The organism is Candidatus Nitrospira neomarina (genome assembly GCF_032051675.1).
In the GTDB taxonomy this organism is placed as follows: Bacteria; Nitrospirota; Nitrospiria; order Nitrospirales; family UBA8639; genus Nitrospira_E; species Nitrospira_E neomarina.
The window spans coordinates 575,535-690,877 of sequence record NZ_CP116968.1; the positions used below are offsets into that span (position 1 = coordinate 575,535).

Here is a 115,343-nt window from a genome sequence, read left to right on the forward strand (position 1 = left end):
TGGTCATCCCCCAGGCCGCCACAAGAATCACCACGGCCGAGATGACATGAGGAAGATGCGCCAGAACTTGGCGTCCTAAATCACGGAGACTGTTCACGATGATGGTAAGAGGTTCCATAGAATATTATGACAGACAGTACATTGAGCCGGATGTATTAGGGCGTGTAAATTTCATGGGGCACTTCCGTGATATGGCCTCGCTGAATCCGGGGAATAATCAGCTCCTTGGCCATAATTTTCAGACAAGCCGCGAAAGGGATGGCAAGAATTAATCCCAACACGCCGCCAAGCGCCCCGCCGATCAGCACCACCAGCAGAATGGTCGCAGCGCTGAGGTCGGTCGACTGGCTTTGGATCCAAGGAGTTAACACCCACCCCTCAAGGAATTGAACGCCCAGATAGACGGCACTGGGCCAGACAAGGAGTTGCATCCAATAATTGTCGGTTGAGCCGGATCCCATGGACATATCTAAATATTTCAAAAGAAGGGCGACAGGCCACATCAAGGTGGCGGCATAAGGGACCAGACTCAATAATCCTGCGCCGAGTCCCAGGAGAATCCAATACGGCATTCCTACCCAAAACCATCCGATGGCAAACATCACACTCATCATTAACGCAATCAACAACCGGCCTCTGAAGAATTCTCCAATGGCCCGATCCATTTTTGACAGTAATTTCGCCCACCGGTCGTCCTCCTGAGATTCGACGACACTCCATACCGTATGTTGAATAGAAGGAAAACTCCAGGCAAAAAAGAAAAAATAAAGGATGATTAAAGAGAACGAGAATAAAAATGAACCCAATGTGCCGATAATAAGATTTGTGAAATAAAAAACCTGGCCCGTTCCGGATAAAAACGTCTTAAGTGTAGACAGCGGATTTTCCTGGATATTCCCTGAGATTTCCCTAAAATTTTGTGTTATCTCTTTCACATCTAGGCCGTGCCGGTCGGCCAGAAGAGAAAGATAGGTGGGAACCTTTTCAATAAAAAGGCTCAATTGTTCCACAAGGTTTGGACCCAACCAGAGGAAGAACCCACTCACCAATGCGCAGATGATCATCGCCATGAAGGTCACGGCGAGCCACCGAGGGAGTTTCCATCTCTGCTCAACATAATCCAAGGCAGGTTCAGTGAGATAGGCCAGTCCCAGGCCTATGAAAACCGGAACTAAAATGGCCTGCAATTGAAAGCACAACCAAACCAAAAAGATCCCTATCGCCAGGATACACAGTTCACGAACCGCAACAATTTCCCAGAGATGGACATGGCGGGCAGATTTCATCGTGGTGGGAGAGGGAGATGGTACTGGCATACAGGAGTTTCCATTATGGATGTTCTCATTATGATGTCCCATCATCATCTCTATCAAAGTTCAGGATGATGCTACATGGATAAAACCTCGTTGTGGCCTTCGTAACTTGTCTATTTGAATAAACAACTTATGGAGACAAGATGAATAATCGGAGAAAATGAATGAGCAAAATTTGATGGCATGCCCTCTTTGGCAGGAAGGAAAGGGGGCCAGGAAGCATTTGTTACTGTCAAAGTGTCAGGCGGAGGACAGGATGATCGGGACATGGGCCGTCAATCTTACTGAAGCAGCCAACCACTCATTTCAGGGGCCCCAAAAGAGCCCCCCCGTGAACCCCCCGCCCGAACCTGAAAGAAAATCTCCGCCCATTGGTCCTCCCAAGCGGGACCCAAAACCGGAACCGATTCATGATCCGCCTATGCCTCCATCGCCGGGAACTGATCCCGACGATGAGCCTCTCCCAATTGGTGACCCCCCGGATCCCTCTGATCACCCTATCCGTATGAGACTCACGGCCGGCGGCTTCCCTGTTGAATGGCCCATGAATGATTCCCGAATCAGAGGCGGTGTGGCTTCAATACACACATGTGATTCAACAATCTGTGATCCTCTTCAAATTTGTGAAAGGAGGTCTCTATGACGATATTAAAATGGGCCGCCATTTTCTTTGTCATTGCGCTCATCGCGGGCGGATTTGGTTTCTCCGGAATTGCGGAAGGAGCGGCCGGAATTGCCCAAGTATTATTTTATATTTTTCTCGTGCTGTGCGTGGTTATGGTTCTCATCGGAGTGTTTGTGGCCAAAAAAATTACGTGAGGTCACTGTCAATGATTAATGGTGAGCATGACCAATCAACAGCGTTGTTTCACATGCTGTCGCAAAGAAAGGCGCGAACATGAGAAATGATAATAGGAGAAAAAGGATGTTATGACAAATCAGGAAAAAGCCAAATTGATTGCGCCGTGGGTCAATCCTGCAGAACGGGTCACGGTGGACTTTAACGATGTGACGGGTTTAAACGCCGAAGTGTTCGGATGCACCGAAAACGTGGTCTATTTGTTTTTTCAAGAAACCTTCCCACATATGAAGGAACAAATTACCATTCCGTTAAAAGCGGTGCAGGTAGAAGAAGATGACGGCCACTATACCCGTGATCCCGATGCGCCTCTTCAGTGGCGATTGCGCCTGCGGGTGGATCAAAATCGTCCGGAAGGAATATGACATTGCTTAAGCTCACGCGGAGTTGCCGTAACGAGTGTTGATCCATTGGATAGGTCGTTTAAGTAGAGCCAATGATTCGGGAGGAAGAATTAGACGATGGCCGGACATTGACCCCCCAACTTGTCCATTCACAATTTGCCGGGTTTCCGGCTATCGTTGAAGTAGGATTTGCCCATAATTCAATTTGCCATTATTAGAAGAAAGGAGAGAACGATGAAATCAACAGCAGGAGAACGAATGAAGATGGGAGCTGCCGCCATGGCGTTGTGCTTGGGCATGCCTGTTATGGCTCAGGCAGGATCATCGTATGATTACCGAGACCGATCAGATGTGGATACACGCGGATGGTCGGATTACCGTGCGTATGATGGCGACCGCGATCGTCATGACAATCGGCAGTTTTATACCGATCAATATGGTGATCTGGATACGATGGAAGAACAGGACAAACACCACAGGTCTCGGCCTGAGGGGTATGTGACTCAGGACGGATACCGGTCCACCGCTTCCTCACGGAATACACGGAACCCGAATGACAGGCGTGCCGACCAAACCATTCGGCGAGACATCATGTCCGAGCTGGGCGAGGGCACCGAAAGGGTTCATGTCAGCGTAGAAAATGGCGTCGCGACGCTGTCGGGCATGGTTTTGAATCGGGAAGCCATGATGGAAGCGGAGGAGGCCGCTTATGATGGCGGCGCGCGAAAAGTGCGAAACGAAATGCAAGTATTTCGATATGATGAGCGACCGTGGGGAGAAATGAGTGATAGGAGTTTGGCCAGGGCTGTGAGAGAAGAATTGTCATGGAGTCCATTTGTGGATGAGGATCCGATTCGGGTGAATGCCCGGCGAGGAGTGGTAACGTTGCAAGGAACTGTTAAGGACAGGTCGCAAATGGCGGCTGCAGTCGAAAATGCCTATGAAGCCGGAGCCCGTCGTGTCAATAATCAACTAAGGATTGGCAACTAACTCAGTAACCCGGGTGCTACCATTGAGTTGGGAATGGGCAGATTGACATGTTCCTTCACAGGCATCCAAATGCTTAATGATGTAGGAATACCAGTGATCCAACCGACGGAGAAATTCATGGGGAATAGTTACACATCCGTCACGCTATAGCCCAACAGAAAGGAGGAAGTTATGCCGATTTTATTGTGGATTTTAGGAGTTCCGTTTAGTCTCGTGCTGATATTATGGTTGTTCGGAGTCATCGCTTTTTAATAATCCATTGTCCGGATTTAATTTCGGGATAGGTTGATGTGAATAACCAAGTATTCTGAGTACACCAATTTAATATATTGTCTGTACGATATGACGGGCCCGGGTATTTCAGTTTCAGGAATGTCCGGGCCCGTTTCTATTATGCCGCACCCTGGCTCCGCTTATTTTTCCATTGAACCTGAGTCGCGGGTCACCTCAGATATCATGGCGGACTTTTGCCTGACAAGCTTTATAAAAACTAAAGCCAAATGTCCATTTGTTCATGTGTCGTTATATGGTAAAGCTGAATCTGATCAAAAAGATTTCGGAGATTCTTCGGGACAATGAAAAATGTGGGGATAACGCCGATGTCAGGGATTATACAACAGGCTGAATATGGAGAAGGGCGTGGCACACTGGTTTGTATTAATGTGGCAATGGGGGTATTGGTGACAGCTCTTCTGTATGCTTCTCACATCACCCCTCCTGCCGTGGGCTTGCCGACATCTTCCATTCAAGATCATGGGCTGCAGATGAACCGTCAGGAGGAATCTATTTCCAGGGGTACTCCCGGGAGGCGCTTTATCTATTCATTGGAACCCTGGGGTGGGGTTCGGGGTGACGAGGCTGAAAGACCTCTCTTCGCCATGTGGGATGTCTCTATCCTGCCCTCGAGGTCGGGAGTCGATCTCCTGTCAACCAACGCACATATGAGACGGGGCGACATTCGTCGGTCCACTCAATTTCTCCGGTTACGAAATCTGAATTGGATCACGACATCATGAGGGATGACATCGTTTTCGTGTTCACCACATAAGATTTGACGTCAACCGAAGGGAAGACAAAAGAGGGGATCGGGTTCTAGCGATGCGGGTTTCTTATCCGGATAATTCGAAGGTCAAGGGTGCGCGGTTCAACATACTATGATGGGTATTCTTCTCGTTATTGACCCCGATCCTGATTCCCAAGAGTCCTGGGTGCGTCTCGGGGAATCGTGCGGAGTCGAGATAATGGTTGCAGGAAATCTTTCTGATGGAATCAGTCTCTCGACACAACAGTCTGTGGATCTCATCGTTGTCGACTTGTTTCTCCCTCAAAAAAGCGGGTTTTCGTTAATAGCGGAAATCACGTCGAAAGAACACCATCCTCCAATCATTGCGACTTTCTCAGCCGATCAAGCGCCAAAGTTTAATGTTAAACGGTTTGCTCATTTGCTGGGAGCGTCCTATACCTTCGAAAAACCTCTCAACCCCACATTATTTCTTCAAGCCTGTAGGGAGTTGGTAACGCATTTCCCACCTCACGCGGGGTAAGGATACACTGCCAGGCTAGGAGACGGTGACTCAACCTGTTTGGGGAGCACTGTTCTCTCATGATGAACAATCCCCACTGCGGTTTTGAGCCAAATCTTTTCCGTACTGTGAGAAGACACGTTAGGCCATCTGAAGGCTCCGATTGAAAGTATGGCGTTTTTTCTCTGTATGGAAATTTTTTTGTGCCGGCCAAAATACTTCTTCCTCCCTCAACGAATGAGGAGAAACATGAAAATTCAGCGTCACGTCGGGGTTGAGGAGGAATGAGTCGCCAACTTCCGTAATGACCTTCATACAGGACAGGCAAAGGGGTAAGTGCCACATCCGGTAATCAAATCCATATCCCTCCCTGAACATCTCCTGCCATTTCGTATCCTCAAGGCAGGGATAGTAGGGAGGATCGCTTTTTCGATAAAATGGCAATAAGGTTTCCAGATTTTCCCTCACCTGAAGATGAAATGATTCAGGGTTGGACGCTTGATTTTCAACCAACGATTGGACCTCTTGGGTGGTTAATCCAACTTCTTCTGCCGCCTGGAACCATCCCTTTTGCCGCCATCGTGCGAAGTTTTTATAGATGCGTTGGGTCTGCCCTTCTTCCAGACCAAGAAGGAATCCGACCTCGACCGGCTTCATGCCGTAAAAGTGATAGAACAGACAGATCAAGGCATCCCGGCTGAGAACGGCTCGATTGAGCAGGCCATCCAGAAACCGGTACAACACGGGATTGGAGGTTGACGAGGCTTTGGATTCCTGGGGCCTTCCAAAAAAATCTGATATGAACCCATCCAACAACAAGGAAGGCCGACAGGGGAGCTGGGAGGGACAGTATTCGATAAACCGTTCCACCAGATCAAACGACAGACGCAACAATAACTTTTCATGTGCCGAATTGTCGGCCCATTGCCCCATGTCTTGCAGAATACGTCGGATCAGGCCCGACGACCGTTCAAGAAAATAGGAAAAGTTTGCCGGAATGAACTGTTTGAATTCTTCAGAATTGTTAATGACACCGTTGGTTGATGGAGATAGCGTCTTCAAGGTCGTCCTCCTTGTTTGGGGGAATGAAAATGAATGAAAAAATAATGGAAAATCCTCATAGGGTCATCAGGCTGTATTGTTGTACAAATTTATCGAGATGCCCCCCATTTCTGTACTGTTAAAATCCCTTGATTCTGCCGCTACCGACCCTAGGGAAGTCATGGCTGGACGTGGAAGTTCCAAAGGAAAAATCGTAGGAAGCAGAGGACAGCCTTCTAAAAGAGAGGGAGAAAAACCCTGATTTGTCAACTGAATGGGCGGGATAGGTGTGATAGGGTTGAGGCTGAAAAACCAGAAAAATTAGGCATCCACCCGGTTTCTCCATTGGCAGCCTAGCGGGTTCATTGAGGCGAAAGGGCTTAGGTTATGTTGTCTTCCAACCAGATGGCAGAACATATTCGAAATAAAAATTGGCTGGAAACCCCGCTGGGGGACATGGCCGGATGGCCCGCTCAGCTCAAAACCTCCGTCCAAATTATCCTGGATTCGAGATATCCCATGTTTGTCTGGTGGGGGAGACATCTCATCAATATTTATAACGATGCCTATATTCCGATATTGGGGAACCGACATCCGCAGGCGTTGGGTGCTTGTGCATCGGAGATTTGGTCTGATGTCTGGGAGGTGGTTGGTCCCCAGGCCGACATTGTTTTTCAAGAAGGTCGTTCCACATGGAATGAGGATCTTCTCTTATTTATGCGTAGACATGGATTCTTAGAGGAAACCTTTTTTACATTTTCCTACAGCCCGATTAAGAATGAACAAGAAGATATCCTAGGACTCTTTTGTGCCTGTACCGAAGAAACCAGCCAGGTATTAAAAGGGCGAAGGCTTCATGCGCTCAGACGTTTGTCCGCAGTGACGGAAGAAGCCGATTCTGTGGGAGAGGTGTGTCGGCTTTCGGCGGAAATTCTCACAGACAATTCCTTTGATATTCCGTTCAGCCTCATATATTTGTGGGATAAGGACGTACGCTCTCTGTGTCTGGCCGCACAATCAGGTTTTCAGTCTGATTCACTCCTGACTCCACTTCGACTCGAGATGGATGGAGACATGTTTCATCCTCAGCCATGGTGGCCGCTGTCACTTTCCCACAGGCGGGATGAGACCGTCTTCACTATAAACAGGCAGCTGAATCTTCCCGGAGGGCCGTGGCCGGAGCCGCCCCATCAGGGGATAGTGCTGCCTGTGGAGTCCTGGGAGACACAAAAACAATCCGGCTATCTAATTGTGGGGATCAGTCCGAGGCTGGCCATTGATGACCAGTACCGTGAGTTTTTGAATCTGCTCGCGAAGGGGATCTCGGGAGCCATTAATCGTGCGCAGGTCCGGACCGAAGAGCGGAAACGGATTGAAGCCTTGGCCGAACTGAACCGGGCCAAAACCGATTTTTTCAGTAATGTGAGCCACGAGTTCCGCACACCTCTCACACTGATTCTCGGGTCTCTGGAAGAAGCGATGCAAACCACCACCTTCACCACGGCTCCTGGTGTGGAGGTGGCCCACCGAAATGCGGTGCGGATGCTGAAGCTGGTGAACACGCTATTGGACTTTTCCAGTCTGGAAGCAGGCCGCATGCAGGCCGTGTTTGAACCGGTGGATCTCTGTGAGTTGACCATTGACCTGGCATCGTCGTTTGAATCCGCCATGAAAAATGCCGGTCTGGAATTTGTCGTGTCCTGTTCCATGCTGTCTCAACCGGTCTACGTGGATCGGACCTGCTGGGAAAAGATCATGCTGAATCTGCTTTCCAATGCCTTAAAGTTCACGTTGCAAGGACGGGTGTCCATGGAAGTCAGTCCGCATGGGGAGAGCGTGGATGTCCGGATTGAGGATTCCGGAGTCGGCATGAGCCGGGAGACGCTTTCTCATGTGTTTGACCGGTTCTTTAGGGCCAAGGAAGCCCAGGGACGAACATTTGAAGGAACCGGAATCGGTCTGGCCTTAGTGAAAGAGTTGGTCGAAATGCATGGCGGGAGGATTCATGTAGAGAGTGAACCCGGAAGAGGAAGTGTGTTTACCGTGACGGTGCCGTTCGGATTTCATCACCTTCCGCCGGAGCAGGTGTGCCACACATCGACGCAACCAAAGGACGAACGTGTGGCCAAGTCGTTCATTTTGGAGACCCAGCAGTGGGCCGGAGCCACGGATCATGAACCGGCCGGTCAAAAAAATCTCCAGGATGAAGAAGCTTTACCCCAGGAAATGGATCACTCACGCCCCACCATTTTACTGGTTGAAGACAATCGGGATATGCGGAATTATTTGACGCGTTTACTGTGTGCCGACTATGAGGTGGTGTCTGTCTGTGACGGGCAGGAAGCCTTGGAGCGGATTCACACGGTCCGCCCTCACCTTATTCTGAGTGATATCATGATGCCCCGCATTGATGGACATGAATTGCTGACACGTCTTCGGTCCAATCAGGATTTTCAATCGACCCCGTTTATCTTCCTATCGGCCAGGGCCGGTCAGGAGGCCGAAATAGATGGACTTCTGACCGGTGCGGATGACTATCTCGTCAAGCCGTTTTCGGGGAGAGAGCTTCTGGCAAGGGTAAAAAAAATACTTCAATTGGCCGCGATGCGTCGTACCGCGATCGAATATCAATCACGTTTCCAGTATCTCGCCCACCACCCCGAGATCATGACCTGGATTACGGACGCAGACGGGAACTGTGTCTTCCTCAGTCAAACCTGGTATGACTTGACCGGGCAGACAGAGGCAACCGGGCTCGGTGAGGGTTGGTTGTCTGCCATTCATCCTCAGGATCGTCTATCTACCGAACAGGCGTTTTACGAAGCGAACAGAAAAAGACAGTCCGTTCGACTGGAATATCGCCTTCGGAGTGCGAAGGGTGAGTATCACTCTGTTCTGGATTCCGCCTCGCCCCGCTTTGAATCGGACGGCCGATATTTGGGGTATGTCGGTTTGGTGCTGGACCTTTCCTATCAGAAAGATATCGAGGAACAACACCTGGAAAGTGAAGAGCGATTTCGTACTCTTGCCAATACGATTTCCCAATTTGCCTGGATGGCTGATTCCACGGGATGGGGATATTGGTACAACGCACGCTGGTACGAGTATACCGGGACCACGTTCAAGGATATGGAAGGGTGGGGCTGGAGGAAAGTCCATCACCCCGATCATGTCGACCGGGTGGTTGAAAAAATCCGCCGCTGTTTTCAATCCGGGCACATATGGGAGGACACCTTTCCTCTCAAGGGCAAGGACGGTGAATACCGATGGTTTCTCTCAAGAGCCGTGCCCATTCGGAATCAGCATGGGGAGGTCGTGCGATGGATCGGCACCAATACGGACATTACCGAATTAAAAACTACACAGGAGCAACTCCAACACCTGACGATCAAATTAGAAAGCCAAATTGCCAAACGCACGGAAGAGCTGCGGCATAATCAATCCCGTTTGCAGGCACTCGTGGGTGAACTGATTCTGACGGAACAGCGCGAACGACGGAGGATTGCCGAGGAACTTCATGATTTTCTGGCGCAACTCCTCGTCGCCTGCCGGTTGCACGTCAACAGACTTGAGCAGATGAGTCACGAGGGTCACATGCTTCCGGTTCTTCAAGAAATTGATCGCATTCTCAACCAATCGGTGGCGTATACACGCTCGCTGGTGGCTCAATTGGTCCCGTCAGTGTTGTATCAATTCGGGTTACTCAAGGCTTTGCAGTGGTTGGCAGAGGATATGAAACAATATGGACTGACCGTGGAAGTCAAAATGGAGCGCGACCATCTGACGCTCACCGAGAATGAGGCGGTGCTTTTGTTTCAATCCATTCGTGAACTTATGATGAACGTGGTGAAACATGCCGGCGCGGACACCGTCTATCTGGCCGTCAGCCTTTCCTCACCGGATGAGGTCTGTATCGACATTTCGGATCGGGGCGTTGGCTTCGATCCCAACCTCATCGAAAAACATAGCCATACGGCCAATCAATTCGGATTGTTCAGTATTCGAGAACGCATGTCTTTATTAGGTGGACGGATGGTCATAGACTCGAGTCCCGGTTCCGGAACACGCATCCGCTTGTATGTGGCCCTCTCTGAGCATGACCAATCACATGTGACCGTACCTTTTTCAGATGGTGCACCTTCGATAGCCCAGGGAGCCGGTCAAGGCTCAAGTCCGGAAATGTCCTCGGGTTATCGAGTCCTTTTGGTCGATGACCATGCCGTGGTTCGACAGGGATTGCGAAGTTTGCTGGATGCCTGGCCCGACGTCGAGGTTGTCGGAGAAGCGGGGGATGGGATCGAAGCCATCCGTCTGACAGAATCTCTGCAACCGGATGTGGTGGTCATGGATATTAATATGCCACATATGAACGGTATTGACGCCACCAGGCAGATTCGTCAGAACAACCCCAATATTCAGGTGATCGGATTATCGGTTCGTCAGGATAAGGAAACGGAGCAAGCCATGCGTGAAGCCGGTGCGGCCGGCTATTTGTCCAAGGAAACTGCCGGACAAGACCTGTATCGCATGATTGCCCGTATAGCCCGGCTGCATCAAAACTTCAGTTAAACCTCTACGCAGATTCTGAATCCCGGATAATTTTTGTTTGTGCCCGCCAAATTTGTCAACTGACATTCCCGGGGTTTTTCCTCATGGTATCCAAGACCGTTCCTGCTCATCTTTCAGTCAATGGGATACGCCTTTGCTGGTTTACACTGTTATCATTGCTCTGATTTTTGGCCTTTCGGCCGGTCCTGGAATGGCCGCAGAGGACGTGGAAAATACTGCCGAGGTTACTGGAAAAGAGGTTCAAAAGGTACAGGATATCGAGATAGCCGTGGCCATTAAAAACCGGTTGTCCAGGGTCGATCGCCAATCGTTTTCCTCAATTGAAGTGTCAGTGAAGGATGGCATTGCCACCTTGACCGGGACAGCCGACAGTCTTTGGATTCAGCAGCGTGCCACGGAAATTTCTCAGGCTATTCGTGGCGTTGGAGGGGTCATCGATCGCATCTCAGTGGGACCGGTCGTGACAAACGACGATACCGGCCTACAGCGACAACTTGAATACCTCTTCCTCCAAGATCCGGTGGTGGAGCGCGACGACATTCATGTTGATGTGGTCGAAGGAGTCGTCACCTTGACGGGTCAGGTGCACTCCCGGCAAGAACAACACACTGCGCTCAATTTAGCCAAAATGGTCAAAGGCATTCGCGAGGTTCGGGACCTTTTGAAGGTGGAGAGCGTTCCAGATAGGCCGGATTCAATCCTGAAGGAGGAAATCACCCATCGTCTGGCATTTGATGTCTGGGTGGTCAACCCATCCCTCTTACATGTCCAGGTGGAAAAGGGTCGCGCGATTCTGACTGGACAGGTGGAAAGCGTATACGAAAAAAGTCGGATTGCCGAATTGGCATGGGTCGAAGGTGTGCAGGACGTGGATGTGAGCGGTATCACCATTAATTGGGTGTCGCCGGATCCGATGATGCGGACTCAGCGTCCCGCGTTTACGGACCGGGAAGTTGCCACTGCCATTCAAAAAGTGCTGGCGTATGACCGCCGAGTCGCGCCATTCGGGATCAGTGTGACGGTAAAAAATGGGACGGTGACCTTGAAAGGAAGTGTACCCTTTCTCTCCATTAGACGTGAGGCTGAGCACAACGCCAATAACACGGTCGGGGTCCAATCCGTCAACAATCTTATCATCGTCCAGTCCAAAGCGACTCCAAAGGATGCCGATATCCAGGCCCGGTTGTTCGCCGCGTTTTCACGAGATCCTGTCTTGAAGCCCTTCTCCCTCGGGGGATCGGTCAAAAAAGGAGCTGTCCTGCTAACGGGGACGGTCGATTCGATTTATGAACGAAACCATGCCGAAAACGTGGCATCCCGGATCCGAGGCGTGACAAGCCTGACCAATCACATCAGCTTTTCAAATTCCGAAATCGAAAAAACGGACTGGGAAATCCAACTGGATTTCGAAAACCAGGTGTGGTGGAGCCCCTTCTTATCGAGCCAGGATATTGTGGCGACGGTGGAAGATGGCAAGGCGACCTTGTCCGGATCAGTTCAGCATATGCACCACCGGCTCATGGCCGAACAGCAGGCGTTTGAGGCAGGAGCCTCGATCGTCATCAACCGCTTGCGAGTGGGAAAATCTCTCGCTTCTTCTGATTTGTTCAGTCAAGACATTCATTCCCGACGTTGAAAGTCGGGCTGGTCCAAATCGGAACAATCAAATCCATTTTCACTCTAATCCCCATCGTTTCAATTTTGTATGAAATCCTCTTTTGAGTGCCAGGGAAGGCATGAAATCCTCCCCATAGCCCGCTTAGGTATTTAACCTCAAGGGTAATAGAGAGTAGCGCGAATTACCGGGACGCGTAAAATCAAAAGACTTTTTTCATACTTTTTTTTAATTTTTTTTCGTTTTTATCACCTAACTAATCACCTAACCCATAGGGAGGACATGGTAATGAAATGCACTATTAGCACCCCTGGCCAACAAGTGGTCCTGACACTCACCGTGGATCTCAGTATTAATACCCCTAATTTGAGTCGAACCGACATGTTATTGGAGCGTGTGGTCTCGTCGCCGATTTCCTTACTCATTTTAGATTTACGGTCCTTGTCATGTGTGAATTCTATCGGGACCTGGACCATCTTCCAGATTGTGTTTAAAGCCAGGGAACAGGGGAAAGGTGTATTTTTGTATAACATGCAACCTTCCATTCAACCCTATTTGAAAGAGGCAGGAATATTGGAATTGTCCACCTCAATTGAATCCCAGGAGGAGCTCGGAAATGTGTTAGAAGGGAATTTCCGGCTTCCGAGGTTATGTGCAAATGGGGAAAAGTTGAAGACCCCATTAAACGAAAGGCAGGTATCATCTGCCGGAATAGCATCGGTGTAGAAAACGCGCCTGACTTGAGAAATGTATGTTTGAATGATCAGGTGATTGCAGGGTTCAGACGTGAAGGAGTGTTGCGAAATGGTCAGCTCATTCATCATCCTGACTTGTGGCGGGAGTTAGGTCGCAGAAGTGAAAACTGCCATATGAATAATTTTAATCCCCTTTCCACAAGTGGTTAGGTACACCGATGGAGAATGAAACCGAATAAATTTCGGCACATGCTCTTTCTTTGAAACCGTGAGGTAGAGTAATATTCACACGAACTTCGCGGAAAGCCAAGACTTTTAGTGACTAGAAAAAAAGATTCGTCCAAGGGTCGATCAGCATCCTCCCCTGCTCCCTCGCCGAAGCAATCCCCAACCGTCAAAAAAGCACGGAAGTCCTCCAATAGCCCAAAGGCTTCCTCTTCAGCACCAAGCCCTACACCAGATTCCCAGAGGGTGGCGGCTGATTCGCAGTCCAATGCCTTTCCCATTGCCGGGATCGGCGCTTCGGCTGGAGGGCTCGAGGCATTGGGCGGGTTCTTTTCCACGCTTCCTGAGGATAGCGGAATGGCTTTTGTGGTGATTCAGCACCTGGCTCCCGATCGCGAAAGCCTGATGCCGGAATTGCTGACGCGGAAGACCTCGCTGCCGATTCATGTCGCGGTAGATGAAACGTTAGTCGAACCCAATCATATTTATATTATGCCTCCGAACACGCAATTGAGCATTGAGGGTGGATTTTTGCGAGTGGACCGTCCTTCACAAGTGCATGGCCTTCGAACGCCCATCGATAAGTTTTTCCAATCCCTGGCCGAAGATCAGGGTCCATTTGCCATCGGAGTGATTCTGTCCGGCGCAGGGTCCGACGGAGCAGTCGGGCTTCGATCCGTGAAGGAGCATGGCGGGTTAACGATTGCCCAATCAGCCGAAACGGCCCAATTCTCCGGGATGCCGACGAGTGCCATTCTGACCGGATTGATCGATCATATCCTCCCGGTCGAAGCCATCGCGGAAGTGCTGATTCTCTATGCGAAGTATTTATACGAATTACGGGACGGGAAAGGACTGGACACCCTTCGTGCAGAAGCGCTGAACCACTTAGACGTGATCTGTTCGCATCTGCACCGTCGGACCGGACACGATTTCCGTGGCTACAAACGGAATACGATGGGTCGGCGGGTTCAGCGGCGCATGCAGATTCTGCACATTGCCTCTCCCGCGAGTTATGTCAAACGATTACAGGAGGACTCGGATGAAGTCGATGGGTTGTTTAAGGAGCTGTTAATCGGTGTGACGCAATTTTTTAGAGATCCGGAAGCGTTTGCATTTTTCTCCGGCACGATCGTCCCCAAGATCGTGCAATCCAAACAAAACGATGAAGCCATCCGGGTGTGGGTCCCGGGCTGTTCGACGGGAGAAGAAGCGTATTCGCTGGCGATTCTCTTTCATGAATACCTCCGTCGGGAACATCTTAGCATTCCTATTCAAATCTTCGGGACGGATATTGATGAACGGGCATTGGATTTTGCCCGCCGTGGACGATATCCGGAGAGCATTCGGGAGGATGTGCCGCCCGATCGACTGTTCCAGTTCTTTGAACAGGAGGGTTCCGTTTATCGGGTCGCCAAGGAAATACGCGAATTATGTATCTTTTCCTTTCATAATCTCGTCGGCAATCCCCCGTTTTCCCGCATGGATGTGATTTCCTGCCGGAACCTGTTGATCTACATGGAACCCGATCTTCAGAATCAGATGTTTGCCGTGTTTCATTATTCCCTCAACCCTGAGGGCTATCTGTTTCTCGGCGCGTCGGAACAGGCGGAAGACCAATCCCGATTCTTTCACTCCGTGAATAAACGCTTTCGGGTGTTTCAACCCAAAGAGATCATGCGCCGCACATTTCCCAACTTTCCGATACGGGGACCGCGTGGCCGCCTGCCTACTGCGAAACCGGCTCTGTTTCCCCAGATGCAGGACCCCTTCACGCACACCTTCGATCAACTGGTGAGAGAGGAGTACGGTCCTCCCGCGGTGTTGATCGATAAAGATTGCCATGTGCAATATGTCTCCGGCCGGACCGGGACCTACCTGCAGCTTCCCTCAGGTTCGCTCGACGTGAATTTGATCAATATGGTCACGCCGGATTTGCGTATGCCCTTGCGAACCGGAATATTCAAGGCCGTGAAAACCGGCAAGGAAGTGGTCAACCCCAATATTCAATTGGCTGTGAATGATGATCTGCAATCTGTGGATATCATTGTTCGTCCGCTGTTTCATGCCAAGCAATCATCCGATCTGCTGATGGTGGTCTTCCGTGAGAAAGGACTCACCCGGAAATCTTCCAAAGTCCCGAAGAAATACTCCAAAGGCGAGCACCGGACGATCACGGACTTGGAGCAGGAAATTCACGCCACCAAGGAGCATTTGCAAACGGCCCTGGAAGAACTGGAGACCTCCAACCAGGATTTGAAATTTTCCAATCAGGAATTGATGTCGGTCAATGAGGAGCTCCAATCCGCCAATGAAGAACTGCAAACATCCACGGAAGAATTGCAGTCGATCAATGAAGAATTGGAAACGGTCAATGCGCAACTCTCAGGAAAAGTGGAGGAACTGGATCACGCCAATAGCGATATGGAAAATCTTTTTCGGACGACGGACATTGCCACGTTATTTCTAAATGCCGATTTAGGTATTCAGAAATACACGCCTGCTGCCCAAAAGATGTTTCAGTTTTTGGATACCGATCTCGGCCGGCCCATCACTCAATTGTCCTCATTTTCTGAGGATAAAACGTTAATGGGGGATATTCGGGAGGTGCTGCGCACCTCACGGATTAAGGAGCGGACGCGCCGATTTTCTCATGACACCCGGACATTTTTCTCACGATTGACTCCCTACCAAAGCAGCAACAATGAGGTCGAGGGAGTCGTGCTGACCTTTGTGGACATCACGCAGCTTTCCAATGTGGAAGATCAAGTGCTTCGTTTCTCTCAACAACAGAAGGTGATGGCGGACTTCGCCCAGTTGGCGCTTCAGGAAAGAGATGTGCAGAGGGTCATGGACGCATGTGTGACACTCCTGAGTCAGACCTTACCGATCGAAATGGCCAAAGTGCTTGAATTATTGCCGGGAGGAGAGTCTCTCCTTCTTCGCGCCGGAATCGGATGGAAAGAAGGATTGGTCGGCCATGCGGTGGTGGGCACCGATCTCGATTCCCAGGCTGGGTATACGCTGATATGCGACAAGCCCGTGATCGTCAAAGATCTATCCCGGGAAAGCCGGTTTTCCGGTCCCTCCTTACTGATTGATCATCAGGTGACCAGTGGCATGAGTTGCATCATCCGGGATCAGGACGGCAATCCGCACGGAGTGCTCGGTGTGCATACGTCATCGAGTCGGGAGTTTGGGGAGAAGGAGGTAGAGTTCCTACAAGCCATGGCCAATATTCTGGCCTCGGCCATACACCGGAAAAATATCGAAAATAAACTGCAGTCCATGACCGAATCGCTGGAAGGCCGCGTCGCTGAACGGACACAGGAACTCCTTCAGCATCAACACCGACTGCGTCAACTGTCCTTAGACCTTATTCTCACCGAACAACGGGAACGGCGTCGCATTGCCACCGAATTACATGATTATTTGGGCCAGTTGCTGGTTGTGGGGAAGATCAAAGTCAGTCAGTTGCAACAAGCCGATCTTTCGAATCGGCAGGCACCTCTTGTGCGGGAAATGGAAGAATCTCTGGATGAGGCGTTGCAATACACGCGGGATCTCATTCCTCAAATCAGTCCGCCCATCTTGTATGAATTCGGGTTCATGGCAGCCATCCGATGGTTGGCCGAAAAAATGGGCCGGTATGATTTGCGCGTCACGGTGACCTCTCATGTTGATGATCATCTATTAAATCTTCCGGAATCCGACTCAATTATTCTGTATCAGGTCATCAGGGAATTATTGTTGAATGTGATGAAGCATGCCCAAACCCAGGAAGCCTCCATTGTCCTCAATTTAGTCTCACCGGAGTTTTTTGGAATAGAAGTGGCGGATCGCGGATGTGGTTTTGATCTGTCCTCGACCCGTGAAACTCATTCCCACTACGAAAAATTCGGCCTGTTAAATGTGCAAGAACGCGTGGAAAGTCTTGGAGGTGAATGTGAGGTTCTTTCGACTGTCGGTGCGGGCACCCGCGTGCTGATCAAGATGCCTTTTTCCTTTCAAGATGCTGAGTTGGAGGCCATTCAGCTCTCCTCTCCTGCCAAGGCTGTGGAGATTGCGAATCCCGGGAAAATGGAGGAAAGCATTCGGGTCGTGCTTGCGGATGACCATCCCATATTCCGTGAAGGATTGAGCACCATGTTAAATGCCTGCCCCGATATTCAGGTGGTCGGAGAAGCCCAAAACGGCGAACAGGCGGTTGAGCTTGTTCGGTCTCTCCATCCTGATGTGGTGGTGATGGATATCAATATGCCGGTGATGAACGGAATAGAAGCTACCCGCCTCATCAAAGCCAGCCACCCGTCAGTCTATGTTATCGGGTTGTCCATGCATGGGGATCAGATCGTGACCAAGAACTTTGCAGAGGCTGGAGGAGATGAATATGTTTCCAAAGGGGATTCATTCGGTTCCTTCGCCGAATTCATTCGATCCAGTCAAAAAAATCGATGATGTCTCTTGAGCCCCTCACATAAAAATTAAGTCCCAGGAGCGAAGAAGGGAAGCGAAAGAATCTCGCTATACCTATCGCACGCGTGACCATCATTTTCGACTTCCCGGTTCTACGGTTGTCATGCTGAGCTGCAGGCGAAGCATCTCCCCAGGCCAAGGCCCGGTTGGGCCGGGCTCAGATCCTTCGTCAGACTCCGGATGACAATGCCGAGGGGCTGGATAATGATCGCCCCACCATATCGGTGTCATGCTGAGCTGCAGGCGAAGCATCTGGCCAAGCCGTGACTCGGTTGAGCCAAGCCTAGATCCTTCGTCCGACTCAGGATGACCAAGCGGAGGGACGGGATAAGGTGATGCCTCCCGATCCCTTCGGTGTTTCAGCTCCACGGTTGTCATGCTGAGCGGCAGGCGAAGCATCTCCCCCAGCCGTGACCCGGTTGAGCCGGGCACCGATCCTTCGTCCGACTCAGGATGACCAAGCGGAGGGACGGGATAAGGTGATGCCTCCCGATTCCTTCGGTGTTTCAGCTCCACGGTTGTCATGCTGAGGTCCGCGAAGCATCTGGCCAAGCCGTGACCTGGTTGAGCCAGGCACCGATCCTTCGTCCGACTCAGGATGACAAAGCGGAGGGCTGGATTATGATCGCCCTACCATTGATGCCTCACGACCCCTTCGGCTTTTCAGTTCCCCGGTTGTCATGCTGAGCTGCAAGCGAAGCATCTCGCCAAGCCAAGATCCGCTCGAGCCTGGGAGAGACAGCTTTCTCGTCTCTCAGGATAAATTACTTCGTGGCAGGCTATGGAAGAGCCATCCATTCACTTGGACCAGGGAAGAAGAATTATATTTTTCATTTGAGTCTTCCCGCATTTTGTCCATGTCGTTTGACATTCGCGTTCTGGTTCACTGTGCGCAACCGGTATTCAATAGGGTAATAGCGAGGCGGCGAGTCTCTACGGAGATGGAGGCTTCCGCAATTGGCAACGTATCCCCATGATTCAGTCCTCACATCCCGACATTATTGTCATTGGAGCGTCAGCAGGAGGAATTACCGCGCTCAAAAAGCTGGTGTCCTATTTTCCCCAGGATTTGCAAGCTTCGATATTGGTGGTTCTCCATCTCGGCTCGTATTCGACTTCCACGCTGGATACCATTTTAGCGGAGGCCGGGCCTCTACCGGCCACATTTGCCAAAAATGGAGAATTCATTTCCTACGGGAGGATGTATGTGGCTCCTCCGGATTTTCATCTGCTGATTGATAAGGATGTGATGGTCCTTTCCAAGGGACCGCGTGAAAATCTTTGGCGGCCGTCTATTGACACGTTATTTCGTTCGGCGGCGGTGTCCTATGGCGTGCGGGTCGTGGGGATTATTTTATCAGGATATCTGGATGATGGCGTGGCCGGCCTTCTGGCCATCCAGCGGTGCGGGGGGATGATTATGGTTCAGGATCCCGCAGAGGCTCTGTTTCCCGATCTGCCGAATAATGTGCTGGCTCATATGCGCGTCGATGTATGTTTGCCGGTGGAAGATCTGGCCCGCCAACTGATTCAACAGGTCAAGACCACGGTAGGTCAGGAATTTCCTCCTCCTGAAGATCTGATTGAAGAAAACGTCACTGTCGATGATTATATGAGTCATCTTCCCCCTCGGCACGTCAAGGGGGAAGTGGCCGGGCTCAGTTGCCCCGAATGCGGAGGGACCCTTTGGGAACTGGCCCAGGGCTCCTTAACGCGGTATCAATGTCACGTCGGGCATGGATTTACCGAACAGTCTTTGTTGGCAGGAAAATCGAATAGCCTGGACCAGGCTTTGTGGACGGCCTTTCGTCTCATGGAGGAGCGTGTGGCCCTCCTGCAAAAATGTATTGCCAGAGCTGAATACACTGGTCGTCGGCACACCCTGAGCTTGTATCAAAAGCAGCTGGAACCTCTCCTGCCTCAATTGCAACAATTTCGAGATCTGTTAAGTCAGAAATCTTCCCTTCCGCTTGAACCTCCCACGCCAGCCAACACGTCTGAATGAATCATGCACCAATCCGACGGGTTTCTCCTGATTGTTGAGGAGGATGCCCCGGACCGGCTGTTCAACACCGCACCAAACTTTTCAAAGCGGTCTGAATCAAAAAAAATTACCATCTTCCATGACCGAAGCAGGATGTTCAAATAGGCTGTCCGGTTCCGTTTGGTGTTTTTTCAGCGTGAGTGCATCACGTTCCAACCACGTTCTGCGGATTGGTTTCATGCCGGTACGGGGGATCTTCGTTATTGTCGATGCCCTACAGGGAGTGTTGAATGATAATAATTTCCAGGGGCCTATTGACCCACTGGCACGTTGAATATTAGAGGCCTCGGGGCTGTTCAAAAAAGCATGCCCTGAGTCTTCCCGAAGGGTCCGTCCAGTCCTGTCCTGAGGCTTTTCGAAGAAAAGGCCGCAAATTTCCTGACGTGGCCCGAAGGGCACAACTTTTGTTTTGCGCGCAGAGCGTACTTCCAGTACGTGAGCACGGATAAAGGGCGAGAACGCCGCTGGCGGCTTTTTTCAACAGCCCCCAACACGATGCGCAGCCTGGTTCGGTCTTCCTCTTCATGGGCATGAAGTCATTCCCATTGGCTTGATTCCCTCTTTCGTCCATTCATAACCCTCATATTGCGTTCGACATGTTTCAAGGGATCTTCAGGTCTAGACCTAGGGTTTTGGGCAGTAGTCGCTTTCGGGGTGGGAAACTACAGTCAGACCATGAATATAAATTATTTCAATTCAAAAGAAGGAGGCGTTATGCAAACATTTACCCTGACCGCGATGAGAAACGAGCACCCCGAGGTGTTCCCTCAATTGATTCACCAAATGCAACAATCACATTGTTCACGGTGCGGAGGAACGATGGTCGAAGAGACGTATATGGATATTTTCTCCGATTATGAGGATTTTAAGTTTCAGGCCAAGCACTGTATTCAATGTGGTGACGTCATCGACCCGTTTATTTTGCTGAACCGTTTGCGAACACATGCAGGTGAGACTCCGTCCGTGAATACTTTGTCTCAGCCGCGTCATCGTGAAAATGGATTGGTGATGACAGGGTAAAAAAACATGGATATTCATTTTGGTGGATTCGACCACAAACGGGTCACAATAAAAGGGCAACTATCATGAACGGCAAAAAATGTAGCTTTTGGATATGTAGCATTCTCCTGAGTCTCATGATGGCGGGAAATGGCATCGCCGCGGACATTCCGAAGGAACCCGGTGAGGCCAATCTCATCAATGAAGATGTGAATATCGTTACGGGATTGTATATCCGGGAATACTCCTTACGGGGAGATGGAGTCGTCGATTATAAAACGGCCCGGCAAATTATTTTTTATGAAAATAATAAATTTTGGAATACGGTCGTTGAAACGGTTCAATGGCCTTTATTCTACTGGCTGGATGACGATCGGGATGGCGTCTTCGATCAATTTGTCGATCAGCGGGTCGAAGGAGATGAAGATTATATCATCCCGTATTTGCCGGTTTCGGAGAAATAGTCTATGCATCATTTGAGAAGAGCAATGATCATCGGCAGCATTCTGGCATGGGCCATCCCTGGCGGATGGGCCTTTTCCTTCGCAAAACCGCCTGTGGCCGAACAGATGTATTGGCAGAAGCAATCCGTGACCTTTCTGGGAACCTCTCTCGACCTGGATGGTGAACCGATCGGAATTGTGTCTGAACTGGACATTTCATTTCGGAAACAGGAAGGTCAGGAAGCGTTGAACGTGACCTTTTCGAGCGGACCGGGAAAATTTTCACCGTTAACTCAAGTGGCCATTCATTCCGGGATCGTCTCGGCGGCTCGCATGGCAGGGCTTGATCCAAAAACCTGGAATGTTTTTTTGAAATTTCCAAATCCCGGTGTGACGATTTACGGGGATAGTTTGACCGCGATGGTAAGTGTAGTGGCCCTGGCGATGGCTAACAATAATGACATTATCCTGAACCACGTGATGACCGGGAAAGTGACCCATGACGGTCATATCGGGGCGGTGGGGGGAATCCCACTGAAAATCCAGGCCGCCTTTGAGGAACATATTCCAAGAGTCATTATTCCTGAAGATCAGTTTCCTGAAGACGATGATTGGCAGACGCCTTTTCTGATGCAGGTTTCTCCCGTCAATACGGTGTTGCAGGCCTATCAGATGTTAACCGGAGCGACACTGTCGGGCACCGGAAACACATCCGAGTTGATGGCGCAGCATTCCAACGAGAAATAGGGAAGAGGGCTAGGCAGGTTTTTGTTGACGCCGATATTTCCTGACGATGGTGACTAAGTTTTCAGCCGGACCTCCCTTCGTGACAAATGCCGCCGCTCCTGCCTCCCGGAACCATCGGGCCACGTCCGGCGTGTCATACACGGATAATCCGATCATCACAGTGTCGGGAAAGAATTGTTTGATATTTTTGATGGCTTCCAGACCGTCCATCTTGGGCATGTGAAGATCCATCACGACGACGTCGGGGCGGAGTGACTCACAAAGGGTCACTGCCTGTTTCCCGTCTTCTGCCTCTCCGACGACTTCAAAATCCACTTGAGCGTTCAGAATATGGCAAAATCCCTCACGGACCATCTTATGATCATCTGCGAGAAGAATGCGGATTTTTTCTGAAGGAGGACGGGAAACATGAGCCTTTTTGTGGGCGTGCACCTGAGTCGGTTTGACCGTGCGTAGCTGGAGATCCTCCTGGCTGTGTTCAATGGGAATACGCAAAAGGACTTGAGTGCCTTGTTGCGGGGCTGAATGGAGAACCATTTCTCCGCCGAGGGCTTCCAATCGCTCTCGAATACTAAAGAGTCCAAAATTGGTCGGAGATTGTTCATTTCTCTCTTCAAGACTTTCATGAAACCCGCAGCCGGAATCCTTCACTTCGATCAGCAGATGGCTGTCCTGTGGGAAAGACAGATTCACCATCACCTCATGCACGCCGGAATGTTTAAGTACGTTATATAACAGTTCCCGAACGGATTGAAAGACGAGAACGGCTTGATCTTCCGGCAGGTTTAGTGTCTCATCTGTACTTTTCAAGGTGACCGTTAATCCCTGTTTTCCCATTTCGGTTCCCAACCAGACGAGAGCGGCATGGAGTCCGAATTCATAGAGACAGGTCGGACTCAGTTGGCTGACCAGTGTTCGTGTATACGTCAGGGATTGATCCAAGAGGTTATCCGCTTCCTGAATCACCTTGAGGAGGGTTTCCTTATCTGAAATCGATTGACCTTGACTTAATTTCAGTCGACAGACGACAAGGAGCTGTGCCAGATAATCATGAAGGTCCGTCGCCAACCGGCGTCGTTCCCGTTGTTCGGTTACCGTGAGATCGGAAGCCATGGCGCGTAGCCGTTCCTGGTTGCGAGTGAGTTCCTGAGTACGTTGCATCACGCGCTCTTCCAATGTGCGATTTAATTCGGCTAATTTGTCACTGGTATCTTTTTGAGCGCTTTTGTCCCGGACCACTTTGGCAAATCCGATCAGTTTGTCGTCGGGGTCGCGTATAGCCGTCACCGCGCCACTGGCCCAAAATCGTGACCCATCGGCCCGTACCAGCCAATTGTCATCGTCCCCTTTTTCTAAGGATTCCGCCCTTCGCAATTCGGTTGCCGGGCGACCATCCCGTTTGTCTTCAGCAGTAAAGAGTAGAGAAAAATGTTTATGCAATGCCGCGACTTCTGTGTGCCCAAAAAGCCGCTCAGCTCCGGAATTCCAATGGGTAATGTTCCCCTCCAAATCAAGCATGATAAAAGCCAGGCCGGTGGCGCCATCAACAAATAGCCGGTACTTTCTTTCACTATCCCGGCGAATCCGCTCATTCTTTTCCCGTTCAATGGCATAGTGCAGAATTCGGGAAAGTAACACGGCATTCATCGAAGATTTCGGGATATAATCCTGTGCCCCTAATTTGATGGCTTCAAGGGCCAGCGGTTCATCATCGGTGCCGGTTAACACCACGAGGGGAATGGCCGAGTTTGCCGACCGGATTATTTTCAAGGTTTCAAGTCCATTGGTTTCCGGCAGATTTAGATCAAGAAGGATAACGTCAAACGGCGTGCCGTGAAGGATGGTCAGGGCCTCTTTCAGCGTCGATACCCGGGTGATATGAAAGGGGGACATGCCGGAGGCATCCTTCAGCCGCTCGCGCACTAATTCTGCGTCGGCCGGATTGTCCTCCACTAACAGGATGGAATGAGTCGGGGATGGGAGATCGCTCATGCCTCTGCCACTTTTGGAGGGAGTTTGACTACAGAGAGCCAGAAATCTTCGAGTGATTGAATCATTTTGATGAATTGCAAAATATCAATGGGTTTGACCAAATACGCGTTGGCATGCAGATCGTAACTCCGCAAGACATCTGCTTCGTCATCAGATGTGGTCAACACCACCACGGGAATTGTGCGGATGTGCGGGTCGGATTTGATTTCCTTTAGAACGTCCCTCCCGTCCTTTTTGGGAAGGTTTAAATCCAACAGAATAAGGTCCGGTCGGGGCGCCTGTTGAAAGGGTGCTGCCTGCCGAATGAAGGCCATGGCGCTGACCCCGTCTTGAACCACATGAAGGGTATTCCGGAGGCGAGCTTCCCGAAAGGCTTCCTGGGTCAGCCGGATATCAGCGGGATTATCCTCTATGAGTAAAATTTCAATAGGATTCTGCATGAACGTTCTCCGGTTTATTTAGGTAGAGTAAAAGAAAACTTGGATCCACTTCCCGGTTCGGATTCCACCCAGATGCGGCCTCCACGGCGCTCCACAATTTTCTTGCATATGGCCAGACCGATTCCGGTGCCCTGATATTCTTCCCTCGTGTGCAGTCTTTTGAACGGAAGAAAGATCCGCTCGAAATATTCCGATCCGACGCCGATCCCGTTATCCTGCACCGAAAAGATCCACCCGTCGGACCCTTCCTCAGCAGATACATGAATATGGGGCGTTTTCGGGCCGTGAAATTTCATGGCATTGGTTATCAGATTTTGGAGTAGATGTTGAAAATGCGACCGATCGGTCCGGATGGTCGGCAGAGGGTCATGAGTGATCGAAGCCTGTTTGTCCTCAATGGCCATGCGGAGATGTTCGAGGACTTCATTGAGCACATCCCCGGCGTTGACCGGAACAGGGTTCAGTTCCTGGGCCTGAATTCTCGAATATTTCAGGAGGTCTTGAATGAGGGTTTGCATGCGATTCGCTCCATCCGTCACGAATCCAATAAATTCCTGACCCTGTTTGTCCAATTGCTCTTTATAGCGCTCCGACAACAACTGCGTAAAGCCATGAATTGTGCGGAGGGGTTCTTGGAGATCATGAGAGGCAATATAGGCAAATTGTTCAAGATCCTCGTTTGATTGCTTAAGGGAGGCTGCGTGGCTGGCCAAGGAGAGGTTTTGTATCGCCAGGAGATTCTCCAACCTCTTTTGCTGAGAAATATCCCGTGCAATTTTCGACGCGCCAATTGCGTTTCCCCACCGGTCGATAATGGGGGAAATTGTTAGCGATACCGGTATGTCCTGTCCGTCCTTCCTCCGCCGAATCGTTTCAAAATTTTGAATCGGCTTCCCACTCTGAAGTTTTGCCAGAATATCCTTTTCTTCGGCAATCCGGTCTGGCGGAAACAGAAATGGCATGTATTGCCCGATGCTCTCCTGTGACGAATATCCGAACATCTGTTCGGCTCCGTTGTTCCAACTGGTGACTTGTCCTTGGAGTGTTTGGCCGATAATGGCGTCAGGGGTGGATTCCACGATAGAGGCTAACCGAAGCCGGACCTCCATCCCCTGACGATATTGATAAGAGAGGAGGGCTGTGGCCCAAATCATAAAAAGCGATAACAGACGATTGGCCACGGCATTGCCGGCAATGGTACTCCCCGAATATACGACGTTCACGCCTGGGGAATAGATTACTCCAACAATGGCAAAGACCGTGCAGACTCCCGCGACGATGAATGGTGATTTTGGATAGGGCAAATAGTGAGTCAGCATGATGGCACTCACATATAACATGCCAATCGCGACTCCTGTTTTGGTGAATAGATCCAACACGAAAATACCGACAATGAGAGCGCTGATGGCTACCAGCAGGATAATATCCAATTTTTTTGCGTGAGCCCCGGCTTTGACCTGTTCTTGAACCGTCATCATACGTTCACTTTTTTCCTTTTAAAACTGAAGAACAGCATGCGCATTCCGGGTTCTGTGTAAAAAATAAGAAGAAAGTGGACTCCAAATATTACCTCGAATGATGAGACGGATGCGGTTCTCACTCGGCTACGGTTACACAGAACGACGTTGGGGTCCTGTCGTGAAAGAACGAAATTCGGAAAAGTATAGCTTCAACGATTAAGTCTTGTCTAAGAGTGAAAGTCCACATCTGTGACCCACCGGGTCATCCAGGGTTGTTGTTCAATCAACCCAGGGTTTCTCTCAGGTCTTGCCGCCCAAACGATTCTGTATAAATAAAAAAAACAAGGATTAAAAGGCAACTGACACCCCATAAGGAGAACAAACCCATGAACACAAGTCTTGAACAGGAAACGGTTCATCCAAAGAAATCGGGGCAGACCGGAATGTCGCGTTGTTTGTTCGGGGATTGGCCGCGGCGAATGGTGCTCAAGTTGGCTCTGCCCGTTACAGACTTACCGCTTTCCCTGCCGTCCTGCAAGGAACGCATGAGCACTGATGTTAAGGCCTGTTAAAAACAGGGAGAGGAAACCAGATCTATGTCAACGATCGTCTTAGTCATACTCATTCTTTTGCTGGTCGGGGCCTTGCCGGTCTGGCCGTACAGTTCGTCGTGGGGGCCCTACCCCAGTGGCGGGCTTGGATTGGTGCTGGTGATCGTGCTGATTCTGGCTTTGACAGGAAGAGTGTAAGCCTCGCTTTGCGATCTTTTTGTTTATCATAAGAGAGACGGAGAAGTTGGGTATGCCCTTAAGAAAAACCACATGGTGGACCATAGTAGTCGGATTATTCTTGTTGGGTTCAATGGGGGGAATGCTGTTGGCTTCTACAAACCCTACCGACTCAAAGGTATCAGCGACCAACCCGGGAAAGCCAATCACGACTTCGGCCTTACATATCGTGAATGAAGAAGGTCAGGTCCGTGCAACCCTGAGTCTGTGGGACGGTGAGCACCCGGCACTCATCATGGGAGATGAGCATTGTGACCGTCGAACTTCTCTTGCCGTGTATGGGAAGGAGCGAACCGGATTAACTCTCTACGGAGAGGACTGTAAGCGGAGGGTTGCTTTGGAAGTTCAGAGCGATGACCTCCCAATGTTCGTTTTACGGGATCATTTGGATAATCCGCGGGTTCAAGTCGTGTTAAATAAGGACGGGAGTCCCCTGGTCCGGTTGTTTGATGCGAATGGAAAAGCCCTGTGGGAAAAGCCATAACCTATTAAGCATATTTTTCATTACAATTTTTTCCTGATTTCAGGACTATCATGTCCCGGCATAGGGCATAAAAGAAGGAGACCAATGTCTACCGATTCAACATGTATGCACACGACCAGGATGAAGCGACTGTTCCTCACGGGAATCCTATTATTGATCGCCGGCAGCTTTTTGGGGATGGTATATGCCGCGGATCAGGACAACCCCAAAAGCTGGAAGGCAGTGCCGGGCCCGAAAGAGCTGGTTCCGGACATTGGTCCTCCGGCCGTCGTTAAGGACTGGCAACGTGCCTATCCACAGTATCAACCCGTCGGAAAAGGCGATACGGAAGAGGCTCCGGACGCGAAGCCGGGGACACCCAATCCTCCGGATATTCATACATTGGGTGGCCGGACCCCTAGTTCATTTGTGTTTGATCTGAGTCCCAAGGATCCACTTGAGAAGGTGATTGAGCGGGAACGCCAGCAACGATCAAAGATCAACACCCAACAGCAACAATTGCTTGAGGAGCGGTATGACTTGTCCCCGCAATTTGTCGAAGGGGTCACGATGACGCGAGGGAAGCCCATCCCCAAGGGGCCCACCGCTCGCTTACCGAAGGGCCTCAATTTTGAACAGCTCGGCAAAATGCCTCCGGAAGAGATAAAGGCCAAAGATCTCTTCCCCTACCTGCCGTTGCCGCATCCGCTTCATTCAACAGGCGGCATGGTGTTTCCGTCGATGATGACGGATATTCATCCTGAGCGTGAACGGTTTGATGTTCTTCATGATGTGCCGGATCATTTTTTGCCGGAATTTCCACCTCCTCTGTTTTTAACAAGCCGTCCGGACTTAGGCGATGTCTCACAAGGTCAGGAAATCACCAATGAAAATTTCTATGCGTTGTTCGATGGCATTCTCTCGCCCGTGCAGTTTGACGGGGTTCGATTACTGGTCGAAAAAATTCCCCAACAGCAATTTAATGCGACTGACGACCGGAAAACGATTGCGCCCAGCCGGGGGGTTTCCTGTTTTGATTGCCATGTGAACGGGCATACCAATGGCGCCATACATTTGAATCCGGATAACCGGCCTCAATTCTCACGGTTTCGCATCGAAACGCCGACCCTACGCGGCGTCAATATCCAGGAGGTCTTTGGATCCAAGCGAGCCTTGGCGTCCGTTGAGGATTTCTCCGAATTTGAAAACCGGTCTGCCTATTTCGATCATGATCTGGCGACAGCCGAAAAAAAAGGACGTCGTGATTTGACCCGAACGGAAGTGATGAAAATGGCTCAGTTTCAGAAGCTTGTCGATTTTCCCCCTGCGCCGAAGTTAGACCTTTTTGGCCGATTGAATTCTCAAAAAGCCAGCGAAAAAGAATTGCGAGGTGAAGCGCTCTTTTTTGGGAAAGCGAAATGTGTGGCCTGCCATACTGCTCCGTATTTTACGGATAACCTGATGCATGACTTGCGGGTGGAACGGTTTTATCATGGCCGGGCAGAGGGATCTATTAAAACGTTTCCCCTTCGGGGAATCAAAGATTCCCCACCCTATCTCCATGACGGTCGCCTCCTGACTCTCGAAGACACGGTAGAGTTTTTTGCCCTAGTCACCGGAGTCCAGTTGACCACAGAAGAAAAAGCGGATCTCTCCGCTTATCTTCGAGCCTTGTAAGGCGAAGATTTTCAAGTGAAGGATTGATGAGTTCGGTGTTGGATTCTCTTAAGGAGCATGCCCCATGAAACAACCGGCCCATGCCGATCAGGTCTTTATCCTATCCTTGTGCTGCCTGGGATTCATGGTTGCTTTAGCATTGCCCCTGGTTGAACCGGCCTTGGGGGATAGTGGTCAGGATACATCCTCCGGTGGCATTCAATCCGATGACCACTCAAAAAATCCGTCCGGTGAAGATTCCCCCCTCATAGGGGGAGGTGTCCGGATCCCCCCCGACATCGGCGCTTCAGGTACCTCATCTTCCACTCCTCCGGTTCGAACCGAATCACCCACAGACGAACCTGACATTCTTCCGGATGCCTCACCTGTTCCCACCGATCCCTCAATTCCTGAAAAGGCTCCGGTCAAAGAGAGTGAGCCGTTAGGACAACCCAAACAGCTTGAAAAGACGCCCGAAAAAATGGAACGCTTTTGAGCGTTGTCTGTGTGCCGGGAGAAAGGCCGATTTGTTGTTGGAAATTTTGAAGCCGTACTCCCTTTCTCCAGATTACATATAGAAAACCAATGAGAGTCAAATGGTTGTCTCTGTGCTGAGCATATTGATGATTTCTCGTATGGAGGAGAAAGATGTTGGGACTCTTTATCTAATCTAATGTGGGATCGATCCATAAACGAATGCGGACATTTCTCGCTCCGGCTTCGTAGGCGTTTTCCACCGCATCCACAATTTCCCCTCGATTCTCGACTCTTCCAGAGAGTGTGACGATCCCGTTTCGAGCTTCAACACGAATGGGAACAGAATTCACAAATGGGCTCCAATACAGCTCCTCTTCAACCGCTTCTTTCAATTCCTCATCGGTCATCTTTTTCCATGGGAAGTTTTGGTTTTTGATGCGGAGTTGATTATTGACATTCGTGGCTCCGGCGTCATAGGCGATTTCGACCACATCCACCAAGGCATCCTGATCTTCGACATATCCTGAGAGTACTGTTTCGCCCTGTCCCACGTGAACCGTGATCTCACCATTCTTATATGGACTGGCTTCCAAGCGCCGTTGAATGCGATATTTTATTTCTTCGTCTGGCAACACAGAGGTCTTGTCGGCGGATAGCGGATCATGTGCTTCTGGAGTAATGGCTTCGTCAAATCCTGTTGCAGGGACAGCCAGGATCTGGCCATGGGTTTGTTCCATCATGGCTACGATGAATAATGAACACATCATCCATACGCATACCAGTAAATGTTTGCATGGGGAGTTCATAGGCACCTCCAGAACGATTTGGCCATTCTCCGATTGGCCAGGAAAAGCTCTCACTCCGATTTATTCCGGCAGCCGCCATGTCCGGTGTGATGGCAGAGAGCAGACAACGGCTTATCAAAACATATCAAAATGAGAAAAAAGGAAACCTGGATTAAACCCTGGGTGTTCGAGCAATTTTCAAGGAGAAGTGTAAAGGAGAATTGTAGATGAGAGGATCGTGAGGAAAAACCCGGGTCCCTCTGGGGGAAAAATCAAGGAAATCGTTTCCTGACGCGCAATCGTTCATCCGCAGATGCAGAATTTTCTCTTTTCCTCTTGAGCGGTCAGGAACATGTTCCCGATGCCAGAGTGGTCAATCGGGGCTTCACCATGCCAGCTATGTATTTAATCATCTCTATTAGCGGGTTTTTGGGTGGTTTCGTGGGTGGCATGAATGAGCTGAACCGCTTTTTCGGGATCACTTTCCGCTGCAAATGTTTCTGCGGCCGTCAGGAGCATCTCGGATTGTACCAATTGACTGTTTGAACCCTGGTTTGAGTGAGACTTGAGGAGTTTGAGGATATGGGTGGCTTTTAATGCCTGATCAAGCTGATTATCGTCAAGCAACCGATGGATTTCCTGAAGAATGTGTGTATCGATGTTCGAAAAGGAGAGGTCCTTCTCCGTTTCAGCGTCAGGCGAGGTGTTTGGCGATTGGGAAATCCATTGAATCGCCTCAGGAGAGAGAGTGAAGCGATCATGGCGAATGGTTTCAATAAGAAACCGCAATACCTTCCACGCATGAATGGTGAGATCTTCGACTTTTTTCATGCCGAGTGTGGATTGAAGAGCCGATACTTCTTTGCTCATGTCATCGGATATCGTGAATTGGATTTCCATGTTTAACATGCCTTTCACATGCCACTGTTACTTCTCATCACATCACTTCAAGATATCGCAGGAAAGAGCGGGAAGGCGACTGGGGAAAACCCTGGCCGTAAGCCTTTTTTTGATCCCATCCTTCAAGAAGGAGGTTCAAGGGTTTTTCCCAGTTACGCTGTTTTGTGTTTCCGCCTATATTTGGCTCCTAGAAAAGGGTTGGAGCCGATTGTTGGATTTGTGTTGGGGGACCTTATGCGCATGAAAACCAGTAATGATTATCCGGTCAAAGATTTCAAGCTCAAGGGATTGAACGGTATTTCAGATAAAACGTTAGAGATGCATTTGAAGCTTTACGAAGGCTACGTGAAAGCCACCAACTCTCTTTCCAGACAAATCGGGGAGTTTTTGATCGATGGGCAGGTGGATCAGGAGGAAATGCCGGCCTACTCCGAACTCACCCGGCGGCTGGGATTTGAATATAATGGCATGGTGCTCCATGAATTGTATTTTCAAAATATGACCTCCCAGGCGTCCAAATCGCCCCAAGGACAGGATTCCCTGCTGAAAGCTCTTGAAGGCAGCTTTGGGAGTTTTGAGACCTGGAAAACGGATTTTTCAAGCGTGGGGAAGATGCGCGGAGTCGGCTGGGCTGTGTGCAATCTCAATCCGGAAAACGGCAGGATCTCCAATCATTGGATCAGCCTTCATGAATTCGGCAATATTGCAGGTTTTCGTCCTATTTTAGTGATGGATGTGTGGGAACATGCGTATTTGTTGGATTTTCAACCGTCGGAACGAGGCAAATACATTGATCATTTCCTTTCCCAAGTACATTGGGATGTTGTGGCCAAACGTCTAGAGGGGCGATTATGAACAACGCCATATACCATGGCTGGTGCCTGCCTAGTGTTGATGTTCGTGATACCTCTCCAATCCCGAACCCCGATCCTAACCCCAACCCGGACCCTTTCCCTAATCCTGGACCTCTTCCAAACCCTATGCCTGACCCACCGCAGCCTCCCACTCCTCCTCCAACACGTCCCCCCGTACCCAAAATTCCTTCACTTTCCCTTTCCTTATTGGAATTCGTATCTTTATGATGCTTGGATTTGCGGATCCACAACATAGCAAGACTGAAGTTGTCAAAGCGCGTTGGTAAAACATAGAGTTTTGCCAAATTGGAATCAATTGGGCGGTTTATTGTAGACTTATCTGCATGATTCTTTCATAATGTCACTCCTAGATTTCATAATAACAATTTATCTTTAATTCTTTTTTTACATGAGCAAAGCGCGGGTACTCTTAGCTGAAGATCACGTTCTGGTTAGTGAGGGGCTGACCAAACTACTGGAAGCTGATTTCACATTGGTGGGGACTGTTGTCGACGGTCATGCATTAGTGAAAGCCGTCAAGAAACATACACCGGACATTGCGATCATTGATATTTCACTGCCGCTATTGAATGGGTTGGAAGCCGCCCGACAAATAAAAAAATGTGAACCCCAAACAAAATTAATTTTTCTCACTATGCATTCCGAGGAACATTTTGTCCATGAGGCCTTCAAGGCCGGTGGGGTGGGGTATATTTTAAAACAATCTGCGACAGCAGAATTAGTGTTTGCGATTAAGGAGGTGTATCAGGGGCGCACCTACGTTTCTCCTTCTATTGCCCAGGGTCTGGTCAGTCAAGCACTGAACCCCTCTGCTAATTCGAAAAAACCCCCTCAGGCAGAGACTCCCGCATTGACTCAACGACAGGTGGAAATCCTTCAATTGGTTGCTGAAGGAAAATCCAATAAAGACATTGCGATCATTTTAAATTTGGCCGTCAAAACCGTGGAATTTCATAAGACACGTGTCATGCAGGTCTTAGGACTCAAAACGGCCTCCGAACTTACGAAATATGCCATTTCCAATGGAATTATTTCTGTGTAACAGCTGGTCGAGTCCTTTGGATTCATTCTTTTCCTCCCGTAGCCTTTTTCAGCTCCTTTCAGAACCTCACCGCGATCGTAAGTGCCAGTTAGCTTGAGGAGGGTACTCTCTTAATCAAGGGAGGAAATCCCTAATTTGACAGCGTATTTCGTCAGATCTGCCTTAGAGTGAAGACCCAGGGCCTGCACAATTTGCATTTTATGGAATGCGACTGTGCTTTGAGATATGGCCAACAAGTTGGCTATGTCTTTCGCCGAGAAACCTTGAGCCACAAGCTTTAACACCTCCTGTTGCCTGGGAGTCAATTTTCCGGAAAGTTCGGTCCCCGGCATCCCATCCATTTGGGCAAGAACCGCATTCTGGACCTCCTCAGGAATGAGGGGAGAGAGATATTTCCGGTTTTCCTGAACTTGTTGAATCGCTGATAACAATTCGTTCCCTGCCGTTTGCTTCGGGACATACCCTTCACCGCCACTACGGAACGCCTCCATGATAAAGGTAGGTTCTAAATGCATGGAAACAAAAATTATTTTAATTGATGGACATATCGTTTTTAACATTAGAGCAGCTTCGTATCCGTTTTGATCCGGCATTGAGATGTCCATGAGAAGAATGTCGGGCTTGGTTTGTCGGATTTGGCCGGCCAAATCACTTGCGGTATGGGCCTCCCCAACGATGTCGTGATAGGGTTCAAGCAATTTTTTACAGCTCTCTAATACAAGAATATGATCGTCAACAAGGAATAATCGTGCCCGCTTCGTTGTATTCATACTCTAATAACGTCTGGTAGGTGACATTTCTCCCAGATAGCTCATGCGAATTGAAGACCCCGAATCTCATGGCCTAAAAAACGTTCCACTTTAACATTTCCCAACATTTTCTTCTCCATACCGTTCTCTCCGTACTTTAATGTAGCCAGGATTGGCTTTTTCGCCAACTGGACAAAACCCTTGGATAATTGATTGTAATTATGACTGAATTAATGAATCCAGGGCCGCGAAGGGTTTGTTGAATATTTGGTGGTGGTTGATATTGAACAAGAAGGATTGGCGGAATTTTCAGTATCCCTCTCTCCTCCTTGAGAGACTTCTCGAGATTTGTCTCTGATGTGGGAGAGCCCTTATCTATTTCTTTCGGGCCTTCCGGGAGAGTCATTCAGGAATTGTCTTTCCAAACAAAGGAATGAAGCGAATCATGGAGGGGAATCCCCTTCATGATTCGCTTCATAAAGATGAACATGTCCTGAACGTGACGCGTGCAGCCTCACAAGGATCAGGGTTAATCCTTTTCAATCTTTACGACTTCTCCTGAATGAGCATCCACATAAACTTCTCTGGTTTTTTCATTTTCGTCGACGATTTTAACTTCGAAAACAGTCTTACCCTGTTCTTTTTCTAATTCGACATCCACGGCCTTGCCCTTCACCGTTGTCATGGCTTTTTCCACAGCTTCGACGAGTGTGATTTGCGTGCCCTTCAATAATTCGGCTGGGTCCTCATCAAACAAGGCTAACGCCGAGCTGACCGGCAGAAGACACGTGGCCATCATGACATTGAGAATGAGACGATTCTTCATAGCGGACTCCTTTGTTGTAAATATGAGCATCATTGTCCTATCGCAGACCTTCAAAGCGAGTATGCCCTTCCCGAACGCCTGTGGCATTAGACAAAAAGGCATGATCCAACCTGATGTTGTCTGCCCAGGGAGGTGCATTTTAAATAGATATTTTGGTCATTTTGTGAGGGAAAACACACAAAATAAAACAAGGATTCATAAATGGCTTCGGTGCTGGGAGCAAACGTGGATGAGGGTGTGGAGTATTTGAATATTTGGCCTTTCCATTGTCATTGTGTGCAATGTGCGGCAGAGACCCAGTGGGGAAGATTTTATAGAGTGCTCAAAAGGGTTCGTTCAAAAAATCTGCACTTGCATGGATGAAGGGGAGGGTACGAAGGAATCGGTGATCACGACCATTTCGGCCAGGACCCCCATGGCGCACTTTTCCCTACTCCCTGAATCATTCTCAATGGAGAGGAAGTATAGCTAGGGGGACAATGGGATCGTGATGGTGATGGTTGTGCCTCTCTGAGGAGAGGAGATAATATCTAACTGTCCTTTTACGGCCTTAATGCGTTCGCGATAAAAGAAGAGGCCCAGATGTCCAGAATCCTGTTCGCGTTGGCTGACCACTGGGTCAAATCCTTTTCCCGAATCGAGTACCCGGATGAGAAGCTCGTGTTCCGAAGGACATTCCCAATCAATCGATGCGTTCGCGACTCCTGCATGTTTTATGACATTAATCAGCAACTCCCGAACGGTCTTGTAGACCACGATGCTGATATTTTCTGCAACCTTCACTGATGGGACGATCCCAGGACTCGACACCGTTAAACCAAAGCGTCGCATATCCGCAATGAGGTATTGGAGTGCGGCCAGTAATCCCTGCTGGTGCAATATGGCCGGGTGTAAATCCGAGATCAGTGTTCGGGTAAATGTCAAGGATTGATCGATGATTCCGTCAACCTCCTGAAGGACCCTTGCATAGGCCGGTTTGATGGTTTCCTGACCAATTTGGGCGAGCTTGAGTCGACAGGCGATGAGCATCTGGGCAAGATAATCATGTAATTCGTTTGCCAGGTGTTGGCGTTCGCGTTGTTCGACAAGGGCCAATTCTACCAACATGGACCGCAATTGTTCCTGATGGAACACCAGATCTTTTGTCCGTTCGGTGACCAGCTGATTTAAATATGAATTATTTTCAGACAGCCGGTTCGCGCTTTTTACCTCTTCCCGCATCTTGACCGTCATTTCATTTTGAATCTGCATGAGTTCCACGAACGCCCGCTGGTTGAACTTTTCCGGTTCCTCCCCGATTAAAATGATCGCCTGAGAAGAGGTCTTCTGGACTAAGCAGTCGAACGTGTGAGGATTGTAAGCCGAATCAATAAAATTGAGCTGGATCCGCTCGTGGGAGTTGGAACTCCCAATTTCAAGAACATCCTGAAGGCGATGTTGGTCCGTTGTGGTGAGAAAATCCCAGATGGTTTTGGTCTCAAATTCTGTTTTGGGTATGTTGAGTTTACCAAGCAGGACGTCGTTATAGACCTGAATTCGTCCATCGGGACTGATCACACAATACACGATGGTATCTGTTTGATTCAGAAACGCTTCAAGGAGCAGGATGGAATCACCAAGAAAATCCATAAGTTCACCTTGGTCTTCCCGGTGAGGAAGACGTTCCAGTTCAAGGATTTGCGTGACGGTCGGATCCAACTTGAGGCCCTGGGGAAGCATGTTGTGGGAAAGGCGATGTTCGGGACTTTTATGCCAGGCGTGAAAGGTTTCACGATCGGTCCAACGCGTGACCAGGTGGAAAATACTTGGATCTGAGGGAGGGGTATACACTTCTATTCCTAAGAATCCCGGCACGGTCTCTACCAACCTGGGTCGTTCTTGAAAGGCCTTAGCCACGTCCTGTTCCAACCCGTTTGCGACCTTAAATCGTGATATGACAAGCACCATTATTGTGTTCCCATCATGCCAAAAGGGTCGTTAAGGAGCGTAAATCGTGCGCAAACCCATCTGCTCCGATTTCTCGAAAGACATCGGGGAGTGACCGGAATGCCGATCCGCCCACAAGGATGCGAGGGGTGTGCTCCGGGAGAAAATGATTTCTGATGTCTTTGATCAAATCTCTCACAGTCGGGACCTTGAGAACCATCGTCGCGGAAATACCGACAAGTGTGGGTTGGAATTCCTTGATCATGTGAAGGATGGCCTGATGAGGAATATTGACACCTAAAAACCGGATATCCCATCCTCTCGCTTCGAGCAGGTCCGCCACCATGTGGGACCCCACTTGATGGAGTTCGCCTTCCACACCGGTGATAATCCCTTTCCCTTGAAACGGTTGTGCAGGTTTAACGCAGGAATAGAGGTTGGCCATCACATATTGGGTGATGGCCGTCGCCACGTGTTCCTGGGCGACCGAGATACGATTGGATTCCCAGAGTCTGCCGATTTCATATAACGATTCTTGAAAAAGTTCTACATACACATCGGAGAGAGAGTCGGTCATCGAAAACGCTTCAATCGCAATCGTTTTGGCAGCGTGGCGGTCTCCGGCCAAAAGGGCTTGAAGAAAGATTTCCTGATGCAGTGTTAACGGAGAGCGGGGAGGCGTGGCGGTGGGAGCTTCTGATAGTGGAGACTCATGAGGGCTCTCTATTAAATGGGTCCGCACGACCCTTTTTTCCAAATCGGTAAGATGGGGCTCTAATGCCTGAGAGATGTGGTTCAAAAACTTCTGGAGTACACTCCGGGGAATACTTCTTGCCTGAAGCACATTGGTTGTCCAACGTACGTATTGTCTGAAAGTTTCCTCCGTTCCAAATTCAATGGCCGTTCTGAGAAAAGTCAAGTGGAAACGGGCGTCGGTGGCACAGTGTACCTTCCCTGATTCTCCATACGCATCTGTTTCGGGATAGTGTTGAAAGAACTGTGTCGTAATGACCTCAATTACCTCCCCTTCAAGGAACTTCAATTTTTCTGCAAGCCGGTGCCGGTCTTTACTGGGGACGTCTTTCATAAAAATGGGGAAGAGGGCATGGAAAGGATAAATGCCTCATTACCTTACGAAGATAAGGAAAATACGAGAAAGATTGAAAGTGTGAATGGTCCAGGTTGACGAGTCATGCCAGGCAAAATGGTTCAAGGCCGTTAGTTTAGCTCTGCAGGACACTATGTTCAACCAGACGTGGGGTGATCATTAATACTTGCGGATGGCTTTGAAATGAGCAATTTGGTGTAGGCGTGGAATGGTGGGGCTATGGAACAGACAGGATAGCATTAAACGACCGATTGAAGAGCGCTTCAGGAAGGTGATTTCATTGATCTGCCAATGGTTGAGACCTGTCCCAGGATGTTCGAGGGTCCAGATTCGTAACAAGTCCACGACTCAGATCCGTGTGGGCGATACCACCCACACTCAATCAGGAGACTGATTTGCATAAAAAATGGAACTCTACTGCCTTTAAGACTTCGGATACCGGTAAAGATCCACTCGTTCAAACCAGCTCCTTGCATGGATATAAGACCGTTGTAAATGGAAAGTTTATCTAGTGAGGAAGAGCAGATTTTCTTTCATAATTACCCAGAGTTTCATCGGCCATGACGGGCCATGGCTGTTTGATTGATCAAAAATTGAAAGGAGGGGCTCATGCAAAAACGAAAATGTGTCAGTTCATGTGTGCGTGTTATGACGATCGTGTTTGTGGTGGCATCGGGCGTGATTCCTTATCATATTCATGCCTCAGAACCTGACCAAAAGGAAATTGCGCCTGTCGCGGCTGGAGTCGTTGAAGGCCGCGTTATCGAAGCAGAAGAGTTGACTCTTGTGATCGAAAAAGCAAATGGAGAAGTCGTTCGCGTTCCCATGCCGGGAAAAAGCGGGGAATCTTCTGCCGACTTTGAAAAAGGAGATTATATCGAGGTAGCCATATCTCCTGAAGGAATAACGACTTCGGTGAGAAAGGTTGCTAAAACGGAAAACTGACAGACATAATAAGGGACCATGTCTACAAGATGAGGGAATGTTGGAGAAGCCGGCCATGAAATGAAATTACGCTCCGTAGTTTGGAAGAAAGTGAGGTTTCTTGATGAATGCCGTCTGCGCTCATCCCCCCTGTTCATGCCAGAATTCCGAGGGTGAGGAATACTGTTCGGAAGAATGTGCAAATGTGATCACCGCGCCGGTAGGAAAGTGTCGGTGTGGTCATGATGGTTGTGAAGGTTATTTAAAGTATCGAGACGCTCCGTCTTAAGCATCATCAGGCTTTTCCAAGCGCAGGGAAGAGTTGGTCGTCAAGAATCCAGGTTCTCTGTTGGAACGACAGAGCCTCAAGGTCGGGGGGCTCTGTCAAGGCAATGCATGATTACCGCGTTTACGCTCTTCTCGTTGGGGCTGAATAGCACGCGCATCATCCAGCCCAAGTAACAATCGCCCAACATTTGGCGAGGTGCGGATCCGAGGTTATCCCCTAAAGAGTTTAGGTAGCGGTTTTTTAAGCTGCCTCCTCTGTCCATTTCTTCGAGGAAGCATTGTTCTTCAATGGCAAACTTTTGAAAAAGTGACCATGCTATTCGGGAGCCACGAATGTGGCGGAGGACTGGGAATGCCTTTGATCCTCTCCCGGAGGGGTTGAAGGGACACTATGTTCGACCTGAGGCGAACAGGGCATTTGAATCAGTGCAAAGCGGCCTCCCGATTGAGTGGGAGAATGGTTGTCTTCTATTCGTGTGTACCACCACCGGCCTTCTGCCTGATTACCGGACGGTGATAAGCGGAGATCAAATTCACCTTCGCGATCGTTTTTGGTTTGATACCATTTACCTTGCCACCTGCCATTATCCAGTCTGGTTGTCACCAAACGTCCCTCTTGCCATTCATACACGCCGTGGCCTTCCCGATTGAGTGTGAGGCAGTACGCACCGTTTTCATCGCGGAATTCCCATGTCCCGGCCAGATCCGATTTCTTCATTGAAGATGGTTGCAGATCTTGACCCGGTGCATGTACCTGAGGTTCCGGCGGATTGGTTCGACAGCCAAAGAACACAAATTGAAGGACAAGAAAGACACCGATCATTTTCCATTGGCGCAAGTGAACTGTTTCGAGATTTTTTATCATGATCCGACCTTCTATTTTTCACTAGGGTTGGAAGCCAGTACCGTTATTCAAACATTGGTCTGCTGCATAGCCGCGCATTTTTCGTTTGCCTTTTTCCCGTAGGAATTCGGGAAGGACGTCCGGAAAGGATGACGCGGTGTTCTCATTGCTCAACGATTTCCGTTATTGAATGCCTTCTTTCATGATATCCATGTTTATTTTTATTTATACGGCTCAAATTATGACATGGATATGAAAAGGCCTACATGGACAAAAGCCTTTAGTGAATTTGGGAAATATCCAAAGAATCGAGCTTTACGCGAAGGCAAGGAAGAGGTGAGACGTGAAAGGTATTGCCCAGGAGTAGGAGCACAATTGCTCAGACAGTGCCACTCCTGATTTTCCGCTCCGGTGAGACGAGAATAGAATAGCGGGCAGGTCACAGACCGGCTTCCTGTCGAAGGGAGGAGTGTCGGCACATCTCTGAGGCCAGCAAAACGATTGTAGGTCACCTGATGCTTGAAAGGTCTGAAGGAAAGTCTCAACCAACCCCACCCGTGATTTTTATTAATTGAAGCACAGTCTTTCGTTTGCTGGAGTGTTTGGCCCGTACCCAGTAATTGCCGTCCGTGCCTCACTTTTTTTATCTTCACCATGGCCCTGGGGGGGATGTTTTTCCTGAATAATTACTTCCCGAAGCCGGTGGTTTTCCTCTACCACTTGAGAAAGTTCCTTGATAAGTTTTCGATTTTGTTCCTGAAGATATAAAATTTCCTGCTCTAATTGCTCGATATTTAAGAAATTCATCATCGTCTCCTCCCTTGTGGGGGTCCACGTTCCCCAATTTTGAAAATGTACGCCAGCCTCCTCTGTCCATGACAGAACTGGCCCCTTTTTCATCATATCAGATAAGTCAAAACAAGGAGGAATGATGTTGAGCAGACTTAGCTCACCGATTGCGGAATTGAACTTGACAAGGAGATTGCCGAGCAATTTTTAATCAGACGAGGCCGGTGCTCTGGATTCTTCTGCATCGGAGAGTCTGAATGGAGTATTGGAGGCCGGACCCAAGGTTCCGGTCCACCATTGTGTTTGCGCGGGATTCTCTTTTTTCATGGTTTTCGTTATGCCACAAATTTCATGTTTACTCATTTTTCCGATCGGATTCAGCCGGGCATCCCGATACTTCCATGAATGAATCGGGATGACATATTGTTCCCAGGAAAGAAGAGATCCATAACATACTCTGGATGTTGACAAAGCGGGCGCTCCGGCTAATTTGTCGGATAGTCTTTCCCAGAGATCCCGCCAAACCCAATTGGGGATTTTCCAGGTCTCGCCGGGATACACAAACGAAAATATGGTGAGGTGACTCAGGAGAAGCTCCCAATGTGTCTCAAAACGTTTAAATAATCGAGCCCAATCCAGCCCGGGGCCGCAGGCATGAAACAGATGAATGATGTCCGCTCCATCATACCGATGACGTTCCATCACAAAAGCTTTCGTCCAAATCATTTCTTCTGGAGGGGTGAGACGGATCGGCCAGCTCTCCCACGTGGCATAAGGGGCATACCGAAACCATTCCTCATCCACATCACACAACCCGTTCCCTGAACTGAAAATCATATCGACAAACAATTCATTATGGGAGACCTTGCCCAGCCAATGACTATAGGTTGTTTCCGTTCGATAACCCGCTTTTTTCATGGCTTTCATCACTTCAGGATAATCATGAGGGTAGACAAAAATGTCGATATCTTTTGTGTGGCGTGCGATACCTGTTAAGGCGGCCAACGCATAAGATCCGCCTAATAGAAAGGAAATGTTGGACTTCAGGAGGAATGACAGCACGTCGGTGTAAAACCGGCGGTAGGAAGCTTTCCGGGCCAGGTCGGGAACCGAAAAAGGCGTCTGAATGGTTGTGCCATCGCCGATGGATGGTGGGGGGTTTGTGTACCTTGGAGCCATCGATTAGGTCTCATTCATGATGATCGACAGGGGTTGCAAGTTTGAGAGTATGCACAAAAAATGGCATCCTGGCAGGATTCGTCCGATGAAGCAGGGGCATTGCCACATTCCACACTGGTATGTGATTCCTGGTTCTTCCTTCCACCTTTCCATGATGTGCATGTCCATGAAACACCATATTTACCGGATAGCGCATCAGTATCTCTTCAAACATGCTGGACCCAAGAAATGGGATAATTTCCTTGGCTTCCCCTTCAACGGTTTCCCGAATTGGGGCATAATGTAAAATCGCCACACGATGAGTACTCTTGGATTGTTTGAGGGCCGTTTCAAATTTCCGAGCTTCCTGGCGGGTCTCCTGGACGAATTCCTTCATGATTGCTTCACCCCATGGCTGCAACGCATATTCCCCAAATCCCCCTCCGAATCCTTTCACACCGATAAAATCAACTCCGTTGACCGTATGAAATGTGCCATCAAGAATAATGATTCCGGCTTCTTCCAATACCTCCCGAATGATATCGGCCTTTCCTTGTTCATGATCATGATTGCCCAGGACTCCAAGTACGGGACAGGAAAAAATTTGTAGACACTTCAGTAAGGTATTCGCCTCCTCTGGATCGCCATGATGGGTCAAATCGCCACATAACACCACCACATCCGCTTGTTCTTTCATTCCGTTACAGACCGATTGTAAGAATTCCGGAGAAATATAAGAACAATGCAGGTCACCCACTGCCGCAATCCGCAACACTGATTCCTGTTTGGCCAGATGGTTATCCGTGGATTCCGGACTGGAGACGTGTGAAGACCGGCCCACGGGCCTACTCTGGGAAAAGGGCTTCGAAGACATGCGCAAATTACATCAGAAAGATAATCCATCTGCACCTGGCAAAGACCCTGGGAGGAATATTATTTCCCAGGGCTAGGGTTCTTCCCAGTGGGGGAAAATTTTTGCCCTGTTAGTATTTTAATTTTGATTAGCTGGTTTTCGAATTATACAAGCAGGGAGATGGAGATGTTCTGGTAAGCGGACCAGGCCTTGATGTGATCATTCTAGGAATCCTCATCACGCAAGAGCAGTCAAAACGTCTTCGGCAAATCGGGCGAGCCGAGGCAATGAATGGCGGACATTGGGAAAACCTTATGCTGGGCCTAAGGCTTTCTCTCCATCGGAACAAAGCTCCTTATCCTAAGCCTATCCATTAATGACAGGCACCACAACATGGAGCATTATTGCGGATCAGGCTTGCTCGGAGAAGGGAGAGAACATCGTTGATACGTTACCCGCCTATCGAACAGCATGGCGTCATCGGGGATCTGCATACGGTGGCGTTAGTGGGGATGAACGGTTCGATCGATTTCATGTGTTTTCCACGTTTTGATTCCCCCACCATTTTTGCCTCCTTGCTGGACCAACAGCGTGGTGGAGAATTTTCTATCCTTGCCGTTCGTGATACCGGCCAACGAAAGCAACTGTACTTGACGGACACCAACATTCTCTTGACGCAATTGTCTGCCGAAGAAGGAATGGGCGAAATTTCCGACTTTATGCCTATTGAAGAGGCCGGGCAGATTCATAATGTGATTCGTCGTGTGAAATCCGTCCGGGGACGAATGCAATACTGCATGCGGTGCGCCCCGAGGTTCAATTATGCCAGCGCGACTCATTCCCTTGAACAGCATCATGACAAAGAAGTGGTGTTTATTTCCCATGGTCCCGATCAGACGCGCTTGCGACTTCGCGCGTCCATTCCTCTACACGTGCACGATCAGGATGTCATTGCGGAATTCACGCTCAAAGCCGGGGAGCATGCCACCTTCATTTTGGAGGATGCCGGCAATAGTGAGCAGTCTGTCGCGTCCAATCCGGAGGATGTGTCGGACGTCTTTAAAGCCACGATGAATTTTTGGCACAACTGGTTGGCCTCCTGCCGGTATGAAGGTCGCTGGCGAGAAACCATCCATCGTTCCGCGTTGATGCTGAAATTGTTGACCTTTCGTCCGAACGGAGCGATTGTGGCTTCCCCCACATTTGGGCTTCCGGAAATCATTGGTGGAGAAAAGAATTGGGATTATCGGTATACCTGGATACGAGATGCCGCTTTTACCGTGTATGCGTTTTTGCGCCTGGGGTTTACCCAGGAGGCCGTGGCTTTTAACGAATGGGTGGAGGATCGCTTTAGCCATATGAACGGACAGCATCCTCTCCAGGTCATGTATCGGATCGATGGTAGTACGGATCTACACGAACAGACCCTACCACACTTGAGTGGATATCAAGGATCCTCACCGGTCAGGATCGGCAATGCCGGCCACGAACAGCTTCAACTCGATGGATTGGGGGCACTCATGGATTCCGTCTACTTATCCAATAAATATGGGAGACTAATCTCCTATGATTTTTGGAAAAGTCTCGCCCATCTGATCGATTGGGTCTGTGATAACTGGCAGGTTCCGGACCATGGTGTATGGGAATTTCGCGGGGAACCTCGTGAATTTTTGTATTCCCGCTTGTTCTGTTGGGTGGCCGTGGATCGTGGAATACGGTTGGCAAAAAAACGGTCCTTACCTGGACCGATCAGACGGTGGGAACAGGTTCGGGATGAAATTTACCATGAAGTGATGCAAGACTTCTGGAATCCCGAATTGAAATGCTTCGTTCAATCTAAGGGCAGTCAAATTGTGGATGCGTCAAGTCTGGTGATGCCATTAGTCAAATTTGTCAGTCCGACGGATCCCCGATGGTTAATGACGCTGGAGTCTATAGAATCCCATCTTGTCGAAGATTCGCTTGTCTATCGGTATCGCGAAAAGAATCAAGCTCTGGGTGCTCTTTCAACGGAAAATGGAAGTTTTTCGATGTGTACGTTTTGGTACATTGAGTGTTTATCTCGCGCCGGAGATGTCAAAAAGGCCCACTTTCTGTTTGATAAAATGTTGGGCCATGCCAATCATCTTGGATTATTCGGCGAAGGCTTAGGTCCCGGCCTGGCGCATGTGGGGAATTTTCCTCAAGCTCTGACGCATTTGGCCTTAATCAGCGCGGCATATGATCTGAACCGGCGTATGCAATAACCTGTCTCGTTCCTGCCGGTTCGGCTATTGGGTTGCCTGAAACATGGCCCGGCTCTCACACTCCCTTATCCGGTATAACGAAAGATCCCGACAGGAGTCTTGTGAATCAGGCAGGAGAACGTTGTTCGCCTCTGTCCTTTTTATGTTTATTGACGGCCTGAATTTACAGTGGAATTCATAGGTGATTGGCCTATGTGATGTAGTCCAACTCACGAAGGATATTCATATTGGACGAGTCTCAGTCTTTTATCACCCTTGGGGGACATGAATAAGCGGGACCTGGATGCATTCTCATGGAGACCGAAGTGTCTTTTCAGGCAGTTCCAGGGTTCCTTGCAGTGTTCGGATGAACAAAAAACCGTTACATTCCGGTGAAGTTTTTTTATGCGCGATGAATTATAGGGTTGAGACGGCACGTATCGTTAGCAATACCACAATGTTCATGCCAGCAAGGGGTTACCGTTATGAAGGAGATGGCTCACGAAGTTATTTCTGAAGGGCGAAACGAAGGACTACGGCAAATGCTGTTAGAGAAGAAAAATGAGGTTCAAAAACAAATTGATGATCTGATTCTCCAGCGTCGTGAAGAACAGGAACGGTGGCGAGGGGAACCGGCCATGGATGATCAGGATATGGCTTACCGCGATAGTTCAGCCGATCAACTCCTTTCTTTACTGGAAATCCGTCACCGGATGAGAGTGACCCTTGATGAAGCCTTGACCCGCCTTCGGGAAGGGACCTACGGGTTTTGCAATGAATGTGGAGAGCCGGTCAGTAATGCCCGCCTCAAGGCTTTACCGTTCGCAAAAACCTGTTTTGACTGTCAAAATGTGATCGAGGAACTGGAAAAAGTCGCACGAAGTTAAGATGTACCCCCTTTAACAGGAGGAGGGGAGATGAGTCGTTGCCGGGGCTGAACCAACCTGCTTGGGAATCTGTTTGAGGAGCTTTTGAAATTTATCGGTTCCGTCTCTGGAAGGCCACCCCAAAAGTCGGCCGGGGACGAGGCACCCGCTCCGCTGGCGAAGGGGGATCCAACACTTCCTTCTGGTTCTTTAAGATCACCGGATCAATAACATTGCCGCATTGTATGCAGTGTTTGGTGGTGATCCATAATTCTCCTCCGGGGTTGGCGACATCCAAACAATGTCCCTTAATCAGGAGACCTCCACATCGATCACAAGACGATTGATTCATCATGTGGGCAATATCCCTCTCTATGGTATGGGCGTCACGAGTGGGTTTTTTTGTCGTCTGTGGCATATCACACCTCTTCTCTCGTTAAGCACATGAGTGGGAGTTGAACTCCCAATTTGAAGATTGGAACCTACCCTAAAGAGGAATCTCCCTCATGACAACTGCAAAAATCCCTGGTTTTTGGGAAAGAATGCCGACCCTGGAATTCCGTCTGGAGGGGAAATCCAGTTTTCCTGAGCGTTGAAAACCCCAGCTCGTATTGAGGAACGCTTGGGCGTGCCTTTCCGGATTGGAAAATCTCACTTCATACTTTAGGTTTGAGGCCGATCGATCATTTCCACCTCACTTGTCTCCCATGGGCTTGCATGTTAAACCAACGCTCGGTGGATGATACAGGTTCAGATCTGTTGCACGAGAGGTCTTCCCTTGAGCGTTCGTCTCTGAAAATTCAAACCAGTCACAGGGCTGCTGTCGGAACACTCACATACATCCCAACGTATCATCCGGGAAGATCGATATGTCTTCACGGAGTGTTGAGGAATAAAGATGTTCAAGGGCAAATTTGCCCAGGATTAGATTACTCATCAAAGGCTCCGGGTCGGTTCAAAAAAGTCCGTCCAGCAAGGCCGCAGCCGCTTTTTCGCGCGGAGCGTACGCTTAGTACGTGAGCACGGGAAAATGGCGAGAACGCCGCTGGTGGCTTTTTTCAACAGACCCCTTCACGATTCTCTGTGACTGACATTTTTCCGGAGGGTGCTCTTCTGGACTTATTCCTGAAGATCCGACCGGATTTGTCCGTTCACAGAAAAGTTGCTTCATGTTAATTATGGGGCAGATCACATGATTCCAGTACGAACCGTTCCTTGGGTCAAGCGGGGCATGTTGTATCCCGATCTTTTTTTACCCACAAAAATTTAACCGAGGAAACTTCATGAAACTATATGACAGAGATGCCGAACCAGTAAAAATGGTCAGTGTGTTTATCACGGGGATAATCATTGGAACCGTGGCGACCTTTTTGTTATGCCCGCAATCCGGGCGGGAATCACGTGGTCAAATTCGTGATTATGTTCGTCGAAAAGGAGAGAATTTGAACGATCTGCAGGAAAGAACAGTTGAGACATATCAAGACATCGTGTCCGGGACCCGGAAGGGGTGGGAAGACATTCAGGAGACGATCCAAGAGGCAGTACATGTTGGAATGGATGAATTTCGTAAGGAATTGAAAGATATAAAAAGCAAGGCATAAGGTTACATAGAAGTGTCGCGAAAGTGTCGCGTTCATAAAAAATTTCGGAGAATGGTCCTGTTTGAATATTGGGGTGATTCACGTGATTTTCCCTGTGGTCTTGCCACGGGACATTTATTGTTACTAGTGTATTAGATTGATAATTGTCCTTTGTTTCTCCCTCGCGTCCATTTCACACACCACAATCAAGAAGGCCATCCCGTTGGTGTTGCAGCTTGCACCACTATTTGGCCTGCTTTCTGCCCGCTGCACGTCAGCTCTGTCCAGGTTGTAAACGAACCCCAAATTTTATCTTAAAGTGCCGCGATCCTCCCGTATGCCCAAAAATGGGACGCCGTTTTATTTACTAGTTCAATGAAATCCGATAGGGCTGCTTGAAAGTCTTGCACATTTCTGTCGCCCGGGTTTCAGTGAGTGATTCCCGGGGTGGAGCCAGTGAGCAAGTGTCGGCTGGCGAATATTAGAATTCATCGATGGCTACTGGGTGAAGGAGGTCGCGAACTGACACGATCCCGACAATGTCATATTGGTGGGTGACGGCCAGATGGCGGATGCCGGATCGATCCATCACATCCGCCGCTTCGAATATCGGCGCATCTTGATCAATGCTGATCACGGGAGCGGTCATAATAGTTTCGACCGTGGTTCGTTCAGGTGACCGGTGGGTCGAGACCACTTTGCGGACAATGTCGGATTCGGTGACGATGCCCACAATATGTCCGTTTTGTTTGACGAATACGCTACCGATTCGGCGAATCCGCATCAAGGTAGCAGCAAGAGACACGAGGTCCCCGCAATTCACTGACGCGAGATCCTGTTTCATGAGTTCTTCCACTCGAATCATAGGTGTGCTCCTTTCGTTATCACATTCATTAATCGGGAGATTTGAATTTCCTCGTCTTACTTAAGATCGATAGTTAGGCTACCAGCGAGAATTTCCCCTTCGGACCCTGTCCATGCAAAATCGGATAGCACAGGCGTGGGCGTTTGGGAAGATGGAGAAGGGTATGAATGCCGTACAAGAGCGGCTGAAGGAGTATCAGTATTCCCAGAGTCATGACCATGAGTTTCATTGTGTGTCTCCTGCTGAATGTGTTGTGTCATCGGTGATTGCTTCTTTCAGTATCATGACAGAGTGCTGTTACCATAAAGTTTCCGAATCGTTAGCAGCCGGTAACATTTCATAATGTCTTGGTAAACCGGTGCTATTGACCACGATGTAATCAAGTGGGAACCAACAACCGTCGGAGGCAACGATTCGGGGAAAAAGGGTGTGCCTTTCATTGGTATAAAGAGGTTGTGAATGCCATGGCCTCGCAGGCTCCGCGGTGTGGTGATTTTGGAATTATGGCCTGAAGGTGGTTGTGTACTATGTAAGGCGATTCAAGGGCCGGTTTTAATTTCCGCCTCTTCCCTTGCATGGGCGAGAAGGTGGGATGTGGCATTACTTGAACGAATCCTTGATAGCAAGGTTGTGATAGGAATGATAGTGAAACAGTTTAGAACTTCATTCCGTTGCGAAGGGAGTGAGAAGTATTTATGCTTGCGTGAGATTAGTGAGATTTTTGGGTTGGTGCCCATTCCTGGGCATTTTCGGCTCGCGTCGGTGACCATTGAACGGCGACCACCCGGATAATGGCCAATACCATTAATATTCCACCCAGGATCATCCATTGCTCCAGATGGGCTTCCGAAAACCATTTCGAGATAATTTCGGTAAGCATGACCACGAGAATCGTATCGACAATGAACGTGACTTTGACTCGGCCCTCGGAAAAATAGGTGACGGTGGTTTTAAACACCTCGACGATCGCGAGAATAATCAACGTATCCACGATGAGTTGACGAAAGACCTGTTCAAGGGGTTCCGTGAACAGAACTTCTAAATTCAGGAAAATTCTCAGGACGCCTCCAGCGAGCCCGACGAGGATGGTGACAATTAATAAGCTCAGGACGGCTTTGATGCCTTTCATCCAGAAATGAGTCAGATCGGCTTCCAACGCTTTGGCCAGCCACGCGGATGACTGTTGAAGGGAGCTGTTAAACAGGGAAGGGTCGGTAGAGGGACTCGTGGCTTTCATGGGTTTATAATTCATCCTTTGCAACAGGAGCCAATAAATCGCGAACCGAAAGCATCCCGAACACCTGGGACTCATTGCCGACCACCAAATGTCTTGTGTGAGCCGCCTGCATGATCCCGGCAGCCTCAAAGATCGACTCCGTTTCATCAATGGAGACAAGGGGACTGCTCATAATATCTCCGACCTGAATATACTCTGAAGGAAAGTGAAAGGCCACGACCTTTCTCACGATATCGCTTTCGGTCACAATGCCCACGAGCTCGTCCCCGCGTTTCACCAACAGGCTTCCGATTTTGCGAATTCGCATCAGGTTGGCGGCCACGGATACCGCCTGGGTGAACTCCACGCAGGCCAGTTCCCTCGTCATTAATTGTTCAACTCGTACCATGTTTTTCTCCTTTGTTAATATGATTGTGCATAATGGAATGTACCGCTTTGGTATTAAATCTTCGTCGCAAGTCTGTGACGCATGTGTAACATTTCGTCTGCTCCCCTCCTTTTACGGTGGAAGTCTAGGGTAGAATGATCCGGAAAGGGTGGAGGATGATCATGTTTGATTGGAGGCATATCGGAATGAAACGATCGGCAAGTTGGATGGGACTGATGGTGGTGGGGGGTCTCTTTTTGGGAGGGTGTCAGACGCCCCAGTTTCAAACGTTAAAAATTTTAGACAGTCCCAATCGTGTGGTGGCGTTACAGGCTATGCGGGATGCCTATGACGGAAAAGGCTATGATCATCCCGTGTCTATCACGAACGAGGAAATGATCCAAATTTTGCAGGGTATCCGGGCAGAACAAACAGGTTTATACAGTGCTTCGTCATCCGGTAATTCCTCGACCCATCCGGTATTCAGCCCATCAGAAATTCAATTTTTCGCTCCCTTGATTGTCAAAGGGTTGAGTCAAGCCACTCCGGAAGAGATGGTCACGTTCTTTGAAACGGCTGAAATTGAAACAGATGACCTTGAAAAGAATTTTGCAATCACCACCTCGGGCGGATTCTATGTAGCCGAGGGGAATTTTTACGTTGTCGTGAGTAATTTTTCCGTAAAAACCCCCCTCTGGCAGGACACGCAGAGATCGAGTTATGACGTAGACGCGGTTCGCACCAATTCTCTTGAGCAATTAAAACCTCAGCCCGGTCTGCTGGTTTTTGAGCCGCGGGAGTTTTTGGTGGAGTCTCCCGATGGAGAAATCGGAAGCTTTTTAAAAGGCAAGCCCTGGCAAGCCGCCATCCGGTATCGGGAGTTCTTGAGGCATTCCATCGCTCCCCAGGCACAGAAGAATGAACGGAAATCCGATTAAGGTGTTTCCTCACATATGCCTGCGGTATAGGTGAGGGAAGCCATTGGTCAGATTCTGAGGCGTCGTGAGTGCTTGGGTATGATGTCCGCCCCCTTCATGAAGCCTGCCCCCTGATTTTTGGTCGAGGGCCTTGCAAATGTAACCCGGTGACCATCAAATATATTTCCTCCGCAATATCCGGCACATGATCGCCGGCACGCTCCAACCCCTTTGCGATAAATAAGAGTTGAGTCCCGTCTGCAATGTTCCTGGTTTCCCTACTCATTGTGCGGAGCAGATGCTGAAACAGATTGGCGTAGACGGTGTTCAATCCTCCTAAGCCACATTGGCTAACGGGGTATTATGGTGTCTGTAGGACTCCGTACCCTGGGATAACATGGATTGGATGCGTTTGCCCATCCATTGAAATTGGTCGGCCAATTCGACAGAAATGGACTGTGACAAATGCCGGCTGCGTTTGGCAGTATTTTTCGCGTAATCCCCGATCCGTTCCAAATGGATTGCGATGCGAGAAGCCGCCGGAATGGCCCTCTGGTCGTCAGCCATCGCCTCGGTAATCGGATAGCGATGGCCGTCACAACAAGGGGCTTTGGAGTTTTCCTGGAAATTCTCCGTATGGGTCTGTGTCAAATGTATTTGGAGCAGATAGTAAATCTTGAAAGATTCACCTTTCGACTATCCGAGGAGGAGATGACAGGTTCATGATCCTCTCGTCCAACAGGTTGAATGCTACTGGGGCCTACAGAACGAGTTCATTTTATATTTCAGCAGTACTCGCAGGCTGGTCGTAAGAAATCACGCGAGTCTTTCATTTCATTGGCAAATACAAGGGAAGAACAGGCCTCTTCCGGATGAGAACCGACAGAGGCCTGTTGGTGCGACGAGAGGAGGAGTGCCTTTGCGTCCCGATGAAGTTAGAACGAGACGTCCCATTGTAGACGGACCCGTTGTTCATGTTGGTTTTGACCAGCGGGTTGAGCCAGCGTCAGCCAGGACCCATCGAGGGTGATCTTGTTTCGATGCCCGGCAAAGAACCAATTGATGACGGTCGTATATTCCTGTCGCCGGTCATTGGGAGCGGAGATATTGGGATCGACGAATGCATAGCGGAAGGCCACTTCCAATGGTTTGGGCACCGCCGGAATGAGATAGTGGGGAAAATATCCGACCTGCGAATAACTCCCCATCATATTGGTCTTATGGCCCGGTGCCCCTTCCGGAAAGCTGTTGTCCTTGACCTCTTTCCAATGGTATTCATGTTGAATAGAGAGTCCCCGCCATTTGAACGCGAATTCCTCCACCATGCCCTGCACCCGGTATTGCCCGGCTTTCGCGTTGGAATCAGAGGTGTACGGCAAGCCGGCCGAGTTGTCTTCTTCCAAGGTTCCACATCCGCTTGAGGACCATCGGGTACATTTGCCGATCGTGGTATAGGCCCCGAAGGCCACGCTTCCGGTAGGTTGCTCATGAAACTCCACGTCACTTTGTGACCATTTCAGATCCCGGCCTAAAAAGTTCCATTGGTACCGTCCGAAATACATCATGTTGGCGTCGTCGTTGGCTTCTCCCCGGCCGGATCCGGTAAAGACACCGGCATAATACCGGGAGTCAAAGGCCGTCCCGGGTGCCAAATGCCCATACAGCATGGCTCCGACCTGTCGGTCGATGGTAAAAACCTCATTGACGATCGATCGTTCCACGAACTGCTGGTTGCCGGACGAGTCTCTTCGTTCCCGGTTGTAGTCGACTTTCCATTGTCCGAGTTGGAGTGAGAGAAATTTGAACTTTTCTAAGCTAATCCGCCAATCGATTAATCGAGTCGCTCCGGGTGATCCACCGGCATTGGATGTGGATTGCAAGTCCAATTCGAAATAGTACTTGATCCAGGGTTGATAGCCATGCCCGCCGATTTTCATTCGAACCCGGCGAAGTTCGAGGGTACTCTGGGGGTCATCATTGAAATCTGCGAGGGATACCGGATCTCCGTTAGTGGGATACGTATAGCGACCCTGGAACCGCCATTGAATCTGAGTGGCAAATTTGCCATCCTTCGTTTTAAATTCAAACCCCTTATTGCCCCAACCGACTTCAACGGGAAATTTATCGTCAAAGGCTTTTTGTTGCTCCACAGCTTTCTTCTCTTCTGCAGCCTCAATCTTGATCCAATCCTCTTTCGTGATCACCTCTTTTTCACGCAACACATCGATCAGGGCGTCACTTGCCTCGACATTCGGCTGAAGGAACAAGCTTAAACACGCCATCGTCGTGAACAACCAGAAAACTTTCATGAAAACGACCTCCCCTTAAAAAGTAAGCTCCTATGGTTCGAAATCGAGTGGGAAAATGTATGCTTTCTGGAAAGGAGAGTACCCCGAGTTTGTTACGAAGGCGTTAAGTTGGGGTCAAGGAAAGGTAAAAAGGAGGGACTTAGTTTGTCCGTCTACTGAGTGGGATGAATTTTGATGAGTTCGTTTGAGAAGGAATGGGTGTAGCAGAGAAAGGAAGAAGACAGAGAAAGTATGAAAGCGAGAAAGTGGAAGGGGGAGAGATGAACGAAACCTTTAAAACGAGACGTCCCATTGCAGGCGGACCCGCTGTTCATGTTGATTCTGACCTGCCGGTTGGGCCAGCGTCAGCCAGGACCCATCGAGGGTGATCTTGTTTCGATGGCCGGCAAAAAACCAATTGATGGCGGTCGTATATTCCTGTCGCCGGTCATTGGGAGCGGAGATATTGGGATCGACAAATGCATAGCGGAAGGCCACTTCCAATGGTTTGGGCACCGCCGGAATGAGATAGTGAGGGAAATATCCGACCTGCGAATAACTCCCCATCATATTGGTCTTATAGCCCGGTGCCCCTTCCGGAAAGCTGTCATCCTTGACCTCTTTCCAATGGTATTCATGTTGAATGGAAAGCCCCCGCCATTTGAAGGCGAATTCCTCCACCATGCCTTGCACACGGTATTGTCCGGGTGTGGCAGCAGAATCGGACGTGTAGGGCACACCGGCGGAATTGTCTTCGGGCAACGTGCCGCATCCGCTTGAGGACCATCGGGTACATTTGCCGATCGTAGTGTAGGCTCCGAAGGCCACACTTCCTGTGGGTAGCTCATGAAATTCCACATCGCTTTGTGACCATTTCAGGTCCCGGCCAAAAAAGTTCCATTGGTACCGTCCGAAATACATCATGTTGGCGTCGTCGTTGGCTTCTCCCCGGCCGGAGCCGGTAAAGACACCGGCATAATACCGGGAGTCAAAAGCCGTCCCGGGTGCCAAATGGCCATACAGCATGGCTCCAACCTGCCGGTCGATGGTAAAAACCTCATTGACAATCGATCGTTCCACGAACTGCTGGTTGCCGGACGAGTCTCTCCGTTCCCGGTTATAGTCCACTTTCCATTGCCCCACCTGCAGGGAAAGGAACGAAAATTTTTCGAGCGAGATCCGCCAATCTAGCAATTGGGGACTTGCATTGGAGCTGCCGGATTCCGAAGTGGACTGCCAATTTATTTCGAAATAATATCTAATCCAGGGCTGAAAGCCATGCCCGCCGACTTTCATCCGAACCCGTCGAAGTTGAAAGGTACTCTGTGGGTCTTCATTAAAGTCTGCAGCAGAGATAGGATCTGAATCCGTCGGATAGGACCAACGCCCTTGGAACCGCCATTGAATTTGTGTGGCAAATTTCCCATCCTTGGTTGCAAATTCGAACCCCCTTCTTCCATATCCCACGGTAACCGGAAACTCTTGATCCATACGGGTATTGAGTTCCTGCTCTCTTTTTTCCTGCTCGGCCTGAATACGGACCCAATCTTCTTTGGTAATGATTCCTTTTTCCAGTAACACATTCTCCAGACTGTCCTCATAGAGGGGGTCCACGGCCCAGGCTTGCGTTTGGGCGAACAGACCGCAACATACCAATGCCATACACAGGTGTTTCATTCCTCTGTTCTCCAATGAGTCGTGACGGAAGGCGACCGAAGTTGAAGTAAGAAATTACAATATTAACGGGTGTGGCACAAGAGATTTATCCTCTGGCACCCGAAATATAGGCTGCGGTGAGTTCATGTGCGGGAGTTTCAAATATGGCTTGGGCGGTGTCATACTCGATGAGTGTGCCAACCCCGTCACATGACCAGAAAAACGCGATGTGGTCGGCAATGCGTCGCGCCTGGGCCAAGTTGTGAGTGACAATAATGACGGTCACATGACCTCGCAAGGCGACGATCAAATCTTCAACGATTCCGCTGGACAAGGGATCCAGCGCACTGCAGGGCTCATCAAGCAGAATGACATCCGGCGCTAACACCAGTGCTCTTGCCAGGCAGAGTCTCTGTTGTTGTCCTCCTGACAAGGCTTGCGCGGGATGGTCAAGCCGGTCTTTGACTTCATCCCAGAGACCAACTTGCTGGAGGACCTTTTCCATGGCGGAGGCCAAGAGCATGCGGTCATACGTTCCGTGTTCACGGAGGGGAAGCTCCAGATTTTTGCGGATCGAAAATGGGAAGACAGTGGGTTTTTGAAAAATCATTCCCACGGTACGACGCAATTGAAGGACATCGGTCGTCGGGGCGAGGACATCCAGTTCCTGCATGTGCAGGTTCCCCGAAACCCGGCATCCTGGTATCAAGTCCGTTAAGCGATTGAGGCTCGTGAGAAAACTGGTTTTCCCGCAACCTGACGGCCCAACTAACGCCGTAATGCATCCCCGATGGATTTCAAGAGTGACATTCTGAAGGACCTGATGACCCTGATAGGCGATAGAAAGATTGTTCGCGCGAATATGGGGGACAGGATCACAGCAGGGTTCCGTGGATGGGTAGGGAAGCCACGCTCTCCATCCCGACCATTCGTCGGGATCAGGGATTATGCGGGAAGTTGATTGCCTGCCATCCATCGTGTGGCCATCCTGGAAGAAGAAAAGTTAATGATGAACAAGAGACTCACCAGAACGAGAGCGGTGGCATAGGCATGGGGATTGCCCCCGGCCACATTCATGGCCAGATCGTAAATGTGCACAGCAAGAGATCGTCCTGAGTCCATCAACGATTCCGGCATCCGATCCACGTATCCACTGGTAAAAATCAAGGCTGCCGTTTCTGCAATGGCTCGTCCGAGTCCGAGGATGACTCCTACGAGAAGGCCGGGCATGGCTGCAGGGAGGAGGATTGTTCGAATAGTGGTTGGTTTGGAAAGGCCAAGAGCTGCTGCCGATAATCGTTGTTCATTGGAAATGGCGCGAAAACTTTCTTCCACCGTGCGAATTAAAATAGGTAACACCATGCAGGCCAATGTCAGCCCACCAGAGAGAATGGAAAATCCCAATCCGAGGATTTGGCAGAACAGGGCGTTGCCAAACAATCCGAAGACTATGGATGGCACGCCTGCCAGCACATCCAGTGAGCCCCGGATCAGCCGGCCCAGGACATATTCATGACGGGTGTATTCGGCAAGAAACAGTGCGGTCCCCAATCCCATAGGTAAGGCCACTCCCATACAGACTCCGAGGATCAATAACGTGGATATGAGGATGGGGCCGATTCCGCCTTCCCGCCCCGCATTCTGTGGAGCAGAGAACACGAAGCTGAATGACAGATGGTTCAACCCGTTCCAGAGTAAATCACCTATCATGCAGAAAAATGGTACGGCAACCAGGGTGGCCGCCATCCAGATAATCGCGGTCGTGCCATATTCTTGTAGGTACCTATTTTGCCGGGACATAAAAATTCCGATGTCGCAAGCCCTCTGCCACGCTGACAACCAGGACGACAAGTCCCATGAGGAAGAGCCCACTGACAAACAATGCGGCCCGGTGATCGGCCAACGCATAGGACATTTCCAAAGCAATGTTTGCTGTCAGGGTTCTGATCGGATCAAACAAATGGGACGGGGTTTGCACGACGTTTCCACAAACCATCAGCACGGCCATGGTTTCTCCTAACGCTCGTGCCAATCCCAACAGGATACCGGTGAAGAGTCCAACTTTTGTTGTGGGAAGAACCACATGCCAAATCAATGACCCTCGACTGAATCCCAAGGCTGAGGCACTATGAATATAGGCGATGGGAATATGGGCAATGCTTGCGTGGGCCACTAACATGATGGTGGGTATGATCATGAACGTCAGGATGAGGATGCCGGCCAGCAGACTGGTTCCGGGAGGATGCCAGCGGCCGATGATCGGGACCAGAACCACGAGACCCCAGAAGCCGAAAACGACTGAAGGAATTCCTGCCAAAAGTTCGACCATGCGCCGATACCATCGGCTTAGTAGAGGGGGGGCATAAAAGTGACAAAAGACGGCTGACAGAATGCCAAGCGGGGCTGAGAGGAGGACCGCTCCGGTGGTCGTCAAAAGGGTTCCCCAAATCATAGCCGTTAGCCGATATGATCGATCAAGAGGGTACCAGTCGGGGTCATGGAAAAAACGCGCAAAACCAATATCCTGCAGGGCCGGCCAGGATTCATGAAGGAGAAATGATACGACCATGAACAAGAGTCCGCCAGCCATCAACGCGAGGAGGCGCACACTCCACAAGAGCAGGAAATTACCCTTGGAGCGGGACGAAATATTGTTTAAGGATGAGCTCATTGGCCTGCGAGGACCGCGCGAAATCAATAAAGGTTTTAATGAGTCCTGTCGGAAGAGATTTTGTTACAAGTGTCAGGGGACGTGAGAGGGGAAACCTGCCTTCCCGGACTGTTTCAATGGTGGCCGGAATGTGTTGCAGGGGTAATAATCGGATCGGTATGCCGTGGATGGCATCATACTGTGCGGTTCCAATGGAAACATATCCAATCGCATGGGGGTTGCCGGCCACGGTTTTAATGCCTTGTTCATTGTCTCCGATGACCACATGAGCGTGAATGTCGCGATTGGAGATTTGGAAATAGTCCAGAAATAATTCCAAGGTGGAACGTCCTTCTGCTTTATTCACGACGGTAATGGGTGCATCAGACCCCCCAACCTGGTTCCAATGGGTGATTCCACCGGTATAAATAGCCTTAATTTGGTCATCGGTTAATTCCTGAACAGGATTTGATCGATGCAGGATGACGGTGATGCCATCATGGGCAATGACGGATCCATGCAGATGGTGTTCTTGAGATTTCAGAGCACGGGATGCCATCCCAATGTCCGCGACTCCATTGATGACGTCAGCAATGCCGCGAGAAGAACCTCCCGTTTGGATATCGACCCTGATCCCCGGATGACGCATCTCAAATTTTTTGCCGATTTCCGCGATCAGGGGAGCCATGGTACTGGATCCGGTGATGACAAGCTTGTGTCCTTCAGCCTGCGCAAGCGAGTCATCTAACAAATCTATTGTGCAGAGGGCGATGATTCCTATGGTTGCAAGAAAGAGGACGGCAATATAAATGTTTTTCACCATAAATTTTTTTCCAACAATCCAGAAACGATCTTAGCCAAAAGAGATTTTGCAGCATCCAAGGTTGATGGCTTTACCGCTCGTAGAATCGGCGACATGTTCCGGGAGTTTGTAGATCATGGTTTTTCCCTCCCGTGTGGCTTCCACCAGGCCGTTATCCCGCAACACACTTAAATGATGGGATAATAAACTTTGTTCTACTTCCAAGTGTTCCATCAATTCCCCGACATTTTTTTGTCCGGACATAAGAGCTTCAAGAACCGCCAATCGTGTTGGATCTGATACAACCTTTAATTTGCTTGCACAGGAAGGAGAAGTGTTTCTGATTTTCATGGCACGGGAAAATAGTGAATGGAAAGTCTAGATAAATGAATATGTATTCATATGAACAGTATTTAATATGAACGGTTGTTATGAGTCAAGGTCAATTGGCACGGTCCCTCCGGAAGGTCTTGTTTCTGCCCGTGTGTATCCGGATGATCTGAATGCACCGGATAGCAAACTTCTCTCGTCGTGAAAAATATGGGTTGCAAGAGAAATTTAACTCATTTGTAACATGCGTGACATTTGGCTGACATACGTCAGCGGTAAATTTGGCCTGAAGAGCCTGAAGAGATGGTATGGGAAGGACAAGACGGATGATGCCACTCCTGATGTCCAAGAAATTTGTGGCACCATGGCCTATCAAATCGGTCAATCATTCAACAAGGAGCGAATATGAGATTGGAGAGAATTAAATTCCTTGAGGGTGCGATGCTGTTCGGGTTGCTCTTCGTGGTGCTGAGTACTCCAGCCCTGGGGGCAGACGACTTGTTTCCCAATGTGGACCAACAGATTCCCCGGTATTCTCCACAAAGCCGTGTGTCGGGAAAGATCGAAATCGACGGGTCTACGACCATGAAAACGATTTTGGAAACATGGAAGGATAAGCTGGAGAACATTCATCCTGATTTGGAAATCAGTTTGAAGACGGACGGATCCAACACGGGCCTTGAATCGTTAATGAGCGGGAAGACGAAGATCGCGGCCATGTCGCGTACGATAACGAAAGAAGAAATCGAGAAATTTACCAAACAATCAGGTCACGCTCCCACGGCGATTCCCGTTGCGGTCGATGCGTTTGCGATCTTTGTTCATAAGGATAACCCACTTGATCACATTACATTACAACAATTGGATGCGTTGTTCTCCTCGGACAGGCGCCGTGGGGCTCCGGAGTCCATCGACACGTGGGGGCAGTTGGGACTTACCGGGGTATGGGAAAAAACTTCCATTGTATCTCACATCCGGGATGCGAAATCAGGGACCGGACAGTTTTTCAGGGAATTCGTCTTGTTGAATGGGCAAAACAAAGAGATGAGTATTGTTCAACCTGGTGCCGCCTCGGTTGTTCATGCGGTCATGAATGATCCTTATGCCGTCGGCTATAGTGGAATCGGCTATCGCACCAATTCCGTGAAACCCTTACATGTAGCAGCCGGTGATGGCGCCCCATTTGTCGAACCGACCTTTCAATCCGCAACGAATGGATCCTATCCACTTCATCGACGGTTATACCTCTATGTAAATGAATCTCCAGATATGAAACATGCACCGCTCCTCTCCGAAATCATTACATTCGCGGTGAGTCTGGAAGGCCAACAAGTGGTTGCGAAATCGGGATTTTTTCCCCTTCCTACTAAAGACCTCATGGCTTTATCAGCAACCTGGTCCAGGCCGATGGCTTCGGTCTCTAACACGAAGGGACCGAAGAATTTCAAATAGTCCGACCGTCTTGGGAGAAATTGCCGGCAGCAAGAATGCCGGGCTTCCTCTCAGACTCTTGCATAGCCTCACGTCTGGAAGGCGGGAGTCAATCTCTGTTCAGGAGCCGGGTGGCAGACCGTATACCATTCATAACGATTTCGTTTAATAGAATGAGAAGGTCTTCCTCACAACGGGAAAGTGCTGGTGACATCTTTTTGGTCGACAAGGAATGGAAGAGCGAACCCTGACAGCACCTGAGGCAGGGATTCACGAAAAAAAATTCTTATTGGAGCAGAATCGGGATTATACCAGTGATGGATGTGGAACGGGGCTGACGTCCACGGATACGGCGAGCGTATGCTGTCCGCCCCCAACCATAAAGCCATTGATTGGACTGACATCCCCATAGTCTCTTCCCCACGCCAAGGTGATGTGTTCATCACCGGGAATGATATTGTTGGTGGGATCAAAGTCGACCCAGCCAAGACCGGGACTCCATGCCGCGACCCAGGCGTGTGAGGCATCGGCGCCCACCAGTTTTTCCTGTCCTTCCGGTGGATGCGTCAGCAGGTACCCACTAATATACCGTGCAGGTAAACCCAGGCTGCGGAGTGCGGCAATTTCCAAATGGGCAAAGTCCTGGCAAACACCCTTTCGTGAGGTGAGGACATCATGAACCGGTGTGGACACGTCGGTCACGCCTCCTTCGTAGGTGAATTCCTCAAAAATTCGACTGGTTAATTCCATCACACCGGCCAGAAGCGGACGCCCGGATGGAAAACATTCACGAACAAAATCATACGTGGCATCGTCAATAGTGATGTATGGGGAATCATACATAAATTGTTGGGCTTCCAGATTCGGCGGATCCAAGGGATTTTGAAGTTGTTGGACGACCTGTTCCCAAGGCGGACTTTGATCCAACGGTATGGGCTCCGGCTTGATGACCTCCACGAGGGTATTGGCGTCGACAATCAATTGGGGATGGGGGGTTTGAATGGTCAGGTGAGTAATGGCATTGCCAAAATAATCCTCGCCTTCTGAACGAACCGATGGCGTGGGTTCCAACGACACGGTCGACCGGAGGCAATGTTGTCGGGGATGGGACCGTGGAGTAAGACGTAAGACATGATGAGAAATGGCAACCGGCTGGGTGTAGGCGAAGGTGGTTCGGTGTGTCACCTGATAGATCATGGAATGCCCTCAAGCCATTGAGGCCCTGAAATCCGTTGGGTTAACGAATGACTGAAAAAGGTATGAGCCACCACATCGGAGAGTTGATGCACATGTTGGTCCAGTTGTTTAAGGAGTCGTTCAAGGTTGACTCGCACGCCGGTTTTCGTCGTGAAGTGAGCAAGTTCCATCATGTCGGCCAATCGAATATCCGTGCACCCGCGTGTGGTGATCCGCTGTGCCGGGTTAAGGGAAGCAGAGGCCTCCTCCCGGGGCAACGCGTTGATGTGTGCCTCAATCGTCAATAACTGGAAAATAATTGAACGGGGGTTGGTATCATCGGCCAAAAGTAAATCCAGGACTGCAGCGAGTTTGGCTTCAGCCTTGTATCGGGTTCGGTAGGTAATGGTGGCGTCGGCTAATTCCAGAAGCAGATTGAGGGCGCCGGTGGTCTCCGGCGTTCCCCGTGATGCTAAATGATGCATGAGTTTGGATAAGTGTCTCACGCGTTCCAGGCGTCGTCCCATTTCCAGAAAACGCCAGGCATAGCTGCGGGTCATATTTTCCATGACCATGCCGTTGAGCGCTGCCAGATGTTGAATCATCCGGCTCAACAGTCGAATTGCATCATCGATGCTTTGTCCTTTTGTCTGTGCCCATTCCTTTGGCACGCTGGTGAGTTCCATGAGAATATTCCAGGTGTCGAGGGACAACCGGTGACGAACCAGTTCCGCGGTGCGTCGCACATTCTGGAGAATAGTTGCCAAGCCGTCCGGGGAATCCGGATCAAATAAAATCGTTCGAAGTTCTGCCTCCACCGCGCTGGCTCCGCCTTCCACGGCCCGTTTAGCGCGTCGGGGCGATAAATGTTTTTGCATCACGAGAAGAGAAACCAGGCGATGCAGGGTCTCAGGATCATCTCCGATTCCCGCCTCTCCGCTCATGCGTGACACCAAACTTCGTAATAAACGGATCGCGCCTTCAGCGCGTTCGGTGTAGCGCCCCAGCCAGAAGAGATTGTCAGCGGTTCGGCTGGGTAGATCCCGTCCTCCCCGCCGAAGCTGAAGCGTATGATGGGGCAGGGTGACGGCTGCCGGAATATCAAGCGGACCGTTCGACTTCACCCAGGTGTCTTTACTGAAATCACCGGGTTCATGCCAGTGCCCACGAGGATCCGATCGAACCGACACGCGCGCGAGTCCACCCGGCATGACGGTATAGCCGTCCTTTGTGGCTGTCAGATAGATGCGGACAGTCATGGGGACCGGTTTGAGCTCATCCTGAGATGTCCAAAAGGGAGTCGTGGAGGGCGAAACGATTTCCCGTCCCACGTATTCATGCCCACGCCGGGCAATGGCTTGGGCCAGGGCTCCACGGTCTTCTTCGGTCAAGTCAGGCCCGAAGGAGGAGAGACGGTCGTGCGTGAGGCCATGCTTGGGTGTCAAGACACGACGAATTAATAATCGGTTTATATTATCGAGCACGTAGGCGCGCTCGTTGGCCTGTCCACACCACCAGGTGGCGACACTGGGAATTTTCAGTCCTTCACCGAAAAAGAATTTGGATAATGTCGGCAGAAAGCTTAAGAGGACTTCGCTTTCGATCAATCCACTGCCGAGCGCATTGGCTAATGTGACGTGTCCGGCTCGAATGGCTTGGAGTAACCCTGGGACACCGGTTGTGGATTCGGTCATCAATTCGAGAGGGTCGCACAGGTCCGAATAAATCCGGCGTAAGACCAGATCAACGGGCTTCAGACCATCAACCGTTTTCAGGAACAGCCGTTCATCGCGTACGGTCATGTCCGACCCTTCGACAATCGGGTACCCCAGATACCGGGCCAGATAGGCATGCTCAAAATAGGCCATATTTTCCGGGCCCGGCGAAAGCACGACCGCCAGGGGATCTTCACGTTGGGAACACTGGAGAAAACTCTCGCTGAAGGTCTGGAAAAAAGAGGAGAGTCGTTGGACCTGAGTTCGGGCAAACAGGTTGGGTAAAGACCGTGAGACAATAATGCGATTTTCGAGAGCAAATCCGGCACCGGTAGGTGCTTCGGTGCGATCACGCAGGACCCACCATTTTCCATCTGGCGCTCTCGCCACATCGAATGCCAGAAAATGTAAATAGGTGCCTCCTGCCACCGGGACGCCATGGCAGGGCTGCAAAAACTGGGGATTCCCGAACACGACAGCAGGGGGTAAAGTTCCGTTTTTCAGCAATTGTTGCGGGCCATACAAATCGTTCAAAATATGGTTGAGGAGACGGGCTCGTTGAATCAAACCTGCTTCGAGATGGTGCCATTCCTCCTGGCTGATTAACAGTGGGAATAAGTCAAGCTGCCAGGGTCTGTCGCGTTGTCGTTCATTCTGGCCGGCAAGATAGGTCATGCCGTCATCTTTCAACATTCGTGCGGCGGTTTCGTGAGCCAGACAGCGTTGGGTAGCGTCCAGGCTCTCGAATTGTTTCAACAGATTTTCCCAATGCGGACGAACAGAGCCGTCAGACGCCACGAGTTCATCAAAGATATCCGGTTGAGGCGGGTACATCGTGGTGGGTGGGGAAAGGGAGTCCGCTGGTTCGGGAGAATGGAAGGAGGCCATGAAATTTATCAGGGTGTTTCTCGTCGAGGGATGATCAAAATTACCTTACCGTTTCCTGGATACACTGTCCATTGTATGTGATTAGGCAGGCCATCGGAGGTCCAGCGTGCAAGGAAACTCCGGCCGGGAGGTATCTGGTGGTTCGGCATAGGGTCCCGCGGTATGACCAAAGGAATGAAATCTGGCCAACCGGCGGCTTTCGGCTTCATAGGCGTTGACGGGGAAATGTTCAAAATTTCGTCCGCCCGGGTGAGCCACATGATAGGTACACCCGGCAACCGCCCGCCCGGCCCATTGATCGTAAATGTCAAAAGTCAGCGGGGCGTCAATTCCGATCTTCGGATGTAAACAGTTGGGAGGCTGCCAGGCTCGATATCGCACGCCGCCGACCGCCTCTCCTTGTCGTCCGGTTGGTATCATGGGCACGCGTTTGCCATTGCAGGCAATAATATAACGGTTTTCAGTTAAGCCGGACAGCTTGATCTGTAGACGTTCAACCGAGGAATCCACATATCGTACGGTGCCGCCAGGTGCCCCTTGCTCTCCCATGACATGCCATGGTTCCAGAGCCTGTCGAACTTCCATCACCAGACTGCCATAGTTGATTGAGCCAAAGAGGGGAAAACGGAACTCCAGATGAGGTGCGAACCAGTCGTTTTGCAGTTCGTACCCGGCGCGATTCATTTCCTGGATGACTTCATGGAGATCCTGAGAGAGAAAGTGGGGGAGCATAAAACGATCATGAAGTTGTGTCCCCCATCGAACGAGGTTTCCCTGGTCCGGAGTTTTCCAGAAACGCGCAACGAGGGCCAGGAGCAGAACCTGTTGAGCCAGACTCATGCGTTCGTGGGGAGGCATTTCGAAGGCCCGGAATTCTACCAGTCCGAGTCGACCGGTCGGGCCATCCGGGGAATAGAGTTTGTCGATACAAATTTCCGTGCGATGCGTATTCCCCGTGACATCAATGAGCAAATTTCGAAAGATCCGATCGACCAACCATGGCGGTGGTGGTGCCCCGACGTTGGGAGCGGGGACTTGGGCAAATCCCAGTTCCAGTTCGTACAAGGAATCATGACGGGCTTCATCGATGCGGGGAGCCTGACTGGTCGGGCCGATGAAGAGACCGGAAAAGACATAGGAGAGGGAAGGATGCCGTTGCCAGTAAGCGATCATGCTGCGCAGGAGATCGGGCCGACGCAGAAAAGGACTGTCAGCAGGAGTGTTGCCTCCCATAACCACATGATTGCCTCCCCCGGTTCCCGTGTGTCGTCCGTCCAACATGAACTTTTCCGTGCCTAATCGGCAGAGCCTCGCTTCTTCATAGATGGCCGTAGTAATCGCGACCATGTCCGCCCAATTTTTCGCGGGGTGGATATTCACCTCGAGCACTCCTGGATCAGGAGTGATTTTCAACACGTTGAGGCGAGGGTCATAGGGGGGCGTGTAGCCTTCCAGGTGAATCGGCTGGTGTAATTCCGCAGCGGTGTCCTTAATGACGGCGACCAGATCAAGATAATCTTCAGCCGATTCCAGGGGCGGCATGAACACACAGAGGTGCCCGTTACGAGGTTCCACCGTGAGAGATGCGCGAACCACACCTCCTGCGCCGATCCCGCTCTGCTGTCCCATGACCACTTGAGCCGGTTCATGTTGCCCCCCTTCTCCCCGTAGTTTTGGAAGCCGGTGTTCCTGAAGAGAGGATACCTGAATTGGATCCGGTAAGGGTCCCCGGATATCGAATGGGTCAGTCGGGATGATATAGGGATAGTCTTTGGGATCAATAACCGGCAATGACGGGAGAGGCAATCGAAAGCCGATTGGCGAGTCACCGGGGACCAAAAACAAGTGCTGACTGCGTGTGGTCCATGCGGCAGTGATCCAGCGACGAGGTCCGTCCTTGGCATTCCAGCGTTGCAATGGCAGGACATAGCCTGCCGGTTTGCCCAGACCGCGTTCATACACTTTAGCGAGCCGGGCACGCGCCATGGGGTCGTCGAGATTATTGGTGGCCGGTTCGAGATTTTCTGGCAGCTTTCGTTCCTGACCGATGAAATGCCAGGGATCCTCATAGACGGGTTGAATGGTTTTGGTGCCGACTTCTACCCGTTTGGCGATTCCCTGAATGAAATGGTTGGCATCATCGGCGGAAATGTTTGAGGTCTGATTTTCTTTGGCAAAGAGTTGGTCTTCCTGCCAGATCGGTTTCCCGTCCTGCCGCCAATAGAGGCTAAAGGCCCAGCGTGGCAACGGTTCGCCGGGATACCATTTCCCTTGGCCAAAGTGCAGAAGTCCTCCAGGGGCGAAACGCTCACGTAAGCGTTTGATGAGATTCGCCGCCAATGGTCGCTTCGTATCACCGACAGCCTCGGTATTCCATTCAGGCGCATCGGGATGATCAATGGAGATAAAGGTGGGCTCTCCGCCGATTGTGAGCCGGACATCGTTGCTTGCCAATTCCTGATCCAGTCGTTGTCCGAATTGATCGATCGTCTGCCATTGTTCCTCTGTGTATGGTTTGGTCACCCGTGGCGTTTCAACAATACGGGTGACCGACATTTCATGCGAAAACGTCGTTTCACAAATCTCCATCGCTCCACTAATCGGCGCAGCGGTCAAAGGGTGAGGTGTGCAGGCTAGCGGGATGTGCCCTTCTCCAGCCATCAGTCCGGACGTGGCGTCCAATCCCACCCACCCGGCCCCCGGCAGATAGGCCTCCACCCAGGCGTGAAGGTCTGTAAAGTCCCGATCGGTTCCGGACGGACCATCCAACGATGGCACGTCGGCGACAAGTTGAATCAAATAGCCGGAGACGAATCGACTAGCAATACCCAGGTGGCGAAGGATCTGCACGAGGAGCCAACCCGTGTCCCGGCACGATCCACGTCCCAGTTGCAATGTTTCATCAGGGGTTTGCACGCCGGGTTCCATGCGGACGACATAGTCGATTTGAGACTTCAGTTGCTGATTGAGACCCATTAAGAAGGGAACGGTAGGATCATCGTGTGGCGCGGTGAACTGTCGCAGCCACTCTTGCAGCCGCGGGCCTGGTGGTTCTGTGGCCAAATACGGCAGCAGGTCATCTTTGACCAGGGGATCATAGTTGAAGGGAAGTGTCTCGGCGTCCGGCTCCAAAAAAAAGTCAAAGGGATTATAGATGACCATGTCGGCCACCAGGTCGACTTCCACATGAAATTCCTGAACCTTTTCAGGATAAATAATCCGTGCCAGATAGTTGCCGTGAGGATCCTGTTGCCAGTTCAGGAAATACCCGGTGGGCTCAATCTTGAGTGCGTAACTCAGAATGGGAGTCCGGCTATGGGGAGCCGGCCGCAACCGGATGACGTGAGGCCCCATCTGAACCCGGCGATCGTAGCGATAATGCGTTTGGTGATTGAGTGCGACGTGAAGTGCCATGAAAAATCAATAGCCCATGAAATGCCTGTCTTGGTGAAAGAAAAGCGGAAAAATGAAATGACCATCTTCACATGACGGATCAACGGATCTTAGCACTCTCCTTCGTTCTTTGCACCATTCTCATTCACCTGAACCATTCCCTCAAAGATTCAATCACCGCGTCAGGACAAGCTTTGTTTGGTCCGTGTTCTCTTGTTGAAATTGCTATTGTGTCGGTCGCCTATGCTACACTCTACACCGTAATTTTCGGTGAGATCGTCTTCTTGCCCAGAGGCCACTGATTAAAGGATAGGGTTGTGAAATCGTTATTTGACCGCTATCAAATGAAGCCGGGATTCGATGAAATGTTCGAGTCGGCCGGCGTTCCACGCCGTCATTACCGGCGTCTCGTCGAACGGTTACGGAATTTCTCTTCGAAGGATCTGGAGTTGAAACGGCGTCAGGCCGATCAGGCGTTTTTGCGGCAGGGGATTACCTTTACCGTCTATGGCGATCTCCAGCAAACGGAGAAGATTTTTCCTTTTGATCTGATGCCACGAATTATCCCGGATCTCGAATGGCGAGTTATTGAAGAGGGAATCCGCCAGCGCGTCATGGCCCTGAATATGTTTTTAGTGGACTTATATAGCGAGCAACGGATTCTGAACGATCACGTGGTGCCTCGGGAGCTCATAGAAAGTTCCGTGCATTTTCAAAAAGATTTAGTGGGGTTTTGTCCTCCCAAAGAGGTGTTCATCCATGTATCGGGAGTTGATTTGGTCCGGAACCATGAAGGCCAATACTATGTCCTGGAGGATAATCTCCGGACACCATCCGGCGTGTCGTACGTTCTGGAAAACCGACTGGTCATGAAGCAACTGTTTCCCAACCTGTTTGCCGACATGCAAGTCCGGCCTGTCGATCAATATCCGACGCAACTCCTGGAGAATCTCAAGTGGCTGGCTCCCCTCAGTAAAGAAAACCCGACCGTCGTCCTCCTGACTCCCGGTGTGTTTAACTCCGCCTACTTTGAACATTGCTTTTTATCCTTACAGATGGGGATTCAAATGGTGGAAGGCCGGGATCTGGTGGTGGAATCCGATGATAAGGTCTATATGAAGACCACCCAAGGTCTTCAACAGGTTGATGTGATTTATCGCCGGGTAGATGATACCTTCCTCGATCCGGAAGTGTTTCGCAAAGATTCCGTGTTAGGCGTTCCCGGCCTGGTCCGGGCCTATCGAGCAGGGAATGTGGGCCTGGCCAATGGTATCGGGAACGGGATCGCCGATGATAAAGCGGTGTATACCTTTGTGCCGAAAATGATCGACTACTATTTAAGCGAGAAACCCATTCTGCAAAATGTCCCCACGTATTTGTGCGGGAATCCTGACGATCGAAAGTATGTATTGGAACACCTGGGATCATTGGTTGTGAAAGCCGTGGCGGAATCCGGCGGTTATGGGATGTTGATGGGACCCAGCTCGACCAAGGCCGAACAGGAGGAGTTTCGGAAGAAAATAGAGACCGATCCACGCAGCTACATTGCCCAGCCGGTGGTCACTCTCTCGCATCATCCGTGTGTCGTGGATGGAGAAGAGAATATGCGATTGGTCGGGAGGCATGTCGATCTTCGTCCCTTTGTGCTGTGGGGGGAAGAGATCTCCTTGTCGTTGGGAGGATTGACCCGTGTCGCCTTGAAGGAAGGCTCCCTGGTCGTGAATTCTTCGCAGGGCGGGGGAAGCAAGGATACATGGGTGCTTTATGGAGATGAATGAACCATGTTAAGCCGGACGGCAGAATCGTTTTTCTGGATCGGGCGCTCGGTGGAGCGGGCCGAATATACGGCCAGGTTCGTGGATGTGCATTTTCATTTGCTGACGGAGATTGCGACCCAGGAAGACCAGGCTAATATTTGGACTCGATATTTGGAAGACACCGGTGAGCTGGAAGCCTTTACCAAAATTTTTGGGGAAGTGCAGACCAGACCGGTTATGGAATTTGTTACGCTTTGCCGGGACAATCCGAATTCGCTGACGAATCTTATTGCGGCCGCCAGAAACAGCGCCCGCGGGATCCAGGATCAGTTATCCAGCGAAGTCTGGCATTTTATGAATGATTTTTATCTCAGCCTCAAGGGAAAAACCGAATTTGATCTGTGGTCGGATACCCACGATTTGCTCAGGTATGTGCGGAATACCTGCTACACGTTGGACGGGGTTGTCGGCAGCACGATGGTCCACGATGAGGGATGGAATTTTTACAGGTTGGGGCTGAATATTGAACGGGGTGGACGGACCGCTCGACTCATTGATATTCCTGTCCTCAGTGACCCTACGACGGAACCCAGGAGAATTTCCGAATACCACCAGTGTTTAGCCGCGTTGAAATCGGCCAGTGCCTTCGAGGCCTATCGGAAATTTTATTCCACACAGTTGGTGCCGAAACGAATCGTTGAATTTCTCCTTTTTCATGATAAGTTCCCTCGATCGGTCCGGTATACGACGGCGCAAATCAGTAAAGTCGTGGAACGCTTGGCAGGAAGTAGTCGAAGGGCTGAAACCCGTCAGGCGATCCGATTAAGTGGGGCCTTGGCGGCGGATCTGGAATTCGGCAGTCTGCAAGAGGTCTATTCTACAGGCTTATCGCATTTTCTGACGCAGGTCCTTGAGCATTTTGACCAGCTTTCCAACCTGATCGCATTGGCCTTTTTTCGCACGAGTGGTTATTCCGCCGCTTCTCAATCCCAAACCCAATCCCAAACCCAATCTCAAACCGTATAAAAGCAGTTTCCCTTGGGGAGAGGATCTCGAATCTCCCTTGAGAATTCCCCGATAGCCTCTTCTGTTCTATGTTGTAGTCCAGGTCGAACTGGGGTAAGCTTTCTCCGTTTCCTTGACAAGGCCTTGCCACTCTCATACATAGGCGAATAGCGAATCATTGGTATTCGTGTTGTTCCCCCAGAATCTCACCATACCATGTCTAATCTATCTATCCTGTTGGTGATTCCTCCTCTGACTCAACTCAATACGCCGTATCCGTCCACGGCCTATTTGACGGGGTTCTTGCGGTCCCAAGGGTATCGCACGCATCAGGCTGATGTGGGCATTGAAATGGTGTTGGCCCTTTTCTCCCGTGGTGGCCTGAGCCGGGTCTTTGCCGAACTCCGGAAGACTTCCATTGACGGACTGCCTGGTGAGGCGCGGCAAATGATAAGTCTGGAGCGGGCCTATGTCGAGACAATTGATCCGGTGATTAGCTTTTTACAGGGTCGAAATCCCACCTTGGCTTCGCGCATTTGTCAGGGCACCTTCCTTCCCCAAGGTCCACGCTTTTCCTTAATGAGTTCAGAAAATCAACATGGAAGACATCGTGCATCCAATCAAGCCGACCAGGCTAAGCATCTGGCAACCTTGTATCTTGAAGATCTTGCCGATCTGGTTCAGGCCACCATTACGCCCCACTTTGCGTTGAGTCGCTATGCCGAATCCATGGCCATGCAGGCGAATTCCTATGATCGTCTTGAGGAAGCCCTGGCTCAACCCATGAGTCTCACTGACGAGTGGATGGTAGACGCGCTCTGGGGGCATGTGGACCGGCATCAACCCGCTGTCGTCGGGTTTTCGGTGCCATTTCCAGGCAATCTGTATGGCGCTCTTCGGATGGGTCAACAATTGCGGGGCAGAAGGCCGGAGATCAAAGTCGTGCTTGGGGGAGGGTATCCCAATACGGAGTTACGCCGGGTGCGGGACCCACGACTGTTTGAAGTCGTGGATTTCGTGACCCTTGACGATGGGGAGCGGCCCTTTCTCTGTCTGTTGGAATACCTGGAAGGAAAACGGAGAGAGCCCGATCTGTGCCGGACATTTCTTCGTTCAGGGCAGAATGTCGTCTGGCAGAATGGAGCCAGCGAGCCGGATGTTTCGCAGGCCGAAGTGGGAACCCCGACGTACGAGGGATTGCCTCTCAATCAGTATATTTCCGTGCTTGATACATTGAATCCCATGCATCGGCTCTGGTCCGATGGACATTGGAATAAATTGACGGTGGCGCACGGGTGTTACTGGAAACAATGTACGTTCTGCGATGTGGGGCTGGATTACATCGGCCGGTATGAAGTCTCACCGGGCGAAGTGTTGGTGGATCGAATCGAAGCCCTGATCGCCGAAACGGGATGTTGTGGGTTTCACTTCGTGGATGAGGCCGCTCCGCCGGTGGGATTAAAAAATCTTGCGCTATCTCTGCTCGAACGGGAGGTCACCATTTCCTGGTGGGGAAACGTCCGGTTTGAACCGGCATTTACCCCCGACCTCTGCCGTCTGCTCGCCGCCTCCGGCTGCATTGCCTTGAGCGCCGGTTTGGAAGCGGCGTGTGATCGTCTGTTAGCCTTGGTCAAAAAAGGTATCACCGTCGATCAGACGGTTCGGGTGGTTCAGGCCTGCCGGAACGCGGAGATTCTGGTGCATGCCTATCTCATGTACGGGCTTCCCAGTGAGACGATCGGGGAAACCATTGAAAGCCTCGAACGGGTGCGCCAATTGTTTGCGCATGATCTCATCCAATCGGCCTTCTGGCATCGGTTTACCACCACCGCCCATAGTCCGATCGGCTTACAGCCTCAAGCCTATGGTATTCACCTCATTGGACCGGGATTTGGAGGGTTTGCGGAAAATGATCTGGTTCATGTGGATGACCTGGCATCAATGCCGGAATGGATCGGGGAAGGTCTGAGAGCGGCTCTATGGCATTACAAGGAAGGGTTGGAATTGACCCGGGATGTTCGTGAATGGTTTCCGGAACGCGTCCCGAAACCAAAGGTAAAACGCACCTGGGTCAAGCAGATCTTGGAAAGCGAAGAGCGGGAAGATCATTCCAGGTTAGAGCGGAAATTCGTCTGGATCGGCGGGCAGCCGGATGTTGATCGAGGAAATGGCGAGCAATACAAAATCATTTTGCCGAATCGAACAACAGATGAAGAAGTGAGGCTGAAGCGAGGCCAAGGGGAATGGTTTCTGAATCTGATCGAACGTGCCGTGCCGGTGCATCAAGCGGGGGGACATCGGTATCCTATTTATAAAGAAGTTCGGGCGGGCTTTCCGTTTGGCGGACCAAAGGGTTTTGATAAGTGGTGGCAGTCCGCTTCTGCCCACAAAGCCAGAGCCGTCGGCCTGCTGTTGGTGTAGGTTCCCGGCGCCCAATTAAAATTTCCTTAATAAGAAAGTGATGGCGATAGGTAATTGTCAGTCGCGCTGGAAACAGATCCTTCGATTCTCTCAGGATGACAAACAGATAACTGAGGCGGGTGCCAGCCTCTGAGTCGGGCGAAGCATCTAGCTTCACACAAAGACGGGACTAGATGTCGATTGTTAGCTACGGGTGGTCACAAGACGAAAATCATTGGCTCTTTCGTTTCGTCCCTTTCACAAGGTATAACCAGTTCAATACGCATTTCGGTAGACTATGTCTAAGCACTAATATTATAAGGAGGCATCATGACCACAGCACAATATCCACGCAGTCCAAAAGAACAAGTCGGCGGGCTTTGCCATCTCGGACGGTTTATCGACAAAGTCCGGATGCGGCATGCCGGACAAATTCAAGATTACAATTATCTCACCGTCGGCTTCGATAAATATTTGTTGGATAAATTGGAAATCAAAGGAGAGGATTTTGAAAAGCGTGTGCTGCAAGGCGGGACGGACGCAGAGATTGCCGACTGGGTGAAATCTAACGGGAAAAGCCTGAGCGATGCGGAAAAAGCCGAATGGAATGACATGGTGCTGACATTCGGCCCGAAAGCTCCAATGGCGCAGAAAGCCTTCGACGAGTATAAAGCCGGTCTGGCGAAAAAACGTGGTGTGTCGGTGGAGTCCCTTTCCCATATCACCACGTGGTTCAGTCTCATCGAACACGACGAAGGCCGGATGTAGCCGGATAACTGCATCGGGTTTTCATGGGGGCATTGGGTGCCCCGTAGGTGTGGAAACCCAAGATCTACAGGGGAATTTTCGGCGGACCGGAAATATCCTCGTAGGAGAGAATATGGCGGTGACCTTTGCCGTCGTCCTGGACGATCAGTTCCAGAGGCAGCCCTTTTGAAAGGGTTGACAGTTTTTCCCATTGCTCGGAATCCCGGGGTTGGACAGCTAAGGTGGCATCCCCGGGGACGAGCTTCCATCCTGAGTCAAACAACGGTCTTTCATCCGATCGTTGTTCCCAATTCAACCAGAGTGTCTGCCGGTCCTTTTCAATATATCGCACCGTGCCCCGGATACCCGTGGGTTGAGAAAAATTGGTGATCCCTTTTATGAAGGTGTCCAGCGGATGAGGTTCAGTTTCGAGCTGTGCCTGAACAATGCCAACCGTCAAGCCCAACCCCAGGCATGCGGCAAAGCTCAGGAGGAGAGTGGAAATCCGAGAGAACCGTCGTGTCGCCATGGGTTACCTCACAGGTGAGAGGAAGGATGACATTCCCGACTGTTTAATTTAATCATAAGCAGGGACGATTCACAAATGCCCGGATTTCGAGTTTGACCTGAACTGGGCTTGGACTGTTTTTGAGGAACAGGGATTCAAAACTTTGGATTAGTGATGGAAGAGGGCATGAATCCCGATGATGCTCGCCTGCAATTCGAAAAATGAATAGTTCAGGAAAGTCTATAATGGCTTTAAGCTTTAGGTCCTCAAAAAAGGTCGTGGTTTCAGTGGGTCAGCCTTTTGAAATGGCAACCTGGGTTGAACTTATTGACCACGACGAACGACGGATGTGGGTTAGGAAAGAGTTCAAAAGATAGTGGGTCGGGAATCCAACTTTGGCGCAGTCATCAAGACCTAAAGTATTTGGGTGTGGTGTTATTGAACGCGGGCGCGTTTTTAGTTTGGAGACATGGGGACATTGATCCTCTTTGCCAGCCAAAAATCCACTTCATACTCCTTGAGGGGGATCTTGTAAAATGAAAGCACTCAGTGTGTGTCTTGGCCTTTTCCCAAAGCATCTAAAAGCTCCTCAGATTCTAAAAATAAAGGCGCGTCTCAAATATTGCCGGTTCAACGCTTCAATAAAGTCAGACGGTTTTGGAAGTTTTTTAGGACACCCTTTGTGATTTGGCGTTCAATGAGGTCCCACGTTGGTTTAATATTTCCCACGGTCCCAAACATCAAAGATGTTGCTTGTGAGGGGACCGGCCACCTAACGGCTAGTCTGAAAATTGAAAAAAAGCCTGACGATTAGGTAGCCACCCATCCATATGCATGGTGGCTGGGGGATGGGCCTTCTTCCATGTAGGCCATTTTGATGTGGCTGAGATAGTCCTTGGGGACGTCCTTCCGTTTGGCTTCGACTTCTACCTTAAACAGTTTAGCCGCATTGAGCCCGAAGACTTTCGCTTTGAGATCCTTGTTCAAGGCAGGGTAGTGGAACTTTTCCTGGAGTTCTTCAGGAATTTGAAACCGCCGGAAGGCTTCGATCTGCCATTGAGGCGTGCCATACCAAATTGAATCCGTTCCCCAGAGAAGATGATCTTCTCCGAATGCCAAAAGAATCTGTCCAAGCAGGTGGGCGCAGACGACGGGTTCGGTGATGACGAGTTGACCAAATGTCGAGCCCATTTCCATATACACATTGTTGAGTTTTTGTTGCTTATGTTTTAAACGGCAAAATTCGCTGGTCCAGGGAATCTCACCTTTTTTGGCTTCTTCAAGATTGATGCGAGGTATGCCTAGAAATCCGGAATGGTAGATCAGAAAATTCAATTTGGAGAAATCTTTTGCGGCCTGGAGGATGTCGCGTGGATGGTTGTAATCGGGCACCGGGCCGAGCGGCAGACCTTTGTGCGCGCAAACGTTGGTGATGTTGAGGGCCTGCGCTTTTTCCAGCATGGGATAGGCGATCTTTTCATCGTTCAGCCACCAGCCGTGCTCGAAGCCTTTCGGCGGCGAGCCGGTATAACATTTCCAGGCATCGACCTTGAATGTCTCCGCCTGCTGATCCATGTAATCAAGGTCGACCTTGCCTAACTGGGGCATGACCAGCCCATGGGCGAGCATGCGTTGGGAAGCGGTGAGGCGGTTAATTTCATCACGGATGTGCGTCATTTCTTTAGGCGGGACGACGGCTTCCCATGGATAGGGCCCAGGCGGAGTACTGATGAGCCCGATTGAAGTGTCGCTGTCCAGAAACACTTCTTTGATGTAGTTTTCCAGGCTCAGGTCTTCGATCGTTCCACGATCGCCGGAGAGCTTGGGATTCAGGCCCATCTCTTTTGCCCGCCGTCGCAGGCTCAGAAGTCCTTCTTTCCAACCCGGCTGGTTGAAGGAGGAGCTGACGTAGTGTGTTTGCACATCGAAGATGAACGGAATGTTCCCTTTGCGTGCCTGAACCGCTTGGGGTTCCGCCGCTTCAACGTCAAGCACATCGAAGAATTTTCCAAACACCTGATTCATGGCCAAAAAAGCCAGTGCCATTCCACCGGTGGTTTTGAGGAAATCACGCCGGTTCATGCCGAGACGGCTGCTCAGCCGTTTGCTGCTTTGGTGGATCAGCCACTCGACCTGGCTTTGTTTGACGGATTGTGAGGGCGGAAGAAATTCTTCGCTGGCGACGACCTGCGTGGGAAGGGGTGAGGCCGAGGTGTATCCTTGCTGAATGCGGAGAGTGGGTCGATGCTTCATATGGTCAATTCTGCCTGTTTTATGGTGCCAAGGGCAAACATCGAAGAGATGAATGGGGGCGGGGGTGCCGAACTATTTCGACCCGAATTCAAACATTTTAATCAACGGTTTTTCCTCCCGTTCGATCATATCATAGTCGGATGAATTCCCTGGCTGGTATCGAGGGAACAGTTCAATGGTTCGTCGGGAGGGGGATGTTTTCGATTCCGCGGATTGTGGGGTTCGCCAGCCAACGGGAGGAGGGGGAGGTGGTAATCGCCAATCCCGTTTCTCTTCTTGTGGAATCCTCCATCGGTTGGATTCGAGGAGGTTTTCCGAGAGAGGAGATCGGTACGAGTCTTCATCCGGGAGCGATAGCTGGGTGCCGGATTGTTCAAGGGCAGCCGCTGCGAGCAGTGCCGGAAGGAGGAGAAGCATGCCCATCAACCCAAAAGAGAAAGAGGGCTGTCCCTCAACAAGAAGCCGTTCTGCGCTCGTCATGGCTTCGTGCCCACCTGCTTTCTCCACTCGACTCCTTCGAACCAGTATTTGTGAGCGGAGTCCAACCAGGTATCGGCGTTATGGCTGATAATCCACGCGTTGAGAAAGTGAATGAAGTCGGGGTCGCCTTTGTTAACCGCAAACCCTGTCTTGGTCTCGAGCAACGGTTTCGATAATGGTTCATCCACAGTTTTGGGATGTTCCAGGGCCACAAATGTCGTAATGGGCTCGTGCTCGACGTAGCCATGTACCTTTCCGCTTGTAAGGGCCTGTATGGCATCCTGACTGGAGGCAAAGGTTCTAATGGTGGCTTTTGGAAATACCCGACGGGCAAGATCTTCCGCCACGGTTCCGGTGACGGCGGTGATGACGACCTCCGGTTGATTCAGGTCCTGGGGGCCACGAAAGCTTTTCGTTAACGGAATATTGGTGACCAGTCCGATCCCGGCAGAATCATAGGGATCGCTGAAGTTGACTTTCAGGGCACGTTGCGGGGTAATGACCATGCCGGCCGTAATAATATCGATCTTCCGATCTAGAAGAGCCGGCACAATATTCTGCCATTCGAAGACATGAAACTCTGCTTGGACTCCGAGGTCTTTGGCTAATTGACGGGCGATATCAATTTCAAAGCCCGTTAATTGGTCATTGCGGTCTCTGAGGGTCCAGGGGGGAAATAACGAGACACCCACCCGTAATCTCTTACTTTCAATCACATGTTGCAGGGTGCCGGGTTGGCTGTCGGGCGACGTACTTGATGGGGATTTTGCGGGGAGCTCAGCCCGGGCTGCTGCCAGAGCGACCAGAGACCAGTAGAGGACTGCTGCGAAACAATTCAGTAGGGTGCCAAAAGACCGTTGGTGTGTGTGCATTATGACCGCCATGGTTGTGATTCGCGTTTATGAAAGAAGTCACTGTACCATAGGGCTTCCATCCCTGAAAGTAGGCCAATTGCAGTCGAATGGGAACCAAAGCACAGAAAGAGTCATGGTGGCGGGAGGGGCATATGAAATGTAGAAGTTCGATGAGTTGGATTTTTTTGCTGGTGATAATTTTTTGCGTCAGTGTCGTATCGGCCGAGCCTGTGTTGCAACCGTGGACCAAAAATCCCTGGTATTGGAGTGATCACGGAGAACCGGTGTTGCTGTTAGGGGGAAGTGATGACGACAGTCTATTTCAATGGCCGGAAAAAGATCTTCTTGCTCAGCTTGATCGGCTGGAGGCCGCTGGTGGCAATGTCATCCGGAATACAATGAGCAGTCGACAGGATCGGGGTTTTGAAGTCTTCCCGTTTAAACAGATGCACGATGGCCGGTATGATTTAGAGCAGTGGAATGACGAGTACTGGGCACGCTTCGACCGGATGCTGAAAGAATCGGCCAACCGCGGCATCATCGTGCAAATCGAGATTTGGGACCCTTTTGACTACATGGGCGACACCTGGCACATTCAGCCGTACAACTCGCGGAATAATATCAATTACACAGCCGAAGAATCCGGATTGGCGGACCGTTATTCCGAAACGCCTCATCAAAACAAACAACCGTTTTTCTTTACGACGCCAAGGCAGCGAAACAATCGTGTGGTTTTGCGGTACCAACAACGATTTGTCGATAAAATGTTGGAATATACCCTGCCATATGGTCATGTTCTTTATTGCATGGACAACGAAACAAATGGCGAGGAAGAATGGAGCCGTTACTGGGCGACCTACCTCAAACATCGCGCGGACAAGGAAAACAAAAGGATCTTTGTCACCGAGATGTGGGAGAATAAGGATATTACGGCCGAGATCCATAGGCGAACGTTCGATTATCCGGAGATATACGATTTCGTCGACGTCTCGCAGAACAATCACCAGAGCGGACAAAAGCATTGGGACCAATTTCTCCGTACGCGGCATTACCTGGCCAAACATCCGAGACCTATCAATACGACCAAGACCTATGGTGCCACCGGTAACCGATTCGGCAACGACCAGGACGGGATCGAACGCTTCTGGCGGAATCTGTTGGCCGGTGCCGCATCCATTCGTTTCCATCGTCCCACGGCAGGATTGGGACTCAATGACAAGGCGGTGGCCAGTATTCGTGGGGCGAGAAAGTTGGAGTCGCAGATACCATTGTGGACCGTGGAGCCCGCAAACGATCTGCTCATAGACCACCAGCCGAATCACGCGTATCTGGCTGCCGACAAGGGCCAGGCCTTCGTCCTCTACCTGCCCGTTGTGGGTGAAGTGCAAATCGATGTGTCCAGCACAACAGAGCCGCTGGTGGTCCGTTGGATCGAAATTGCCACAGGTGCATGGGGACCCGAACAACATATTCAAGGCGGCGGAACGGCTTATCTGACGTCTCCTGACTCCGGCAATTGGGCGGCGGCAATTACTCCGGAACGTTCCGGGAGAATTAACTGAGTAAGGTGATGGAGCAACGTTGTCCCGAGCGGTGTTCTATACCATGCGGCACACTTAAAGGACGTGGTTGTACTTAGTCAGAAGAAGAGGGCATACATGAAGCGGGCCTTAGCAATATTGGGTACAGGCTCCGATGTCGGAAAAAGTCTGGTCACGGCCGGCTTGTGCCGATTATTGCATCGGGCTGGAGTCAGCGTGGCGCCGTTTAAAGCACAAAATATGTCCCTGAATTCCTTTGTCACGACGAATGGAGGAGAGATGGGACGGGCTCAAGTGCTTCAGGCTCAGGCTTGTGGGTTGGCTCCGCATGTGGACATGAATCCGATTTTGCTGAAGCCGGAAGCCGACGCGAAATCTCAAGTGATTGTTCAAGGGCAAGTGTGGCGGAGTGAGAATGCCCGGGACTTTTTCGAGCGGAAATCCAATTTATTTGAATTTGTGAAGGGGAGTTATGACCGGCTGTCCAAGCAGTATGACGTGATGGTGATTGAAGGGGCGGGGAGTGCCGCAGAAATGAATCTGCGGGATCGCGATATTGTGAACTGGCCGATGGTCGAGATGGCCGATGCGGCAGTGGTGTTGGTGGCGGATATCGATCGGGGGGGCGTGTTTGCGCAGGTCATCGGGACAATGGATTTATTAGCGTCGGAAGAACGGCAGCGGGTGATCGGGGTTGTCATTAATAAATTTCGAGGGGATCTGACGTTGTTCGAAGATGGTGTCATCATCATAGAAGAACGTACGGGCGTCCCGGTGTTAGGCGTATTGCCGTATCTGCGCAATCTGGAATTGGATCAAGAGGACAGCGTGGATATTGATCGATTGCGAAAGACGCCTTTCGAAGCAGATACCGTCAATATCGCAGTGGTGTTGCTGCCTCATATGAGTAACTTTACGGATTTCAATCAGGTGGCTGCGGAACCGGATGTGGCACTTCGCTTCGTGGCGTCACCCCAAGAGCTTCATGGAGCGGATGCTGTTATTCTGCCGGGAAGCAAAACGACGATTGCCGATTTGGTATATCTCCGCAAGGTTGGATTCGAAGAGGCGCTTATGGCGCATGTCCAACGTGGAAACGAGATGATGGGTGTCTGTGGTGGATTTCAGATGCTAGGCAAGGAGATCACGGATCCACAGCATGTGGAAACCGGCGGTTCGACGAAAGGATTAGGGTTGCTGGAGGTCGAGACTAAATTGCTCGCTCACAAAACAACCGTGCAAGTCCGTGCCCGCTCCTTACCGGAGTCCTGGGGGCATGAATATGTGATTGAGGGGTATGAAATTCATATGGGTGACACGAGGACTGTGAATCCCATTTCATCCTGCTTCCGGATTCTTACGGGTCAGGTGCCACATTCTGGTGATGAGCCAGAATCAAGGGTCGATGGAGCGATGAGTCTGGACGGGCGCGTCTGGGGGACCTACATTCATGGGGTCTTTGACCAACCGGAATTTCGTCGTCAATGGTTGAATCGGGTGCGGGTTCGCAAGGGTCTCGCGCCCCTTGGCGTAGAAATTTCAGAGAAGGTTTCACAGCGAATGTCACAGGCATTGAATCGTTGGGCTGACCATCTAGAGGCTCATCTTGATGTGAATGTCATTTTTTCGGCATTGGGGTTAGACAATTCTTCTCCAGACCGGCCCCGTACATCGAAATGAAGAGGTGTGGAAATTTGTTAAAAGCCTGTCCTACTCAGATTATACCCGGCTATGGGGTATAAAACAGACCGATGAAGTCCGATCAAAAATTTTTATGGAAACTTGATGAGCCGGGGCCGGGCAACCATAAATCGGCTTGGCCCAGAAGGCCTGGGAGTTGGTGGGCATTGACGAAAGAGGTGTGGGCCGCCTCATGGGATGACGATGTGTTCGGACGGGCGGCACAACTGGGATTTTATTTTTTGTTAGCGCTATTTCCCGCCATGCTGGGAGTGACGGCGCTCATTGGCATGTTACCCAGACAGGTGGTTGTGCCCAATGTCATGCCATACGCCCGGGAAGTGCTTCCCGCAGAATCCTTGGTTCTCGTTGAACGCTACGTCGAACAGATGATTCAGGGCAGTGGGGGGGGACTTTTTTCCCTGAGTCTTCTCGGTTCACTGTGGGCGGCTTCCTGGGGAATGATGGCGATTATTAATACCTTAAATGCGGTTTATGGGGTAAAAGAAACCCGACCGATTTGGAAAGCCGGGATGACTGCCGTCCTGCTGACGCTAGGAGCTGCGGTGTTTTTTATCACCTCGTTAATCTTGATCCTGGCCGGTGAAGAGGTAAGTCAATGGGTAACGGCAGTGACGGGCTTGGAGTGGTGGTCAACGCTAGGCTGGCCCCTGTTGCAGTGGCCGATCATTGTGTTGCTTATGCTGATGGCTATTAACCTGGTCTATTATTGGGCGCCGAACAGCGATCATGAATGGCAGTGGATAAAGCCGGGCTCCATGCTTGCGGTTTTTCTCTGGATTATCCTCTCCCTGGGGCTGAAATTTTATGTGGAGAATTTCATTAATTACAACGCGGTCTATGGACCCATTACCGGAGTGATTATCCTCATGATGTGGCTGTATGTCTGTGGTTTGACTCTTTTGATAGGAGGAGAGCTTAACTTCATCCTCCAACGTCCTGACACCATGGATGAATCTGTTTCGTCAGAAACCTGACCTGTGAATCTGTGCGTCTTTGTATCCACCACCGCTTGATCCATAATGCGCAGGGCGAGGCGTCATCACTGGTGAGCTGAAAGGGAATCACCTTTTCAGGAGCCGGTTGAGTTCGGGAGCTTCCTATAGGTCTGGGTGGATTGCAAATGCCGGTTTGGGGATTGTTCAAAAAGGCAACCCTATGCAGGTCGACAATTCCTGCAATGCGATTTCTTGACAAAGCGGCTCCGTCCCTCCTACATTCTCCCAAAACATATGCGGAATGAATGATGGGAAGCGGGTGCAATTCCCGCGCGGTCCCGCCGCTGTAACTGAGGACGAACCCCGCGAAAGCCACTGTCCGAATCTGGTCGTGATATTCGGATGGGAAGGCGCGGATAGTAGGTTACTCACTCAGGAGCCAGAATACCTCATTCGTTCCAAGACCAATGTTCCCTCGTGGGCTGGGGAAGTGGTGAGGATGAAGAATCGGGTGCAATCCTCAAGGTTGTGTAAGCCTTGGGGATTTTTTATTTTGAGCCAATGTGTTCGCCATTTGGTCTTCGGAATCGTGGCCTGGTGGGCCATCTTTCACTGCGCGTGTTCGGGTGATGTGGTGTTGGCCTTTGAGGGAGAGATGATGAAACGGCGCCAACAGGGTATTTTAACGGGTATGCCCTTCATGGCCAACGTGGCTCCACGCACGTTTGTCGATGATCTTGGCCGAAAGCTCTATCTGGCCAACACTCCTCAGCGTATTGTCTCCCTTGCCCCAAGTGTCACGGAAATTCTGTTTGCTATCGGGTTGAATGAGGAAATTGTGGGGGTGACCGAATTCTGCGATTTCCCTCCCGAGGCCTTGACCAAGCCGAAGGTGGGTTATGCCACTCCCAATCTTGAGAGTATTGTGGGTCTGCAACCACAGCTGGTCTTGGCGCCTCGATCGTTTCTGCGTGTGGATCTTCTCAATAAATTGGAACAATTGAAGATTCCCACCTTTATTTTCGATCCGCATACGGTTGAAGACATTTTCGCCCACATTCAGTTGTTGGGGCGCATGGTAGGCCATTCTGAAGAAGCGAATGCCCAGGCGGCCCTCATGCGGAAGGAATTAAGCCATTTATCAATTCTATTGGCGGACCTGCCTCGTCCCTCATTGTTGTATGTCTTGAATTCCGAACCCTTGATCACCGTGGGTCCCGGTAGTTTTATTCACCGTCTCATTGAACTGGCGGGTGGCAGAAATGCCGCGGATCAGACGAGCGCACCGTATCCACGTCTGACAATGGAAGAAGTCCTGCGACAAAATCCGGATATCCTCCTCTTTCCGTCCGGTCGGCAGGAAGGGATCCCCCAGTCGGAACAGGATTCCTGGCGACGGTGGACCACGCTTTCCGCAGTCCAACACGGCAAGCTGTTTCAAGTGGACAGCGACCTCCTGAATCGTCCCGGCCCACGGATTATTGAAGGGCTGAAGGAATTAGTGAAGATCCTGCACCCGGAGGTCAATCAGGGTGAAATGTCGAATTGAAGCCTCCCACCTGGATCATCATGATTCGGCAACGGAGCACATCATCTTATTCCCGCTCCTGAATCGATTGCGCAGTCGTGTTTAGCGATTCCAAGAAGAAAACCCTGGTGGTGAAACCCATGGCAAAAGTTCCGCCATTCACCATTTCCCCACCTTCAAAGGTGTCGAGTGAGTGGGATCATAGATCTCCGCCCTTGCCATTTGCGATATCATCATTACCCACGCTGACGATCCGTGGCTGGCTCGTGTCTGTGGGTATCTCGTGTGTAATGGCTGTCGTGGCACTTCTCGTCTGTCTGGGTTTTGGGACCGAGCCGATTCCCTTCTCACGGATCTGGTCCATTCTGGTTGGATCACTGCCGGGGACCGGGTCCACTCGTGCCGGGACAGACCCGACAACGGTCATTCTGCTTCAGGTTCGTTTGCCCCGGCTGCTATTGGCATTTTTCGTTGGGGGCAGTCTGGCGATGGTTGGCGTCGCACTCCAGGCCTTGTTGCGAAATCCCCTGGCCGATCCGTTTATCATTGGGATCTCCAGCGGGGCGGCGTTAGGGGCTGCGATTGCGCTGTTGTTTGGGGTGGGGATTTCTGTCTTGAGTGTGTCGGCTTTGCCGGTATGTGCCTTTGCCGGGGCGTTACTGTCTTTGGTGATCATGTATCGGATTTCATCCGTGGGATTTGGTTTTTCGATCTATACCCTGTTGTTGGCCGGGGTGGTGCTGAATGCGATTTTTTCCGCGTTCATCATGTTTCTGACCAGTGTGGCTGATCCCAATCGGGCGTTCGGGATGTATGCCTGGTTGATGGGATCGTTAACCGGGCCTGACTATTCCACACTTGGTGTCCTGGGATTGTATCTTGGAGTGGGTTTGGTGATTTTGGCGACGCAAGCGCAATCCTTGAATCTTCTGACTCTTGGGGAGGAAACGGCCCGATCGTTAGGTGTGGAAGTTGAGCGAGTCAAAAAACTGGTGTTTGTTGCTGCGGCGCTTCTGACCGGGGCGGTAGTGAGTTTTAGCGGGATTATTGGGTTTGTGGGGCTGATCGTGCCGCATGCCGTCCGCCTGGTTTTAAGTGCCGATCATCGCCTTTTACTCCCGGCTGCGGGATTTGTAGGAGGCATGTTTCTGATGTTGGCCGATACGGTGGCGCGGACAGCCTTGAGTCCAAGTGAATTTCCTGTCGGTGTGGTGACGGCACTGGTGGGGGGACCGGTGTTTTTATACCTACTCACGACTCGTAGCCTGCGGGTGGGGATGTAATGATGGACTCCGGAAATTTACTCCCTGGACCGGCGTATGTTCTTCGAGACGTGACCTTTGGCTATGACACCCGTTTCCGCGATCACTCGGAGTCGGTACTGAATGCCGTCACATGCTCGATTGATTCCGGAAAAATCCTTGGCATTCTTGGCCCCAATGGTTCCGGAAAAAGTACGTTACTGAAGCTCCTAGCGCGAGTGTTACGTCCCCGGTCCGGTACCGTTGAGTTGTTCGGGAATCCCCTCTCACGTCTGTCCCAAGTTGAGGTGGCCAAACAGGTCGCGTTGGTTCCGCAAGAGACCATGCAGATTTTCCCCTTTACCCTTGCAGAAATGGTTCTGATGGGACGATTTCCTCATCATCGGGGTTGGGGTGGATGGCATTGGGAGGATTCCGACGACCGGCGAATTGCACATCAGGCTATGGAAGATCTGGATGTCCTCCATCTGGGTTCGCGGCTTGTTACGGATGTGTCCGGAGGGGAACGTCAGCGTGCGGTGATTGCTCGTGCCCTTACGCAGATTCCTCAGGTATTACTGTTGGATGAACCCACCGCCTTTTTGGATTTGCATCATCAGTTGGATATTGCGCGAATTCTCCGGCGACTGAACAGGGAGCGTGGCCTGACGGTGATTCTGGTGTCTCATGATTTAAATCTGGCCAGTCAATACTGTGATCGACTGATGTTGTTACACCATGGACAGATTGCGGAAGTTGGATCGCCCCTAGAAGTCCTGCGCCCTGACCTGTTGGAATCGGTGTACGGGTGTCAGGTTCTGGTAGATGGTCATCCTCAATCAGGATTGCCCCGAGTATCGTTGCCGGTGTGAGCGAGTGTATCAATGCCGTGCCTTGTGTGTGGGTGTCAGGATTAACCATTTAATAAAGGAGTAGGGTTATTTAGAAGAACATCGACGGTTGTGACGGGGAAGCTGGTGTAAATCCAGCACGGTGCCGCCACTGTAAGCGGGGAGTAATTCTGCAAGAGTCCATTGTGGACATGGTGTCCATGAGAAGGCGCAGAAACGCGATAATCCGCAAGTCAGGATACCCGACAATCAGTCTCTTCCATAAGACCCCTTCGTGCGAAAGGGAGGTGGAGTATGTTTTCAGGATTTCTGTGTTCATGTTTTTTCGTCGGATGTTTTCGGAGTGTGGGCTTACTTATCATAACTCTATTCTTTCCAATCATGGTTTCGGCAGCGGATTCTCAACATTCTGAGCCTGTCACGGAATTAGACCCCATGGTGGTGACGGCTACTAAGACGCCAGTTCCTCTTAGCCAAGTCACGAGTGCAGTTGAGGTCATAACAGAAGAGAGCATGCAGCGCCGACACAGTCGAACGCTGGTGGATGCGCTCAATTTAAGCCAAGGTCTGGCGACGTTTTCCTCCGGTGGTCCAGGCACGAATAATACCGTGAGGATTCGTGGAGGGAGTTCCGCTCAAACGTTGGTGCTGATTGATGGGGCCATTGTGAACAGTGCGACACTGGGCGAATTTAATTTCGGTACCGTGACCACGGATAATATCGAATCCGTGACCGTCTTACGCGGGGCGCAGAGCATGCTGTGGGGTTCTGATGCTGCCGGTGGGGTAGTCGATATCCGAACCAAGCGGGGTTCCGGTGATCCGGTCGCCAGAATCTTCTCAGAATATGGATCGTTTAATTCTATTCGGGAAGGAGGGAGTTTTGCCGGACAAGTGGGTCCGGTAGATTTTTCCGCCACGTTGACGCGGTGGGATATGAGCAAATTTTCAGCGGTGAATTATCGGCGGGGAGCGGTTGAACGCGATGCCTTTCGCAATTGGCAGGCGTCTTCTTTGCTTGGCGTGAAGGGGCCGTGGGACGGGCGGTTGGAATTGGCGTTCCGCTGGATCAATAACGACATCGACCTCGATAATTCCAGCACCTTTGGCGGACCCTTCGATGTGTTTAAAGCGCAGTCTTCTGGTGAACAATTTATTTATAGCGGGAGTTATCATCAACCGATCACCGACTGGTGGGACCAGAAGATGACCCTCGCGCATGCCCAGGAAACGTTAATCACTCAGGCGGGGGATAATCAACGCAGCATAACCACGGGGTTGGAAAGTACACCTGCCGCGTTTGGCAATTCAGATATACGAACCAAAAGCAATCGAATTGAATGGCAGAGTAATTTTCAAATTGGAAAGCCTCTTCTTTTGACCGTTGGCTATCAATATCGAGAACAACGGGGAGAAAACAAAGGCACGTTTTCTGAAAAAACCCTCTCAAGCCATGCCGGATTTGCGCAACTCCAATTAAATCTGTTTGACCGGTTTTTTGCCACCGGGGGCTTTCGGCAGGATTCCTATAATACCTTTGGCGATGCGACGACCTATCGTGTGACGGGGGCGTATCGTATTAAGGAAACGGGCACGAAATTCCGGACCAGTTATGCCACCGGGTTTCGAGCCCCTTCGATTAATGAATTATTTTTTCCGAATTTCGGAAACCCGGATCTCAAGCCGGAAAAAAGTCAAAGCTTCGATGTCGGGATCGATCAACATTTTTGGGACAAGCGAGTGACGATAAGTGGGGGATATTTCTGGAACCGCTATCGGCAACTGATTGTCACGGCATTCGACCCCGTGGGTTGTACGCCATTCACGCCTTTTGGGTTTTGTGCGCAAAATGTGGGATCTGCGAAAAGTCAGGGGTGGGAGGGGAGCGCGAAACTTGTCCTGGCTGAAGGGCTTCCCTATATGCAGTTGCTGGATCTTCAGGGACAATACACCTATACGATCACGAGAGACCTGGAGACGGGGGCCCGGCTGCCTCGCTGGCCGGTTCATCAAGGCAGCGTCGTGTTAACATATCAACCCATCACTCCCTTGAGTATGACCACAACCTTCCGCTATGTGGGTTCCCGTTTTAACACGACTGGCGACCAACAGCCACTCCCGGATTTTTATGTCATCAACTTCTCCGTGTCGTATGACATTACGCCTTCCCTGCAAGGATACGTGCGCGTGGATAATATTCTAAACCGGCATTATGAAGAAGTGCTGTACTTCGGTACTCCGGTGCGGTCGGTGTTCGGTGGTGTTCGAGTGACGTTTGATTTGCCGGGTTCAAAGCCTTCCAGTGCGAGCGGAAACTCATGAACTTTCCCAGGCTCGTCATTGCGGGCACACAGAGTGGCGTCGGGAAAACGACGGTGACGTTGGCGTTGTTGTCGGCCTTTCGGGCTCTGGGTCGCAGAGTTCAACCGTTTAAAGTCGGGCCGGATTTTCTGGATCCAGGGCATCATCAGTTGGCCAGTGGCCGGGAATCCCGGAATCTCGACGGGTGGATGCTCGGGGCAGTATTGAACCGGACAATTTTTCAAGAGGCGGCTCACGGAGCCGACCTCTCGATCATTGAAGGCATGATGGGTCTCTTTGATGGGAGTTCTCCGGTCAAGGAAACAGGGAGCACGGCTGAATTGGCTCACCAACTGAACGCGCCGGTTCTCCTCGTCGTGGATGGGAGTGCCATGGCCCGCTCGGCAGCCGCAATGGTCTATGGCTATGCAAAATTCGATTCTTCCTTGCAGGTCGCCGGTGTGATTTTTAACCGCCTTAACAGTGAAGGCCATTTCCTGTTATTAAAGGAGGCCGTAGAAAAAGAAACCCGTATTCCAGTTGTGGGTTATCTCCGCACTGATTCGGACGTGACCATTCCTGATCGGCATTTGGGATTACGGACGGCTTTGGAAGGTTCCAGGACTGCATTGTATTCCAAACTCGGTGAATTGGCTTCCGCAACTATCGATTTGGTTCGCGTTGAACAGTTAGCTCAGGCCAGTCCGGAAATGCCCGTCACGAATTCCGGGATGCCGGCTCAGGGCTCCAGGCCGGTGAATCGATCTGTAAGAGTCGGAGTGGCTTTTGATCCGGCTTTTTGCTTTTACTATCCGGAGAATCTCCAACTCCTTGAAGAGGCGGGTGCGGAGTTGGTCCGGTTTTCTCCCATGTGTGATCCGTCACTTCCCGATGTGGATCTGGTGTATCTGGGAGGAGGCTATCCTGAGATCTACGCGGACGTGTTACAACGGAACATGTCCATGCGTCAGTCTATTCAGGCATTTTCAGCAAGGGGCGGAGTGGTCTATGCAGAATGTGGCGGGTTGATGTATTTGGCAAATACCCTCAGAGATTTTGATGGAACGGTGTACGACATGGTCGGAGTGATCCCGGCTGAAACGGTCATGAGCCGGACACAGATGACATTGGGGTACCGTGAGTTGACCGTGACTTGCGGAGGACTACTTGGGGACCAGGGAGTGCGGATTCGTGGGCATGAATTTCACTATTCGATCTTTCACCCTGAGGGAGATCTGGAATATCTCGGCCATCTTACCGATGCGCAGGGACGGGACCGGGGAGAGGATGGCATTACGGTCGGGAATGTCATCGCCCTGTATACGCATTTACATTTTTCCAGTCACCCTCATGTACCTGTGGCTTTGGTCGAATCGGCAAGGGGTGCAACTGCGATGAGAGGGAATAGACTATGAGCGGTCAAGGGCATCAGGCCCGCATGGAACGGTTAAAAGCCTCTGTGGATCGACGGATTGCTGCGGCACAGGAAGAAAAGGGACTCTTGATGGTCCATACGGGTGCAGGCAAAGGAAAAACCACCGCGGCATTGGGTATGGCCATCCGATGTCTCGGACATGGCATGAACGTGGCGATGGTGCAATTTATTAAAGGGGCCATAGATACTGCGGAAGAACGAATACTGAAGAGCTTTGGTCAGCAGGTGGTATTTCTTCGAATGGGTGAAGGGTATACCTGGGAAACCCAGGATCGGGAACGGGATGCACAGGTGGCTCAAATGGCTTGGGCAGAAGTCGAAAAGCTTCTTCAAGACCCATCCTTTGGCATGGTCATTCTGGATGAACTGAATATTGCCATCCATCATGAATATGTCTCGCTTGAACAAGTGCTGAAGGCCGTAGCTCAGCGTCCTCCCACACTTCATGTGGTCATTACCGGACGGGGTGCGAAACCGGAGCTGATCGAAGCCGCCGACCTGGTTTCGGAAATGAAGATGATTAAGCATCCCTTTCGCAATGGCATCAAGGCTCAAAAAGGAGTCGAATTTTGAAACAGAGTATCTCTCAAAACGGGACAGGCTTTTCCGCTGAAGAGCGGGAGGCCGTTTATCGTGCGATTTTTGAACGACGAGATGTTCGCAGGGATTTCCTCTCTGATTCGATTCCCGACACTATTCTTCAACGGCTGTTATTGGCCTCTCATCATGCCGGTTCCGTGGGGTTTATGCAGCCATGGGATTTTCTGGTCATTCGTCACCCCGAGACCAAACAAGCCGTGAAAGACCTGTTCCTTCAGGCGAATAAAGAGGCGGCTCGTCGGTATGAAGGACCGAAAGCCGATTTGTACCGTGGGCTCAAGCTGGAGGGCATTCAGGAAGCTCCCGTTAATATCTGTGTGACCTGTTCCCGTGACCGAGGTGGCCCATCCGTGTTAGGTCGTGCCACGGCTCCCGAAACCGATTTGTATAGTACATGCTGTGCCATTCAAAACCTCTGGCTTGCGGCACGCGCCGAAGGTATTGGGGTCGGTTGGGTGTCCATTCTGGATTATGATCTTTTAAAAAAAGTCTTAGGCATTCCTCCAGCTGTTTGGGTCGTTGCCTATTTGTGTGTTGGATATGTGAAGAGCTTTGCTCATCAACCGGATCTTGAAAAAGCAGGATGGCGGAAACGAATGTCACTTGAGGAACTCGTGCATTATGAGAGGTGGGGAAAGCGCGGTGGTGATGAGTCCGCTCTTTCTGGTCCTGACCTCAAGGCCAGATAAGACGGTGGTCGTATGCTTGGAGTCCGGGAGGACATAAGTGGATGAAGAGATGATCTCTCCACTTCAGATCGATCTGCGACCCAATTGTCTGGTTGCGCGGTTTCCAGGGTTGTTCACGTGTCTGAGTTGGGCGCCCTGGAATGGTGGGGAAGCTTCTGCTTCCGTGGTCGCCAATTTACAAGTAGGCCTTAACGGATCTTCCGCGGCGGCCTCGCCGGCGGAGGATTGGGAAGTTTTATTTCAAGCCCACTCTCTTATTCCCGAAGAGACCATCGGATTAATGACTGCTGCGACTGTGAGTGCGTTTGCCAACCGTTTTCGCTTTGCATCCGGGGCCTGGGTGCATGCCCTTGCGACGGTCGGATTATCGAATGCCCGCTCCGTCCTTGATCATGCCGATGTTGAGCTGGGACAGCAAACCCCTTCGTCCGGAACGGTCAATGTGGTGGTGGCGACCAATGCCCTTCCGACAATTGCCGGACGAATCGAGGCGATACATATTGCCTCCTCAGCAAAAACTGCAGCCTTTCGGGATAGCGGTGTCACCAGTCGCAAGTCCAATCTTCTTGCGGACCTCACAGGTACCGATTGTCTCGTGGTAGGGGCCAGCGGTAAAATTGAAGAAGATCAGTGTGGCCTTCACACGATTCTTGGGGAAATGATTGCTCGCACCGTATATACGTCGGTGTCAGAAGGGATCGCGAGATGCAGGAAGGCTGAAGTCTTAAGGTCGTATAATAATTAACAATACGATGGTGATCACATGTCTCTTAGCCCCGACACGACTAAAGACCAAGCCAATTATTCAACTTTTTCCTGGAGACTTCTACAATGCGCATATCTAAAGTGTATACCCGTACAGGTGATGCGGGGAAAACCCGATTGGCTGGAGGACAGGAGGTCTGGAAAGATTCCGTTCGGGTGGAAGCCTATGGCACCGTGGATGAATTGAATTCAATGCTTGGTTTGGCTCGGGTGTCGAATGGACAAGCCGCAACGAATGTTGAGGTGTCTGCGCGTATGGGAACCATCTTAAAGTGGGTGCAAAATAAACTGTTTGATTTGGGTGGGATCCTCGCCACAGCCCAGGGGGAATCGTTTCCGAATATGCCGACGGTGACATCGGAAGATGTCGTCCACTTGGAACATCTTATTGATGAGTGCCAAAAAGACCTGACCCCCTTGAAAGAATTTATTTTACCTGGCGGGGGGCAACTCGCCGCATTACTGCATGTGGCCCGCACAATTTGTCGTCGTGCTGAGCGGCTTTGCGTCACCCTGTCGAAGGAAGAATCCATGGACAAGGAATTGGTCGTTTTTCTCAATCGGCTGAGTGACGCGCTGTTTGTGTTTGCGCGTTGGGTCACGAAAAAACAGGGAGAAGCTGAATTTCTGTGGGAACGGGAACCGGCAACCTCTCAAAAGTCGTAACGTAGTCCCCTTTCGGGTATCGGTGTTCAGAGCGTATACCGGGATGATTGCACAGTTTGATGCGAGGAGGAGTAAGGTCATGCGTTCCGTCCGTCAATCACATCAGCGTTCGGGGGGAGATTCGCTCTCTTCGCCGGTAGCTGTTTCCGGTCCTCGCTTAGCCCAGAAACAAACTCATGTGCCATCAAAGCTGATTTTTGTCCTTGGAGGGGCGCGGTCCGGAAAAAGTTCTTTTGCCTTACAACAGGGAAAGGTCAAATCCCCTCGAGCATTCGTCGCAACGGGAGAGCCGATCGATCAGGAAATGGCCGGTCGAATTCAGAAACATCAGCGGTCGCGGGGCCGTGGTTGGGTGACCATTGAAATGCCTACCGGAATTTCCGAATGGTTGGCCGAGCAGGGTTCAGGCTATCCCAGTATTGTGGTGGATTGTTTAACACTGTGGCTGAATAATCTCTTGCGAAATAAGGTGCGACCTTCGCAAGTCCCAACATATGTCAGGGCCTTCCTTCGGTCGGCTCGCGCCTGTCCCGGTCAGATTGTCGTGGTCAGCAATGAGTTAGGACTCGGGTTGGTGCCCGGGGATGCGATCAGCCGGTCATTTCGGGATGTGGCGGGCCGGATGAATCAACTCGTGGCGGCTGAAGCTGATGAAGTCTATTTTCTGGTGAGTGGGCTGCCCCTCAGACTGAAGTAGCCGATGAGCTATTCTTCTCCATTCATTCAGGAAACTCTCTCGGCGATTCAACCGGTCGCACAGGCGGATATGTGTCGCGCTCAAGTGTTATGGGACCGACTGACGAAACCTCCGGGCAGCCTTGGCCGACTTGAGTCCTTAGGGGCTCAGTACGTGGCGATAACTCTGTCGCTTCCCGTAAAAAATCCGGATGCAATGATGTTCGTTCTGGCTGCCGATCACGGTGTGACAGGAGAAGGGGTGAGCGCCTATCCCTCATCCGTCACGGTTCAAATGGTCAAAAATTTTTTACAAGGCGGGGCAGCGATCAATGTCCTAGCGCGTCAGGTTGGAGCCCAGGTTCGCGTAGTGGATATGGGCGTTCAAGAGGACATGGGTGCACCACCCGGTTTGTGGGTGAGAAAGGTCGGGTTGGGAACCCGCAATATGTGTGAAGGTCCTGCTATGAGTCATGACCAAGCCGTCCAAAGTGTGGAAGAAGGTATCCGTCTTGTCCAGGAAGCCTATGCTGACGGGATCCGGTTAATCGGAATCGGAGAAATGGGCATTGGGAATACCACTATCAGCAGTGCCATTACGGCAGTCATGACGCGTCATCCTGTGGCCGACGTGACCGGGAAAGGCACAGGAGTTGATGCGTTGCAATTGGCGAAAAAGATTCAGGTGATTGAACGGAGCATTCAACGAAATGCACCGGACGCGCAGGAGCCTTTGGATGTGCTGGCGAAGGTCGGAGGATTTGAAATCGGCGGATTGGTAGGAATTCTTCTGGGTGGGGCGGCATGTCGCGTGCCTGTGGTCCTGGATGGGTTCATTACCGGAGCCGCCGCCTTGCTGGCCGTCGCCCTGGAACCCCATTGCCAGGCCTACATGATTCCTTCTCATGTCTCTGCGGAACCCGGACATCGTTTGGCCATGGACTCGTTAGGGTTTCGTCCGCTGTTGGATTTGGACCTTCGGCTTGGGGAGGGCACAGGAGCCTGTTTGGCTATCGGATTGCTTCAATTGAGTTTGGCCTGTCTGACGCAAATGGCCACATTCGAAAGTGCAGGCGTGGATGAGGCCGTACGCCCCTTTCCGGAAATGGCATGAGGAGTCTATGGGCTTCGTTTTCTTTGGCGTGGCACCTTCTGACGACCATTCCTCTTCCAGGAGGTTCGGGTACGAAGATTCCATTAGAGAGGTTCGGAGCTTCCCTTCGCTGGTTTCCTCTGATTGGTTTTCTGCTTGGCGCGAGCCTTGTCATGATCGATCGATTGTTGGAGAGCGTCTTTCCTCCCGTAGTTGTGAATTTGGTGATGCTGACTCTCTATGTGCTGGTCACGGGAGGCCTCCATCTTGATGGTTGGGCGGATACGGTTGATGCACTTTCAGGGGGAAGGGATCCCGATCATCGGCTGAAGATTCTCCGGGATTCTCGAATCGGTGCCCTTGGAGCTACAGGGTTGGTGTTGATTCTTGGACTTCGCTATGCCGGATTTCTGACCCTGCCAGTAGGATTTCGAGAGGGCATGTTGTTCTGTATGCCGGCTATTGGGCGATGGGCGATGGTGATCGGTTGCTGGGGTGTTGTCTATCCACGATCGGAAGGATTGGCTGCGCAGTTTATTCGGACGGTGACGTGGCGCGATGTTCTGGTGGCCACAACGGTTGTGGGATTGGGGTTGTGGGGAATGTTCGATGCGGTCACAGCCGCTATGCTGATGATAGTTGTGTGCCTTGTGGTTCGATCTGTAGTCTGGTGGATCTCCAAAAAGTTTGGCGGTATCACGGGAGATATACTGGGAGCGATGAATGAGGGGATCGAAGTGCTCTTTCTGATCTTGGGTCCGGTCCTCCTCGTGTATTCGAAGTTTGGAGAATAATTAACAGGGCCATTCATGAACGGGAGGCCGATGTATCATGACACGAACCTATCCTAAGCAGTGCGAACGTTGCGGTCGACCTTTTGAGTGCGGACTCTCCCGATGTTGGTGTAAAGATGTCCCTGTGAGCGATGCCCAATATGACAGTATCGCGAAACGTTATGATGACTGCGTGTGTCCGACTTGTCTTGCAGAATTGACTGGAAACAACTCTGCCCCTTCCGGTTCAAAAATCCCGGGCTAACGGTGGCGGATGACCTGACGGGGTTCAAATTTCTGGCGGTGTGCGCCCTTGATCTGATGATAGGCGATCCCCGCTGGTTGCCTCATCCCGTTCGCCTGATGGGGTTCATCATTCACGCATATGAACGCCTGACGTTAGAGCGAATCTCTAGCCCATGGACAAAAAGAACAGCCGGGTTTGTATTGGCCGTGGGGCTTCCCCTTGGATGCTTTTTTGTGACCCAGGGCATCCTGGAATGGGCTGAACTGGTGCATGAACAATTCGGCACAGTGATATGGGTGGTCCTGGGCTCTACCACTCTTGCTGGGCGGGATTTGTGGGTTCATGCCATGCGGGTCCATCGGGCATTGAGAATGGGATCACTCGTATCGGCTCGGGTTGAGATAGGCCGGTTAGTCGGGCGGGACACTGCCGACCTTTCAGAAGAAGGGATTGTTCGGGCGACAGTGGAATCCGTATCTGAGAATACCTCCGATGGCATCGTGGCGCCGATAATTTATCTCGCGTTGGGAGGACCTGCCTGTGCCATGGCCTATAAAGCAATCAGTACGTTGGACTCGATGGTTGGTTATCGTACCGATCGCTATCGTGACTTTGGATGGGCATCCGCACGAGCCGATGATCTCGTCAATTGGGTCCCGGCTCGGCTTACAGCGGTGGCTATGAGTGTCGCGGCGGCGATTCGATTGGGCTCCGGCGTCTCAGCCTGGCAAATCTGTCGACGGGATGCGTGGCGTCACCCCAGCCCGAATAGTGGATGGCCCGAAGCGGCCATGGCCGGTGCTCTTGGGGTGCAACTCGGTGGAGGTAATATGTATGGAGGGGTGCTAGAAGTACGCGCCAGGTTAGGTGATCCGATCACATCCTGTTCCATGGCGCTCATTCCTGTGGCGTTACAAGTCATGGGGATAGCCTATGGGATACTGGTTATGGGGATCATGGCTTGGGTGATGTGGTGACCCAGCCGGTTGTGCATGGGGGGCAGGTTCATCAAATCGCAAAGGCGCTCGACCGGCCGGTGGACTCCTTTATTGATTTCAGTGCCAGTATTAATCCGTTTGGTCCACCCACCCCAGTGTTGAATGCGATGCAGCAAGCCTTACCTGCTTGCGGACATTATCCCGATCCAACTGCTGAAAAATTGCGCACACGCCTGGCCAAAGAGCATGGGATCTCATCGGACTCGATTGTGTTGGGTAACGGGTCATCTGAATTAATTCGGATCTTACCTCGGGCTCTGTCCCTTTGCCAGGGATATGTGGCAGGTCCTACGTTCATGGAGTATGAGGCGTCTCTTCATATCGCGGGCGCGCGCTGTACGTATGCCCTGGCCACGTCTGCGGAAAAGTATACTCCTCCCATGGGACAGCTTTCGCTTTTGGTGGACGGTATCCGTTCCGGTTCTCAGAAGGATGCGTTCAGTCACGAGGAATCATTTACGGCTGTGTTTGTGTGTAATCCGAACAGTCCAACGGGAAGAGTGGTTTCGGCCCGATCTCTTCGAACCCTTTATCGGCAAATTGAACAAGCCGGGCTTTGGATGGTGGTTGACGAAGCCTTTATTGATTTTTGCCCCTCCCATTCCCTCATTAAAGAAATTCCGAACGCCAGACGATTGCTTATTCTCAGAAGTTTTACGAAATTTTTTGGTATGCCGGGAATTCGTCTCGGGTACTTGGTGGGGGCGCCGGAGACGGTTTCCAAAATCCGCCGGTTGCTCCCTCCGTGGTCGGTTAGCCAGTTTGCCCAGGAGGCCGGTGTCGCGGCATTGGATGACGTCAAGTACCGACTGCGAAGTGTGAAGTTTATTCAACAGGAACGACAACGATTTATGACGCGATTACGTGGAGTCCCTGGACTGCGGATCATTCCGGCATCCGCGAATTTTGTGATGGTGGAGTTACCTTCGAAATGTGTGACAGCCAATCTTGTTTCACAACTGACACGACAGGGAATCCTCGTTCGGGATTGTCAGACATTTTCCGGAATGACTCAGCCGGCACTTCGCATTGCCATTCGCTACCCACGTGAGAATAATAGGGTGATACATGCCTTAAAAAAGGCATTACGAGACAGCTGAAATCAAGAACCGGCAGACTGCCGATTGCCGGATAGGCCTATGTATTCAGTCAGGGGGATGTTAGAGGGAAAAGTTAAGCGGAGGAGGCACGTAGGAATCATGTGTGCTATAACACCAAGAGGACGCCGGTCGCCACATGATCGGATGTCTCTGGATCCGGAATGATGTTCTCATAAAGAAGTTTTTCAAAAACTACAATGGATAATAAGCATGTCGACTCAATTTAAAAAGATCATCGGGTATCTTCTCGTTATTTTCCTGGTCATAGGATTTTTTCTGCTGTATCGCTATGTCCAGCCGGCGGGGTATCACCTTCCAGATGACCCGCTTGCGTTGGAAGCGTTGGAGTTGGTCAAACAGCACCGATCCCGGCAAGGCTATACGCTGGACGAAGCGGTTCAGTTAATGGTGGATGATTTGAAAACTAAAGGTATTCCGTTTCATGAAGGAGATTGGCAGGTAGCCGCACAGGGCGAGGATAAATATATGGTACGTAAAATTGTGCGGGAGAAGGGTTCCGTGGAGTGGATCGAGCGGGAATATGCCTGGAGAGTGGATAGCAAGGAAAAGTCTATTCGCGTGATCTCGTTAGCCGCCCAACAATTGATGCCGTTTGAGAACTTGCCGCCCCTCCCCCATGGGGATCAAATTTCATCCCTTCCGGACATGATGCTGAATTTACCTGTTTTGGGCTAGTTCGAAGAAGAATCTGCTAAGGGCATTCTCCTCATGTAAACAGCGTACTGGATCTACCTGGATGTCTCGGAGTGACCGCGATCTGTGTTGTGGTGAATAGGCAGTGAAAGGTGTTGGTAGAAAGGGCTTATTCCAAATTCCAGAGTTGTTAGGATTCTATAATTGCCTATTCTCTGGTGTTGGTGGGGCGATATGGATGATGCCATCAACCACCTGTACTTTATAACACGGCACGTTCCAGCTCGGGCTCGGGTTTTTCTGGCAAACCCCTGTTTTGATATCAAACTTCCATCCGTGCCAGGGGCATTCGACGAGGTTTCCCTCTACAAAACCCTCTCCCAGTGGCCCTCCGGCATGGGGACAGGTATTATCAAGGGCATAGATCACACCTTCCACATTAAATAAGGCAATACCGTGGTCCTGGAACTCAATACTTTGGCAGGTGCCTGGAGGGAGATCTTGAATCTTGGCAACTGGATGGAAGTTCAAGGACATGGTCAACTCTAAGCGGCCAAAACCCCTAATATATCAACTTCTTCCTGGCGCAACAAGAGCCCTATGGTCTCTCTTGATTCTCTGGATTCGTCGGTGATATAGGAACAGGGTTTCCTTCAACCCGGCGAGGTCTCTGGAGTACGTTTGTATGGAAATGACTCTCCTACTCAATGCTACCTATGAGCCATTGCGAGTTGTGCACTGGCAAAAGGCCATCAATTTGTTATGGCAAGGAAAAGTCGAAGTCCTTGAATTTTATGATCGGGATATTCGAGGGGTGTCCATTTCCTTTAAATTGCCTTCCGTGATGCGTCTTCTCAACATGGTCAAGCTTCGTTCGAATCATCATGCGGTGAAATTTTCTCGTATCAATATTTTTACCCGTGACCGGTATACCTGCCAATATTGCTATGCACGGTTTCGCACCGAAGAATTGACGTTTGATCATGTGGTGCCTATTGCCAAAGGTGGGAAGAAAACCTGGGAAAACATTGTGACAGCATGTTGGCGATGTAATAACCGGAAAAGCGGGCGTGTTCCCCATGAGGCAGGGATGAAACTACTCAAGGAGCCCGTCAAGCCTAAATGGACCCCCCGGCTGACACTGATGATCGGTATCCGCCACGCTCCGGAAAGTTGGCGGGATTATTTATATTGGAATGTGGAATTGGATGCGGATTCCTAAACCTTCCTGCTCTCCTGGTTCCTGATGGGGTCAGCGGGGCCATCTTTTTTTGGTTCCCGGTGACGGACCACCTAACGCGGAACTTCATGCTCTCCCAAGAAGCGAATCCGAGGTCTTTCTCGGACCCGAGCAGGAATGGTGCGCGATGAGACGAGGCATCCCTGCTCCGTGTCTTATTCCCCGATTCCCTGAAAATGTTCATCAATGCATCAATGACCCGAATAGGCAGGACGCTCAGGAGTTATCTGCCAATCCGGGTCAAAGGATTGAGGAATCGAGCGCTTGCGCTACGATACTTCGATGAGAGGAATCGGTGCCCGCTCAGCTTGTTTCCGTAGGCCACAATTAATACACCAGAAAACCAGAAGAGACATTCCTGATTCCATGTCGACTTCCCGATCGAGCAACATCGTTCCTTGGCATTTTTCACAGCGATACATAGATGAATCTCCTGTGGTTCTACCGGTCAGGCTTTAAGGAGTCGTCAGAATCAACAGGGAAAAGAGCGTACAGGCGTTTGGCCGAGAAAATGAATGAGGACCAAAAAAATGAATAAAGCCTTGGGCACTGATTCTTCAGACGCGCTGACTCGGAGTGTGAATAAAAAATTGCATGGTCCTGAATGAAGGAATCCTAAAAAAGAGGGGCAATCTACCATAGGCAAAAAGGTAAAAGCTATGGAATTCAAGTGTGAAAATGAGAATAGGGGAGGCATGGTCCAGGTTTTGACTTAGAGAGGAAATGGAGTGAAGATTTGAGCATCATCCGGCGATTGATGCGGAAGATTCTGTCAAGGGAGGATAGTCTGATTCTCACGAAAGGGTTTTTGATGATGATTCAAAACCGACGATGGTATGGGAGGTTGTGAGTTTGGATCTTTTGCCGGACTTTCAGACCCCGGTCCCCGAAGAGCCTGAATGGGTTTCCTGGACTGATGAACAGTTGTTGAATCTCCGATTGTCCGATTTGAAGATCCGCATTTCCGGAACTGAATTGGGTCAATGCGTCCGTCAGTTATACCGCGAATTGAAGGATCACGGGTTAGTGTTTCGCCCCCATGTCTGGTTGTCCGACGATTGGTATTCACCTGATGGCACGCCGGGTCTTGCCGTGCCGTTCTATATGGGGCATCCGCGGTTGGCGAAGCTGGAACTAAATCAAATGTTGGAAGTGGAGGGCGGGACCCCGGAATGGTGTATGCGGATTCTTCGACACGAAACGGGCCATGCGATTGAGAATGCCTACCGCTTACGGCGGCGGCGCAGTCGGCAACAAATGTTCGGGCATACTTCGGTTCCGTATCCCGATTGTTATTTGCCAAAGCCCTATAGTAAAAGTTTTGTGTTGCATCTTGATATGTGGTATGCCCAGAGTCATCCAGACGAGGATTTTGCCGAAACCTTTGCCGTCTGGCTCACCCCGCACTCACATTGGCGTGAGCGTTATGCCGGATGGCCGGCACTGAAAAAATTGGAATATATGGACGGGCTGATGAAGGGGTTGGCCGGGGTTGCGCCAATTGTGACGACCAGGGAACAGGTGGACCCTATTCAGCGACTGCACAAAACGCTTCGGGAACATTATCAGGACAAGCGGGAACGGTATGGGCTGGACTACCCAAACTTTTATGACCGCGACCTGCGGCGTCTCTTTTCCGGGGATCCGGATCAATCGGCGAATCCGTCCGCGGAGAATTTTATCAGGAAATTCAGGAAAGAAGTTCGCAGGAAAGTCGCGGCATGGACGGGAGAGTATCAATATACCATTGACCAAGTTTTACAAGATATGATGGCACATTGCCGTGAACGGAATTTGCGGTTAGCTGTACCTGAAGAGCAGGCAAAGGTGGATTTTACGATTTTATTGACGGTGCAAACGATGAACTATTTGCATGGTGGACGACATCGGGTGGTGTTATGAGGAAGCTTCGCGTCATGGCCCTTATGCATCAGGATCTCGTGCCCCCCGATGATGTGGAGCATGCCGATTTGGCTGAGGTTGAATGGAAAACCGAATTTGATGTGGTCTCCACTTTACGGGATCTTGGCCATGAGGTTATGGCTGTCGGTGTCAGAGATGATTTAAGCGTGATTGATAACCTGGTAACGGATTGGAAGCCGCACATTGCGTTCAATCTGCTGGAAGAATTTAATGGCAATCCGGAGTTCGATCAAAATGTCGTGTCCTATTTGGAGCTCCTGGGAGTTCCCTATACCGGGTGTAATCCCAAGGGGCTCGTGCTCACTCGGGATAAAGGCTGGTCAAAAAAGATTATGGCCTACCATGGCATCCGATGCCCGGAGTTTGTGGTCTATCCACTGGGGCGAGGGATTAAGTGGGCAGAAGAATTTCCCTTTCCGGTCATTGTCAAATCCATTAGTGAAGAAGCGTCCCTCGGCATTTCTCAAGCATCTATCGTCCATGACGAAGACAAACTCAAAGAACGTGTTGAATTTGTGCATCAGAGTGTGGGCACGAGCGTCATCGTCGAGCGGTACATTGAAGGACGGGAACTCTATGTGGGTGTGTTAGGTAATCGACGATTACAAGCCCTGCCGGTTTGGGAGTTGCACTTAAAAAATCTTCCTCCTGATGCTCTGCCGATTGCCACGGCCCGGGTGAAATGGAGTACGAAATATCAAAAAAAATACGGGATTCAATCGGGTGAAGTTGAAGGGTTACCTCCTAAGCTGGTGCGACATATTCAACAAACGGCCAAACGGGTCTTTCATATTTTGGGATTAAACGGCTATGCCCGCATGGACTTTCGGTTAGATCCCAAGGAACACCTGTATATATTGGAAGCCAATCCCAATGCCCAACTGGCATATGGCGAAGATCTCGCCGAGTCGGCTGAACGAGCCGGTATTTCCTATGAAGCGCTGATTCAACGAATTCTGAATATCGGCTTGAGCTGGAAGCCTGAAAGCCAGCGATAACGGGGATTCTGAAAAACCTGCCAGGAGCGAAGTCGAAGGGCTGTCGGTAGGACGTTGTGCCCATTGTCTTTTGCTCTTAGATGTGGGCTGCAGAATGATTTCCTTGGGTCTGAGTTTTATTTCACAGAAAAGCGGAACTTTCTAACATTATTGTAAAATTTCAAGAGTTGATTCGTGTATTTGAGCGCAGAGCAGGGTCATGAGTTCTTTAATCCTGCTTGCCAAGTCGCAAGGGCCAATAATGGAAAGTAGTGCGAGTACAAATGGTATTTCAGATAGAAAACGTTAGGGAATCCGGTTCCTGTCATGAGTTCCTCGTCCCACCCTCCTTGCTGGTTCTGATGAGTGAGCAGCCAGTCGATTCCACGATGAACGGGTTTTGAGGTGCGATCGCCAGCCGCTTCAAGTGCAAGTAAGGCCCAGGCTGTTTGTGAAGGTGTGCTTGGGGCTGGAACAAATTCCTGCTTTTCATAGCTAGCACAGCTTTCCCCCCATCCGCCATCCTGGTTTTGGATTGACCGCACCCAGGTGGCAGCACGCTGGATTGCGGCGTTTGCAGTCGGGGAGCCACTTGCGCGAAGGCCACGCACGGCCAGGAATGTGCCATAGGTATAATTCACCCCCCAGCGTCCATCCCAACTCCCATTAGGTTGTTGATGGCCCAATAGAAATTGGACAGCACGCGCGATTGCCGGGTGTTGGTATGTATAATCACGCCGACAGAGTGCCTCCAATACCCGCCCGGTTATATCAGGGCAGCTGGGATCAAGCATGGCATTGTGGTCTGCAAATGGGACCTTATTCAGTAAGGCCCAATTATTATCGACATCAAAGGCAGCCCAACCCCCGTCTGAGGATTGCATCCCTAATAACCAGTTGATGGCACGACCTTCGGCGCGGGTCTGCCGGTCGGGATCAGAGGCCTTGGCATGCTGGAGGGCCAACAAGACCATGGCGGTGTCGTCGATATCCGGGTAGAGTTCATTCGCAAATTGGAAAGGCCATCCTCCAGGCTGCAAATCCGGTCGCTTGACCGACCAGTCTCCTTTTCGGCGAATCTCTTTGCTTAATAACCAATCGGCTGCCCGCTGCATGGCTTGCGGTTCACCAACACCGAGTTCTCCTAATGCAAACATTGAGATAGCCGTATCCCATACCGGGGACAAGCTTGGCTGAAACTGCAGAGCATCTTCTTTCTCAAGAATGAGCCCTTCAAGCTGGCCAAGTGTGTCAATGAAGTCCGGGTGGTCCCGCTCATAACCCAGAGCATCCATTGCCATGAGGGCATACATCATTCCGGGAAAAATCGCTCCCAATCCATCCGTGAACCGCATGTGATCGAGCATCCACTTCTCCGCTTCGCGTATTGCTTTGGCGCGAACATCCTTAAAGCCCCGCTTTTCCCAGAGTTTCAATATCTTGTCCACCTGATGGAACAGGAGAGAAAAGGGATCTTTTCTTGGGAGCCTCAGTTTTCGATTGGGCACCATGAGTTCGTCAACGGTCCAATTTCCGGGCACTTGGTGTTGTACTCCCGACGCCTGAAGAATAGAGAGGGGGACGACGATGGCCCGACTCCACGATGAAATTTCATACAAGACATTTCCCGGGATAAGGACCAGTTCAGGTGGAACACTCGGTGTGTACTTTCTTGGGAAGAGACCAAACATGCTCAGGTTATTCTTTGTGTAGCTATTGGTGGCTTGAAGACCTCCGAGGGCAAGGATGCGTTCACGCGCAAGCTGCATAAGTGGTTGATCGGGATCATAGCCCCCAACTCGAAGCGCCACATATGCGCGGGTCGTGGCGTTTACTTCGGCCGGTCCTTCCGTATAAATGTTCCATCCACCATCTGAAAGTTGCCGGTCAAGGATGGTGCGGATGGCTTCCTTGACTTTGGTCTGAATTCTTGGCTTCCACACACCGTTCTCTGGTGGATAGAGCCAGAGTAAAAGCAATACGTAGTCGGATTCCAATGTTGTGTCGGCGGTCAAATCGCCCTGCCAAAACCCTCGCGGATTTTGTTTCGCCAGTAGTGCACGCGCAGAGGTTTGGGTGGGTTGGTAGGCTTGGCGTTCGAGTTCCTCCACATGTGACTTAAAGGAAGCCAATTCCGCGAAGGCATCATTAGGCGGTGTGGGTATGGTGGTGGCGGACGTGTCTCTCATAGGTTCTCCTGATTGTGTGTGAGATTGGATCTCCAAAACAAATGTGGCTCGTTGCTCACGCGTGGGAGGCGCTAATCCTAGGGCCTCGCTGAACCAGAGCCCTTCGACAGCCAGCCGCCCTAAAAGGGAACGAGTCGGATCAATGGTGCTGGCCAGAAAAATGCTCTGCCAATTTTGGTACCGCTCTCGAATGGGCTCGAGTAGATGTGGGTTGATGGAAAAAGCTGCCATGAGAATGGAGGCAATTTCTTCTCCTCGAAGGGACCGATTTTGGACGGGATTGTCGATAATCTCATGGCTAAAAGCCATGCCGGGATGCTCCTCATGAATGGAGCTAGTGAGAAATTCTCCAACCTGTTTGCGATCCAAATCCTGTATGAGTAACTCTATGAGCCCCGCAAGTAACTGTTCTTTTCCCTCAAAATGATAGAGTAAGCCACCTTTACTGATTCCGGCTTCTCGAGCGACATGCTCGAGTGTCAACGCACTGACCCCGTTTCGTCCCAACAGGTCTATGGCGGTCTCAAGGATCAAAAAGCGGGTCGAAGTTAACATAGATTGTTACTGTACCGTCTGGCTGGTTTAGTTTCAATCGAAAAATTTTGATTGTAAACAATTAGGTATGAAGAGAGATTGATCCGGGCTGGTTTAAAGTCGGGGCGGCAAAAAATTTATGAAAATGGCATTCACCATGCCAATCAGGCCTCTTTCTGAGGTCAATGTAGTAATAGGAAACTAGCCATGGTTTTTGTCCACAAAATAACTGCCTCGAATATCTGGGACTTTGTATCATTTGGCAGAAGCTCAGAGAAGGAAGCGGGGCGGGAGGTTAATTAAACGCCAGGAAACGGTCGCACCCGTCGATGATGTTTGAGAGAATTACCAAGCCGCAAAAGGTCACTTCTTTGCCATACCCGTCGGTGGAGATGTGGTGTTGCTGGCATCCATAGGCGCACACAAATAGTTTCAGTCCGTTCTTCGCCAACTCCGAAAATCTCGGGTCTTCTAGGTTTTTGACTCCCTCATCAATAAAATACAAATAGGTATCCACCTTATTCGCTAACGCGGTTTTGGAGAGGTGGTAGACTGTTTCTGCATTGGGATGTTCGGGTGAGGTTGAGAGCAGCAGGCCTAATTTTTTGTTGGCGAGAGTAGGATTGGCTAAATTGGTGGTGGATTCCATGGGAGAAACTCTCTGAATAATAAGGTTTTATGACTGTTTATAGGTGGAATGAGCTTGGCTGTCAAGGGATTATTCAGGAGGGATGTTTTGCTTGACGTCGTTTTTCCCCTGTCTTTATAATTTACTGATTTTCAAAAGAAATTTTCATCTCTGACTATTTTTGATGATGGCAAATCTAACGCATTTTAATGAGTCCGGACGGGCTCGAATGGTAGATGTGACGGACAAGCCTCCGACCGAGCGTGTAGCGGTGGCAGAGGGAAAAGTGTTTGTCTTGCCGGAAACCCTTGAAAAAATTCATGCAGGTCGGATTGCGAAGGGTGATGTGCTGGCCGTGGCTCAAGTGGCCGGCGTGATGGGGGCCAAACGGACTCCGGATCTGATCCCCATGTGTCATCCTCTACTTCTCACAGGAGTGGATGTTGACTTCAAAGAAGACCCCCAGCCTAATTCCGATGGACGGTGTGTCATTACGATTGTTGCAACGGTGAAAACCACCGGAAATACCGGAGTAGAAATGGAGGCCATGACAGCTGTTTCTGTGGCTGCTCTGACGATTTATGATATGTGTAAGGCGGTAGATAAAGGCATGGAGTTTGGAGAGATAGCCCTGGTTTCAAAATCCGGAGGAAAGTCAGGAACGTATGTCCGTGTGCAAAAGGGCAGGTAGGAAAAAGATGAGGCCCATTCTTCGAGCTTGATCGTGGGAGTTGTAAATTGTGAAGATTAAATTATTCGGGATGTTAAAGACCATGATTCCTGGAGGTAAGGATTTGGAAGTGGCCTTTTCCGAAGGTGAACAGGTCAAGGATCTGGTTTATACCATACAGAGGGAGTATCCTCAGGTTGGTGAATTGCTCGAAAAGAAAAAAGTGCTGGTGTCGGTGAACCAAGAAATTGCTCATTGGGACACGGTGCTGGACACGGCTGATGAGGTCGCATTATTGCCTCCCTTTGCGGGAGGATCAGGCGAATTATGAGCTCAGGAGAAAGGGCAATCCGATGGCTGTTGAATTAGAAGAAAGTATGCTGGTTCGGGTGCAAATGGAAAATTTCTCAATTGATGAAGAATTGCAACGAGTGAGATCTCGGTCCCGTCGAATCGGGGGTATTGCCATGTTTTTGGGGACGGCTCGTGATCGCTCCAAGGGTCGAGACGTGAGTTCCATGAGTTTTGATCACTACGAAGGGATGGCCCAGAAAAAACTTAAAGAAATCCGAGAACAGGCACTTCGTGATTTTGCCATTATTGAGGCATTGGTCCTCCATCGCTATGGTCCCATTGAAATTGGTGAGAATATTGTGCTGATCATTGTTGGGGCTGAACATCGTGCCGATGCGTTTAAGGCTTGCCAATGGTGTATTGATGAACTCAAAAAAATTACTCCAATCTGGAAAATGGAAACGACGCCGGAAGGCGAAGTATGGGTGGAGGAACACCCATAATGGATGGGGAGGGGGCCGTGACTCTGCCGCATGCGGTCAAAGATGTCTGGGGACGTCCCTTACGATCCTTGCGGGTGTCCGTGACCGATCGATGCAATTTACGGTGTCAGTACTGTATGCCTGAGGAAAATTATGTGTGGCTTCCTCGGGAAAATCTGTTGACGTTTGAAGAAATCGCCTTCCTGACGAATGTATTTTCCGATCGGGGAATTGATCGCGTGCGTATTACCGGAGGCGAGCCTCTATTACGCAATAACGTGGCTGAACTCATCAAAATGCTTCGTCAAAACTCTCGCATTCATGATATTGCAATGACCACCAATGGGGTGTTGTTGAATGAACAGGCGCAGGCCCTTTTTGATGCCGGACTCCATCGGGTCACGGTGAGTCTGGATACGTTGAAGCCCGAGCGGTTTAAAGCGCTGACTCGACGCGATACGTTGGACAGAGTGTTGGAAGGCATTGCTTCAGTGGAGCGGGTCGGGTTCACAGGGTTGAAGCTGGATACGGTCGCCATGAAGGGATACAACGAGGATGAAGTCATTCCCTTGATTGAATACGGCAAGCGGGTCAACGGAGAAGTGCGTTTTATCGAATATATGGATGTAGGCGGAGCCAATGACTGGTCAGCGGAAAAGGTTCTTTCCCGGAAAGAGATCTTGAAGATGGTCGGTGAGTATTATGGTTCGGTCGAGCCGGTGGAAGAGGTCAGTTCGGCTCCTGCGCAGCGATTCCGGTTATCAGATGGAACTATATTTGGTATTATTTCTTCCACTACTGTGCCTTTCTGTTCGACATGTGACCGGAGTCGGTTGACGGCTGACGGGATGTGGTATTTGTGCTTGTATGCCAAAACCGGCCTTGACCTTCGCAAGCTCCTTCGCATGGAACGATCACGAACAGAAATTCTCTCCATCATCCAGTCTGTCTGGGAAACCCGAAAGGATCGGGGGGCAGAAGAACGCAAAGAGCTTGAACAGGTCAGTGGCCGTGGCCGGTACATTGACATTGAGCGATTGCGCCAAGATCCGCATTTGGAAATGCATGCAAGGGGAGGCTGATCCCCCGCATTTCCTCCATATTCGGTGTCTCGTCCTCCTTCTGCCAATATACCCCAACAGTCTGGGAGTGAGAGGTGCTTCTTCGACTGATTCTTGCCGGTTCATCCTCCCTATGGTAATGTCGTGTGTCGTGATCGAAGACTTTGTCGGAGTCCATGATCCTTGTTGTGTACTTTCCCTGCCTTTTTCGCATTTTCTTTATCTCAACCAGATCAATATCTAGATTCGCGTGCGATGCGTTCATAATAGAAGCTTAAGGATAGACTGATTTATGGGATGGTTTAAACGGAATAAAAGCACGGATCCCGAAGGTACGTCCATTAAAATCGTGGAAGGGATGTGGATTAAATGCGCTGTGTGTCGCGCCATTATTTTTAAGCGCGAGATTGAGCGAAATTTAAAAGTCTGCCCGAAATGCCAATACCATTTTCCGCTATCGGTTGGTGAGCGATTGGAACTGATTGTTGATCCTGGTTCATTCGAGGAATGGGATAAAGATTTAGTTCCAGGAGATCCCCTACAATTTGTGGACACTTTGCCGTACCGCAAGCGCATTCACAAGGCCCAAGAAAAAACGGGAAAAAAGGAAGCAATTTTGACCGGGCGATGCCAAATTGGCAGGAAGCCCGTGGCGCTTGGAATTTTTGATTTTTCATTTATGGGTGGGAGCATGGGATCGGTGGTCGGCGAGAAAATTTGTCGGGCAATCGACCACGCGCTAACGGCGCATATGCCATTTTTGTTGGTCACGACTTCCGGTGGCGCACGCATGCAAGAGGGGACTTTGTCACTCATGCAAATGGCCAAAACCGCGTCAGCTTTGGCGAAATTGCAAGAGGCTCGAATGCCCTTTGTTGTCCTGTTAACGGATCCGACCTTTGGGGGGGTCACTGCCAGTGTCGCAATGTTGGGTGATATCATTCTCGCGGAACCGAAGGCGCTGATTGGGTTTGCCGGCCCACGGGTCATAGAGCAAACGATCAAAGAACATTTGCCTGAAGGCTTTCAGCGTGCTGAGTTTTTGTTGGAACATGGCATGGTTGATCATATCGTGGAACGAAAAACTCTCAAGCCAACCCTGGAAACGTTGCTTTCGCATTGTGTCACAGAACTCTCTTCCTCTTCGGCGTAATGGCCGAAAGGTCAGGCTCTCCTTGTGTCCAGGTGGATCTCAACAGCCATGACGATGGGCTATCCCCTTCATGGTGAGAGCCATACGTTGTAGTTATTATTGATACGAAAACTCCTTCCCTTTATTGTCTCCCGCCCAGTTTCGATTCCTGTGGCTAGCTATCCAGAAACGCTTAACTATCTTTTTTCCTTGCACCGGTTTGGCATCAAGCTCGGCCTGGAAGCTATTACCGATACTCTTGCCAGGCTAGGGAATCCTCAGCACCGATATCCTACCCTGCATATTGCCGGCACGAACGGGAAGGGTTCTTCCTCAGCCATGCTAGCCAGGATCCTTGAAGCGAGCGGGTACCGGGTTGGTCTGTATACGTCCCCGCATTTGATTGATTTCCGAGAGCGCATTCGTGTTCAGGGAACAGACATTTCGCAAGAATCGGTTTGTGCCCTGACCGAGCAGATTCGGCGAACCGCCAATCCCCTCACAACCCTCACCTTTTTTGAATTTACGACCGCGCTGGCTTTTCTCCATTTTAAAAACCAACAAGTGGACATGGCGGTGGTAGAAGTCGGGATGGGCGGACAGTTTGATGCGACCAATGTGTTGAGCCCCATGGGTGCTTTGATAACGGGGATTAGTTTCGATCATGAGGCCTATTTGGGAGATTCTCTTCAGAAGATTGCGAGGGAGAAAGCCGGCATCATTACACAAAAGGCTCCGGTGGTTTTGGGACCCATGCCGGAAGATATTCTTCAGATTTTTGAGACTCAGGCCAGGAAGTGGCAGGCGCCCTGCTTTCGTATGGGGCAGGACTTTTTCCTTCTGGAAACCAGCGCAACGACTTTTACCTATCAAGGGCCGGGATGGACTATTCCAGGCCTACAGACGAATTTGCCCGGCCGGCATCAGTTGGTGAACGCGACCAATGCTCTTGCGTTATTGGAGATGGCCGTCGATGGCACATTCCCTATTTCACCGTCGGCCATTCGAACCGGTTTGCAAGAGGTGAGATGGAGAGGTCGATTAGAAATCGTGCAACGAAATCCACTTCTGGTTCTGGATGGGGCGCACAATCTTGCGGGTGCTCACGTGTTATTTGACTTTCTCCACTCACAAATTCATGATGGCGCGGGACGAAAACTCATTCTGGTGGTTGGGATGATGCGCGACAAGAATCTTCAGGGATTTCTGCGTGTGTTCATTCCAATTGTTGACCACCTGATTCTCACCCAGCCACGGATGGAAAGGGCGGCGTCGGTAGATGAGCTCAATCAGGCCGTCGATCGCGAAGACCTGGTGCCGTGTCTACTTGCAGATTCATGGGAGGCTGTTTGCAGGGCCAAAGACAACTCCAATCCCGCAGACGTGATCTGTGTGACCGGGTCGTTATTTCTGGTTGGGGAGGTACTCAAACGGCTCACTCAGCCGGATTTTCCAACGTGACTGGTGCGGGCGTGGGTGGAGGCCTGTGTGTGCTCTCGCGCCGGTCTCATGGAGTATTGCTTGGTATATTGATCTTCCTCACGATACTGGCAGCGGGAAAAACCGCGTTCGGGCAATCGGACGTCTCACGTGTGGAATCCGAGGAGGTCCCGGCAGCATCCTCAGCTGAGAGGGGCTCTGTTGAACCAACCTCACAGGGAATTCCCGTCACCATTAATGCCGACCGAATTGAATATGATAATGATCGGGAAGAATATCATGCCACCGGGGCAGTGGATATCACACGGGGCCCCATTCATCTCAATGCGGATGAAGCCACCCTTCAAAAGCTCACGGGGCGTCTCACGGCGCGTGGTCATGTGCATTTACGGGATGTGAAGACCGATATCTGGTCGGAAGAGCTTGAGCTCAATCTCAATACCGAAGCGGGAGTGATCACGAACGGCAGTATTTATCTCAAGGAGCAGAATTCCTTTGTGACGGGGCGACGGCTTCAGCGGTTTTCTGAAACCCATTATCGGGTCAAGGAGGGTTCCTTTACCAATTGTGATGCGAAGAATGGCGAGATTCCAGCCTGGCGATTTAACTTTCATGATATGGATGTGGAATATGAGGACAGTTTGTTTGGTAAAGGCGTATGGTTCAATGTGAACGATGTGCCGGTCGTCCCGATTCCCACCTTTCGATATCCGCTTGGCGCTTCTCGAAAAAGCGGATTCTTATTTCCTACGACCGGGTACAATACGCAATTTGGTTACCAGTATCGGCAGGGATATTTTTGGGCCATCAATCCCAGCAATGATTTAACCATTTCCCCCCAAATCTTAACGGAGCGTGGAGGAGGTGCGGATCTGGAATATCGCTATATGTGGAATCGCCTCACAAAGGGAGAATGGTTGATACGCTCGCTTTATGATACCCAGCAAAATCGTGGGCGAGCCGAAGTTCGAGGAGCTCATGCTCAGCAATTCAATCCTGATTTGTCCTTACGAATGCGCGCCAATTTTTCAAGTGATCGAACGGTATTGCAAAATTTTAGCAGTTCTGGGACTCAACGGGCTTTACCCAGCCAAGAGTCGCACCTCACTATTTTGCAACGGCTTGATCATGGAGCGCTATATCTTACCGGCCAATATATTCAGCCGTTAGCCACCGGCGGGAATTCGACCTTTCAGCGGTTACCCGAAATCGGACATCGCTTCATGAATCCCAGTGTCTTGGGCAGTCCCATATCGCTGACCGCGGAAACGACTGCGGTGCAATTTCACAGGCAGACAGGATTCGATGTCGGTCGGATCGATGTGATGCCGGGACTGTCAATGGAAGGGCTCCATCTGGGGCATGCCCTGGGATTCCGTCCCCAGGTAAAATTTCGTGAAGTAGGTTATACGCGGGGGCTCACGGAGAAATCAGCCCAACATCGTGAAACCTTTTGGGTTGGGGCTGAATTGTTCTCGAATGTCTCGAAACGGTTTTCCCTCGGCGATGGGAATTGGATCCGTCATTCTCTACAACCGAATGTAATTTATGAGTATGTGCCACAAACGAAACAATCGGAATTAGTTCAGATCGATGCCGTGGATGATTTAATTCAAAAGAGTTTGGTGACCTATTCCTTGAAAAATCGTCTGAGCCAAATTGGTGGCGGAAAATCCAATGCCTGGTTGGATCTGTTCTTTGCCCAAAGTTATCATGTGGCCAATCCGCCACCCCTCGCCTCCCGGTTTTCGGATATCTGGACACGGGGGCATTTTCATTCACCGGTCGATTCCTCAGCTTTCATCTCGGCCTTTAATCTGAGGGTCGATGCCTTTTACGATCCGAATAGGAAATATTTTTCTCAGATGAACACCGATGTGCTCATCCAAAGCCGGCAGACATGGTATATGACCGTTGGTCAGCGGTACACCAAAGAGGGAACGAGAGTCCGCCGTGGAGATATTTGGAATCCCGTGTCGTTTAATGAGGTGTTGGCTCCGGATGAGGAAATCCTCTATCTCACGACTGGAGGTGGAGTGCGTTTGCCCTATGGTGTGACCGTAGGCACCAAGTGGTATCATGACCTCCGAACGGGACAGACGGCGGAATGGGATGTGGTCGGGCTCTACCAAAATCCCTGTCGATGTTTTTCCCTCGGGCTCACGTATACACGGCTTCCTGACCGCTCACAATTTGAATTTCTCATCAGCTTGACCGGGTTGTGGGGGACCCAAGGGCATGGGACGCAATTAATGAAGCTGATCTTGGGCCCCATCATGGCGGGAGAGCGTGGAATTCCTTGGGACTATCGCTAACCGTCATGCGCCTTTTACCTATGCGAATGTGCACGGTCCCGGTGATGGTTCTATGGGGCTTAGTCGCCTGGCCGTTTCATCTCTGGGCGCAAGAAGTCGTGACTGATCAGGTCACCATCACGTCGGCAAGAGGACAGCTGTTTGGCATCACGTCCGGCGAGGGAATTGCCAGAAAGGGGTTAGCGTCGGGGGAAGACGTGCTGGTGGTCGAAAGCAAAGGTATGACGGGATATGTTCAGACAACCACACGGTTGCTTGGATTTTCAGGTCGGTTACAACGGTGGGTGGACATGAATCTTTCCTCGGCGGAGGAAGTGATCACTGCCACGGTCACTCCCAAAATGATTATTGTTCAAGGTCAACAGGCGGCCTACGGTTTTCAAAGTGATCTTGGTCGTTGGAAACGGGAACCGTGGGGAGCCGGAGAGGTGTTGGTGAAGAGTATCGTGAATGACTATGTGGCCGTGCTCATTACCAATCGACGGGCCCTGGGATTTTCTGCGTTGACCGGAGGGTTTTTTTCGCAAGATCTTCCATCCGGCAATGCGATTGACCAGACGGAAGCCAATGCGAATATTGTGATCATCCACCTGTCCGGATTGATGTTGGTGTTCCGATCCGGCTTGGCGATTTGGACGGTGTTGCCCTGACTAATGGGAGGTAGGACTACTGGCCAATTCCTGGTGCTTGGTCACGCCCGGGTAATCCACCCCAATAGGGCTGTTCGAGCAATAATGGCTCCACCAGTCAATAACTTCCTGAAGAAAAGGATCTTCCGGTCCCGTCGCAAAGAGGTGACCATAGAGATAGCCGGTTTGGGTATCAAAGAGGATGAATATCGGCATGGGAGCCGGTTGTGGAGGATGTGGCGTGTCCATGGGTCGTCGGGATCGTGCGTCAGAGGTTCCTTCCGTTTTCTCTAGGTATTCTTGTCGGAACGTGTTGGATATTTCTTAAATATACCCTTGGATCAAGGGGATTTGGTCGTTCATGGAAATTTGAGTCTCTTTGGTGATTCAAAAGCGAGGGGCAGGAACCCGGTAATGATCGCGTCAAATTAGAAGACAACCCTTGACCTTCCCCGTCAAATGGGGTAGCTATGTTCCTTTACCGCACAATCGAGTCAACGGTATGTGCGTTTATCCGGGCTGAGAGGGAGGCTATTCATGGAAGCGTTCGATTCTGCTGGATCAGCTATCGCGAAGCAGGTTGCCAGGATCCTGCTGGTTGAAGATGAAATCGATGTGCGGGAGTCCATCAAGTTGCAGCTTGAGGATGAGGGGCATCAGGTTGTGGATACGGAATCCGGCGGCGACGCCTTGGTTCTGGCCGAGGCTTCCCAGTTCGATATTGTCTTGACCGACGTGATGATTCCCGACATCAACGGAATTGAGTTAGTTCAGCGCATCACGCAACTTCCCAATCATCCGGTCATGATCGTCATGACGGGATATGGGTCGGTAGAGATGGCGGTAAAAGCGATTAAGGCCGGTGCCTTTGATTTTCTCTCTAAACCTTTTTCCATGGATGTGTTGAGTGCCACGCTTGCCAGTGCCTTACGGGTCAAGAGTCTTCAGGACGAGAATGTCGAATTGAAGAAAACCGTCAAAGGCCAATTTAGTTTAGGAAAACTCATTAGCTCCAGTCAGGTGATGCAGGAAGTATTTCAACTGATCGATTGCGTCGCCGATACCGATAGCACGGTGCTGATTTTAGGAGAAAGTGGAACCGGAAAAGAATTAATTGCCCAGACCATTCATTGTCATAGCATGCGGCGCCAGGGAAGCCTGATTCCTGTTAATTGCGGAGCGATTCCCGAGGCGTTATTAGAAAGTGAATTGTTCGGTCATGAGAAAGGGGCCTTTACCGGAGCGGTCGCATCTCGGGTCGGACGATTTGAGTTGGCGACGGGGGGAACAATTTTCCTTGATGAAATCGGAGATCTGAGTCCCCCGCTCCAAGTCAAGCTTTTGCGGGTCCTACAGGAGCGAACGTTTGAACGTGTAGGGGGGACTCGAACGTATAAATCGGACGCCCGGGTTATTGCCGCTACGAACCAAGATCTTGAAACCCTGGTGGCCGCGAAACAATTTCGGGAGGATTTGTTTTATCGATTAAACGTGGTGCCGGTTCTGGTTCCGCCTCTACGGCAGCGGGTCGAAGATATCCCGCTCCTGCTCCAGCATTTCATCACGATGTTCAATGATCGCCGGAAAGCAGAACTCACCGGAGTGGCCGATGATGCGATGAGTCTCTTATGTGAATATCCCTGGCCGGGAAATGTTCGTGAACTCGGAAACATTGTTGAGCGGATAGCGATCTTGAAACGGCGGGGGATGATCGTCCCGGATGATTTGCCGGAAAAAATCCGGCGATTACCCTCCTCTCATCTCCCCACCATGCCGGCGGCAATTCCCGTGGCCGGGATGGATCTCTCGAGAACGGTTGAGGAGTTTGAAAACCGGTTGATTCTTGAAGCGCTCGAGCGAACGAATTGGGTCAAAAGTAAAGCGGCTCGTCTCCTGCAAATCAATCGCACCACCCTCATTGAAAAGTTAAAAAAGAAATCCCTGGCCGAAGTGGTCGCACAACGGGCGACCCCATCGGAAGATCTGGCCGACGTGTAGTAAGCGAAAACGCCCGGCCTCTCCCGCCGTGTTTTTGCCTTCCCATTCCAAACAAGCCTGAGGTTCTGACCATTCCGTCAACTCCTTGACGTCGGCAATATTGTCCGTTCGTCTTCGTCCTTACAAAACTTCCTGGTTTTTCAACGAAAACCCTGTTGTCGATTTTTTGCCATCGGCAAGAATGACTCCGGTCTAATTTTTGCTGAAGAGGTCTATCAGGTTGGAGCAGAAACCAAAGTGAGGAAATTTACTTGGATTGCCCTGTTGTGTGTTTTCTGGCCCAGCGCAGTTTTGGGAGGCCCGTGTTCTGAATTTTCCTGGTACGTTTCCCGCGACATGATGATGCCGGAAATTATTCGACAGGGACAGGATGCAGTACGCGCGGGACAACTCTTGGAAGCCAGAGATATGTTTGCCACCTATTTAAAAGAGCAGGAGCATGGGCAGTTTGCAGAAGGGACCCGTTGGATCCTGTCCTCTCTTCCTGATCCGTTGGATGAACCGGGTAGAGAAAAATTTCAACGCATCGAGCGTCTGCAAGCGATGAAAATGAGTGATCCGCAGAGTGTGTATGTCCCATGGGCCGTGTGTGCCATGGGTAATGTGTATTGGGAGGCTGGATGGTTTTCAGAAGCCAGCGGAATATTCGAAGATTTTCTCCGGTCCTATCCCGATCATCCGTTAGCGGGAGGAGTCATGGTCGAAGCCGGACTAGGGTATCTGAGCAATAGGCAATATTTGGAGGCAGCACTGATTCTCAGACGAGTGGTAGAAGAACCCAAGTGGAGTGGCCATCGCCTGAAGGCGGCATTGGGGTTGGCGGATGCCACGGCCATGGCGAAGGCTTGGAAGCAGGCCTACTACTGGTACCGGGTGGTCGAAGCCGAAAAGCCTGAACTCATTCGCCGGTCTGGGAATTCATCGTATCAGTATGGATTAACGGAACTTGCGGTTGGAAATCCTGCCATGGCGATATCCAGATTTTTGTTGACGGTGAATCTTCATCCGCATGAGGAAACAGCCGGGATGGCCTTGAACCAAATATCCGAAAAATTACGGAAAGACGGGCATGAATATCTGGCCTTGTATTTTGCCGATCAAGCCCGACAACGTTTTCCCGACCAGGAACCCGGTCGACGTGGACAGGCCGCGCTCACCAGATGGGTCGTGGCGTTTGTCACCCAGGAGCACGCCAAGGAGGACTGGGTCAAAGAGTACCATCGGTTTGATGATTTGGAAATCTATCTCTCGCTCTCATGGGATTATGTTCTAGAAACGGCCGGTAAGCTCAGTCATGCCCTGGAAAGGGATGTGGCTGATGAGAGCCTGTTGTGGATGGGACAAGCCTATCAGGCGCTAGGGGAGTACGCTGATGCGGTTCAAACCTATACCCGTCTCATTGTCGTCACCTCGTCCGAT

At 50.6% G+C, this 115,343-nt stretch carries 105 protein-coding genes and 2 riboswitches (2 of these 107 cut by a window edge); of the genes, 62 read left to right on the forward strand and 43 right to left on the reverse strand.

Going from position 1 to position 115,343, the window contains the following annotated elements; genetic code table 11:
• Positions 1-118 carry the 5' portion of a mechanosensitive ion channel family protein gene (locus PQG83_RS02590; RefSeq protein WP_312746460.1) on the reverse strand. The gene continues 113 nt to the left of window position 1, outside the view, so only the first 118 of its 231 coding nucleotides appear in the window; the start codon lies at positions 116-118; the stop codon falls past the left edge of the window.
• Between the two features lie 37 nt (positions 119-155).
• A complete protein-coding gene (locus PQG83_RS02595) occupies positions 156-1,316 on the reverse strand; it encodes an AI-2E family transporter (RefSeq protein WP_312746462.1) in 1,161 nt (386 codons plus the stop codon).
• Positions 1,317-1,952: 636 nt separating this feature from the next.
• On the opposite strand from PQG83_RS02595, the gene PQG83_RS02600 reads away from it, so the two are divergent.
• From PQG83_RS02600 to PQG83_RS02620, 5 genes are all read left to right on the forward strand, one after another.
• Positions 1,953-2,132: a DUF1328 domain-containing protein gene (locus tag PQG83_RS02600; protein ID WP_312746465.1), complete on the forward strand. Its 180-nt coding sequence runs from the start codon at positions 1,953-1,955 to the stop codon at positions 2,130-2,132.
• A 111-nt stretch (positions 2,133-2,243) separates the two neighbouring features.
• Complete coding sequence (locus PQG83_RS02605) at positions 2,244-2,537, forward strand: hypothetical protein (protein ID WP_312746467.1); 294 nt, start codon at positions 2,244-2,246, stop codon at positions 2,535-2,537.
• Positions 2,538-2,750: 213 nt separating this feature from the next.
• Positions 2,751-3,506 carry a BON domain-containing protein gene (locus PQG83_RS02610; RefSeq protein ID WP_312746469.1) on the forward strand — a complete coding sequence of 252 codons (756 nt, stop codon included), beginning with the start codon at positions 2,751-2,753 and terminating at the stop codon, positions 3,504-3,506.
• A gap of 599 nt (positions 3,507-4,105) precedes the next feature.
• On the forward strand, positions 4,106-4,522 hold the full coding sequence (locus PQG83_RS02615; RefSeq protein ID WP_312746472.1) for a hypothetical protein: 417 nt from the start codon (positions 4,106-4,108) through the stop codon (positions 4,520-4,522).
• 138 nt (positions 4,523-4,660) lie between these two features.
• Positions 4,661-5,050, forward strand: a complete 390-nt coding sequence (locus tag PQG83_RS02620; protein ID WP_312746475.1) for a response regulator — start codon at positions 4,661-4,663, stop codon at positions 5,048-5,050.
• Between the two features lie 120 nt (positions 5,051-5,170).
• Here the strand turns inward: PQG83_RS02620 and PQG83_RS02625 are convergent, their stop codons facing one another.
• Positions 5,171-6,091 (reverse strand): hypothetical protein, encoded by a 921-nt coding sequence (locus tag PQG83_RS02625; RefSeq protein WP_312746478.1) that lies wholly within the window; start codon positions 6,089-6,091, stop codon positions 5,171-5,173.
• A 366-nt stretch (positions 6,092-6,457) separates the two neighbouring features.
• Between PQG83_RS02625 and PQG83_RS02630 the strand changes: the two genes are divergently transcribed.
• The 4 genes from PQG83_RS02630 (at position 6,458) to PQG83_RS02645 (ending at position 17,632) form a co-directional block, all read left to right on the forward strand.
• The gene (locus PQG83_RS02630; protein WP_312746481.1) at positions 6,458-10,639 is read left to right on the forward strand and encodes a response regulator; all 4,182 of its coding nucleotides are present in this window, start codon (positions 6,458-6,460) and stop codon (positions 10,637-10,639) included.
• Positions 10,640-10,772: 133 nt separating this feature from the next.
• Entirely contained in the window at positions 10,773-12,275 is a 1,503-nt protein-coding gene (locus PQG83_RS02635; RefSeq protein WP_312746484.1) for a BON domain-containing protein, read from the forward strand.
• Between the two features lie 267 nt (positions 12,276-12,542).
• Positions 12,543-12,980, forward strand: a complete 438-nt coding sequence (locus tag PQG83_RS02640) for an STAS domain-containing protein (protein ID WP_312746487.1) — start codon at positions 12,543-12,545, stop codon at positions 12,978-12,980.
• A 440-nt stretch (positions 12,981-13,420) separates the two neighbouring features.
• A complete protein-coding gene (locus PQG83_RS02645; protein WP_312746490.1) occupies positions 13,421-17,632 on the forward strand; it encodes a chemotaxis protein CheB in 4,212 nt (1,403 codons plus the stop codon).
• Positions 17,633-17,722: 90 nt separating this feature from the next.
• Here the strand turns inward: PQG83_RS02645 and PQG83_RS02650 are convergent, their stop codons facing one another.
• A complete protein-coding gene (locus PQG83_RS02650; RefSeq protein ID WP_312746491.1) occupies positions 17,723-18,175 on the reverse strand; it encodes a hypothetical protein in 453 nt (150 codons plus the stop codon).
• Between the two features lie 448 nt (positions 18,176-18,623).
• Between PQG83_RS02650 and PQG83_RS02655 the strand changes: the two genes are divergently transcribed.
• The 4 genes from PQG83_RS02655 (at position 18,624) to PQG83_RS02670 (ending at position 21,883) form a co-directional block, all read left to right on the forward strand.
• The gene (locus tag PQG83_RS02655) at positions 18,624-19,655 is read left to right on the forward strand and encodes a chemotaxis protein CheB (RefSeq protein ID WP_312746493.1); all 1,032 of its coding nucleotides are present in this window, start codon (positions 18,624-18,626) and stop codon (positions 19,653-19,655) included.
• 753 nt (positions 19,656-20,408) lie between these two features.
• Complete coding sequence (locus PQG83_RS02660) at positions 20,409-20,714, forward strand: hypothetical protein (protein ID WP_312746495.1); 306 nt, start codon at positions 20,409-20,411, stop codon at positions 20,712-20,714.
• A gap of 65 nt (positions 20,715-20,779) precedes the next feature.
• Positions 20,780-21,157, forward strand: a complete 378-nt coding sequence (locus PQG83_RS02665) for a hypothetical protein (RefSeq protein WP_312746498.1) — start codon at positions 20,780-20,782, stop codon at positions 21,155-21,157.
• Between the two features lie 3 nt (positions 21,158-21,160).
• Entirely contained in the window at positions 21,161-21,883 is a 723-nt protein-coding gene (locus tag PQG83_RS02670) for a S16 family serine protease (protein WP_312746500.1), read from the forward strand.
• A gap of 9 nt (positions 21,884-21,892) precedes the next feature.
• Here the strand turns inward: PQG83_RS02670 and PQG83_RS02675 are convergent, their stop codons facing one another.
• Genes PQG83_RS02675 through PQG83_RS02685 form a run of 3 tightly spaced genes read right to left on the reverse strand, consistent with a single transcriptional unit; the run spans position 21,893 to position 25,793 of the window.
• Positions 21,893-23,875, reverse strand: coding sequence for a response regulator (locus PQG83_RS02675; protein ID WP_312746502.1), 1,983 nt, complete (start codon positions 23,873-23,875; stop codon positions 21,893-21,895).
• Positions 23,872-24,315 carry a response regulator gene (locus PQG83_RS02680; RefSeq protein ID WP_312746504.1) on the reverse strand — a complete coding sequence of 148 codons (444 nt, stop codon included), beginning with the start codon at positions 24,313-24,315 and terminating at the stop codon, positions 23,872-23,874. Before PQG83_RS02680 ends, PQG83_RS02675 begins: the two co-directional genes overlap by 4 nt.
• Before the next feature lie 14 nt (positions 24,316-24,329).
• On the reverse strand, positions 24,330-25,793 hold the full coding sequence (locus PQG83_RS02685; RefSeq protein WP_312746506.1) for a sensor histidine kinase: 1,464 nt from the start codon (positions 25,791-25,793) through the stop codon (positions 24,330-24,332).
• 368 nt (positions 25,794-26,161) lie between these two features.
• Here PQG83_RS02685 and PQG83_RS02690 point away from each other — a divergent pair, with 368 nt between their 5' ends.
• The 5 genes from PQG83_RS02690 to PQG83_RS02710 all read left to right on the forward strand — a co-directional run bounded on the left by PQG83_RS02690 (position 26,162) and on the right by PQG83_RS02710 (position 29,178).
• The gene (locus PQG83_RS02690; protein ID WP_312746509.1) at positions 26,162-26,347 is read left to right on the forward strand and encodes a hypothetical protein; all 186 of its coding nucleotides are present in this window, start codon (positions 26,162-26,164) and stop codon (positions 26,345-26,347) included.
• A 24-nt stretch (positions 26,348-26,371) separates the two neighbouring features.
• The gene (locus tag PQG83_RS02695) at positions 26,372-26,524 is read left to right on the forward strand and encodes a DUF3309 domain-containing protein (protein ID WP_312746513.1); all 153 of its coding nucleotides are present in this window, start codon (positions 26,372-26,374) and stop codon (positions 26,522-26,524) included.
• 52 nt (positions 26,525-26,576) lie between these two features.
• Positions 26,577-27,047 carry a hypothetical protein gene (locus tag PQG83_RS02700; RefSeq protein WP_312746515.1) on the forward strand — a complete coding sequence of 157 codons (471 nt, stop codon included), beginning with the start codon at positions 26,577-26,579 and terminating at the stop codon, positions 27,045-27,047.
• 84 nt (positions 27,048-27,131) lie between these two features.
• On the forward strand, positions 27,132-28,703 hold the full coding sequence (locus PQG83_RS02705) for a hypothetical protein (protein ID WP_312746518.1): 1,572 nt from the start codon (positions 27,132-27,134) through the stop codon (positions 28,701-28,703).
• 64 nt (positions 28,704-28,767) lie between these two features.
• Positions 28,768-29,178: a hypothetical protein gene (locus tag PQG83_RS02710; protein WP_312746520.1), complete on the forward strand. Its 411-nt coding sequence runs from the start codon at positions 28,768-28,770 to the stop codon at positions 29,176-29,178.
• A 169-nt stretch (positions 29,179-29,347) separates the two neighbouring features.
• Here PQG83_RS02710 and PQG83_RS02715 read toward each other — a convergent pair whose 3' ends face one another.
• Positions 29,348-29,965 carry a BON domain-containing protein gene (locus PQG83_RS02715; RefSeq protein ID WP_312746522.1) on the reverse strand — a complete coding sequence of 206 codons (618 nt, stop codon included), beginning with the start codon at positions 29,963-29,965 and terminating at the stop codon, positions 29,348-29,350.
• 384 nt (positions 29,966-30,349) lie between these two features.
• Positions 30,350-30,844, reverse strand: a complete 495-nt coding sequence (locus PQG83_RS02720) for a hypothetical protein (RefSeq protein ID WP_312746525.1) — start codon at positions 30,842-30,844, stop codon at positions 30,350-30,352.
• A 240-nt stretch (positions 30,845-31,084) separates the two neighbouring features.
• Here PQG83_RS02720 and PQG83_RS02725 point away from each other — a divergent pair, with 240 nt between their 5' ends.
• Complete coding sequence (locus PQG83_RS02725; RefSeq protein ID WP_312746528.1) at positions 31,085-31,699, forward strand: superoxide dismutase; 615 nt, start codon at positions 31,085-31,087, stop codon at positions 31,697-31,699.
• A 408-nt stretch (positions 31,700-32,107) separates the two neighbouring features.
• Positions 32,108-32,761, forward strand: coding sequence for a response regulator (locus PQG83_RS02730; protein ID WP_312746532.1), 654 nt, complete (start codon positions 32,108-32,110; stop codon positions 32,759-32,761).
• A 110-nt stretch (positions 32,762-32,871) separates the two neighbouring features.
• Here the strand turns inward: PQG83_RS02730 and PQG83_RS02735 are convergent, their stop codons facing one another.
• The 4 genes from PQG83_RS02735 to PQG83_RS02750 all read right to left on the reverse strand — a co-directional run bounded on the left by PQG83_RS02735 (position 32,872) and on the right by PQG83_RS02750 (position 37,304).
• A complete protein-coding gene (locus PQG83_RS02735) occupies positions 32,872-33,531 on the reverse strand; it encodes a response regulator (RefSeq protein ID WP_312746534.1) in 660 nt (219 codons plus the stop codon).
• Between the two features lie 508 nt (positions 33,532-34,039).
• Positions 34,040-34,336 carry a PepSY domain-containing protein gene (locus tag PQG83_RS02740; RefSeq protein ID WP_312746537.1) on the reverse strand — a complete coding sequence of 99 codons (297 nt, stop codon included), beginning with the start codon at positions 34,334-34,336 and terminating at the stop codon, positions 34,040-34,042.
• A 468-nt stretch (positions 34,337-34,804) separates the two neighbouring features.
• Positions 34,805-36,283 carry an antibiotic biosynthesis monooxygenase gene (locus PQG83_RS02745; protein ID WP_312746540.1) on the reverse strand — a complete coding sequence of 493 codons (1,479 nt, stop codon included), beginning with the start codon at positions 36,281-36,283 and terminating at the stop codon, positions 34,805-34,807.
• A 13-nt stretch (positions 36,284-36,296) separates the two neighbouring features.
• Complete coding sequence (locus PQG83_RS02750) at positions 36,297-37,304, reverse strand: cobalamin B12-binding domain-containing protein (protein ID WP_312746543.1); 1,008 nt, start codon at positions 37,302-37,304, stop codon at positions 36,297-36,299.
• A gap of 675 nt (positions 37,305-37,979) precedes the next feature.
• Between PQG83_RS02750 and PQG83_RS02755 the strand changes: the two genes are divergently transcribed.
• Positions 37,980-38,315, forward strand: a complete 336-nt coding sequence (locus PQG83_RS02755) for a hypothetical protein (protein ID WP_312746546.1) — start codon at positions 37,980-37,982, stop codon at positions 38,313-38,315.
• A 583-nt stretch (positions 38,316-38,898) separates the two neighbouring features.
• Here the strand turns inward: PQG83_RS02755 and PQG83_RS02760 are convergent.
• The 4 genes from PQG83_RS02760 to PQG83_RS02775 all read right to left on the reverse strand — a co-directional run bounded on the left by PQG83_RS02760 (position 38,899) and on the right by PQG83_RS02775 (position 42,214).
• On the reverse strand, positions 38,899-39,447 hold the full coding sequence (locus PQG83_RS02760; protein WP_312746549.1) for a hypothetical protein: 549 nt from the start codon (positions 39,445-39,447) through the stop codon (positions 38,899-38,901).
• 546 nt (positions 39,448-39,993) lie between these two features.
• Positions 39,994-40,236 (reverse strand): hypothetical protein, encoded by a 243-nt coding sequence (locus tag PQG83_RS02765; RefSeq protein WP_312746551.1) that lies wholly within the window; start codon positions 40,234-40,236, stop codon positions 39,994-39,996.
• Positions 40,237-40,422: 186 nt separating this feature from the next.
• Positions 40,423-41,394, reverse strand: coding sequence for a nucleotidyltransferase family protein (locus tag PQG83_RS02770; protein ID WP_312746553.1), 972 nt, complete (start codon positions 41,392-41,394; stop codon positions 40,423-40,425).
• 10 nt (positions 41,395-41,404) lie between these two features.
• The gene (locus tag PQG83_RS02775) at positions 41,405-42,214 is read right to left on the reverse strand and encodes a metallophosphoesterase family protein (protein ID WP_312746556.1); all 810 of its coding nucleotides are present in this window, start codon (positions 42,212-42,214) and stop codon (positions 41,405-41,407) included.
• Between the two features lie 455 nt (positions 42,215-42,669).
• Between PQG83_RS02775 and PQG83_RS02780 the strand changes: the two genes are divergently transcribed.
• Positions 42,670-44,472 (forward strand): glycoside hydrolase family 15 protein, encoded by a 1,803-nt coding sequence (locus PQG83_RS02780; protein WP_312746559.1) that lies wholly within the window; start codon positions 42,670-42,672, stop codon positions 44,470-44,472.
• Positions 44,473-44,945: 473 nt separating this feature from the next.
• Positions 44,946-45,338, forward strand: a complete 393-nt coding sequence (locus tag PQG83_RS02785; RefSeq protein ID WP_312746562.1) for a TraR/DksA family transcriptional regulator — start codon at positions 44,946-44,948, stop codon at positions 45,336-45,338.
• 91 nt (positions 45,339-45,429) lie between these two features.
• On the opposite strand, the gene PQG83_RS02790 is transcribed toward PQG83_RS02785, so the two are convergent.
• The gene (locus PQG83_RS02790; protein WP_312746565.1) at positions 45,430-45,735 is read right to left on the reverse strand and encodes a hypothetical protein; all 306 of its coding nucleotides are present in this window, start codon (positions 45,733-45,735) and stop codon (positions 45,430-45,432) included.
• A gap of 865 nt (positions 45,736-46,600) precedes the next feature.
• Here PQG83_RS02790 and PQG83_RS02795 point away from each other — a divergent pair.
• Positions 46,601-46,918, forward strand: a complete 318-nt coding sequence (locus PQG83_RS02795) for a YtxH domain-containing protein (RefSeq protein ID WP_312746568.1) — start codon at positions 46,601-46,603, stop codon at positions 46,916-46,918.
• Between the two features lie 460 nt (positions 46,919-47,378).
• Here the strand turns inward: PQG83_RS02795 and PQG83_RS02800 are convergent, their stop codons facing one another.
• From PQG83_RS02800 to PQG83_RS02815, 4 genes are all read right to left on the reverse strand, one after another.
• Positions 47,379-47,762, reverse strand: a complete 384-nt coding sequence (locus PQG83_RS02800; protein ID WP_312746571.1) for a CBS domain-containing protein — start codon at positions 47,760-47,762, stop codon at positions 47,379-47,381.
• A gap of 73 nt (positions 47,763-47,835) precedes the next feature.
• On the reverse strand, positions 47,836-47,991 hold the full coding sequence (locus tag PQG83_RS02805; RefSeq protein ID WP_312746574.1) for a hypothetical protein: 156 nt from the start codon (positions 47,989-47,991) through the stop codon (positions 47,836-47,838).
• A gap of 480 nt (positions 47,992-48,471) precedes the next feature.
• Positions 48,472-48,999 carry a phosphate-starvation-inducible PsiE family protein gene (locus PQG83_RS02810; protein WP_312746577.1) on the reverse strand — a complete coding sequence of 176 codons (528 nt, stop codon included), beginning with the start codon at positions 48,997-48,999 and terminating at the stop codon, positions 48,472-48,474.
• Positions 49,000-49,003: 4 nt separating this feature from the next.
• Positions 49,004-49,387, reverse strand: coding sequence for a CBS domain-containing protein (locus PQG83_RS02815; RefSeq protein ID WP_312746580.1), 384 nt, complete (start codon positions 49,385-49,387; stop codon positions 49,004-49,006).
• A gap of 161 nt (positions 49,388-49,548) precedes the next feature.
• Between PQG83_RS02815 and PQG83_RS02820 the strand changes: the two genes are divergently transcribed.
• On the forward strand, positions 49,549-50,304 hold the full coding sequence (locus tag PQG83_RS02820; RefSeq protein WP_312746583.1) for a hypothetical protein: 756 nt from the start codon (positions 49,549-49,551) through the stop codon (positions 50,302-50,304).
• Positions 50,305-50,398: 94 nt separating this feature from the next.
• Here the strand turns inward: PQG83_RS02820 and PQG83_RS02825 are convergent, their stop codons facing one another.
• The 9 genes from PQG83_RS02825 to PQG83_RS02865 all read right to left on the reverse strand — a co-directional run bounded on the left by PQG83_RS02825 (position 50,399) and on the right by PQG83_RS02865 (position 58,030).
• Positions 50,399-50,614, reverse strand: a complete 216-nt coding sequence (locus tag PQG83_RS02825) for a PhoU domain-containing protein (protein WP_312746586.1) — start codon at positions 50,612-50,614, stop codon at positions 50,399-50,401.
• A 5-nt stretch (positions 50,615-50,619) separates the two neighbouring features.
• Entirely contained in the window at positions 50,620-50,850 is a 231-nt protein-coding gene (locus PQG83_RS02830; RefSeq protein WP_312746588.1) for a PhoU domain-containing protein, read from the reverse strand.
• A gap of 368 nt (positions 50,851-51,218) precedes the next feature.
• A complete protein-coding gene (locus PQG83_RS02835) occupies positions 51,219-52,592 on the reverse strand; it encodes a porin (RefSeq protein WP_312746590.1) in 1,374 nt (457 codons plus the stop codon).
• Between the two features lie 273 nt (positions 52,593-52,865).
• Positions 52,866-54,248 (reverse strand): porin, encoded by a 1,383-nt coding sequence (locus PQG83_RS02840; RefSeq protein ID WP_312746591.1) that lies wholly within the window; start codon positions 54,246-54,248, stop codon positions 52,866-52,868.
• Between the two features lie 85 nt (positions 54,249-54,333).
• On the reverse strand, positions 54,334-55,203 hold the full coding sequence (locus tag PQG83_RS02845; RefSeq protein WP_312746594.1) for a phosphate ABC transporter ATP-binding protein: 870 nt from the start codon (positions 55,201-55,203) through the stop codon (positions 54,334-54,336).
• Positions 55,173-56,027 carry a phosphate ABC transporter permease PstA gene (gene pstA / locus PQG83_RS02850; RefSeq protein WP_312746596.1) on the reverse strand — a complete coding sequence of 285 codons (855 nt, stop codon included), beginning with the start codon at positions 56,025-56,027 and terminating at the stop codon, positions 55,173-55,175. Before pstA ends, PQG83_RS02845 begins: the two co-directional genes overlap by 31 nt.
• A complete protein-coding gene (gene pstC, locus PQG83_RS02855; protein ID WP_312749164.1) occupies positions 56,011-56,835 on the reverse strand; it encodes a phosphate ABC transporter permease subunit PstC in 825 nt (274 codons plus the stop codon). The genes pstA and pstC overlap by 17 nt, the downstream gene beginning before the upstream one ends.
• A gap of 19 nt (positions 56,836-56,854) precedes the next feature.
• On the reverse strand, positions 56,855-57,700 hold the full coding sequence (locus PQG83_RS02860; RefSeq protein ID WP_312746598.1) for a phosphate ABC transporter substrate-binding protein: 846 nt from the start codon (positions 57,698-57,700) through the stop codon (positions 56,855-56,857).
• A 30-nt stretch (positions 57,701-57,730) separates the two neighbouring features.
• Positions 57,731-58,030: an ArsR/SmtB family transcription factor gene (locus PQG83_RS02865; protein WP_312746600.1), complete on the reverse strand. Its 300-nt coding sequence runs from the start codon at positions 58,028-58,030 to the stop codon at positions 57,731-57,733.
• 384 nt (positions 58,031-58,414) lie between these two features.
• Between PQG83_RS02865 and PQG83_RS02870 the strand changes: the two genes are divergently transcribed.
• Positions 58,415-59,461 (forward strand): PstS family phosphate ABC transporter substrate-binding protein, encoded by a 1,047-nt coding sequence (locus tag PQG83_RS02870; RefSeq protein ID WP_312746602.1) that lies wholly within the window; start codon positions 58,415-58,417, stop codon positions 59,459-59,461.
• A 285-nt stretch (positions 59,462-59,746) separates the two neighbouring features.
• On the opposite strand, the gene PQG83_RS02875 is transcribed toward PQG83_RS02870, so the two are convergent.
• The 3 genes from PQG83_RS02875 to PQG83_RS02885 all read right to left on the reverse strand — a co-directional run bounded on the left by PQG83_RS02875 (position 59,747) and on the right by PQG83_RS02885 (position 66,633).
• Positions 59,747-60,637 (reverse strand): transglutaminase family protein, encoded by an 891-nt coding sequence (locus PQG83_RS02875; RefSeq protein WP_312746603.1) that lies wholly within the window; start codon positions 60,635-60,637, stop codon positions 59,747-59,749.
• Positions 60,634-63,219, reverse strand: a complete 2,586-nt coding sequence (locus PQG83_RS02880; protein WP_312746606.1) for a circularly permuted type 2 ATP-grasp protein — start codon at positions 63,217-63,219, stop codon at positions 60,634-60,636. The genes PQG83_RS02875 and PQG83_RS02880 overlap by 4 nt, the downstream gene beginning before the upstream one ends.
• Before the next feature lie 81 nt (positions 63,220-63,300).
• A complete protein-coding gene (locus tag PQG83_RS02885) occupies positions 63,301-66,633 on the reverse strand; it encodes a transglutaminase family protein (protein WP_312746608.1) in 3,333 nt (1,110 codons plus the stop codon).
• 296 nt (positions 66,634-66,929) lie between these two features.
• Between PQG83_RS02885 and PQG83_RS02890 the strand changes: the two genes are divergently transcribed.
• The 4 genes from PQG83_RS02890 (at position 66,930) to PQG83_RS02905 (ending at position 72,542) form a co-directional block, all read left to right on the forward strand.
• A complete protein-coding gene (locus tag PQG83_RS02890) occupies positions 66,930-68,390 on the forward strand; it encodes a circularly permuted type 2 ATP-grasp protein (protein ID WP_312746609.1) in 1,461 nt (486 codons plus the stop codon).
• Between the two features lie 3 nt (positions 68,391-68,393).
• Positions 68,394-69,395, forward strand: a complete 1,002-nt coding sequence (locus PQG83_RS02895; protein ID WP_312746611.1) for an alpha-E domain-containing protein — start codon at positions 68,394-68,396, stop codon at positions 69,393-69,395.
• A gap of 195 nt (positions 69,396-69,590) precedes the next feature.
• The gene (locus PQG83_RS02900) at positions 69,591-71,795 is read left to right on the forward strand and encodes a B12-binding domain-containing radical SAM protein (protein ID WP_312746614.1); all 2,205 of its coding nucleotides are present in this window, start codon (positions 69,591-69,593) and stop codon (positions 71,793-71,795) included.
• Between the two features lie 309 nt (positions 71,796-72,104).
• Positions 72,105-72,542, forward strand: coding sequence for a DUF5069 domain-containing protein (locus PQG83_RS02905; RefSeq protein WP_312746616.1), 438 nt, complete (start codon positions 72,105-72,107; stop codon positions 72,540-72,542).
• Positions 72,543-72,606: 64 nt separating this feature from the next.
• Here PQG83_RS02905 and PQG83_RS02910 read toward each other — a convergent pair whose 3' ends face one another.
• The 4 genes from PQG83_RS02910 to PQG83_RS02925 form a co-directional block, all read right to left on the reverse strand.
• Positions 72,607-73,050, reverse strand: a complete 444-nt coding sequence (locus tag PQG83_RS02910) for a hypothetical protein (RefSeq protein ID WP_312746617.1) — start codon at positions 73,048-73,050, stop codon at positions 72,607-72,609.
• Between the two features lie 789 nt (positions 73,051-73,839).
• A complete protein-coding gene (locus PQG83_RS02915) occupies positions 73,840-75,282 on the reverse strand; it encodes an amidohydrolase family protein (RefSeq protein ID WP_312746619.1) in 1,443 nt (480 codons plus the stop codon).
• A 72-nt stretch (positions 75,283-75,354) separates the two neighbouring features.
• A complete protein-coding gene (locus tag PQG83_RS02920; protein ID WP_312746622.1) occupies positions 75,355-75,789 on the reverse strand; it encodes a hypothetical protein in 435 nt (144 codons plus the stop codon).
• Positions 75,759-76,634, reverse strand: coding sequence for a transporter substrate-binding domain-containing protein (locus tag PQG83_RS02925; RefSeq protein ID WP_312746624.1), 876 nt, complete (start codon positions 76,632-76,634; stop codon positions 75,759-75,761). Before PQG83_RS02925 ends, PQG83_RS02920 begins: the two co-directional genes overlap by 31 nt.
• A gap of 152 nt (positions 76,635-76,786) precedes the next feature.
• Between PQG83_RS02925 and PQG83_RS02930 the strand changes: the two genes are divergently transcribed.
• The 19 genes from PQG83_RS02930 to PQG83_RS03015 all read left to right on the forward strand — a co-directional run bounded on the left by PQG83_RS02930 (position 76,787) and on the right by PQG83_RS03015 (position 96,454).
• Positions 76,787-78,178 carry a hypothetical protein gene (locus PQG83_RS02930; protein ID WP_312746626.1) on the forward strand — a complete coding sequence of 464 codons (1,392 nt, stop codon included), beginning with the start codon at positions 76,787-76,789 and terminating at the stop codon, positions 78,176-78,178.
• A gap of 96 nt (positions 78,179-78,274) precedes the next feature.
• Positions 78,275-79,837, forward strand: a complete 1,563-nt coding sequence (locus PQG83_RS02935; protein WP_312746628.1) for a cobyric acid synthase — start codon at positions 78,275-78,277, stop codon at positions 79,835-79,837.
• Between the two features lie 71 nt (positions 79,838-79,908).
• The gene (locus PQG83_RS02940) at positions 79,909-80,835 is read left to right on the forward strand and encodes a YihY/virulence factor BrkB family protein (RefSeq protein WP_312746630.1); all 927 of its coding nucleotides are present in this window, start codon (positions 79,909-79,911) and stop codon (positions 80,833-80,835) included.
• Between the two features lie 271 nt (positions 80,836-81,106).
• Positions 81,107-81,245, forward strand: a riboswitch (cobalamin riboswitch).
• Between the two features lie 50 nt (positions 81,246-81,295).
• The gene (locus PQG83_RS02945) at positions 81,296-82,345 is read left to right on the forward strand and encodes an ABC transporter substrate-binding protein (RefSeq protein WP_312746631.1); all 1,050 of its coding nucleotides are present in this window, start codon (positions 81,296-81,298) and stop codon (positions 82,343-82,345) included.
• A 119-nt stretch (positions 82,346-82,464) separates the two neighbouring features.
• A complete protein-coding gene (locus PQG83_RS02950) occupies positions 82,465-83,607 on the forward strand; it encodes a FecCD family ABC transporter permease (RefSeq protein WP_312746633.1) in 1,143 nt (380 codons plus the stop codon).
• A complete protein-coding gene (locus tag PQG83_RS02955) occupies positions 83,607-84,437 on the forward strand; it encodes an ABC transporter ATP-binding protein (protein WP_312746634.1) in 831 nt (276 codons plus the stop codon). Before PQG83_RS02950 ends, PQG83_RS02955 begins: the two co-directional genes overlap by 1 nt.
• Positions 84,438-84,487: 50 nt before the next feature.
• Positions 84,488-84,680: riboswitch (cobalamin riboswitch) on the forward strand.
• 30 nt (positions 84,681-84,710) lie between these two features.
• The gene (locus PQG83_RS02960; RefSeq protein ID WP_312746637.1) at positions 84,711-86,738 is read left to right on the forward strand and encodes a TonB-dependent receptor plug domain-containing protein; all 2,028 of its coding nucleotides are present in this window, start codon (positions 84,711-84,713) and stop codon (positions 86,736-86,738) included.
• A complete protein-coding gene (locus PQG83_RS02965; protein ID WP_312746638.1) occupies positions 86,735-88,132 on the forward strand; it encodes a cobyrinic acid a,c-diamide synthase CobB in 1,398 nt (465 codons plus the stop codon). The genes PQG83_RS02960 and PQG83_RS02965 overlap by 4 nt, the downstream gene beginning before the upstream one ends.
• A complete protein-coding gene (gene cobO, locus PQG83_RS02970) occupies positions 88,129-88,725 on the forward strand; it encodes a cob(I)yrinic acid a,c-diamide adenosyltransferase (protein ID WP_312746640.1) in 597 nt (198 codons plus the stop codon). Before PQG83_RS02965 ends, cobO begins: the two co-directional genes overlap by 4 nt.
• Positions 88,722-89,441, forward strand: coding sequence for a 5,6-dimethylbenzimidazole synthase (bluB, locus tag PQG83_RS02975; RefSeq protein ID WP_312746642.1), 720 nt, complete (start codon positions 88,722-88,724; stop codon positions 89,439-89,441). The genes cobO and bluB overlap by 4 nt, the downstream gene beginning before the upstream one ends.
• A gap of 49 nt (positions 89,442-89,490) precedes the next feature.
• Positions 89,491-90,186 carry an adenosylcobinamide amidohydrolase gene (locus PQG83_RS02980; RefSeq protein WP_312746645.1) on the forward strand — a complete coding sequence of 232 codons (696 nt, stop codon included), beginning with the start codon at positions 89,491-89,493 and terminating at the stop codon, positions 90,184-90,186.
• Positions 90,187-90,272: 86 nt separating this feature from the next.
• Entirely contained in the window at positions 90,273-90,872 is a 600-nt protein-coding gene (locus PQG83_RS02985) for a cob(I)yrinic acid a,c-diamide adenosyltransferase (protein ID WP_312746647.1), read from the forward strand.
• Positions 90,873-90,951: 79 nt separating this feature from the next.
• Positions 90,952-91,569, forward strand: coding sequence for a bifunctional adenosylcobinamide kinase/adenosylcobinamide-phosphate guanylyltransferase (cobU, locus tag PQG83_RS02990; RefSeq protein WP_312746650.1), 618 nt, complete (start codon positions 90,952-90,954; stop codon positions 91,567-91,569).
• A gap of 3 nt (positions 91,570-91,572) precedes the next feature.
• Entirely contained in the window at positions 91,573-92,661 is a 1,089-nt protein-coding gene (gene cobT / locus PQG83_RS02995; RefSeq protein ID WP_312746651.1) for a nicotinate-nucleotide--dimethylbenzimidazole phosphoribosyltransferase, read from the forward strand.
• Positions 92,658-93,434 carry an adenosylcobinamide-GDP ribazoletransferase gene (gene cobS / locus PQG83_RS03000; protein ID WP_312746653.1) on the forward strand — a complete coding sequence of 259 codons (777 nt, stop codon included), beginning with the start codon at positions 92,658-92,660 and terminating at the stop codon, positions 93,432-93,434. Before cobT ends, cobS begins: the two co-directional genes overlap by 4 nt.
• Before the next feature lie 37 nt (positions 93,435-93,471).
• Positions 93,472-93,678, forward strand: a complete 207-nt coding sequence (locus tag PQG83_RS20860; protein ID WP_376753550.1) for a cysteine-rich CWC family protein — start codon at positions 93,472-93,474, stop codon at positions 93,676-93,678.
• A complete protein-coding gene (gene cbiB, locus PQG83_RS03005) occupies positions 93,609-94,637 on the forward strand; it encodes an adenosylcobinamide-phosphate synthase CbiB (RefSeq protein ID WP_312746655.1) in 1,029 nt (342 codons plus the stop codon). The genes PQG83_RS20860 and cbiB overlap by 70 nt, the downstream gene beginning before the upstream one ends.
• The gene (gene cobD, locus PQG83_RS03010) at positions 94,631-95,758 is read left to right on the forward strand and encodes a threonine-phosphate decarboxylase CobD (RefSeq protein ID WP_312749113.1); all 1,128 of its coding nucleotides are present in this window, start codon (positions 94,631-94,633) and stop codon (positions 95,756-95,758) included. Before cbiB ends, cobD begins: the two co-directional genes overlap by 7 nt.
• 210 nt (positions 95,759-95,968) lie before the next feature.
• Positions 95,969-96,454, forward strand: coding sequence for a hypothetical protein (locus PQG83_RS03015; protein WP_312746657.1), 486 nt, complete (start codon positions 95,969-95,971; stop codon positions 96,452-96,454).
• Between the two features lie 156 nt (positions 96,455-96,610).
• Here PQG83_RS03015 and PQG83_RS03020 read toward each other — a convergent pair whose 3' ends face one another.
• Entirely contained in the window at positions 96,611-96,949 is a 339-nt protein-coding gene (locus tag PQG83_RS03020) for a Rieske (2Fe-2S) protein (protein ID WP_312746659.1), read from the reverse strand.
• Between the two features lie 148 nt (positions 96,950-97,097).
• On the opposite strand from PQG83_RS03020, the gene PQG83_RS03025 reads away from it, so the two are divergent.
• Positions 97,098-97,634 carry an HNH endonuclease gene (locus PQG83_RS03025; protein WP_312640449.1) on the forward strand — a complete coding sequence of 179 codons (537 nt, stop codon included), beginning with the start codon at positions 97,098-97,100 and terminating at the stop codon, positions 97,632-97,634.
• A gap of 287 nt (positions 97,635-97,921) precedes the next feature.
• Here PQG83_RS03025 and PQG83_RS03030 read toward each other — a convergent pair whose 3' ends face one another.
• Positions 97,922-98,074, reverse strand: coding sequence for a hypothetical protein (locus PQG83_RS03030; RefSeq protein WP_312640453.1), 153 nt, complete (start codon positions 98,072-98,074; stop codon positions 97,922-97,924).
• Between the two features lie 424 nt (positions 98,075-98,498).
• Here PQG83_RS03030 and PQG83_RS03035 point away from each other — a divergent pair, with 424 nt between their 5' ends.
• The gene (locus PQG83_RS03035; RefSeq protein WP_312746662.1) at positions 98,499-99,554 is read left to right on the forward strand and encodes a hypothetical protein; all 1,056 of its coding nucleotides are present in this window, start codon (positions 98,499-98,501) and stop codon (positions 99,552-99,554) included.
• Positions 99,551-100,573, forward strand: a complete 1,023-nt coding sequence (locus PQG83_RS03040) for a D-alanine--D-alanine ligase family protein (protein WP_312746665.1) — start codon at positions 99,551-99,553, stop codon at positions 100,571-100,573. Before PQG83_RS03035 ends, PQG83_RS03040 begins: the two co-directional genes overlap by 4 nt.
• A 197-nt stretch (positions 100,574-100,770) precedes the next feature.
• Here PQG83_RS03040 and shc read toward each other — a convergent pair whose 3' ends face one another.
• Positions 100,771-103,296, reverse strand: coding sequence for a squalene--hopene cyclase (gene shc, locus PQG83_RS03045; RefSeq protein WP_312746667.1), 2,526 nt, complete (start codon positions 103,294-103,296; stop codon positions 100,771-100,773).
• 274 nt (positions 103,297-103,570) lie between these two features.
• Positions 103,571-103,924 (reverse strand): DsrE family protein, encoded by a 354-nt coding sequence (locus tag PQG83_RS03050; protein ID WP_312746668.1) that lies wholly within the window; start codon positions 103,922-103,924, stop codon positions 103,571-103,573.
• A 166-nt stretch (positions 103,925-104,090) separates the two neighbouring features.
• Here PQG83_RS03050 and moaC point away from each other — a divergent pair, with 166 nt between their 5' ends.
• From moaC to PQG83_RS03090, 8 genes are all read left to right on the forward strand, one after another.
• The gene (gene moaC / locus PQG83_RS03055) at positions 104,091-104,594 is read left to right on the forward strand and encodes a cyclic pyranopterin monophosphate synthase MoaC (RefSeq protein WP_312749115.1); all 504 of its coding nucleotides are present in this window, start codon (positions 104,091-104,093) and stop codon (positions 104,592-104,594) included.
• Positions 104,595-104,643: 49 nt separating this feature from the next.
• Positions 104,644-104,904, forward strand: coding sequence for a MoaD/ThiS family protein (locus tag PQG83_RS03060; RefSeq protein WP_312746670.1), 261 nt, complete (start codon positions 104,644-104,646; stop codon positions 104,902-104,904).
• 22 nt (positions 104,905-104,926) lie between these two features.
• Positions 104,927-105,370, forward strand: a complete 444-nt coding sequence (locus tag PQG83_RS03065; RefSeq protein ID WP_312746672.1) for a molybdenum cofactor biosynthesis protein MoaE — start codon at positions 104,927-104,929, stop codon at positions 105,368-105,370.
• Complete coding sequence (moaA, locus tag PQG83_RS03070; protein ID WP_312746675.1) at positions 105,349-106,431, forward strand: GTP 3',8-cyclase MoaA; 1,083 nt, start codon at positions 105,349-105,351, stop codon at positions 106,429-106,431. Before PQG83_RS03065 ends, moaA begins: the two co-directional genes overlap by 22 nt.
• A gap of 271 nt (positions 106,432-106,702) precedes the next feature.
• Complete coding sequence (gene accD / locus PQG83_RS03075) at positions 106,703-107,563, forward strand: acetyl-CoA carboxylase, carboxyltransferase subunit beta (protein ID WP_312746678.1); 861 nt, start codon at positions 106,703-106,705, stop codon at positions 107,561-107,563.
• Between the two features lie 99 nt (positions 107,564-107,662).
• Positions 107,663-109,003: a bifunctional folylpolyglutamate synthase/dihydrofolate synthase gene (locus PQG83_RS03080; protein ID WP_312746680.1), complete on the forward strand. Its 1,341-nt coding sequence runs from the start codon at positions 107,663-107,665 to the stop codon at positions 109,001-109,003.
• Positions 109,000-111,297 carry an LPS-assembly protein LptD gene (locus PQG83_RS03085; RefSeq protein WP_312746683.1) on the forward strand — a complete coding sequence of 766 codons (2,298 nt, stop codon included), beginning with the start codon at positions 109,000-109,002 and terminating at the stop codon, positions 111,295-111,297. The genes PQG83_RS03080 and PQG83_RS03085 overlap by 4 nt, the downstream gene beginning before the upstream one ends.
• Positions 111,298-111,302: 5 nt before the next feature.
• Positions 111,303-111,947: a hypothetical protein gene (locus PQG83_RS03090; protein WP_312746686.1), complete on the forward strand. Its 645-nt coding sequence runs from the start codon at positions 111,303-111,305 to the stop codon at positions 111,945-111,947.
• Here the strand turns inward: PQG83_RS03090 and PQG83_RS03095 are convergent, their stop codons facing one another.
• Positions 111,948-112,175, reverse strand: a complete 228-nt coding sequence (locus PQG83_RS03095) for a hypothetical protein (RefSeq protein ID WP_312746689.1) — start codon at positions 112,173-112,175, stop codon at positions 111,948-111,950.
• Between the two features lie 288 nt (positions 112,176-112,463).
• On the opposite strand from PQG83_RS03095, the gene PQG83_RS03100 reads away from it, so the two are divergent.
• Together PQG83_RS03100 and PQG83_RS03105 are read left to right on the forward strand one after the other, a co-directional pair.
• Positions 112,464-113,924 carry a sigma-54-dependent transcriptional regulator gene (locus tag PQG83_RS03100; protein WP_312746691.1) on the forward strand — a complete coding sequence of 487 codons (1,461 nt, stop codon included), beginning with the start codon at positions 112,464-112,466 and terminating at the stop codon, positions 113,922-113,924.
• A gap of 237 nt (positions 113,925-114,161) precedes the next feature.
• Positions 114,162-115,343, forward strand: the 5' portion of a protein-coding gene (locus tag PQG83_RS03105; protein WP_312746693.1) for a tetratricopeptide repeat protein. 897 nt of this gene lie beyond the right edge of the window; 1,182 of the gene's 2,079 nt are visible here — the first part of the coding sequence; the start codon lies at positions 114,162-114,164; its stop codon lies beyond the right edge, outside the window.

What these genes read in the sequence shown, in the direction of transcription:
- PQG83_RS02595 (WP_312746462.1), bottom strand. Translation starts at nt 1,316, where the DNA reads ATGCCAGTACCATCTCCCTCTCCCACCACGATGAAATCTGCCCGCCAT.
- PQG83_RS02600 (WP_312746465.1), top strand. Translation starts at nt 1,953, where the DNA reads ATGACGATATTAAAATGGGCCGCCATTTTCTTTGTCATTGCGCTCATC.
- PQG83_RS02605 (WP_312746467.1), top strand. Translation starts at nt 2,244, where the DNA reads ATGACAAATCAGGAAAAAGCCAAATTGATTGCGCCGTGGGTCAATCCT.
- PQG83_RS02610 (WP_312746469.1), top strand. Translation starts at nt 2,751, where the DNA reads ATGAAATCAACAGCAGGAGAACGAATGAAGATGGGAGCTGCCGCCATG.
- PQG83_RS02615 (WP_312746472.1), top strand. Translation starts at nt 4,106, where the DNA reads ATGTCAGGGATTATACAACAGGCTGAATATGGAGAAGGGCGTGGCACA.
- PQG83_RS02620 (WP_312746475.1), top strand. Translation starts at nt 4,661, where the DNA reads ATGATGGGTATTCTTCTCGTTATTGACCCCGATCCTGATTCCCAAGAG.
- PQG83_RS02630 (WP_312746481.1), top strand. Translation starts at nt 6,458, where the DNA reads ATGTTGTCTTCCAACCAGATGGCAGAACATATTCGAAATAAAAATTGG.
- PQG83_RS02640 (WP_312746487.1), top strand. Translation starts at nt 12,543, where the DNA reads ATGAAATGCACTATTAGCACCCCTGGCCAACAAGTGGTCCTGACACTC.
- PQG83_RS02650 (WP_312746491.1), bottom strand. Translation starts at nt 18,175, where the DNA reads ATGACAACCGTGGAGCTGAAACACCGAAGGAATCGGGAGGCATCACCT.
- PQG83_RS02655 (WP_312746493.1), top strand. Translation starts at nt 18,624, where the DNA reads ATGATTCAGTCCTCACATCCCGACATTATTGTCATTGGAGCGTCAGCA.
- PQG83_RS02660 (WP_312746495.1), top strand. Translation starts at nt 20,409, where the DNA reads ATGCAAACATTTACCCTGACCGCGATGAGAAACGAGCACCCCGAGGTG.
- PQG83_RS02665 (WP_312746498.1), top strand. Translation starts at nt 20,780, where the DNA reads ATGAACGGCAAAAAATGTAGCTTTTGGATATGTAGCATTCTCCTGAGT.
- PQG83_RS02670 (WP_312746500.1), top strand. Translation starts at nt 21,161, where the DNA reads ATGCATCATTTGAGAAGAGCAATGATCATCGGCAGCATTCTGGCATGG.
- PQG83_RS02675 (WP_312746502.1), bottom strand. Translation starts at nt 23,875, where the DNA reads ATGAGCGATCTCCCATCCCCGACTCATTCCATCCTGTTAGTGGAGGAC.
- PQG83_RS02680 (WP_312746504.1), bottom strand. Translation starts at nt 24,315, where the DNA reads ATGCAGAATCCTATTGAAATTTTACTCATAGAGGATAATCCCGCTGAT.
- PQG83_RS02685 (WP_312746506.1), bottom strand. Translation starts at nt 25,793, where the DNA reads ATGATGACGGTTCAAGAACAGGTCAAAGCCGGGGCTCACGCAAAAAAA.
- PQG83_RS02690 (WP_312746509.1), top strand. Translation starts at nt 26,162, where the DNA reads ATGAACACAAGTCTTGAACAGGAAACGGTTCATCCAAAGAAATCGGGG.
- PQG83_RS02695 (WP_312746513.1), top strand. Translation starts at nt 26,372, where the DNA reads ATGTCAACGATCGTCTTAGTCATACTCATTCTTTTGCTGGTCGGGGCC.
- PQG83_RS02700 (WP_312746515.1), top strand. Translation starts at nt 26,577, where the DNA reads ATGCCCTTAAGAAAAACCACATGGTGGACCATAGTAGTCGGATTATTC.
- PQG83_RS02705 (WP_312746518.1), top strand. Translation starts at nt 27,132, where the DNA reads ATGTCTACCGATTCAACATGTATGCACACGACCAGGATGAAGCGACTG.
- PQG83_RS02710 (WP_312746520.1), top strand. Translation starts at nt 28,768, where the DNA reads ATGAAACAACCGGCCCATGCCGATCAGGTCTTTATCCTATCCTTGTGC.
- PQG83_RS02715 (WP_312746522.1), bottom strand. Translation starts at nt 29,965, where the DNA reads ATGAACTCCCCATGCAAACATTTACTGGTATGCGTATGGATGATGTGT.
- PQG83_RS02720 (WP_312746525.1), bottom strand. Translation starts at nt 30,844, where the DNA reads ATGGAAATCCAATTCACGATATCCGATGACATGAGCAAAGAAGTATCG.
- PQG83_RS02725 (WP_312746528.1), top strand. Translation starts at nt 31,085, where the DNA reads ATGAAAACCAGTAATGATTATCCGGTCAAAGATTTCAAGCTCAAGGGA.
- PQG83_RS02730 (WP_312746532.1), top strand. Translation starts at nt 32,108, where the DNA reads ATGAGCAAAGCGCGGGTACTCTTAGCTGAAGATCACGTTCTGGTTAGT.
- PQG83_RS02735 (WP_312746534.1), bottom strand. Translation starts at nt 33,531, where the DNA reads ATGAATACAACGAAGCGGGCACGATTATTCCTTGTTGACGATCATATT.
- PQG83_RS02740 (WP_312746537.1), bottom strand. Translation starts at nt 34,336, where the DNA reads ATGAAGAATCGTCTCATTCTCAATGTCATGATGGCCACGTGTCTTCTG.
- PQG83_RS02745 (WP_312746540.1), bottom strand. Translation starts at nt 36,283, where the DNA reads ATGGTGCTTGTCATATCACGATTTAAGGTCGCAAACGGGTTGGAACAG.
- PQG83_RS02755 (WP_312746546.1), top strand. Translation starts at nt 37,980, where the DNA reads ATGCAAAAACGAAAATGTGTCAGTTCATGTGTGCGTGTTATGACGATC.
- PQG83_RS02760 (WP_312746549.1), bottom strand. Translation starts at nt 39,447, where the DNA reads ATGATAAAAAATCTCGAAACAGTTCACTTGCGCCAATGGAAAATGATC.
- PQG83_RS02765 (WP_312746551.1), bottom strand. Translation starts at nt 40,236, where the DNA reads ATGATGAATTTCTTAAATATCGAGCAATTAGAGCAGGAAATTTTATAT.
- PQG83_RS02770 (WP_312746553.1), bottom strand. Translation starts at nt 41,394, where the DNA reads ATGGCTCCAAGGTACACAAACCCCCCACCATCCATCGGCGATGGCACA.
- PQG83_RS02785 (WP_312746562.1), top strand. Translation starts at nt 44,946, where the DNA reads ATGGCTCACGAAGTTATTTCTGAAGGGCGAAACGAAGGACTACGGCAA.
- PQG83_RS02790 (WP_312746565.1), bottom strand. Translation starts at nt 45,735, where the DNA reads ATGCCACAGACGACAAAAAAACCCACTCGTGACGCCCATACCATAGAG.
- PQG83_RS02795 (WP_312746568.1), top strand. Translation starts at nt 46,601, where the DNA reads ATGAAACTATATGACAGAGATGCCGAACCAGTAAAAATGGTCAGTGTG.
- PQG83_RS02800 (WP_312746571.1), bottom strand. Translation starts at nt 47,762, where the DNA reads ATGATTCGAGTGGAAGAACTCATGAAACAGGATCTCGCGTCAGTGAAT.
- PQG83_RS02805 (WP_312746574.1), bottom strand. Translation starts at nt 47,991, where the DNA reads ATGAAACTCATGGTCATGACTCTGGGAATACTGATACTCCTTCAGCCG.
- PQG83_RS02810 (WP_312746577.1), bottom strand. Translation starts at nt 48,999, where the DNA reads ATGAAAGCCACGAGTCCCTCTACCGACCCTTCCCTGTTTAACAGCTCC.
- PQG83_RS02815 (WP_312746580.1), bottom strand. Translation starts at nt 49,387, where the DNA reads ATGGTACGAGTTGAACAATTAATGACGAGGGAACTGGCCTGCGTGGAG.
- PQG83_RS02820 (WP_312746583.1), top strand. Translation starts at nt 49,549, where the DNA reads ATGTTTGATTGGAGGCATATCGGAATGAAACGATCGGCAAGTTGGATG.
- PQG83_RS02830 (WP_312746588.1), bottom strand. Translation starts at nt 50,850, where the DNA reads ATGGCTGACGACCAGAGGGCCATTCCGGCGGCTTCTCGCATCGCAATC.
- PQG83_RS02835 (WP_312746590.1), bottom strand. Translation starts at nt 52,592, where the DNA reads ATGAAAGTTTTCTGGTTGTTCACGACGATGGCGTGTTTAAGCTTGTTC.
- PQG83_RS02840 (WP_312746591.1), bottom strand. Translation starts at nt 54,248, where the DNA reads ATGAAACACCTGTGTATGGCATTGGTATGTTGCGGTCTGTTCGCCCAA.
- PQG83_RS02845 (WP_312746594.1), bottom strand. Translation starts at nt 55,203, where the DNA reads ATGGATGGCAGGCAATCAACTTCCCGCATAATCCCTGATCCCGACGAA.
- pstA (WP_312746596.1), bottom strand. Translation starts at nt 56,027, where the DNA reads ATGTCCCGGCAAAATAGGTACCTACAAGAATATGGCACGACCGCGATT.
- PQG83_RS02860 (WP_312746598.1), bottom strand. Translation starts at nt 57,700, where the DNA reads ATGGTGAAAAACATTTATATTGCCGTCCTCTTTCTTGCAACCATAGGA.
- PQG83_RS02865 (WP_312746600.1), bottom strand. Translation starts at nt 58,030, where the DNA reads ATGAAAATCAGAAACACTTCTCCTTCCTGTGCAAGCAAATTAAAGGTT.
- PQG83_RS02870 (WP_312746602.1), top strand. Translation starts at nt 58,415, where the DNA reads ATGAGATTGGAGAGAATTAAATTCCTTGAGGGTGCGATGCTGTTCGGG.
- PQG83_RS02875 (WP_312746603.1), bottom strand. Translation starts at nt 60,637, where the DNA reads ATGATCTATCAGGTGACACACCGAACCACCTTCGCCTACACCCAGCCG.
- PQG83_RS02880 (WP_312746606.1), bottom strand. Translation starts at nt 63,219, where the DNA reads ATGGCCTCCTTCCATTCTCCCGAACCAGCGGACTCCCTTTCCCCACCC.
- PQG83_RS02885 (WP_312746608.1), bottom strand. Translation starts at nt 66,633, where the DNA reads ATGGCACTTCACGTCGCACTCAATCACCAAACGCATTATCGCTACGAT.
- PQG83_RS02895 (WP_312746611.1), top strand. Translation starts at nt 68,394, where the DNA reads ATGTTAAGCCGGACGGCAGAATCGTTTTTCTGGATCGGGCGCTCGGTG.
- PQG83_RS02900 (WP_312746614.1), top strand. Translation starts at nt 69,591, where the DNA reads ATGTCTAATCTATCTATCCTGTTGGTGATTCCTCCTCTGACTCAACTC.
- PQG83_RS02905 (WP_312746616.1), top strand. Translation starts at nt 72,105, where the DNA reads ATGACCACAGCACAATATCCACGCAGTCCAAAAGAACAAGTCGGCGGG.
- PQG83_RS02910 (WP_312746617.1), bottom strand. Translation starts at nt 73,050, where the DNA reads ATGGCGACACGACGGTTCTCTCGGATTTCCACTCTCCTCCTGAGCTTT.
- PQG83_RS02915 (WP_312746619.1), bottom strand. Translation starts at nt 75,282, where the DNA reads ATGAAGCATCGACCCACTCTCCGCATTCAGCAAGGATACACCTCGGCC.
- PQG83_RS02925 (WP_312746624.1), bottom strand. Translation starts at nt 76,634, where the DNA reads ATGCACACACACCAACGGTCTTTTGGCACCCTACTGAATTGTTTCGCA.
- PQG83_RS02930 (WP_312746626.1), top strand. Translation starts at nt 76,787, where the DNA reads ATGAGTTGGATTTTTTTGCTGGTGATAATTTTTTGCGTCAGTGTCGTA.
- PQG83_RS02935 (WP_312746628.1), top strand. Translation starts at nt 78,275, where the DNA reads ATGAAGCGGGCCTTAGCAATATTGGGTACAGGCTCCGATGTCGGAAAA.
- PQG83_RS02940 (WP_312746630.1), top strand. Translation starts at nt 79,909, where the DNA reads ATGAAGTCCGATCAAAAATTTTTATGGAAACTTGATGAGCCGGGGCCG.
- PQG83_RS02945 (WP_312746631.1), top strand. Translation starts at nt 81,296, where the DNA reads ATGAAGAATCGGGTGCAATCCTCAAGGTTGTGTAAGCCTTGGGGATTT.
- PQG83_RS02950 (WP_312746633.1), top strand. Translation starts at nt 82,465, where the DNA reads ATGGCAAAAGTTCCGCCATTCACCATTTCCCCACCTTCAAAGGTGTCG.
- PQG83_RS02955 (WP_312746634.1), top strand. Translation starts at nt 83,607, where the DNA reads ATGATGGACTCCGGAAATTTACTCCCTGGACCGGCGTATGTTCTTCGA.
- PQG83_RS02960 (WP_312746637.1), top strand. Translation starts at nt 84,711, where the DNA reads ATGTTTTCAGGATTTCTGTGTTCATGTTTTTTCGTCGGATGTTTTCGG.
- PQG83_RS02965 (WP_312746638.1), top strand. Translation starts at nt 86,735, where the DNA reads ATGAACTTTCCCAGGCTCGTCATTGCGGGCACACAGAGTGGCGTCGGG.
- cobO (WP_312746640.1), top strand. Translation starts at nt 88,129, where the DNA reads ATGAGCGGTCAAGGGCATCAGGCCCGCATGGAACGGTTAAAAGCCTCT.
- PQG83_RS02980 (WP_312746645.1), top strand. Translation starts at nt 89,491, where the DNA reads ATGATCTCTCCACTTCAGATCGATCTGCGACCCAATTGTCTGGTTGCG.
- PQG83_RS02985 (WP_312746647.1), top strand. Translation starts at nt 90,273, where the DNA reads ATGCGCATATCTAAAGTGTATACCCGTACAGGTGATGCGGGGAAAACC.
- cobU (WP_312746650.1), top strand. Translation starts at nt 90,952, where the DNA reads ATGCGTTCCGTCCGTCAATCACATCAGCGTTCGGGGGGAGATTCGCTC.
- cobT (WP_312746651.1), top strand. Translation starts at nt 91,573, where the DNA reads ATGAGCTATTCTTCTCCATTCATTCAGGAAACTCTCTCGGCGATTCAA.
- cobS (WP_312746653.1), top strand. Translation starts at nt 92,658, where the DNA reads ATGAGGAGTCTATGGGCTTCGTTTTCTTTGGCGTGGCACCTTCTGACG.
- PQG83_RS20860 (WP_376753550.1), top strand. Translation starts at nt 93,472, where the DNA reads ATGACACGAACCTATCCTAAGCAGTGCGAACGTTGCGGTCGACCTTTT.
- PQG83_RS03015 (WP_312746657.1), top strand. Translation starts at nt 95,969, where the DNA reads ATGTCGACTCAATTTAAAAAGATCATCGGGTATCTTCTCGTTATTTTC.
- PQG83_RS03020 (WP_312746659.1), bottom strand. Translation starts at nt 96,949, where the DNA reads ATGTCCTTGAACTTCCATCCAGTTGCCAAGATTCAAGATCTCCCTCCA.
- PQG83_RS03025 (WP_312640449.1), top strand. Translation starts at nt 97,098, where the DNA reads ATGGAAATGACTCTCCTACTCAATGCTACCTATGAGCCATTGCGAGTT.
- PQG83_RS03030 (WP_312640453.1), bottom strand. Translation starts at nt 98,074, where the DNA reads ATGTATCGCTGTGAAAAATGCCAAGGAACGATGTTGCTCGATCGGGAA.
- PQG83_RS03040 (WP_312746665.1), top strand. Translation starts at nt 99,551, where the DNA reads ATGAGGAAGCTTCGCGTCATGGCCCTTATGCATCAGGATCTCGTGCCC.
- shc (WP_312746667.1), bottom strand. Translation starts at nt 103,296, where the DNA reads ATGTTAACTTCGACCCGCTTTTTGATCCTTGAGACCGCCATAGACCTG.
- PQG83_RS03050 (WP_312746668.1), bottom strand. Translation starts at nt 103,924, where the DNA reads ATGGAATCCACCACCAATTTAGCCAATCCTACTCTCGCCAACAAAAAA.
- moaC (WP_312749115.1), top strand. Translation starts at nt 104,091, where the DNA reads ATGGCAAATCTAACGCATTTTAATGAGTCCGGACGGGCTCGAATGGTA.
- PQG83_RS03065 (WP_312746672.1), top strand. Translation starts at nt 104,927, where the DNA reads ATGGCTGTTGAATTAGAAGAAAGTATGCTGGTTCGGGTGCAAATGGAA.
- moaA (WP_312746675.1), top strand. Translation starts at nt 105,349, where the DNA reads ATGGGTGGAGGAACACCCATAATGGATGGGGAGGGGGCCGTGACTCTG.
- accD (WP_312746678.1), top strand. Translation starts at nt 106,703, where the DNA reads ATGGGATGGTTTAAACGGAATAAAAGCACGGATCCCGAAGGTACGTCC.
- PQG83_RS03090 (WP_312746686.1), top strand. Translation starts at nt 111,303, where the DNA reads ATGCGCCTTTTACCTATGCGAATGTGCACGGTCCCGGTGATGGTTCTA.
- PQG83_RS03095 (WP_312746689.1), bottom strand. Translation starts at nt 112,175, where the DNA reads ATGGACACGCCACATCCTCCACAACCGGCTCCCATGCCGATATTCATC.
- PQG83_RS03100 (WP_312746691.1), top strand. Translation starts at nt 112,464, where the DNA reads ATGGAAGCGTTCGATTCTGCTGGATCAGCTATCGCGAAGCAGGTTGCC.